We start from the raw sequence: 115,343 nt of genomic DNA on the forward strand, positions 1-115,343 counted from the left end.
CGCATCGAAGGCATGAAGCGCCGGCCGCCCACTCTCGCTCGCCACCATGAACGCACCCGCTGACCCCACTCCCTCCGCCCCGTCGGTACTCGGCGTCTATCGGCAACTGGCGGACCCGTCCGCCGGGCAATGGATCGTCAGCCGCTCCGAACGCGCGCACATGTACCGCATCCAGCATCATCGTCCCGACGGCAGCACGTCGGTCGATACGGTCGTCGACGCGGACAACCTCGATGCGAAGCTGCACAAGTGGATCCAGGAAGGTTTCGTCCGGCGCGAAACGGGCGACCATGCGGCCCCCGCGCATCGCGACCGGTTCATGCAGGACCTCCGACACGCGCACGCATCGCGGCCGGCGGCCACCGGCGATGCGGCGCACGTCGTGCAGGTGGGCGGCGTGCCGATGCCGCGCGGCCCGGGCGGGCCGCTCGTGCCGCCCCGGAACCCCGCCTACCTGTTCACCGCGCGCGCGACGGACGTGCTGGAAGACATCGTCGAGAACCGGCGCATCCTGTTGATCGGCCACACCGGCACCGGCAAGACGAGCCTGATCGAGCAGGCCGCCGCGCTGGCCGGCCACGGCGTGCTGCGCTCGAACATGAACGGGCAGACGACGGTCGGCGACTTCGTCGGGTTCTGGACCGTCAAGGGCGGCGAGACCCGCTGGGTCGACGGCGTGCTGCCGACCGCGATGCGCGAAGGGCTGTGGCTCATCGTCGACGAGATCGACTTCGCGGAACCAGCCATCCTCGCGGTGCTCACCGCCGTGCTCGAACCGGCCGGACGCCTGCTGCTCAAGGAGAAAGGCAACGAGATCGTCGTCCCGCATCCGTCGTTCCGGCTGTTCGCGACCGCCAACGCGGCGGGCGCGATGGGGCAGTTCCGCCATCTTTACCAGGGCGCCAACGTGATGAACGAGGCGTTTCTCGACCGCTGGCGCGTGTACCGCCTCGACTACCTGCCGCCGTCCGACGAGGCGCGCGTGCTGCAGCGCACGTTCGGCGCGGCCATGACCGAGGCGATGGCCGGCACGCTCGCGGCGATCGCGGCGGACTGCCGCGCCGCGTTCGTCCGCGAGGATCTGGCCAGCGCGTTCTCGACGCGGCGCCTGATCGACTGGGCCGACCTGATGCTGCGCACCGGCGATCCCGAAGCGGCCGCCGGCCCGACGATCTATGCGAAGGTCGGCGCGGAAGACGCCGACCTGATCCGCAGCATCATTCGCCACTACATCGACGTCGGGGCCTGACGCGATGGACCGCGACGACGATGCGCGCTCGCTCCACCTGACCCGGCTGGCCCGCACGCTCGCGCAACGACACGGCATCGAGGTACGGTTCGCGCGCCACGGCCCGCTCGCGCGGCGCGACCTGCTGGTGCTGCCCGACACGCTGCTCGCGGGCGACGTCGACGACGACGCGATCGTCGGCCTCGTCGATCTCTATGCGGCGCGGGTCCGCTTCGGTGCGATCGATGACGTTGCCGCGCTGGTGTCGCCCGCGGTGCGCGCGATTGCGCAGGCGATCGACGACCGGCGCGTGGCCGGCTGCCTCGTTGCGCGCTATCCCGGCGCGACGACGTTCCTGCGGCAAATGCGGGTGGCGTCGGCCGCCGATACGCTTCGACGTTGGCCACGGATGGCGTGGCGCGACAGGCTCGTATGGCGCATCGAGTGCGCGCTGTGGGACGAACCGCCAGCCACGATCGAGCGCATCCCGTCGCTCGACGCGACGCTCGCCGCGTCGGACGATCTCGTCGACGAAGCACGCGCCGCGACTTCGACGGCCGACAGCATCCGCGCCGCGCACCGGATCGTCGAGCGCGTCCGCGCGCTGGCCTCGGCCGGTGCGAACAACATGATGTTCACTGCCGATCCGGGCAGCACGATCGACAGCGACAGCGTCGCCGCCGAATTCGACTCGGACGGACCGGGCGCGCCGGACGATGCACGTGCGCCGGTTTCGGCCGAATCGGGCGCGGGCGCGATCGCCGACACGGAATCGTCCACGGCATCACCGACGCCGGGCGATGCGGCACCCGGCACGATCCTCCTGTCCGCGGACCATCGGCCGCTGCTGTCGGTCCCGCTGACTACCGCATTCGACACGGTGACGGACTTCACCGGCAAGGGCGACGCGGCGCGCTGGCACCGCCTGCGAAGCGCGGCCCGCGCGCAGACCGAGCCGCTCAAGCTGCGACTCGAACGCGCGTTGAAAGTGGACGAGCAGACGCGCTGGAAGCGCGACCAGGAGCGCGGCGAACTCGACCGGATGGCGCTCGCCCGCCTCGTCACGTCGCCCGGCTACCGCACGCCGTTCCGTGTCCGGCGCGCCGCGCCCGGGCGCGACGCGGCCGTCGGCCTGCTGATCGATTGCAGCGGGTCGATGGCCGGCAGGAAGATCGAGCTCGCCCGCCTGTGCGCGGCGGCGCTGTGCGATGCGCTGATGCAGCTCGGCTTCGCGTGCGAGGCGCTCGGCTACAGCTCCGTCGAAGACGCCGCGATGCGCGCGCACTACCAGCGCTGGATCGACGCCGGCCGCGACACGTTCGGCTATAACCGCTTCGTCGAACGGCTCGACCTGCGCGTCTACAAGCGCTTCGATTCCGACAACCCGAGCGGCCTCGCGTGCATCGAATGCGGCCACGAGAATCCCGACGGCGAAGCGTTGAGCTGGGCCGCCGAACGGCTGCTGGCGCAGCGTGCGCGGCGGCGGATCCTGATGGTGCTGTCGGACGGTTACCCGGCAACCGGCGACGGCAACCCGGCGATCCTGCGCACCGACCTGCGCGCACGCGTCGATGCGCTGCGCGAGCGGCGCGTCGAACTGATCGGTGTCGGGATTCTCGACGATTCGGTCGAAGCGTTCTATCCGGTCAGCAGCGTGGTGGAGCATCTGCACGAGCTGCCGGCCGCGGCGTTCAGTGTCCTGAGCGATACGCTGCTGGACCGGCGCTAACCTCCGCCACGGCCGCAGTCTCGTTCACGCTTTCGTTCGTGTTTCCGCCGGCCCGCCGGATCGGCAGCCGAACGCAGAATGTCGTACCGCGCCCGGGTTCGCTCGTCACGTCGATGGTGCCGCGATGGCGCTCGACGATCCCGTGCGACACCGACAAGCCGAGCCCCGTGCCCTGCCCGACCGGCTTCGTCGTGAAGAACGGATCGAAGATCCGCCGGACGACATCGGGCGTCATGCCCGTGCCGGTGTCGCTGATCGCGATCGACACCTGCTCGCCGTCGCTCGACGTGCGGATCGTGATCACGCCGCGCTCGGGAATCGCTTGCGCCGCGTTCACCAGCAGGTTCATGAAGACCTGGTTCAACTGCGACGGCAGGCATTCGACCTGGGGCACGTCGCCGTAGTCGCGCACGATCTCGGCCTTGTACTTGAGTTCGTTGTGGACGACGTTGAGCGTGCTTTCCAGCCCTGCACGAAGATCGACCACGCTCCACTCGTCGCTGGCCGGGCGCGAGAAATCGCGCAGGTCCTGCACGATGCGCCGCACGCGCAACGCGCCGTCGATCGACTCGTCGATCAGCGTCGCGATCTCGCCGCGCACGTAGTCGAGGTCCGCCGCGCGGCCCAGTGCCGTCAGCGCATCGCGCGCGGCCGGATCGAGCTGCGGCAGCGCGGCTTCATGCGCGGCGATCACGTCGAGCAGGCTGCGCACCCACGTCTTCAACGTATTGAGGTTCGCGCTGACGAACCCGATCGGATTGTTGATCTCGTGCGCGACACCGGCCGCGAGCTGACCGATCGACGCGAGCTTTTCCGACTGCAGCAGCTGCACGTGGGTTTCCTCGAGCGCATGCAACAGGCGCCGCTGCTCCTCCTTCTCCTGTTCGAGCCGCGCCTGCGCGGCCTTGCGTTCGTCGATCTCGGTCGCCATGTTCTCGCGGGTACGTTGCAGCATCGCCGTTGTCTGTTCGTAGCGGTGCAGCGCGCGTTCCAGTTCGACGGTGCGCAAGCGCACGAGCCGCTCGAGCGTATCGGTCATCCCGCGCAGGAAGGTTGTGCGCGCATCGAATCGGCTGAGCAACAGCGTGACGACCAGGGTTCCCGTCGTAAACAGCGCGACGGTCGTCGCGAGCCACGGCGTGTCGACTCCGTTCGCGGCCCCGCATCGCGCGTCCGGCGCGAAATGCGCGGCCGCCATCGCCGTGTAGTGCATGCCGGTAATCGCGACGCCCATGACGACGGCCGCGCCGACGCGCTGGGCGGTCGCATGGCCCGCCTGCCGCGCGCGCAGCGCCTGCGCGATCCACAGCGCGGCGGTCGACGCGATCACCGCGATGCCGATCGACGCGGCGAACAGCACGGCATCGTAGCGAATGCCGGGCGCCATGCGCATCGCGGCCATCCCCGCGTAATGCATGCCGGCGATCCCGCCGCCCATCAGCACGCCGCCCGCGAGCAGACGCCGCCAGCCCAGCCGCGCGCGCGTGACGACATACAGCGCGAAGTACGACACGAGCACGGCAATCGCCAGCGACGCGCCCGTATCCGGCAACGCGTAGCCGAGCGGAATCGGCAGTGAGAACGCGAGCATGCCGACGAAATGCATCGACCAGATGCCCGTCCCCATCGCCGCCGCGCCGCCGCCCAGCCACATGCGCCTGAGCTTCGGGTTGTCGAGCAGCGAAATGAAGGCGGCGAGGTCGAGTGTCGTATAGGAGGCCAGCGTCGCGATCGCGACCGACAGCAGGACGAGCGGAAGATTGTAGGTGCCGTGCATGATCGAGCGCCCGAATCGAGGTGAGTGCGTTGCCGCGGCGCGCGTGCGCACCGCGGCCGTCAGGCCGCGCGTCCGGGCTCAGGCAGGCGCCGCGCCGGCATTCGGCACGCCCTGCGCCGGCTTCGCCGCCTGGCCGGCCAGCACGAGGATGTCGAACGCCGTCCCCTCGCGCATCTCGAAGCGGCGCACGAGCTCGATCTGGTGTGCGGACATCACGCTGCCCTTGGTCATCAGCAGCACGCCGCGATGCGTGCGCAAATCATCGGCGAGCTGCATCCCCTCGCGCAGCTGCGCGGACTTGATCTCCGCGACGGACGCCGCGATGCCGAGGCTCGCCGGGTCCCGCATCAGTTCGGCCAGGTTTTCGACGATGTGCGGGTCGTAACGCACGCCGGCCTGCGAACGCATTGCGTCGAGCGCCTGCTCGACCGAATGCGGCGCACCGATGTCGCCATTGCGCAGCCCTTCGAAATCGCGCGCGATCGCGACGATCCGCGAGCCGGGCGGGATCGAGTCGCCGGCCAGCCCGTCCGGCGTGCCGCGCCCGTTGAAGCGCTCGTACTGGTGCAGCACGATCGACGCGACCTTGTGCAATTGCGCGACCGGCGTCAGCACCATCTGCGCGCGCAGCGGATGCTGCTGGAACAGGCCGTGCTCTTCCGCCGTCATCCGCGTGAGCGGCTTGTGCAGCAATTCGTCCGGCAGCGACAGCTTGCCGATGCCATGCAGCAGCCCCGCGAAGTAGACGTCCTGCGCATGCAGCTCGCTCATCCCGGAGGCCAGCGCGAGCCGTCGCGCAATCTCGCCGACCCGCATCGCGTGACCGCTGGCCGACCCGCAGCGCATCTCGATCATGCTCGCGCACACCTGGACCATCGCGGTGAAGCTGCTTTTCAGGTCGCGCTGCGCGGCTTCGAGGAACATCACGGTCTGCCCGAGTTCCTCGGTGCGCGCGCGAACCTGCGTTTCGAGTTCCGTGTTGAAACGGCGCAGCGCTTCGTTCTGCGCTTCCGTCAGCGCGGCGAGCCGCGCCGCCTCGTGCCGCAAACGGCGCTGCTCCAACGCCTGTTCGATGGTCAGCAGCAGGTCGTGATCGTCCCACGGCTTGTTCAGGTAACGATAGACGCCGCCTTCGTTGACGGCCTGCATGACCGACGCGATCTCCGCATAACCGGTCAGCAGGATACGCATCGTGTCCGGGTAGAGCGCCCGGGCACGGGCCAGGAACTCCGCGCCGCTCATGCCGGGCATCCGCATGTCGGACACGATCAGGTCGACTTCGGTCGACGCCAGCACCTCGAGGGCGGCCTCGCCGCTTTCCGCGGTCAGGATCTCGTAGCCGGCGGGCCGGAACACGCGCCGGAGCGCCGACAGCACGCTCGGCTCGTCGTCAACCAGCAGGATCGACGGCACGCCATCCGCGTCGTCGGATGTCGCTGCCGCCCCGGTCGTTTCAGGCGATACCGCATTCGGTCCGTTTGTTGCAGATGTCGTCATGATTGGCCTCGGATCATGTAGTTATATTCTCTCTGCATCATCGGCATGCGCCGCGCATTCGATATCCGGGAAAACGCTGATGCGCTCACCCGGATCACACCCCGCATGCGTCGTCACGACGCGCGGGCATGTGCGATCTACGCCGTCGCCGAACCCGGTTCGCGCACGTAGTAGATGTCCCACTCCGCTTCGTCGGCCTGCATGAAGCCGTGCCGCATATAGAAACGGTTCGAATCGCTGCCGCGCAGCGCGCCGACACGCACGGGCACGCGCTGCGCGTCCGCCTCGGCAAAGATCCGTTGCAGCACGGCCGCGCCGATGCCCTTTCCCTGGTGCGCGGGCACGATGTACAGATGGTCGAGCAACCAGTGGTCTTCCTGCGGCCGAACCACGAAGAAACCCGCGTTCACGCCATCGGCTTCGATGAAGCGGCATAACGCCGGGTCGAACGACGCGAGAAAGCGTTCGCGCGCACGCCGCGGATCGAAGCGGCCGATGCGCTCGAGGCTGTCGCGCATCGCGGCGATGCGAATGGCGACCAGCGTTTCGGCATCGGATTGGGCGGCGAGGGGAAAGGTCAGGTTCATGGGCAGGTCGTGCACACGTGGAGAAAACGCCAGGCATCGCATCGCGGCGCGACGCGGCCGCCAAAGCCTGCTCGCGATTCCGGCCGCCAGCCGCCACGCACGGCGCGCGTCAGGGCGTCTCGATGCCTTCCGCACGCGTGGCAAGGAATCGCAAGTACCTGGCATCCTCGTCCTCGAACAGCTCCGGCCCGCCCGCCATGTATGCGCGCATAAGTTCGTCGGCCGCACGGTCGAGATTGCCCAGTTCGAACTGGCACTGGCCGAGCCGCAGGTGCAGGAACGGGTTGCCGATCGCGTTGGGGAAGTGCATCGCCTGGCCGAGATTGTCGCACCCGGCAGCGTAGTCCGCTTGAAGGAAATTCGCGTCGCCGATCGCGGCCATCAACCACGTTCCGGCCTCCCAGTTGGTCTTCGGTTCGGGAAGCAGGTCGAATCCCGCCCGGAATTTCTCCAGTGCGCCTTCGTAGTCGCCGTCTTCCATCAACGCATCGCCCGCGTCGCTCAGCGCGCCGATGCGCTCATACAGCTCGTTGTCCAGTTCCGCCATGTCGAATCCCTGTTCCTGAGTTGAAATCGGCCCGGTGCGGCCGGTGGTTGCGATGCGATCGCGTGTGGTGTGGTGTGGCGTGCCGTGTTGCGGTCCTGCCCGTTCATCCGCCCGGCATTCGTCCAGCATACCCGAGCCGTATGACGCGCGTGTCGCGACTTGCCGCGCACCTGTCCGGCACCTGTCGAACGATCCGCGTCGGCTTCGTGCGCATGAATCCGCTACGCTGACGGATGCCTCGTGCCACCGTGACCCGCCCGCCGACGCGGCGATTCGCAGCGACGGTTTCTCATGCGGCACGGTGACCTCGTGCGTGCCGCCCCGGCCGCCAAAGGCGGGGATGGTTGTGCCGCGGCGACCACCGTGGCAGGATGCCGGGTTCGTTTGCACGGTGAAAGGGAGCTGGAAGCGATGTTGTCTTGCCGACTGAGGTGGTACGCGCTCGCGACGTCAAACCTGCTGCGCAGGCACTGGCAGGCGCTGCTCCTGCTGGCCATGCTGTTGCTGCCGGCGATGCCGGTGTTTTCGCAGACGCGCATTCTGGGTGCGCCGGTACTCGCGGCACTGGCACCGTCGCATGGCATCGAATGGCGGTTCGCGTGGGTGCATCTGCTCGAAGCCGTGGGCATCCTGTGGGTGCTGGCGCAGCGTCGTGCCATCACCGGGGGGCCGTTCGCCACCTTCCTCGCGTCCTTGCCCGTCTCCAGCGGCCGCCGGCGCGCCATCGACACGATCGTCGTGATCGTCGCGAGTACGCCGCTGCTGCTGCCCGTGCTTGCGGCCGCCATCGCGCTCGCCTTCCTGCCGCAAAAAGCGATCAACTACCTGTTCGTTCTCGACCTGTTCCTGATCACGCTCGGATGGCAATTGACCGCGCTGTCGCGCAACATCCGCAATGCAATCGCGTTGATCGTTGCCAATGTCTTCCTGATCGGCGGCTTTCACGCCGAGGGGGCGATACGTCCCGCGTGGCTGACCGTGGCATTGTTGCTCGCCGCTTTCGCGATTGCGCATACGGCCCCTGCGCGGGCCGCCCGTTCGGAAATGCCGGGGGCATTCTCGCGTCGCATCGCGGATGCGATCCGCGTCCTTGTCCGGAACGGGCTGCCGCCCGTCGCGAGGCTGCAGATCGGCATCCTGCGGGATCGCGCCGCGAGCACCGCCGGGCACTGCCTGATGATGGGTGCGGTCACCGCTTCGACATGCTTCCTGCTTGCGCTCTGGGGGTTCGACCAGCGCGCCGTTCCGCTGACGCTGATCGCGCAGGCCGTCATCGTGCTGATCGCGGCGACGACGTATCGCGATTTGCAGGCGGCGCACCTGCACGCGTCGCACTTCATGCAATCGTTGCCGCTGTCGACCTTCGCGAAGCGCCGGGCCGACTGTCTGACCGTTGCCGCGCTGGCGCTGCCGTTCGCCGCCGTCGCCCCGCTGTTGCTGGTGACGCACGGCGTGCTGTCATCGCAGATGGCGGCGGCGCTCGTGTGCTCGGGCGCACCGCTCGTCGCATTACACTATCTGCCGCAACGCTACGCGTCCCGACAATCCGTGTTGCTGGGCATCGCGCTGACCGTGGTCTGGGTCACGCTGGCCTGGCAAGTTTTCGTTTGATTACCCGATCCATGCTCCGCTTCGACAATCTCGGCAAGCGCTTCGACAAGCGCGTCATCTTCCAAGGGCTCAACTTCGCATCCGGCGCCGGGTGCGTGGCGCTGTGCGACGAAAACGGCAGCGGCAAATCGACGTTGCTCGGCATTCTCGCCGGCACGATCGATGCGGACGAAGGCGAAGTCTGGCTCGGCGGCCATTCCCTGCGCACCGCGCCGCTCGCGGCGAAATCCGCGCTGGCCTATGTACCCGACGATTGCCTGACGTATCCGTTCCAGACCGGACGCGCGTTTCTCGATCTCGTGGCCGCGGCCAAGAAAACCGTCGTCGACACCCGCACGCTCGAGCTGGCCGATCGATTCGGGCTCGCCCCGCATATGGACAAGCGCTTCGAGCAGATGTCGCTCGGCACGCGCAAGAAACTGTTCCTGACGGCGACGACACTCGGCGCGCCCACCGTCGTGATCGCCGACGAACCGGGCAACGGGCTCGATGCCGCGTCGCGTGCGGTGCTCGTCGACCTGTTCAGGACGTTGGCGGCAGACCGTGCCGTCTTTTTTTCGAGTCACGACCTGGCGCTGGCGCGTGCATGCGACGCAAGGATCACCGGTTTCGCGGAACTGGGAGCGGCTGGATAGGCGACATCGTCACGCGCAGTCGTGTGGAAAGAGCCGGCGCGGCTGCGTGACATGCGGAACGAGGAGGAGAGGCGCCGGTACCGGTCGCGGCAAGCTGCGGTATCGGCGGCAGGCAAGGATCTGATGCCTGATTCGTGCGGATAGGCGCGATAGCACGTTCACACGGGACAGCGGTCGACCAGCACCATTCCGGCGGCCGGCCAGGCTTCGGCAATCGTCACGCCGATGATGGAGCCACCGCCTGCTCCTACGGCATCATTGGCATCGTTCGTCGATCCGCGCACCGACGATCGATCGCGCTCTTTTCCCGGAAGTGCGAAACATCCGATCCCGTCTCGCACTTCCGTGATCTTTCCGATGCGCATGACGGGCGCGCCGGGCCCCGATCAACCCGCCGTTTGACTCCACGGCCGGCTGAGCGCTAGACCCGAACACGCACACGCCCATGCGCCCCTACCGTCAGGCCTTCAACGCCCCGAAAACCTCGTCCAGCATCTTCTTGGCATCGCCGAACAGCATCCGGTTGTTGTCCTTGTAGAACAGCGGATTGTCGACGCCCGCATAACCTGACGCCATGCTGCGCTTCATCACGATCGAGGTCTTGGCCTTCCACACCTCCAGCACCGGCATGCCGGCGATCGGGCTGGCCGGATCTTCCTGCGCGGCCGGGTTCACGATGTCGTTCGCGCCGATCACCATCGACACGTCGGCTTCCGGGAAATCGCCGTTGATCTCGTCCATCTCCATCACGATGTCGTAAGGCACCTTCGCCTCGGCGAGCAGCACGTTCATGTGCCCCGGCATGCGGCCGGCCACCGGATGGATCGCGAAGCGCACGTCGACGCCCTTCTCGCGCAGCACCTTCGTGAGTTCATGCACCGTGTGCTGGGCCTGCGCCACCGCCATCCCGTACCCGGGCACGATGATCACGCTCTTGGCATCGCGCAGCAGTTCGGCCGTCTCCAGCGCGCTCACCGCCACCACTTCGCCGGCCGGCTGCGCGCCGGCGCCTGCCGCCGCGGGCGCACCGCTGCCGGTGCCGAAGCCGCCCGCGATCACGCTGATGAAGTTGCGGTTCATCGCGCGGCACATGATGTACGACAGGATCGCACCCGACGAGCCCACCAGCGCGCCGATCACGATCAGCAGGTCGTTGCCGAGCATGAAGCCGGTGGCCGCCGCCGCCCAGCCCGAGTAGCTGTTGAGCATCGACACCACGACGGGCATGTCCGCGCCGCCGATCGCCATCACCATGTGCACGCCGAACAGCAGCGACACCACCGTCATCACGATGAGCGGCGTCATGCCGTCCTGGATCGTCTCCGCATGCAGGAACGCACGACCGTAATAGATCACGATCAGCAGCGCGGCGAGGTTGAGCCAGTGCCGCGCCGGCAGCAGCAGCGGCTTGCCGCCGATCTTGCCGGAGAGCTTGCCGAACGCGATGACCGAGCCCGCGAAGGTCACCGCGCCGATCAGGATGCCCACGTAGATCTCCACTTCGCGGATGGCCTTCTCCGCGCCGCTGAACTGCACCGACGTATCGATGTAGCTGGCGAAGCCCACCAGGCAGGCCGCGAGACCGACCAGGCTGTGCATCAGCGCAACCAGTTCGGGCATCTGCGTCATCTGCACCTTCTTCGCGGCGACGAGGCCGACGGCGCCGCCGACGACCAGCGCGGCCACGACATACGGAATGCCTTCGGCCGACACGCGCGGGCCGAGTACGGTGGCGAGCACGGCGATCAGCATGCCGATCATGCCGAGCAGGTTGCCGCGGCGCGCGGTCTCGGGGTTCGCCAGCCCGCCGAGGCTGAGGATGAAGAGGATGGCCGCGCCGATATAGGAGACGGTAGTCAGGTTGGAAGTCATTGTTGTCGTCTCCTTACTTGCGGAACATCGCCAGCATGCGGCGCGTCACCGCGAAACCGCCGAACATGTTGACGGCCGTGAGCGTCAGCGCACCCACCGCCAGGCCGAGGATCAGCCCCGAAGGACGGCCCTCCGCCGCGGCCTCGCCCAGCGGCGGCGCGACCTGCACCAGCGCGCCGATCGCGATGATCGACGAGATCGCGTTGGTGACGCTCATCAACGGCGTATGCAGCGACGGCGTGACGTTCCAGATCACCATGTAGCCGACGAAGCAGGCCAGCACGAACACCGTGAAGTGCGCCAGGAACGTGGCCGGCGCGAACTGGCCGACCAGCAGGAACGCCAGTGCGCCGACGGCGAACACGATCGCGAGCGACTTCGCCGACATCGGCTCGCCGCTGCCGTGCCCGTGGCCCTTGGACGCGGTTGCCGCAACCGGCGCCGCCGCGGGTTTCGGTACCGCGGCCGGCTGCTGGATCGGCGGCGGCGGCCAGGTCACGCTGCCTTCCTTGATGACCGTGAGGCCGCGGATCGCGTCGTCATTGAAGTCGACGTTGATCGTGCCGTCCTTCGCCTTGCACAGCTCCTCGATCACGCGCAGCAGGTTGGTCGCATACAGCGTCGACGACTGTCGCGCCAGGCGCGACGCGAGATCCGTGTAGCCGACGATGGTCACGCCATGGCGGACCACCGCCTCGCCCGGCACCGTCAGCTCGCAGTTGCCGCCCTGCTCGCCGGCCATGTCGACGATTACGCTGCCCGGCTTCATCGACTGCACCATCTCGGCCGTGATGAGCTTCGGTGCCGGCTTGCCCGGAATCAGCGCGGTGGTGATGATGATGTCCGCATCCTTGGCCTGCTGCGCGTACATCGCGCGCTGCGCCTGCTGGAAGCCTTCGCTCATCACCTTCGCGTAACCGCCGCCGCCCGAGCCCTCTTCCTCGTAGTCGACCTTGACGAATTCGCCGCCGAGCGACTTGACCTGGTCGGCCACTTCCGCGCGCGTGTCGTTGGCGCGCACGATCGCGCCGAGGCCGGCGGCCGTGCCGATGGCCGCAAGGCCGGCGACGCCCGCGCCGGCGACGAACACCTTGGCCGGCGGCACTTTGCCCGCGGCCGTGATCTGCCCGTTGAAGTAACGGCCGAACGCATGGGCCGCCTCGATGACGGCGCGGTAGCCGCTCACGCCGGCCATCGACGTGAGCGCATCCATCTTCTGCGCGCGCGACAGCGTGCGCGGCAGGGAATCGATCGCCAGCACCGTGGCCCGCTTCGCGGCCAGCTGCTGCATCAGTTCGGGGTTCTGCGCCGGCCAGACGAAGCCGACCAGCGTGCTGCCTTCACGCAACAGCGCGACTTCCTCGCTGCTCGGCGGGCGCACCTTGAGGACGATATCGCTGCGGCCCCACAGATCGGCGGCCGTCGCCACGACTTCGGCCCCGGCCGTGCGGTAGTCGTCGTCGCTGAAGTTCGCGCCGGTGCCGGCACCGCTTTGCACGGCCACCGAGAACCCGAGCTTGATCAGCTTTTCGACCACGTCGGGAACCGTCGCTACGCGCCGTTCCTCGTTGGCCGTCTCCAGAGGGACCCCAATCAGTAATGTCATATCCTGAACTGTCAGTAGTGGCCGTCGCTAGGAGTTACGGCCTGCGTTTCAAGTCACCCAACTCAATCCGTGTACGACGCTGTTCCGCGGGCAGCTTCGCACTGCCGCGCCGAATTCACAAACTGTTCATCCTCTAAACAATCGGCTTGTCAGATCCGGGCGGTTCATGCTCCAGCCTGATTTTTCCGACGAATAGCCGGCGCATGATCCATTCGGATAAGAACTGCGAAGCATATCCCGTGCCAAAGTCTTTCCGAAATTTATATTTTGAATCGGCGCGCATTCAATCCATGAATCCCCTGTCTGGACACGACGGGCCTATAACCTGGCGTTTACCCGCTGGAACCGCTTCGCACGGCCTGTCGGCGCGTGAATCCGCTTGAAATTCGCTTTCAATTCGTTCGAAACATGCAAAACCGGTTATCGGCATGAACGCTTCGGAATCGGTTTCATCGCGAATTTCCCGCTTGTCGGCACAATGCGATTTGTCGCGTGCGAACGACATCATCCGCGTGGCCGATGACATTCGGTGCCGGCGAGTTTAAGGGAGAACGCAGCCTGTCAGGATCAAGCGCGACGACGATCACTCGCGCAGCGCGTCGACGTGGGCACGGATGCGGCGCGCGCCCTCTTCCGGCGTGCATGTCGACGTGTCGATGCGCAGCGCGTAAGGCCGCGAATAAGCCGGATGCCCGAACTGGGAGCGGGCCATGCCCTCGCCGCGATCCGGCCTCGCGCGTTCGCGCTGTTCGAGGATATCCAGCGGGCACGTCACGCCGATGACGAAGGTCTGACGCGGCGACAGCGCGGCAATACATGCGTCGAGCGCGGCCGGATCCCGGAGCACGAGATCCAGCACGATCTCGAAATGGCTGGCCGCGATCCGTGCGAGTGTCGACTGCAGGTTGAGCTGGTGGAGTCTCAGCGCCTGATTCAGCTCCTCGTCCGATCGCATGTCACGTCGGCGCGACATCTCGACGAACGCGTCGAGCGAGACGTGAAACGTCGGCACGTCCGACCCTTGCTGGAGCGCCCTGGCCAGGCTGCTCTTCCCTGCACTGGTCGGGCCGTGCAATACGACGGCAACGGGTTTCATGGCGATGGTCGATGGGCGAGGTGCCCGGTTGCCGCGATGGATCAGGATGCTAGCCCAATTTTCGCCGCCCATCGACACGCCCGGTCGGCGCTTCGGCGAGCCCGCGCAACGCCGCCGCGTGCTCGGCGCCGTCCGCGATCTCGTCCAGCGCCCGGTTGTTGGTACGCGGCCCGAACACGCCGATCGACACCATCACGATCAGCATGCTGCCGCCGATCAGCACGAACACGGCCGACACCCCCGCGCGTTCGAGCAGCAGCGCGACGATGAAACTGCTCGCGATCCCCGTCAGGCGGCCGATCGAATGCACGAAGCCGAGCGCGCGCCCGCGGATCTCGGTCGGAAACACTTCCGACTGGTACGCGGTGCCGTTGCTCGCGAGCACCGTGTTGGACAGCGTGACGAGCAAGCCGAATGCGATCACGAACGGCGCCTGCGCCGACATCGCGAACGCGGTGCCGAACAGTGCGACGCCGAACGCCGACGCGACGATCAGCCATTTGCGCTCGATCCGGTCGGCGAGCAGGCCGGCGACGAACGGCGACACCGGATACGCGAACGCGATCACGAACGCATACCAGAGGCTCTTCGTGACGCTCGCGCCCTGCGCGGCGAGCAGCGTCGGCAGCCACTGGCTGAAGCCGAAGAAACCGATGCTCAGGAATGCATTGAACGCAATCAGCATCGTCGTGCGGCCGCGATGCCGCGCATCCCACATCGACGGCGCGCGCCGCACGGCCGTGGCCGTGGCCGTGGCCGCTGCGACCGGCGTCGGGACTGCGGGCAGCGGCCGGCCGGATTCCCGCTCGACGGCCTGCTCGAGCCGCCGCAGCACGGCTTCGGCCTCGGCCTCGCGCCCCGTGTGGGCGAGCCAGCGCGGCGACTCCGGCAACCGCGACTGCAGCCACCAGACGAAAACCGCGCCGCTGCCGCCGAGCAGCACGACCCAGCGCCATCCGGACATGCCGAGCGGATCGTGCGGCACCCATAACCACGACACCAGCGCCAGCACGGGCATCGCGAGATAGCCGACCGCGAAGCACAGCGCGAACGCGCGGCCGCGCACCGCCTTCGGCACCAGCTCGGTCAGGAACGCGCCGATCGTGATCAGCTCCGCGCCGATGCCGCAGCCCGCGATGAAACGGCACACGAGGATGCCGAGCGCATGCGTCTGCACGCACATCGCCAGGCTCGCCGCCGTGTAGAGCAGCAGCGCGCCGGTGAACAGCGCGCGACGCCCGAAGCGGTCCGCGAGACGCGACACGAACATCTCGCCGACGAACAGCCCCGCGAACGTCGCCGCGCCGAGCGCGCCCTGGTCCGACATGCCGAGCACGCCGTGCGAGCCTGCGTGAAAGATGCCGTCGCGGATCAACCCGGGCGGCAGGTAGGTCATCTGGAACAGGTCGTAGACCTCGAAAAACCCGCCGACGCTCAGGAACAGCACGAGCGTCCAGATGCTGGCCGTCGCGGGCAGGCGGTCGATGCGGGCGGCGATCGACGCCGCATGGGAATGGGACATGGCGATTCCTCGATGATCCGCCCGCGCGGCCTGCGCGAAGCGGCGAAGCGGCAGACCCGGCGCCGGCGCGGCATGCGCGCGGCGCCGGCGTTCATACGGTGGCGACCGGATTGACCGGCGACCCGACGAGCCCGCGCAGGTGCAGCGGCGGCGCGGTCAGCAGGAAGCGGTTGCGCCGGTGCGCGTGCAGCCAGTCGGCGAGCGGCGTCAGATGCCACAGCTCGCCGAGGTGGATGCCGAGCTTGAACAGGCACAGCTCGTGCAGCGGCATCAGCGCGCCGGGCTGCTCGCGCGCCCGCGCATCGCGCGGTCGCTCCTCGACCGCGTGGTTGTCCGCCGCGAGCGCGGCGAGCCCCGACGCGTCGATCCATTCGAGCAGGCGCGGGTCGTCGCCGTCGAGCACGCAGCACACGTCCGGCGCGGCGGGTTCGCCGCGCGCGTCGGCGTCGAGCAGGCGATCGGCGAAGCCCGTATGCACGCACACGATGTCGCCGCGCTCGACGATCACGTCGTCCGCGCGCAGCACCGCCATCCACTCCGCGTAGCCGATCTTGCGCCGCTCGTCGCCGAAGTGGCGCCGCAGGTCGACGAGCACGCCGCGCCCCTGCACGCCCGTCTGCGCCATCACCTCGATGCCGAGCGCGCGCGCGCCGCCGCGCGGCGCACCCGCTTCGGGCACCTGGATGTGCTCGTCCATCCGGTAGCCGTTGTAGAACATGCGGGCCCGCTCGCCGTCGCCCGCCGGATCGAACAGCGAGCCGACGTGCGACAGCGCATCCCACTGCGTCGAGAACTGCGAGTGCATGCAGAACGAATCGTCGCAGACCACATCGGTTGCGTTCGCAACCTGTTCATCCGCCCGATAGCCGAAGTACGGCTTGTCGCCGAGCAGCGCCGGCATGATCGCCGGCGGCCGGCGCCGCGCGTTCAATCCGCCGCCGCGCGGCACGTCGAGCGGCAGGCTCAGCGAAAACACGCGGCCTTCGCGCACTTCCGCGACGCCGCGCTGCACCGCGTCGGCAGTCAGCCAGTTCAGGCGCCCTTTCTGATCGTCCGGGCCGAAATCCCCCCAGTTCGAGCCGGGCGGCCGATGGGTCCAGCGTGGCTTCATGGTTGTCTCCTCCATGCAATGTCCAGGGTGCGGCGGCCGTCCTTCGCGGCCGCGTCGCACGTCGCGCCTACCGCGTGCGGATCACGCCCAGCCCCGCGAGCCGCTCGTATTCGCGTTCGCCGAGCAGCGGCAGCAGGATCTCGCGATTGTTCTCGCCGAGCGCGGGCGCGGGCCGGCGGAACGTGCCGGGCGTGGCCGACAGGCGCGGCGTGATGTTGTGCATCGGCAGGCTGCCGACGTCGTCGTCCGGCAGCTCGACGAGCGCCTCGCGCTCGATCACATAGCGGTCCTGAACGATCTGCGCGATATCCTGGATCGGCCCGACCGTCACGCCCGCTTCTTCGAAGAACGCGAGATTGGCATCGAGATCGCGCGCGGCGATGAATTCGCCGACGATCGCATCGAGCGCTTCCGCGTGCTGCACGCGCTGCACGTTGGTCGCGTAGCGGGGATCGTCGATCAGCTCCGCGCGGCCGATCGCGCGGAACAGCCGCTCGGCCATCGCCTGAGTCGAGCTCGACAGGCACAGCCACTTGCCGTCGCGGGTCCGATACGCGTTGCGCGGCGCGGTGTTCGACGAGCGGCTGCCGGTGCGTTCCTTGATCTTGCCGGTCATCACGTAGTTCGCGGCGGCCGGGCCGAGAATCGACAGCAGCGGCTCGAACAGCGACACGTCGATCACCTGCCCCGCCGCGCCGTGCGCGTCGCGCGCATGCAGCGCGACCAGCACGGCGATCGCGCCGGACAGCCCGGCCGTCATGTCGCCGAGGAACATCGGCGGCAGCACCGGCTCGCGATCGGCGAAGCCGTTGATCGCCGCGAACCCCGCATATCCTTCCGCGAGCGTGCCGAAGCCCGGCTTGTGGCGATACGGCCCGGTCTGCCCCCAGCCGGAGATCCGCGCGATCACCAGCTCGGGGCGGATCGCGAGCAGGTCGTCCGGGCCGAGCCCCATCTTCTCGGCGACGCCGGGCTTGAAGCTTTCGACGAACACGTCCGCGTCGCGCACCAGCCGGCGGACGATGTCGATGCCCTCGGGCGCGCGCAGGTCGACGCACACGCTGCGCTTGTTGCGCCCGTATACCTTCCAGTTCGTGCTGATCCCGCCCGCGCCGACCGCGCGCAGCGTATCGCCGCGCTCGCTCTCGACCTTCACGACGTCCGCGCCGAAATCGGCGAGCTGCACGCTCAGCATGTTGCCGGCCATCAGGCGCGACAGGTCGACGACGCGCACGCCCGCGAGCGGCCCCTGCGCGCCGGCGTCGAACGGTTTCGGATGAATCGGGCCGGTGGACGCGCGACGGTGCGCGCCGGCCGCGTGAGCGGCCTGCGGGTCGGGAACGAACATGCTTGTCTCCTGGTTGGTGTATGCGTCGTGCGAGGCGGACTGCAAGGCGGACTTCGAGGCGCGCTCAGCCGCGCGCGGCGCTATTCGAGCAGCGCGCCGAGCTGGTCGGCCGCGCGAAATGCCGCGCCTGCGGCGGGCAGATCGCCGCCGAGCGCATGCGTCAGCTCGGCGGCGGCCGCCTGCACGCGCGGCAGGTAGTCGGCCAGCACCTTCTTGTTGAAGCGATACCGCGGTACGCCGAGCGAGATCGCGCCGCTGAGCACGCGGCCGACGCCGAATGCCGGGCACGCGATCGCCGCGCTTTCCGGATCGCGCTCGGCGATCGATACCGCGTAGCCCTGCTCGGCCGTCTTCTCGTAGTCGCCGCCGCGCGTGCCGCTGAACGCAAGCAGCACACGCCCGGCCGCGCCGACGTCGAGCGGGAAGCGGTCGCCCTCGCGCAGGTGCGTGCGCACCGAGCGCTGCGCCTGGATGCGGAACAGGCACACGCGCTGGTCGCCTTCACGCACGTAGAACGCGGCCGTCTCGCCGGTTTCCGCCGACAGCCTCGACAGGATCGGCATCACGTACTCGCGCAGCTGGAACGACTCGCGATACATCATCCCGAGCTGGAACACGGCGGGCCCCAGCACATAGCGCCCGTCCGGCAGGCGCTTGATGAAGCGGAACTGCTCGAGCGACTCGAACATCCGCAACAGCGTGCTCATGTTGAGCCCCGTCTCCTCGCTCACCTGCGCGAGCATCAGCCCGCCGGGCGCGTTGCCGAATGCCAGCAGCGCGGTCAGCGCGCGGTTGACCGCGGCCACGCCGCCCTCTGCCGGACTGCTTGTCTCCACCTTGTTCATGTCCACCTCGTGCGATGCCGGGCTGTTCGTGTCAGGTCGGTGCCACGTTACGCTGGCCGGCATCAAAAAATGAAAGTCACTTTCATTATACGCAGATCATCGATGACATCAACATGAATCCGCAGAGCTTCGCTCGGTCATCATCCTGCAATGTTCCTTGATACTAGGCGTTAACGATAATCTTGACGAATGCGGTCATCCATCACAAAAATGAAAGTGACTTTCATTTTATGAGACCGTAGATGAATTCATCGTCACAACCCGTCTGGCGCTCGCTGCTGTACGTCCCCGCGCATGTCCCTCGTTTCGTCGCATCGGCCGCCGCGAGCGACGCCGATGCGCTGATCCTCGATCTCGAGGACAGCGTCCCGCCCGCATGCAAGGCGGCCGCCCGCGACGGGCTGGCCGACGCCGTGCCGGCGCTGCGCGCGCCGGGCCGCGACTTGCTGGTGCGCGCCAACGGCCCGCTCGACCAGCTCGTGCCCGACCTGCGCGCGGCCGTCCGGGCCGGCGTAGACGGCGTCGTGCTGCCGAAGGTACGCGGCGGCTCGCACATCGAGGCGATCGACGAACTGCTGGCCGCGCTCGAAGAAGAAGCCGGCGCGCCGTCCGGCCGCACGCGGATCGTCGCGATCGTCGAAACGCCGCGCGCGTTCCAGGCAATGGACCGGATCGCGCAGGCGTCGCCGCGCGTCGTCGCGATGATGCTGGGCGGCGGCGATTTCGCGCTGAACTGCGAAAGCGGCGCGAGCGCCGATGTGCTGCGCGTGCCGAAACAGTTGCTGATCATCGCCGCGCGCGCCGCCGGCATCCTGCCGCTCGGCCTCATCGGCGGCCTCGACGAACTGCGCGATCTCGACGCGTTCGAGCGCATCGCGCGCGCGTCCGCGGAGCTCGGCTATGCAGGCGCGACCTGCATCCACCCGCTGCAGGTCGGCGCGCTCAACCGTGCGTTCCGGCCCGACGACGCCGCGGTGCGCGACGCGCACGCGGTGCTGGCCGCCTACGACGACGCACGTGCGAACGGGCGCGGCGCGCTGCGCGTCGACGGCCGGATGGTCGACGCGCCCGGCGTCGCCCGCGCGAAGCGCGTGCTCGCACGTCACGCGGCGGTACAGGCACGCGCCGACGGCGTGCCCCGGTAATGCGGGCGCCGCCCTTCATCGCCGCACGTCCATGCGCGTGTCGCGCGGTGCGCGCACGCGCCCCGTCACGATGCCGTCCGCTCGCCACCCGGCCCGGATAGCGTCGCCCCGCAGCACCGCCGCACCGCTCGACCGGCGCGGCGCCGAACTCAAACAAAGAACAAACCCTGGAAGGAGACAAACCATGGGCAAGCGGATGTCCGCACTGTGCGGACTGGGCCTCGTATCGGCCGGCGCCTGCGCGCAGAGCACGATCACGCTGTATGGCGTGGCCGACATCTATACGGAATTCCTCACCCATCAGGCCGCGCCCGGCGACAAGTCGTCGGCATCGCTCGTGCGGATGGCGTCGGGCGGCAAGAGCGGCTCGCGCTGGGGCCTGAAGGGCGTCGAGGAACTCGGCGGCGGCTGGCAGGCCGCGTTCCGGCTCGAAAGCGGCATCAACCTGAACAACGGTACCGGCACCGGCGCGGGCGGCTTCGACCGCTCCGCATGGGTCGGGCTGCAGCACGAGCGCTGGGGCGCGCTGCGGCTCGGCCACCAGTACACGACGCTGTTCGACGTCATGGAGCGCTATTCGCCGACGGGCGCGTACTCGACGCTGTACGAGCCGGCCGGCGCGATCGTCGGCGTCAACTTCCGCGAGAACAACGTCGCCAAGTACCTGGCGAAGATCGGCCCGCTGACGCTCGAAACGCACTATTCGTTCGGCGGCACGCCCGGCGCGTTCCAGTCGAACGCCGCCTATGGCGCCGGCTTCGACTATGCCGGCGGCGCAATCTCGCTCGCCGCCGCGTTCGACAACGTCAACACCCCGCAGCCGGGCGGCTTCGCGCACTTCCGCCGCTACGCCGCAGCCGCGATCGCGTCCGTCGGCCGCGCGCAGCTGCTGGCCGGCGTCACGCACGGCCAGAGCGGCGTCGCCGCGCCGTCGGTCGTGACGCGCTACACGTTCTGGTGGGCCGGCGTGCGCTACGCGATCACCCCTTACCTGCAGGCGATCGGCGCGTTCTATTACGAGGACATCCGCGCGCAGAATGCGCCGAACGCGCAGACACCCACGCCGCACCCGGCCAACCCGCAGCAGGTCACGCTGCAGCTGAACTACTTCCTGTCGAAAGCCGTCACGCTGTACCTGGCGGGCGGCTACGCGCGCCGCGCCGCGCTCGATTTCGACAACTACAACTACAACTTCCTCCACTACACGCTGGCCGGCGACCGCGCCAGCAGCGCGGGCGTGGCACTCGGCCTGCGCAAGCTGTTCTGACCTCGCCTCTCCCCAGCCTCAGGAACCTTCGGAGTCTTCGCACAATGAACCGCCGCCACTTCCTTTCCACGCTGACCGGCGCGGCGCTCGCGCTGCCGTTCGCCCACGCCCGCGCGGGCGTGCTGCCGGCCGCCGGCGCCACCCCCGGCCGCCCCGATCTCGCGCAGCAGCTCGCCGACTACGCAGCCGGGCTGCAATATCGCGACCTCGACGCCGCGACGATCGAAACGATCAAGGCGCACCTGATCGACGCGCTCGGCTGCGCGATCGCCGCGCACGACGAACGTCCGGTACGCATCGCGCGCGACGCGGCGCTCGCGTCGCCGGGCGGCGTGTCGACGATCGTCGGCACGAACCAGCGCACGAGCCCCGATCTCGCCGCGTTCGCGACCGGCACCGCACTGCGCTACTACGATTTCAACGACGCGTACGCCGGCAAGGAGACCGGCCATCCGAGCGACAACATGTCCGCGTGCCTCGCGGTCGCCGAAGCGCAGCATGCGAACGGCCGCGACCTGATCCTGTCGATCGCGATCGCCTACGAGATCGCGTGCCGGCTGATGGACGCCGCCGCGATCAGCCCGCGCGGCTGGGACCACACGTGCTACAGCCTGCCCGCCGTCGCGCTCGCCGCGGGCAAGCTGATGCGCATGCCCGCGCCGCAGCTGGTGCAGGCGGTGAACCTGTCGATCAACAGCCATCTCGCGCTGAACCAGACGCGCGTCCAGGAATTGTCGAACTGGAAGGCGCTCGCCGATGCGGACGCGGCGCGCAACGCGGTGTTCTCGACGCAACTCGCGCGGGCCGGGCTGACCGGCCCCGCGCCGATCTTCGAAGGCATGGCGGGATTCTTTCCGCAGGTGTCCGGGCCGTTCGCCGTCGACACGCGCGAATTCGGCGGGCGCGGCGGCGCGTTCCGGATCGGCAAGTGCTTCGTGAAGTTCTATCCCGCGCAAGGGCTCACGCAAACCGCGATTCCGGCGGCGCTCGACGTCGCCGCGCAGGTCGGCGACCTGCGCCGCATCCGGCGCATCGAGATCGACACGACCGAAGTCGGTTATGTGACGGCCGGCCGCGACCGCGAAAAATGGGCGCCGTCGACGCACGAGACCGCCGATCACAGCCTGCCGTACATCGTCGCGCGCGCGATGCTCGACGGCGACATCACGACCGAGAGCTACCGGCCCGACGCGCTGCACGATCCGGCACTGCGCGCGTTGATCGAGCGGATCACGGTGCGCCAGGACCCGGCGCTGACCGCCCGCTATCCCGCGCACGCGCCGAACCGGGTGACGGCCGTGTGCGAAGACGGGTCGACCTGCACGAAGCAGGTGGACGACCTGCCCGGCTCGCCGACGCGGCCGATGCGGCGCGACGACTACGAGGCGAAGTTCGCGAAGAACTGCCGGCGGCACTGGAGCCCGGCGCAGATCCGCGCGGCGCTCGATTACCTGTGGCGGCTCGACGAGCAGCCCGACGTCGCGACGCTGCCGCCGCTGCTCGTCGTCGGCTGACCTGCGTGAACGAACCCTAAGCTTCCGCCGCGACGCCGTGCCGTTCGAGCGCTTCCGCGACCTCGACGATGCGGCTGCGCAACCAGGCGTGCGCGTTGCTGCCGTCGTAGCGCCGGTGCCAGTACAGCGACCACGCGACGGGCTCCATCGCGAGCGGCAGGTCGCGGATCACGAGCCGTGCGTCGTCGAGGCTCAGCGCATGCCGCTCCGACATGATCACCGCATACGGCAGCGCATCGAGCATGTTCGGCACGACGAGCCAGTGCGGCACGTTGAGCGCGATGCGCCGCGTGCAGTTCATGTTCGCAAGCAGGTTGTCGACCAGGCTGTGGTCGACCGGATTGATCGTCACGTTGAGGAAGTCGAGCGCGAGGAACCGTTCGAGCGTCAGCGGCGTGCCCGCTTCCGGATGGCTGCGGCTCATCACGCAGACCATCCGGTCATGAAACACGATTTGCGACGACAGCGTGCCCGAATGTTCGAGGCCGGCGCTGATCGCCAGGTCGAGCAACCCCGATTCGAGTGCGTCGGCGGTCTTGGCGGCACTCATGTGCACGACGTCCATGCCGATATTCGGGCTGGTCAAGCGCATGCAGCGCAGCAGAGCCGGCAGCAAAAGCAATTCGGTGAGATCCGACATGCGCAACGTGAAATGGCGCTCGGACGTAAAAGGATTGAATTGATAATCCGATTCAAATAATTCCTCGATTTGTTGCATGATCTGTCGAATCGGCATCGCCAGCGCCTGTGCGCGCGGCGTCAACTCCATGCCGACCGCGGTGCGCGCCAGGATCTCGTCCTTGAACAGGAACCGCAGCCGCGCCAGCGCGTTGCTGACGGCCGGCTGCGTGAGGCCGACCTTCTGGCCGGCCCGTGTGACCTGTTTCTCCGTCAATAGCGCATCGAGTATGACCAGCAGGTTCAGATCGATCGAACGTAGATTCATGTTTGCGACCATCCACTAAACAGGTTAAACACCGCCTCCGATTGCGATCGCGAAATTCCGCAATCGGAGCAATCCCCTGATATTTAGTGCAATGCACAAGAATAGTCCAATCTTGACGTATCTATATTTTTAGGTATCGAGCGGTATTGGTTAATTTTTTAAATTAGTGGGTCCGTTTCGCATCGATTCTTCCGGATACCGTGCCAATCGGCCATTTGATTCGCGATTTTTGAAAAAAGGTCGCATTGCAAAAAAATGCGGGCGAGCGCCGCCCCGGCGGCCGCCCGCAAGCTCAAACGGTCGCGACCGGATTCGCCGGTGCGCCGACCAGGCCGCGGATATGCAGCGGCGGCGCGGTCAGCAGAAACCGGTTCCGGCCGTGTGCATGCAGCCAGTTCGCGAGCGGCGTCAGGTGCCACAGCTCGCCGAGGTGAATACCGAGCTTGAACAGGCACAGTTCGTGAAGCGGCATCAGCGCGCCCGGTTGCGCGAGCGGCTGCGCATGTTGCGGACGTTCCTCGATCGCATGGTTGTCGGCCACGAGCGCGGCCAGCCCCGATTCGTCGATCCATTGCAGCAGCCGCGCATCGCTGCTGTCCAGCACGCACGCGCTCGCGACCGTTGCCGGCGATCCGCCGTCGTCATGCAGCAGCAGATCCGCGAAGCCGGTGTGAATGCAGACGATGTCGCCGCGCTCGACCTGCACGCGGTCCGCCTCCATCACCTGCATCAGTTGCGCGAAGCCGACCTTCGTGCGTGCGTCGCCGAAATGACGCCGCAGGTCGATCAGCACGCCGCGCCCCTGCACGCCCGTTTGCGCCATCACCTCGATGCCGAGCGCACGCGCGCCGCCCGTCGCGTCGCCCTCTTGCGGCACCCGCAGATGCTCGCCCATCCGGAAGCCGTTGTAGAACACGATTTCAGGCACGCCGTCGTCGTCCGCGTCGAACACGCCGCCCACGTGCGACAGGCCGTCCCATTGCGTCGAGAACTGCGAGTGCATGCAGAACGAATCGTCGCAGACCACATCGGTTGCGTTCGCAACCTGTTCGTCCGCGCGATAACCGAAATACGGCTTGTCGCCGAGCAGCGCCGGCATGATCGCCGGTGGCCGCCGCCGCGCGTTCAGCCCGCCGCCGCGCGGTACGTCGAGCGGCAGGCTCAGCGAGAACGACAGCCCCTCCCGCACTTCGGCTGCGCCCTGCCGCACCTTGTCCGGCGTCAGCCAGTTCAGCCGCCCCTTCTGATCGTCGGGACCGAAATCGCCCCAGTTCGAGCCGGGCGGCCGCTTTTTCCAGCGGGGTGCATTCAAGATCGGTGTCCTCCTTCCGTGCCCGACGTCAGCGCCGCGAGCGCATCGAGCGGCGCATCGTCGGCGAGCGACCGTACCGCATCGCGCAGCGCGAGCGCGCGCTCCATGCCGAGCGCCGAACTCGCCGCCAGCACGAATTTCGCGGTGAGTTCCTGTTCGGTCAGCGGCCGCGAATTCGTGCCCTTGCTCGACTCGATCCACGCCTCGCGCACTTGCCCGTCGCGCAGCTCGACGCGCAGCACGGCCGGCAGGAAATGCGGGAAGCGCGCATCGCACCACGGATCGGCCACGCAACGCACCTTCGCGGCCAGGGCGCGCCGCGCGGGGTCCCGCGCAAGCGCATCGTCGAAATCGTCGAACCAGACGCCGAGCCCGCCGCCGCCGAGCAGCGCCGCCGCGACCGTGTACGGCCCCGAGAATGCCGCCGCATAACCGTTCGGCGGATTCGCCTTCAACTCCGCCGGCTCGCCGATCGTGCGCAGCGTCGACGTCGCGACCCGCAGTTCGGCCGACACCACGTCGTCCGCCGTCACGCCTTGCGCCTTCAGTTGCAGCGCCGCGTCGATGCCCGGATGCGTGAAGTGGTTGCACGGATACGGCTTGAAGATGATCCGGCTCGTCTCCCATTCGTCGCCCAGGTCGCGCAGCACCGCGTCGACGTCGGCGAGGTCGCCGCACCACGCGTGGAAGAAGCCGAAGCGGCCTTCGAGCGCGGTCGGCGGCGCGGTGACGCCCGCGCCCGCCAGTTCCGCCGCGCTCACGCCCGCATGCGCCGCCCAGCCGCAGTGGATCCGCTTCACCGAGCCGCCGGTGCGGTTCGCTTCGAGCAGGCCCGCGCCCATGCTCGCGGCAATGCCGAGCGCCGCCGCGATCTGCGCGGCGTCGAGCCCGAGCAGCATCGCCGCGGCCGCCGCCGCGCCGACCGTGCCGCAGATCGACGTCGCGTGCTGGCCGCGCTCGAAAAACACCGAGTTGCCGAGCCGCTCGTTGTAGGCGGCGACGCCCAGCCGGATGCACACCTCGGTGCCGACCGTGATCGCATCGAGCAGCGCCGCGCCCGACGCGCCGCTCGCCTGCGCGGCGGCGAGCGCGGCCGGAATCACCGACGCACTCGGATGCAGCACCGACAGCATGTGCGAATCGTCGAAATCCATCGCATGCGCGAGCGTGCCGTTGACGAGGGCGGCACTCGCGGCCGGCAGCCGGTCGGGCGCGCCGATCACGCTCGCCGGGCCGGTGCCCGCCCAGCGCCGCGCGACTTGCAGCACCGACTGCACGACCGGTTCGTCGTGCGCGATCAGGCTGTTGCCGACCACGTCGAGCACGCGCGCGGCGGCCTCGACGCGCAGCCGGTATTCCAGCCCTCCGGCGCGCACCTCCGCCGCGAAGCGGCCGAGCGCACCGACGATGCCGTCGGGCGGCGCGGGCCGGTCCGGTGCGACCGGATCGGCGGTGGCCGCCGGAGCGGAAAGCGTCTCGGGTGTGCTCATGCCAGTGCTCCACTGAGTCGAAGATTGTTCGCGAGCGCGAGCGTCACGCGCGCGTTGGCGATCAGCGGCGGCGCGACCACGCGGCCGTCCGGCAGCACGAAGACCGACGACGCCGAGGCCTTGCCCGCTGCCGCATCGACCGCCTCGAGCACCCGCTCGGCCGCGCGAATCTCGTCTTCCGACGGCGTGAACACCTCGTTGATCACCGCGAGCTGCGACGGATGAATCGCGAAGCGGCCGAGAAACCCCATCGACTTGGCGCGCAGCGTCGATTCCCTCAGCCCGTCGAGATCGGGCAGCGTGTGATAGACGGTCTGGATCGGCCCGGCGAGCCCCGCCGCGCGAGACACCACGACGCAGCGCGCGCGGCACACCTCGAGCGTGAAGTTGTCGACGCCGATCTGCAGGTCCGCACGCAGGTCGCTCTCGCCGAGCCCGATGCGCTCCAGCCGCGGCGACGCGGTCGCGAGCTGGTAAGCCGTCTCGACACCGTACGCCGACTCGATCAGGATCTGGATGCCCGCATCGCTGCCGAGCGCGTCGAGCCAGCCGGCCACTTCCTGGATATGCTGCGGCAGGTCGCATTTCGGCAGGCGCAGCGCCTGGAGCGCCGGCTGCGCGATCGCGTCGACGTCGTCGCGACACCACGGGCTGCCGATCGGGTTGATCCGCACGTAGGTCGGCTTCGGCGGGCCTTCCGCGAGAATCGCGGCGGCCGCCTCGCGTGCCTCGGCCTTGTGGCTGGCCGGCACGGCATCCTCGAGGTCGAGCACGATGGCGTCGGCTTCGCTTGCATACGCCTTGTCCACCACCTGCGCCTTGTGCGCGGGCACGTAGAGGTAACTGCGGTAGGTTGCGCTGGTTTTCATACAATGCCCCGTTCGGTCAAATCGGCGATCTCGTGCCGCTCCAGCCCCAATGCGCCGAATACTTCGTCGTTGTGCGTGCCGCGCGCCGGTCCGCCCCAGCGGATCGCGCCGGGCGTGTCGGACAGCCGGAACGGCACGTTGTGCGTGCGGAACGCGCCGAGCTCCGCGTCGGGCACCGACACGACCGAGCCGAGCGCCGCGTACTGCGGATCGCGGAGCACGTCGGCGACGTCGTAGATCGGCGCGACCGCCGCCTGCGCGCGCTCGAACTCGGCGATCACGTCGTCGCGCGAGCGCTGCCCGATCCAGCCGCCGACCGCCGCATCCAGTTCGTCCGCATGCTTCGCGCGCTCGGCGCCGTTCGCGAACCAGGGTTCGTCGATCAGGTCCTCACGGCCGACGAGGCGCATCACGCGCTCCGCGATGCTGTGCGCCGACGTCGACAGCGCGACCCACTTGCCGTCCGACGTGCGGTACACCCCGCGCGGCGAATTGTTCGGCGAACGATTGCCGGTGCGTTCGGGCACCCGGCCCGTCTGGTCGTAGCTCGCGACCTGCGCGCCCATCGCGGCGAGCATCGTCTCGATGATCGCGAGATCGACGACCTGGCCGCGCCCGGTGTGCTCGCGCGCCTTCAGCGCCGTCATGATCGCGAACGCGGCGTTCAGCCCCGCGACGGTGTCGGCGAGCGGGAACGACGGCAGCAGCGGCGGCCCGTCGGCCTCGCCGGTGACCGACGCGAGCCCGCTCATCGCCTCGGCCAGCGTACCGAAGCCGGGGCGGCTCGCATACGGGCCGAACTGGCCGAAGCCCGTCACCCGCACGAGCACGAGCCGCGGGTTGATCGCGGACAGCACGTCATAACCGAGCCCCCAGCGTTCGAGCGTGCCGGGCCGGAAATTCTCGACGACCACGTCCGCCTGCGCCGCCATTTCGCGGAAGATCCGCTGGCCGTCGGCCGTGCCGAGATTCAGCGTGACGGCCCGCTTGTTGCGCGCGAGCACCTTCCACCACAACGGCACGTCGTCGCGACGCGCGCCGGATCGCCGTCCGGATGCTCGACCTTGATCACGTCGGCGCCGTAGTCCGCCAGCATCGTCGCCGCGAGCGGGCCCGCAAACAACGTCGCGGCGTCGATCACGCGAATGCCGTCGAGCGGCGCCGGTTTGGACGCGTCCGACGCCGCACCGGCGTCGACGCCCCCCATTTCCACAGTGGCCATGCCGTTCTCCAGTCAGATGGATTGCACGGCGCGCCGCACACCGCCATCATCTGCATGACTAATCGTCTTGCAGCGATGCGGGCGCGGCGCGCGACCTGCCGCTCAGACGGCGTTGATCCGGTAGATCGGGAAATACGTCTGGATCTTCCCGTTCAGGTAGTCGGACGCGAGCTTCGGCACCTCGTCGAAATCGAAGATCTCGGTCGGCTCCTCGCCGATCCAGCCGCTCGTTTCCTGGAAATCGCGGATCGTGATGCTGTCGTCGTAGCGCCACGCGTGCGTGTGGATGTGCAGGCGGCGGTTGATGCATTCCGTCGCGCGCAGGTTCCACAGGCGCATCCCGGTCTTCCAGCCGACCGTCGTGACGATACCCGTGCGGCCGACCACGCGCATCGTCGCGCGATACAGCGCGCCGCCGAGGTTGTCGAGGAAGATCGCGACGCCGCGGCCGCCGCTCAGCTCCGCGATCGTCTCCGCGAACACCCGCTCCGACTCGCGATAGCTCGCCTGGTACTCCGGATCGGTCTTGTAGCGCTCGTCGTCATACGCGAGGTTCGGGAACTTGCGGCGATCGACCGGCGTGATGCCGAGCTTCGCGAGCTCCTCGAGGCGCCGGTCGTTGCTCGCCGTCATCGCGACGCGAAAACCCTCGCGCTTCGCGAGCTGAAGTTCGGCGAGCGTCGTGCCGCCGCCCCAGCCGAACACCAGGTAGTCGGCCGGATCGACGTCCGGCAGCTGCGAGCGCCAGCACGTCGACGCCACCTTCCAGTTGTCCCACGCGGTGAAGTAACGGCCGTACGTCGCCCATTGCAGCAGCGAATGCCGGCTGTCCGTCGGCACCGCCACGAGGTTGTCGGCGCGCATCTTGGTCCGCTGCGCCATCACGCCGATCGTGCCCGGCGCGTCGTACGCGTAGACGAGCTCGGCGAACCCGTATTCGTCGCGCTTGCCGAACGGCATCACCATGCAGATCTCGCCTTCCTTCAGCGTCCTCACGCCGCTGCCGCGCTCGACGATGCGCACCAGCGCACCGTTGCCTAGCACGATCTTGTCCTCGCGGCGCTGCCGGCAGATGTCGACCGGATTGCGCGACAGCGCGTGGTCCAGGTTCGCCTCCCACGATCCGTACAGCGGCTCGACCAGCACCTCGTCGGCTTCCAGATCGGAGAATTCGAAGGTCTCGCGACGCAGCTCGCCCGCCACGGGCGCCTGCTTCCTGCTCGGTTCCGGTCCTGCGTAGAGAACCCATGCATCGGTCTTGATCATCGTCATGCCTCGGTAAATGACTCTGTTTGAATGGTGCACGCCGAACACGCCGCTTCGTTCAGCGCGAATACGCCTGCTTCAGTGCCGCCTCCACGTCGGCCGTCGCGGCGACCTGCCCGAGCTTCGGGAAGATCTGCGCCAGCGCGAAGGTCTGCGCGTCGGTGGACGACGTGCTGACCGCGTCGCTGACGACGACGACGTTGTAGTTGTTCTCGTATGCCTGGCGCGCCGTCGATTCGACGCCGATGTTGGTCGCGATCCCGGTCAGCACGATGTCCGTGATGCCGCGCCGGCGCAGCTGCACGTCGAGGTCGGTGCCGGTGAACGCGCCCCACTGGTGCTTCGTCACGACGATGTCGGACGGCCCGACGCCGAGCGCCGGCGCAAACGCGCTCCATTCAGGGTCGAGATTCGGCGGCGCCGACGGCGCATCCGTCCGGACCTTCAGCGCGACGCCGCCGTCCGGCTGGTAGCTCGTGTGCACGTAGATCACGGGAAGCTTCAACGCGCGGAACGCGGTCGCGAGCTCGACCGTCTTCGCCACGACCTGCGCGCCCGTGTAGGGCACGACCGGCAGCGACACGATGCCGTTCTGCAGGTCGATGGCGACCAGGGCGACCGTGCGATTGAGCGTCGGAGTGGACATGTCAAAACCTCACTTCTGTTGGGGGATGGAAGAAGCAGCGGTATCCAGGTGCCGGCTCGACGCTGCGTTGAGCAGCAGCAGCACGCTGATGACCGCCAGGACGATGGCCAGCTCGCGCAGGCCGCGATCGCTCGCCGGATGGCCGAGCGCCAGTCCGACGAGCGCAAACGACAGGCTGCCGCCGACATACTGCGCAGTGCGGTACAGCCCCGAGGCCGTGCCGATCCGGTCGTGCGGCGCGCTCTGGTAGAGCGCGGCCTGGTTGCCGAGATTGTTGAAGCCGTTCGGCACGCCGAACACGATCGATAGCAGTACGATCGACCAGACCGGCATCGCGCTCGTGAGCAGGCTCATCACGACGCTGCCGACGCACAGCATCGCGGAGCCGATGATCAGCACCGGCCGCGAGCCGTGACGGTGTGCGAGGCGGGTCGCGAGCATCGTCGCCACGGTGCCGATCCCGGCGACCGGCAGCATCACGAGGCCGGCATCGGCGGCGGACAGGTGCTTGGCCTCCTGCAGCCACATCGGCAGCGCATAGAAGATCGCGTAGAACACCGCGTAGGTGCCGACGCAACGCAGGTACGTACTCGTGAGCGCACGGTTGTCGCCGAGCATGCGGATGTCGATCAGCGGCGTCGCCGCCCGCCGCTCGTGCCCGACCAGCACCGGGCACAGCACCAGCGTCGCGACGAGCAGCAGCCAGTCGGGATCGTGCGTGACCGATTGCAGGAACAGCAGCAGGCTCGCGAGCGTCAGGACGAACAGCACGACGCCCGGCAGGTCCAGTTCCTTCAGCGTGCCCCGCAGCGTGCGGCGTTGCTGCGCGCCGCGCGGGACGACGTCGGCCGGAATCCACAACCATGCCAGCACGAACGCCAGCAGCACGATCGGCACGTTGATCCAGAAGATCGCACGCCAGCCGGCGAACTGCACGAGCGCGCCGCCGAGCGGCGGCCCGAACGCGACGGCCACCTGTGCCGCCACCGAGATCGCGCCGAGTCCGCCCGTCGGCGTCGCGCCGTTCGCGTGCCGCTGCGACCACGTGCGGATCATCGCCATGCCGGCCGGATAAGCGGCCGACGTGCCGATGCCGAGCGCGACGCGCGACGCGATCAGCCACCCGAGCGACGGCGCGAACGGCGCGAGCGCGGACGCGATCAATACGATCGCGAGGCCGATGCAGAAGATCCGCTTCGCGCCGAACCGGTCGGCGAGCCGCCCCATCGTCGGCTGGCCGACGGCCGTCGCGAGATAAAGGCCCGACACGAGCCACATGGTGTCGATGCGTTCCTGCCCGTGCGGGTTGAACGCCTGCTGGATGCTGACGAGCGCGACCGCGATCATCGACGAGTTCAGCGCGTTGAGCAGCGTGCCGAGCACGATGGGGCCCACCAGCCTGGCCGGCAGGCGCGGGCCCGCCGCACGCGCATTGCCGCCCGCCGGCGTGACACCGGAAGGCGGGGCTGACACTTTGGCAGGTCGATCGCGGTTCGTTGTCATGGCATCGTCACAGGGTGGTTTCGCATCGCTCGATCAAATTCGAACGTGCGTTCACCTTACCGTTACGATTGCCGTGAATGAAATGGATTGTTGCGATGCACACATTCGTCGCTTGAATGCGGATCGCGAATCTGACGATCGAGCGCGTCCCCTGCGAGCCGGGAATGAAATCGTCAAACGCCCGGCATTCCTTGCTGGACGGTCATACTCCCGGATCGCGATGAATTTTTTAGATGGAGTACGAAGCGATTTTCTCCGTGCACTCCCTGCGGATGACGATCGTTTTATGCGGCAGCGCAACGGGAATCCAGAGCGGTGGCTCTAGACCGGCACCACACTCGCGAGTGCGGGGGTAATCGACGTCGTTGCGCCCTGCGCCCGCAGGATGAGATCCTGACGCGTTCGAGACTGACGCGGCAGCATGGCCGATTGCCGTCACGACAGCGCGCCGGCGCCTCCGGAACGGTTCTGCGATGAAGCGCGTATCGACCGCGCCGAAGCACGGATAAGGCACGCCCTGGTGACCGTTATCGGCGACGCGCTGAAGCAATCGCCCGATGCACGGCGACCCGCCCGATCGCGCCCGGATCGCGGCAGGCGCGACGCCGGACATGCCTGCGTCGCGCGATGCCGCGCTTGCTCCCTGTCATCGATTACACGCCTTGATTCTTCAAGCGGTTCGCGTGCGTGCGGATTACCGCAACCGGATCCTCCACATTCGCGCCGAGCACGCCGAGGATCTGGTTGATCGCATCGGTGTGATTCCAGTGATACGTGCCGAGCACCTGGCCAAACCGCGCGCTGCATTGCGACACGACGCCGTCGTTCGGACCGGCGCTGCGATTGATCATCACCGTGCCGCTGCCAAGGAGTGCCAGCGTCGACGGATCGAGCGCGTTCGCCGGATCGATGGCCCCGCTCACGCTCGTATCGACGGCCCCAGTCACGCCGGCCACCGTCGCTGTCGGCTGGATCGCCGTGCCGCCCCACGAATAAAGCAGGTGCGTATTGCCGCCGACAGTCTCGGTCGACGCGCCGGTTTGACACGAGCCCGGCGCACCGAGCCCTGCGCTCGGGAATTTCTGGTTGTATGCGGCGGCCTTTGCCGTCGTCAGCACCGACAACGCCTGAATCGCATTCTGGTTCGTATTGAAGTTGCTGCTCGTCAACGTGCCGAGCGCATTCGCGAATGCGCCGAGCACGGTCGACGACAGGCCGGTCGGGTCCGTCTGCAGCAGTTGCTGGACGAAGTCCGCGAATTGCGAGCCCCAGTGCGGCGTACTGATCGTCGTCACCGACGCGACCAGTTCCGGCGCAACGGACGCAACATAACGCGATGTCAGGCCGCCCTGGCTATGGCCGATCAGATTCACTTTCTGCGCGCCCGTCGCCGCGAGCACCTGCTTCACGAATGCAAGCAATTGCTCGCCACGCCCGTTCGGGCCATCGTCGCTCTGAAAGCCGGACAGATTGGCAACGTATACCGCCGCGCCGTGCGCCTGCAGGTCCTCCGGAATGCGATACCAGTACTCGACGACGCCACCGTACTTGTCGGTGCCGGTCAGCCCGTGCACGAGAATGATCGGGTACCTGGTCGCCGCATAGTCGTCAACGGCGGTCGTCGCGGCGGAAGCGGCCTGCGCGCCGGCCAGCGACAGAACGGTTCCGACACTCGCGGCCGGGGCCGCGTTCATTGCGATTGCCACCACGGTCGCCACTGCTTTCGCTCGTATCGATCTGCTCATCTTGCTCTCCATTTTTTACGTGCATATCAGTTGCTCGAGGATGAGGATGCGGAAATCGCTGATGCAGCGACGCTTCCGGCACTGAAGCGTCGCCCGCGCGCGGGATGTCGGCCGTACCGACTCGACGGCTTGGCGCGACGGTTTGGCCCGACGTACTCCGACGCCGGAAAACGAATAAAAACGAACACAAACGAACGTTTTCGCACCAGCACGCGAAGTGAATCACGTTCAACAACGCTGTGCAGTCAGTTAGACAGGGCCCTCCAGTCGGTTGACAACGGGTGCATCAACCACTAATCCATCGATCTTCCTCGACGTCTTGTGATCCCAACCGTTACGTCTTTGCACCGGCACGTCGCCCCGCCCAACGTGCCTTATCGCACTGCCGTCATGGAGCAATGGTCATCAAAGATGCAAAGGAGACCAAACGATCATGTGGAAAAAACCGCATTGCACGAGTGGAACCGGTTTTCAGTACCGATAGCACGGTCGGTCTTGGGGCTTTGCAGGCCAGTCGGTTGGGCGCATACGCCCGACTGACGGGCGCATTCGGCAGGCGGTGTCTCGTCGAACGAGGCGTACCCGATCGCGGCCTGCGTGCGGCGAATCAACGTGGAGAGGAAGCGCCGCGCTGACGTCTGCTTCGTGGTGTGCGTCGCGCGCTGCCGTACGGTGCCAGGCCCGGGGCGTCATTCAGCATCCACGTCGCGAAAGCCTGCAACGGCCCCTGGGCCAGCTCGATCGGTTCGGGCAGGACGAGGCAGAAGTTTTTCGTGACGGACCTGCCCGCCGGCCAGGGTGCGACCAGCCGCCCCTGCTCGAGCTCCGCGTCGACGTAAAGACGCGGCACCAGCGCGACACCCAGGCCAGCGAGCGCCGCTTCGATCAGCATCGAATGGAGATCGTAGCGCGCGCCAACCGCCGAATTGCTCAGCACGATGCCGGACTCCTGCGCATAGGCTTGCCACGCGTCCGGGTTCTGCCGCCGGTGAAGGCGTGGCAATGCATCCAGCGACGGGTTCGCCCCGGCGTCCGCCAGCAACGCCGGACTGCACACGGGCACCAGCACTTCCTCCAGCAGCGGATGCAGATGCATCCCCGCCCATGCCGGATGCTCGAAATGGATGGCGGCATCGAAACCGCTCCCGGCCAGCAGGAACGGTTCCATGCGCTCGGCGATATGCACCGTGACGTTCGGATGCCGGTCCTGAAAGTGTTTCAGCCGGGGGATCAGCCAGCGCGTGGCGAAGGTCGGAATGGCGGCGATATCGATGCTCGCGCCTTCGACGGGTTGCCCCATCAGGTACAGGCTGTCCCGTTCCAGCCGGTCCAGAATCTCGCGAACCTGCACCGCGTACCGCGCACCGTTCGGTGCCAGCCGTACCCGGTTGCCGATCCGCTCGAACAGCGTGACACCCAGGAACGCCTCCAGCCGGGCGATCTGACGGCTGACGGCGCCCTCGGTTCGGGCGAGTTCATCAGCGGCTCGGGCAAAGCTGCCGTGTCGGGCCGCGGCTTCGAACGCCTGCAGTGCGGAATTGCTCGGGATCTTGCGGGGCATGCGTGGCTCGCCGGTGAGGGTGGGTTCGACGTCAGCTTGAGCAAATATCACTGAAGGCTGACTTTATTTCGTTTTATGGGCTGCAAATGCGAGCTTAGCATTACGTTACCGCACTGACCATCAAGCGCTCGCTGACGGAAGTGCACCCTGTTCAAAGGACGATCCGATGATCTACACCGTGGAATGCAGCTTCGCCGACGTCGACAGCGAAGCCGAATGGAACGACTTCTACAGCCTTGAAAAGCTGCCTGCCCTGATCTCGGTGACGGGGTTTCACACGTCGCAGCGGTTCAAGGCGATCGGCAGCGGTTGCCCCGTCTATCTGGCGATTCACACGATCGACGGTCTCGATGTCCTGACCGGCGACGAATATCGCCGGAAAGGCGGCGGCAATTTTGCGAAGTGGCAGCAGCACATCACCGACTGGCATCGCAATCTCTATGGCGCTATCGGATTGGCCCCGGCGGTGGAGGAAGGCGAACACCTCGCGCTGTGCGCCGGCGGCCCTGATCCGCTGATCCGGTTGGGCCTCGACCCGCTGGCCATGCAAGCCGTCGCGCTGGAGCAGTTTCCGGCACGACGCTGGCTCGCCGTCGTGCCGCGCAACAGCACGCTGCTTGTCGACGAACGTGCGGAAGGCGTTCACCTTTACGCGCCGATGACGGAGCAACTGACGAGCGCACGCGCCCTTTCAACTGCCCAGGAGTAAGCCCACGATGCCGAACGTCACTTTCTCGATCGATGCACAGCGGATGCCCGCTGACGAAAATCTTGCCGAGCTGTCGCGCGACTGCGTCGAGCTCTGTACGCATGTGCTCGGCGCAGAACTCAAGAACGTCCACATCATTTTTCAGCCGGTTCTGCACGGGCACGGGCATCCTGTCTACGCGGACATTCGGTATCGCGCCGGGGCGCCCCGCACGTCGGCGGTCATGGACCGGTTCATGGAAGCGCTGGATCGTGCGATCGTTCAGCGCACCGGCCTCACCGCGCGCATCCGGTGTTTTGGTTACACCGCGTCGAACATTCACGCCCGCAACTAGCCCACCATTCGCCGATCCGGAGAAGCACGATGGCCACGCTTACCTTTCCCGGCCAGCAAGTCGGGGATTTCACGATTACCGCCATCAGCGATGGCTACCTCACCGCGAGTCTCGACTTTCTGTCGAATATCGATCCGGCCGACGCGTCGAACATGCAACGTGACGCCGGGCAGAAAGAGCCAGAAGCCGTACACATCAATTGCTACGTCGTACGCGGCGCGGGCCGCACCGTGCTCATCGATGCCGGGGCGGGCGGGTTCAGGCAATGGGGCGGCCAACTCAGAACGAATCTGGCGCTGGCCGGTATCGAGCCCGCCGCGATCGACACCATCCTGCTGACCCACGCGCATCCCGATCATGTCGGGGGGCTCGTGAACGGTGCAGGAGAGATCGCGTTCCCGAACGCGGAACTGGTCGTGCATCGACGCGAGGTCGGGTTCTGGCAGGACGACGCGAATCTGAGTCGCGCCAGCGAACGCGCACGCGGAAATTTCCTGGTGGCGCGTCGGGTATTCGATGCTTATGGCGACCGGCTTCGTCTTTTCGACGACGGACAAGTGCTCCCCGGCGTCGACGCACTGCCGATACCGGGGCACACCGATGGACACACCGGATATGTGCTTGAATCCCGCGATCAGGGGCTTCTTGTGTGGGGAGACGTGGTTCATTTCCCGCATATCCAGATTCAGCGGCCGGAAGTGTCGATTGCCTTCGATCACGATGCGTCGTTGGCCGCTGCTACGCGGTCACGGCTTCTGGATCAGGTCAGTTCGGAGGGACTGTTGATCGCCGGCATGCATCTGGGGGAACGCGGGTTCGCACGCATCGAGCGAACGAATGGGGGATACCGTTTGCGCTATGAGCGCGAGGAATGAAGCAGACGGCATCCAGATACCGGCCACTCGTTGCGATCGCGCGGACATCCGCATCGCGACCGCTGCGCGTCCGACCTTCGCGCACGCCTGCTTCACATGTCACTCGCCGCCAGCGAGACCACACATGAAGCGTGCGAACGGGCATTGCCCCCGCCAAACGCCGAGCCGCGTTATTCACCCGTTTGAACCGAGTGGCGCTTTTTGAGGGTTATACGACCTTTGCGCCATACGCCTCGCGTTCCATACTGCACGTGGAAGATCGAGCCGGAAAAGGCACACAAACGCAATTGCGTTTGAAGCCTTCGGCCCGATCAATCACGACGTAAAAATGGAGCAGAAGATGAGGCTTAAAGACAAGTCAGCATTAATCACCGGTGGTACCAGCGGTATCGGCCTCGCAACCGCGAAGCTGTTCATTGCGGAAGGCGCCCGCGTAGCGGTGACGGGCCGCGATGAGACGGTGTTCGAGCGCGTGAAGGCCGAGCTTGGCGAACATGCGCTCGTTCTCAAGGGCGACGTCCGTTCGCTCGACGACATGCGGGCGATTGCCGCCGAGGTCAAGGAGACGTTCGGCGGCCTGGATGTCGTATTCGCGAACGCGGGCTGGGCGTTCCCGTCCGCGGTCAACGACATCGACGACGCGCTCTATGGCGAGATCATGGACATCAACGTCAAGGGCGTGGTGTTCACGCTTCAGGCGGTGCTGCCGGACCTGCGGCCAGGCGCCTCGTTCATTCTCAATACATCGTTCGTCGCGCAGACCGGCAAGCATGGCATCTCGTTGACCGCGGCAGCGAAAGCCGCCGTACGATCGCTCGCCCGCAGCTGGTCCTACGAGTTTCTCGACCGCAAGATCCGCTTCAACGCGATCGCGCCCGGTGTGATCGACACGCCGCTGCTCACCAAGTGGGGCATGCCCGAAGAATGGGTTCGCGACCGCAAGGCCGAATTCGCCGAAACCATTCCGGTGGGCCGCATGGGCAACGCCACGGACATCGCGTACGCGGCGCTCTATCTCGCCAGCGACGAATCGTCGTATGTCGTCGGCACCGAACTGGTCGTCGATGGCGGCGCTTCGCAGCTTTAAGCCTGCGGCGCGCGATGCCTGAGCCCTGCAAATCACGCGGGCTCATCCCCATCCCGATCTCACGTCCGCCACGCCGTTCGTCGCGGCGGCCATTCAATCCGGCCCAATCTGGTTGCGCTCGCAGAGGGGCCGAAGTGCAAGGAGAAACGATCTTGACCGACCGTAGCGAAGACAATGCTTCCGGAACACCGCTCACGAGAGCGGGCCGTTCGCGCCGCGATGCCCTCAAGCTGGGGGGCGCCGCCACCCTCGGCGCCATCCTGGGCGGCAGCGCGTTGCTCGCGCACACCACCCCTGCTCTTGCGCAGGCCGGCAGCAAGGGCGAACTTGCTCCGAATGAACCGCTCAACATCCTGATCGTCAATTACGACGGCGGGACGCTGCTCGACTTCGCCGGCCCCAGCGAGATCTTCCATCGGCTGCCGAATACGAACGTTCGCTACGCGAGCCTCGATGGCGGCAACGTGACGCTCGAATTCGGCGTCGTGTACGGCAAGACCGAGCGGCTGGCCGACATCGACAAGACGGACGTGCTGCTGGTCCCCGGCGGGTCCGATTTGACGGCGCCGATGCGACCCGCGTACCAGGCGCAGATCCGGCGCCTGGCGGACAGCGCCAGGCACGTTACGTCGGTCTGCAACGGATCGCTCGTGCTCGCTGCAACGGGCGTGCTCAAGGGCAAGCGAAGCGCGTGCCATTGGGCCTTCGTCAACAAGCTGGCCGAATATGGCGCGATTCCCGTTCCCGACCGCTTCGTGGAAGACGACAACGGCCGGTTCATGAGCGGCGGCGGCGTGACGGCGGGCATCGACTTCGCGCTTCGCGTGGCGGAGAAGCTGCGCGGCCGACAGGCGGCCGAATTCACGCAACTCGTGATCGAATACGATCCCGCGCCGCCGTTCCACTCCGGCCATCCGAGGGACGCGCGGCCGGAAGTCGTCGCAATGGTCGACAAGGAATTGCCCGGCGCCTCCAGGGGGCTCGCACGCATTCCTGGCGTTCGGTGAAACATGGCTAGGCAATGCGCGCGGGCCGTTTGCAGGCCTCGATGATCGCCGGCTCCAACATTGCCTGCCCGCCCTGACAATTTTCGCAGTCCTCTCAATTTGATCTATAACCGGAAATCACCCGATGCAACAGAATCGTACTTTCGCTACCGCACTTGCAGCAGCCTGCGTCACCTTTTTCGCGTTTGCAACGCCGGCATCTGCCGGTGGTTCGCAACATCCGCCCGAAGCGGCCATCAAAGCCGAGAATGCACGATGGGCGGATGCCTTCGCGCGAGGAGACTACGAATCAATCGGTCGCCTCTATACCCGCGACGGCACACTCTTGCCGCCCGGCGGCGACAAGGTAACGGGGGGCCGCGCGATCACCGAATACCTCACCAAAGGGTATGGCGGATCGAAGCCTGTCACCGTATCGTTCAGCAACTACGAGTTCTACGGCAACGACCGGGTCGTGACCGAGGTCTCGGATACGGAGATCCATGACCACGACGGAAAGCTCAAATACCGCGGCAAGCAGACGCTCATCTTTCTGAAGCAGGGCGGCGCGTGGAAGCTGCATCGCGACATGTGGAACGATTACGGTCCGCTGCCGACGAACGACCAATGAGCATCCGGCGAAACGGATCATGACCTGCCCGCAGCACGACTAGTCCGTTAGACGGACATTCATGCACAGTGCGCTGATCGGCCGGCAGCCGATCAGCGCGCGCCGTTCGATCGGCTCTCGCGTCGAATCGCTTGCGGCGGGTGCCCATGCAGTTTGATGAAGGCCCTGCGCATCCGCTCCGGATCGGTGAACCCCACCGCCAGCGCAATCTGTTCGATCGGTTCGCTACCACTCTGCAGGCGCAGCCGCGCCGCCTCGACTCGCAGGCGCTCGACCGCCTTCGCAGGTGTTTCACCGGTTTCCCGGCGAAATGCGCGTCCGAACTGCCGCACACTCAATCGTGCTGCATCGGCGAGCCGTTCGACGGGCAACGCTTCGGCCAGGTGCTCCCGGGCAAAATTCAGCGCGATGCGGATCCGGTCCGATTCCGGCTCCATCTGCGACATCGCCGAGAATTGGGACTGGCCGCCCGGTCGACGATACGGAACGACCAGATACCTGGAGACAGCACGCGCAATCTCCGCACCCATATCCCGTTCAATCATGCCGAGCGCCAGGTCGATTCCGGAGGCGATGCCCGCCGACGTCCAGATGCGGCCCTCCTCGATATAGATACTGTCGCCTTCGACCCGGGTGCGCGGGAAGCGCGACTGCAACTGAGCCGCGTACAGCCAGTGCGTCGTGGCTCTCACGCCGTCCAGCAAGCCGGTTTCCGCCAGCAGAAACGCCCCCGTACACACGCTTGCCACCCGCGAGGCCCGGGCGCCGAGTTTCCTGGCAGCGGCGATGTTCTCCGGAGCCCGCATCGGCTCGATCTCCCCGCCCACGAAAATGACGGTGTCGAACGTGCGCCGTCCGATCGGCCGCGTTTCGATCGAAACGCCCGTATTGCCGGGAACCGGGCCGCCGGACTGCGAGATGACCTGGAGGTCGTACGGCGTGTGGCCCGCCACGGTGGCCACCTGATTGAAGGCCGACAGCGGCCCACCCAGATCGAGCACATCGTAGCCACGGCAAACGAAGAATCCGATTCGATGCATGACGAAGTCGTTAACTGAAAACCCGGAAAGTCGCATTTTATCCGGAACCCTCAAATAACGACATTCCGCCTAAAACGAGGGAAAAACGTCCTTTACGCGCTGATCGATTGTCCGTATGTCCAATCGCCGACATCGACCCGGCCGGGACAGGAGCGCGGCCCACGTCACGCCGTATTCACGCTCCGCCACTACATCGGCGACACACGACGCACGCCAGCCAAATTTTGCTTTGATATACTTCGCCGCCCCATTCTTCACGTTCCCGCGGACTTATGACTGCCGCACAGTCGGACAACGCATCATCTGATTTCATGCCGGCCGACCTCAGGCAAAGCGTCGTCACGCAGACGTTGCCGCACTCACAGGTCAGCATCAGTCGGCTGAAGACATCTCGCAGGGATATTGGCCGAACCGCGCCATACGAACTTGAAGACGCCGATCTCGTCGTGTTGCAATTGCGCGCGTTCGGCGAACAGGAATTGTGGCTTGACGGACGTGTCGCTCGTTTCGTCCCCTATCAAGCAGGAACCGTCACGATCCATGACCTCGATCGCAGATGGGTTTCCGACCTGAAGGGAACGTTCGACTGCATCCATTTTCACCTCCCCCGCCGAACGCTGGAGGAGACAGTCGATGAACTCGGGGGCAGGCAGCGGCCACAGCTTTACCTGCCGCCGCATTTGAGCAAGGTGGACCCGATCATTCATCGCCTGGGCCAGGCCCTGCTCCCCGCTTTGGCGCAGCCCGGGCATGCCTCCCGGCTCTTCGTCGACCACGTCGCGCTCGCCTTTCAGACGCATGTCGCGCGCCAGTACGGCGGCGTCGGCGAGCGGCGGGAGAAGTCGACGGGCAAGCTCACGGCGTGGCAGGAGCGAATGGCGAAAGGATTTCTTCTCGAGCACCTGACCGGGAACGTCTCGATTGCCGATGTCGCAAAAGCGTGCGGCCTGTCTCGCGGCTACTTTGTCAAAGCCTTTCATCAGACGACCGGGTTGCCGCCCCATCGCTGGCTGATCAATCAGCGCATCGAGCGCGCAATCATGTACATGCGCACGTCATCCATGCCGCTGCACATGATCTCGGATATCTGCGGCTTCGCGGATCAGAGCCACTTCACCAGAACATTTACGCGCGTCACCGGCGTGTCACCGCGTCGTTGGCGCGCGGACAACATCTGAGGCCTCCGCGATACTCATCGCATCCCCGCCCGGGCATCCTGCCCGGCACGCACGCTGCCCGTTCGGGCAAAATCGGAAACCTTCAACGAAACCGTATCGGCTTTCGCATTCGAGCGCGTCTTCCGGGCGACTGCCAGGATCGAGGCCAGATGCTCGTAAAAGCATTCGAGCTGTCGCGCATCGGATGCCAGTCGCTCGAGGTCGCATGCCTTCTCGAGAATCAACCGGGAAACATGAAAGCGCTGAAGCCCGCGGCCGACCCGAGCCTGAAACACGACGCCATCGCTGCTATGCGGTACCCCCGCCCACACAAGCGAACTGCGGTCCATGAAGCCTCCGAACATTCTTAATCGTCACATCAATATGCCAGCCATCGACGACGCTGCATATTTGTATTTCAAAATTGTGGCGCGCGACACATCGGCACGTTCGCGTCATCCGGATATTGCGCTGCAGCAAAAGTGCCCGTAGACTGGGTTCGCGCATCCGATGTAGTTGCCCTGCAGTCGCCCCATGACGGGAGAGCACGCCATGACGACTTTTTCATCAGCACTGAATCAGGCACCCCCTGCCCTCCACGTGTTCCAGCAGGACGGTGGCTGGCACTGGGGTATCACCGTCCCTCGTCCCACGGGGTCAGGCTTCAAACTGATCGCATTCAGCCACCACATCTTTTCCACTGAAGACACAGCCCAGCACGACGGCGCTCGAGCGTTGGCGTCCATCGTCGCAAATGACGTGCATTGAACCTCGCGGATCGGGACCCCATCACGCTTCCCGATTCGGTGGCATCCGACATCCGCAAGCAAGGGAAAACGGAAATCACGGATGCCGCCATGCGGTTGCGAACCGATGGCGCCGAAGAAGCCGCCATCGCGAACACCGCATGACCCGCGATGAACGCAGTGCGATTCTTATCGCACTACGGCAGATAAGGCGTGATGTTCGTCAGCGCACGGGAAACGTACTCATCCTTCTCCCCGACCGGCGCAACGTAATGAAGTGCGCTGCGCGCGGCTTCCTCGCCCTCGAGGCGCGCGATGATCCACGCGGCCAGGTATTGCGAAGCAAAACAGCCGCCTGCCGTTGCGACGTTACCTCGAGCGAAGAACGGCTGATTGAGGACTTCGACGCCCGCCTCGAGTACCCACGGTTTGGTCGTGAGGTCCGTACAGGCCGGGACGTTGTCGAGGAAGCCGAGCTTGGCCAGAACCAGCGTGCCCGAACACTGGGCACCGATCAGTTGCCGGGCGGGATCGAGTTTCAACTGCTCCATCAGCGTCGCGTCGTTGACGACATCCCGGGTTCGAATGCCGCTCCCGACGATGACGGCATCCGCCGTGCATGCGTCGGCCAATGTCGACTGCGCCTGCACGGTCACCCCGTTCATCGATGTGACGAAATGCTCCGGGCATGAAAGCGTGACCCGCCAGTCGGGCTTCTTGATGCGATTGAGCACGCCCAGTGCGATGAGGGAATCGAGTTCGTTGAAGCCCTGAAAGGTCAGAATGGCGATGTGCATGGAGTGCCCGTGTCCGAAGTCCGTCGATGCATATTGCCAGATCGCCGACGCGAATGGCCTGGCGTTACGCCGGATTCATCCCGTCGATGCAACCTCCTTGAAGCTGCCGGCGGGCCCCGAACCGCCCGCCATGTTCAATGACCGGCGTGACTCGTCCCGACACGTCAAGGCTGCCGCTTGCCACGGCCACCGGCGGGTTTGCCGGCCGGCTTGCGCGATCCCGCAGCCGGCTTGCCCGCCGGTTTGCCGCGCGGTTTCTGCACGCTGAACGGGCCGCCGATCGTGTAATCCGGTTCGTTACCGGCCGGCTTTGCGTGCGCCGCCGCAGGCTTGTGCCTGCTTTCTCCACCTTGCGCTGGCGGACGCGGCTTTTTACCGGCCACCGGCCTGGCAACGGGCGCCGCTTGCTGCACTTTCGGCTTCTTCGGCTTTTTGGGCTTCTTGATGATCTGACCCGTCGCGCTGGTTTCCGGCACACGGTGTTCGGCCTCGAAACCCGGCTCTTCTTCACGGCGCAGCGTTTGCCGGATCAGCGCTTCGATCGCGGCCAGTTGCGGCGCTTCGTCGGCACACACCAGGGACACCGCGACACCGCTGGCGCCCGCACGCCCGGTCCGGCCGATCCGGTGCACATAGTCTTGCGCGACGATCGGCAGATCGACGTTGATCACCAGCGGCAGATCGTCGATATCGAGCCCGCGCGCCGCCACGTCGGTGGCGACCAGCATCTGGACTTCGCCCGTCTTGAAGCGCTCCAGCGCGCGCAAGCGCGCGGGTTGCGGCTTGTCGCCGTGGATGGTGTCGACCGCATAACCGGCTTCGTCCAGCATGGCCGCCAGGTAATCCACGCCGTTGCGCGTCTTGACGAACACCAGCGCATGCTCCCACTTGTTCTCGGCCACGAGGTGCATGAAGAGGTCGGGCTTGTTCCGCTTGTCCACCGGCACCACCCACTGCTTGATCTTGCTGGCCGTGGCGTTGGGCGGGCTGACGCTGATGTTGACCGGGCCGCGCAGAATGCTCGCCGCCATCGCGCGGATCTCGTCGCTAAACGTGGCCGAGAACAGCAGCGTCTGGCGCTGGGCGGGCAACGCGGCAAAAACGGCATTCAGTTCGCGCGCGAAGCCGAGATCCAGCATGCGGTCGGCTTCGTCCAGCACCAGCGTTTGCACCTGATCGAACTGCACCGCGTTCTGGCGATTCAGATCCAGCAACCGGCCCGGCGTGGCCACGAGCACATCCACGCCCTTGCGCAACTTCATCATCTGCGGGTTGATGCTCACGCCGCCGTACGCGGCCAGGAATCGCAGGTCGAGGCCCTTGCCGTAAGCGATGAAGCTTTGCAGCACCTGTTCGGCGAGTTCTCGCGTGGGCACCAGCACCAGGACGCGCGCGCGGTTGCTGGACACCGCCGGGCCGTGCTGCACCAGCCGCTGCAACAGCGGCAGCGCGAAACCCGCCGTCTTGCCGGTGCCCGTCTGGGCGCCGGCCATCACGTCCTTGCCGCCGAGCACGGCAGGAATCGCCTTGGCCTGCACCGGCGTAGGAGCCTGGTAATTGAGGTCCTGCAGGTTACGCAGCAAGGGATCGATCAGGCCGAGCGAGGCAAAAGACATGGACGTATTCCGGGCTAAAACCGCAATTCTAGCGGTTGCCGGACGGATCAAGGCCCGCCGCGCCCGGCCGGACGCCCGCGACGTGGAACGGCACGGCAAACCGGAAGCCGCCACGGGCGTAAAGCAAAAAGCGATTCCAGCCCATTCTTCCCGTATCAAAAGCGCGCTCGCCGCCGGTCGGTCACTTGCCTTTCCATGACTTCATGGTCCACGGTCAGGCTGCGCCGTGACGGGAAGGCTGATGTATCGCGTCTCCTGGTCGGCGACGAACGCTGGCTCGCGACGCTCGATGCGGCCCCGTCACGAAAGCCGGGTGATAAGCTCGATGCCGGCGCACTGTCGTGCTTCGACTTGCATCGACTCGCCCGGAACCCTGACCCCACGACCGCAACGAGCCACCCATGCCTCTCGCCCCCTCCGTCCTCTCCGCGTTCACGCCAACCGGCAAGCTGCGCGCGTCGATCAACCTCGGCAACCCGATCCTCGCGAACCGCGACCCGGAAACCGGCGAACCGTTCGGCGTGTCGATCGACCTCGCGCGCGCGTTCGCCGAACGCCTGTCGGCCGAGCTGGAACTCGTGGTGTTCGACACCGCGGCCAAATCGGTGCAGGCGCTGACCGACGAGCGTGCCGATTTCGGTTTCTTCGCGGTCGACCCGCTGCGCGGCGAAACGGTCGCGTTCACGGCGCCGTACGTGCTGATCGAGGGGTTCTATCTCGTGCGCGACGCGTCGCCGATCCGCACGAACGCGGACGTCGACCAGCCTCACAACCGCGTGACCGTCGGCAAGGGCAGCGCGTACGACCTGTTCCTCACTCGCGAGCTGAAGGCCGCGCAGATCGTGCGTGCACCGTCGTCGCAAGCCGTCGTGCAGACCTTCGTCGACCAGCAGCTGGAAGTCGCGGCGGGCGTGAAGCAGCAGCTCGAGGCCGACGCGGCGAAAACGCCCGGCCTGCGCCTGCTCGACGAGCGGTTCATGGTGATCCGGCAGGCAATGGGCGTGCCGAAGAGTCGCGGCGAAGCCGCCGCCGCGGCGCTCAATGCGTTCGTCGAGGAAATGAAGGCGTCGGGCTTCGTCGCGGATGCGCTGCGACGGCATGGCATCACCGGCGCATCCGTCGCGCCGCCGGGCTGATCGAAAGCGGCTCGGCAGCATGACCGGCGGCGGCACGCCGCCGCGCGGCGCGTGACCATCAGCGGTTGCCATTCAACGGCAAAGGCGACGGCCCTCAGAACCGGTACGTCGCCCCCACCTGCGCAAATCGCCCGACATACGTATAGAGCGACGAATCGTAGCCGGTCGGCCCCGCCATCCATACCGGATCGAACGGCGGCTTGCGATTGAAGAGGTTGTCGATCCCCGCGTACAGCGTCCAGTGCTTGAATCCCGTGTAGCCGATCATCAGGTTGAACTGGCTGTACGACGCAACGCCATCCGCCATGCCGGGGTACGTGCCCGGCGCGAGAATGGCCTGCGCGTAAGGGCCGACATAGAGCCAGCTCAGGGTCGCGTTCCACTGGTGATGGTTCCAGCTCAGGTCGGTGTTCCCTTTCCAGCGCGGCGAGCTGCCGCCGAACGGCTGGTGAAGTGCGCCGTTGTTGCCGGCGTAATCCCTTTCCACGCCGCCAACCGGCATCTTGAAGTGCCACATGTACGCCCAATCGCCGGACAACGTGAAGGTACCGAATTTCGTCGCGACCGTCTGGCGGAACGTGGCCTCGAAACCGTCGGTGTCCAGCGACGACAGATTGCGATACGGCAGCGTGACATAGGCGATGCTGCCGTTGGCATTGCGAACCACCTGTGAAGGATCGTTCTGATTGACCACGACCTGCACGTCGTCCGTGCCGATCACGTTGTCGATGTGAATCTTGTACCAGTCGAAACCGATATCGGTCGTACGTGTCGGCGAAAACTGGAAGCCGACGTTATAGTTCTTCGTGCGCTCGGGCTGCAGGCCGCGATTGCCCGCGCGAATTTCCTCGACGATGTTGTACGAACCCGGATTGTTCGGATCTCGCGCGTCCACCACGCCCTGCGAGCCGAACGTCCGCGACGACGTATTCTCGATCAGCGTCGGCGCACGGAAGCCGCGATTGTACGAACCGTACAACGTGAGTTCCCGCACCGGCTGAAAACGCAGCGCGAACCGCGGCGAAAACGCGCCGCCGAAGTCGCTGTAGTGATCGTAGCGGCCCGACTGGCTGAACGTCAGTGTCTTCAGCAGCGGAATGTCGAGCTGATAGTAGACGGCCGCGACGTTGCGCTCGCCGTCGACGGACTGGATCGACGGCGACGTCAGCTGGCCGCTTGCCCAGCCCGCTCCCGTGCCGATGTACTGGCTCTGATGCATGAACTGCGCGCCGAGCCCGAGGCCCACGTTGCCCGTCGGCAGCCTGAACAGGTTCGGGCTCGACAGCGTCGCATCCAGCACGTCGAGCTTCGTGATCGCCTGGTTCGACGTGCTCTGGTAAAGGCCGTTCAGTCCGTTCGGCGTCGCGGACGGGTTGGAGAAATCGAACGTGCCGTTCCGGATGACGTTCGTCAGCGCGCTGGCGCTCATCTGGTTCGAATAGTTCTGCGAGACCGTGTCCTGCGAATGCGCATACGACGCGCTCCAGTCCCAGTCGCCCGCGGACGGCACCGCGAACGTTCCCTTCACGCCCGTCGCGGCGCGCCAGTAGTTCGAACTGACATGCACCGACTGCGACGCCGGAAACGCATAGCGCAACTGCGTCGGCACGCCGAACGGATTGTAGGGATTACCGGCCGGCACGACGTTCGATACCAGCGCAACGCTGCCCGTCGCCGGATCGTAGGTCTGCGTACTGGTCGTCAGGCGGCCGACGCCCCGGTTCGCGACCGTCGTGTTGTTGCTCTCCCACAGATCGGCGAACGCCTGCATCGCGTCGTCGATCCTGAACTCGCCATGCAGCTTCGCGCTCAGGCGCTCGGTCCACGGCGAGAGCGACGACGCGCCTGCCGTGTTGCGCTGGCAGATCGTGCCGCCTGCGCCGAACGATTGAGAATTCGCGTTGCCGGGTGCGACCTTGCCGCCATACGCACAGGGGTCGAGCGGCACGTTGCCGTTCGCCCTCGCCCAGTACGACGTCGACTGGTTGGACAGGCCGCCGGGATAGTTCGAGAAATTCTGGTTCTCCGTCATGTTCCGGTCGGAAGCGAGCACGCCGTTGTTCTTGTAGTAGCTGAGCGCCGCCGTCACGTTGAAGCGATCCGCGTTGATGTCGCCGAAGCCGCCCAGCAAGCCGAACCGGGTCGTGCCCGCGCCGCCGCCGCCGTTCGTCGCACCGCCGTAGCTGCCGGTCAGCTCCAGGCCCCGATAATTCTTCTTCGTGATGATGTTCACGACGCCGGCGACGGCATCGGAGCCGTACTGCGACACCGCACCCGTCTTGACGATCTCGATCCGGTCGATGATGTTGAGCGGCAGCGTGTTCAGGTCGAAGAACTGATCGGTGCCGTTGGCCGCGTACGCATACGGGGCAGCGCGCTGGCCATCGATGAGTACCAGCGTGTATTTTTCGCTCAGCCCGCGCAACGCGATCCCCGATCCGCCGACCGCGAAGTTGGCCGTCGCGGTCGAGCCGTCCCCCCAACTGCTCGATGAATTGGCCGTCACGCTGCGCAGATAGTCCGCGACCGTCGTATGGCCGCTGTTCACGATGTCCTTCGCCGTGATCGTCTGGACCTGGTTGAAGCCGACCTTGTCCGCGCTGCGGATCAACGACCCCGTCACTTCGAAACGCTTGACCGTCAGCGCGTCGTGCGCGCCCGATGCCGGCAACGCCGGCGCCGCAGGCACGGCCACTGTCGACGTCGTCGCGCCGGGTGCCGGCTGCGACTGCGCCCATGCGGACGCTCCCGGTACCGCCGTGGACGCGCAGACCAACGCTGCGGCAATCCCCCTCACCACGCTTTGCTTCATCTTTTTTCCCGCCCACAATCGCCGGCCTGGCCGCGCGTATTCTTGAAACGGCATCTGTTTAGAGATCCGAATTCATGTTCGAAATGCAGATCGTTCCGGCTCGACGAGGTGTCTGCCCCGTTTCGGGCACCGTGCCCGATTTCACGTCGGCCCGGGTCGCATGGACGCCGCACGGAAATCGCCCGCGGCGTCGGGTCAACGCTGTCTGGAAAGCACGCATGCGCGAGCGCGCCCCGCGCGAGCCAGACCGCGCGCCTGTCGGGCAAGACGACGGATGCCCGGCAACCGCCCGGACATCCGCCTGCTATTGATGGGAACCCGTTCGCGCGACGATCCGCGAGCGATGCGACTCCGGCGGCCGATCAGTCGATGGCCACCGCTACCGACTCACGCGACAGCACGTGGTACAGCGCGCCGGCGGCGAGAATGATGGCCGCGAGCGCCAGCATCAGCGTCTGATAGCCATGCCGGAAATCGTCGACCTGCCGCATCAGGAAGATGGCGAACGCAATGCCGCTCGCGCCGCCCACGTTGTGCACGGTCCACGACGTGCCCATCGCCACGGCCGCCTTTTCGCGCGGCAGCGCACCCAGCGCCACCAGCGTCGAGGGCCCGAGTATCGCGCCCCAGCCGATGCCGAACAGCAGCAGCGGCACGACGAACCAGGCTGCGTCGGGCTGCCCCGCGACGATCGACAGCAGAATCGACGCGACGACGAACAGCGACAGGCCGGTCACGATCACCCGCGACGGGCCGAGCCGTTCGCTGCGGCCGCCGATCCAGGACGACGCGATGGAGAACGTGATGGTCGCCGGCAGCAGATACAGCCCGATGGTGATGTCGCTCTTGTGGAGCTGGGTCGAAAAGAAGATCGGCAGGGTGAGCAGCACGATGCAGTAGAAGAACGCGAGAAAGAACGTCGCGAGCAGCGCGGACAGGAACCTCGGTTCGCGGAAGAAATGAAACTCGACGATCGGGTCGCGCGTGCGCAACTCATGCCAGACGAACAGGGCCAGCGCGACGAGCGACACCGGCAGCAACCAGAGATTGAGCCGGCCGCCGTCGACGGACAGATAGCTGACGAGCGTGGTCAGGCCGACGACCAGCAGCAGGCACCCCGTCACGTCGATGCGCTTGCGCGCCTGCGCCTTGAACTCCGGTATCGCCCAGGCGCAGAGCGCCAGGCTGATCGCGATGAACGGAATGTTGATCAGGAACGCGTCGTGCCAGTCGAGCGCGCCGGCGAACAGGCCGCCGATGATCGGGCCGAGCGCCAGCCCGACGCCGTTGGCGCCGAACAGGATCCCCAGCGCCTTGCCCTGTTCGCTCTCGTCGAACGTGTAGCTGACGATCGCGCCCGATACCGTGTACAGGATCGCGCAGCCGATGCCCTGCAGGAAGCGGAACCCGACCAGCAGCCAGAACTGATGCGCGATACCCGCCAGCAACGAAGCCGCGCCGAAGATCACGAGGCCGACGATCAGCAGCTTCTTGCGGCCGAGGTTGTCGGCCAGCGTCGCAACCGGCACCATGAACGCGGACAGCGCGACCATGAAGATGGACGTGATCCACTGCGTCGTCTGGATCGGGATCGAAAAGTCGCGGCCGATCGCCGGAAGAATCGTGTTGACGACCGTGAGATCGATACATCCCAGGAAGCTCGCGATACAGATGCCGGTCAGCCCGACGTATTTCCGAACCTTGCTCGATGAATTAGTCATGCGCCAGTGCCTCGGTTTCCTCGTCTGCGTGCGACTGCGATTTTTTCTTGAACTTGACCGCCAGCCAGTTGGCGCGGGCATCGCTCCCGTTCTGCACGAAAATCTCGCGGGTCTTGCTCATCGCGGCGGTCATCTGCTTCGGGTAGATGATGAAATCGATACCGTCCCGCGCCCACATCGGCATGATGATCGGGCATTCCTCGAGAATGTAGAAGAGCGAGCGATAGAACGCGTCCTCGTGTTCACGGGTGCCCTGCACGAGCCCGTTCCGCTCCGCGAACACGCCGATGGTGTCGTTGATCGCGTAACGGTATTCGGGATTCGAGTAGTACTCGTTCGTGATCAGATGGTAGTACTGCGAATAGTCGTCGCGGCGCAGCAGGTCGTCCCATCGCAGGATCTCGCGCCGCATCGACAGCTTCGCGAGGGTTCCCTCGTGGTCCCGCAGCCACGCGTCGCCGCGGTCGCGGCTTTTCTGATAGTTGCTGCGCGCGGAGCCGGTCGCATAGTTGTGGCGCTGCAGCGTATCGGCCACGCCGATCACGCATTGCCCGAACCCCGCCACGTTGATCTTGTCGACGGTCGCCGCCAGTTTTTCGCCTTCGTGATATTCCTTGCCGACGCTGATCAGCAGCAGTGCCGTCTTGCCGACGTACTCGTGCGCCTGAAATTTTCCTTGTGCCTGCAATGAAACCTTGTACATGGTCAGCTCCAGTAAACTAAGGGTTCGGTAACGGATTTGATGCCGACGAAGGCACTCAACGTGACCCGGTCGGCGCCCCGGACAGGGCGAACCGCGTGGATGAAACGCGGATTCAGGAAGATCAGGTCGCCCACCTCCGGCTTGATCACCAGGTCGGGCGCACCCACGTGCTCGCGGCCGATCCCGTAGTGGCGATCGCCCTTGAGCGCTTCGTATTCGCGCGCATCGGGTGCGACGCGCCAGAGTTCCAGCTCGCCGCCGTGCGGCGGCACCTGCAGATAGATGTTGGCCGACAGCTGATACTGCAGCGCCCATCCGGTGCCCGCCGGCAGCGTCCATTCCAGGTTGTCGATGTGCGGCTCGAGATCCACGCCGGGCGTCAGGTAGCGGCACACGCCGACGAAGCACTTGCTCCCGCCCACACTCAGCAGCCGTGCCCCTTCGGGCCACGCGTCGTCGAGCAGCGTGCGGAACCGGTCGACCGGCGACGCCAGCTCGCCGAACAACGTACGAACGCGCTCGATGTTGGCGCGCGCATGCCGGTGATACGCCTGCCGCACCTCTTCGGATCGCACCTCCGCGTACGCGATGCCGAGCCGCGTAAATTCGGCTGCGTGACCCAGCGCGCCCCGGTCGGGATGGGCGAACAGCTGCTCCTCCGCTCGCCGGACGACCGCCGGCGGCGTGAACGCACGAATGCGTATCGCGAGCGCATTGCCTCTGCACAAATCGAGAATGTGATCGGCGCACAGCGACGTTTCGTCGACGTCGATCACTGCATGGTCAACCTCTGCCGGTCGGTTCATGGCGTGATGGAATGAAGGAGTGAAAGAAGTAAGGGAGCCGCGCGCATCAGAGCAGGTAGCGGGCGCGCAGGTAATAGAAGCCGCCGTTGATGCCGATCGGCGACGACACGATGTCGTACTGCGTGCCCAGGAACTGGTTCTCGGACGGCAGCTTGCTCGGGTACACGTTGAACAGGTTGTTCGCGCCCACCGCGATTTCGAACTTGCGCGTCATCGCATAGCGCAGCTCGACGTCGGTGACGTAGCGCGCCGCGTTCGTGAAATGCGCGAAGCGCGTCGTCGAAAATGCATTCGGGCCGCTCCAGTAGCTCTCTTCGCCGGAGGTCGTGCCGTAACGCGTTTCGTGCAGGCTGAGCGCCCATTTGTCACGGTGCCAGGTGCCACCGACGATGATCTTGTTCTTCGGCGTCGACGACGTGATGTAGCCGACCTGCTGCGCGTTCAACAGCGTGTTGCCGTTGGTGTCGCGGCCCACGCTCGTCACGCTCGTCGTGTTGAAGTTGATGCCGAGATCCCAGTCGACGCTCCCCCACCTCGCGAAGTTGCTGTGATACGTGGCCAGGATGTCGAGGCCGCGCGTGCGGGTATTCACGCCGTTCGTGAAATAGTTCGCCGTCACCGACGGCAAGCCCGCCGGCAACGTGATGCCGGCCTGCGTCAGCGCATCGATCGCGGCTTGTCCGCTATAGGTGCCGCCCTGCACGATCCGGTCGCGGATGTTGATCTGGTACGCGTCGATCGTCACGTTCAGGTTCGGCAGCGGGTTGAGCACGAGCCCGATATCGAAGTTGGTCGACTTCTCGGGCTTGAGCGGCGTCGCGCCGAGGTTGCGTGCGGCCTGCGAGTTCGGGGCCAGTTGCCCGTAGGCGGAAAGCGGCGAGATGTTCAGGTTCGTGAAGTACTGCTGCGCGAGCGACGGCGCGCGAAAGCCGGTGCCGACGCTTCCGCGGACCGCGATGCGCGGCGTGATGTCGTAGCGCGTCGAGACCTTGCCGTTGGTCGTGCTGCCGACGTCGTTGTAATGCTCGAAGCGCCCCGCGAGATCCACCTGCCAGTTCGGCGCGAGCCGGGTGGCGAGATCGATGTAGGTGCCGAGCACCTCGCGCGATTTCGACAGCGCACTGAGCGGCGACAGGCCCGGCAACGCCTGGCTGCCCGCACCGTAGGTCGATGCGGGATCGCCCGCGCCGACCGTATAGCTTTCGTGGCGATGCTCGGCGCCGATCGACACGTTGAGCGGCGCGGGCAGCAGCGGCAGGTGGAATGCACGCGACAGGTCCAGGTTGTTGGTCCACTGCGTGTTCGTGAAGGTCGACAGGCGGAAGCCGGTCGGCGTCGATCCGGTCGCGGCGAACAGGCTCGTATTCGCCGAATTGACCATGCCGATGCCGATGTTGTCTCGGCCGTAGGTCGAACTGATGTCCCATGCCCAGCCGAGCAGCCGGTCGCCTTTCACGCCCGCGGTCAACGAAAAGTCGTTTTCATTGATCGTTTCCTGCGGCGTGAAGCCGTTCGGATAGAGCGCGTGCAGGACCGACGGCAACCGGAAATTCTGGTAGCTGCCGCCGCTCCGGTGGGCATACGTGCCGAAGCCGTACAGCTTCGCGCCGCCTTCGAGCAGGTAACCCGCGTTGAAGGCGACCGATTCCCGCGTGCTGGAAGGCGACCCGAGAATCAGGTTGTCGTTCCGGCCGGTTCGCGGATCGGCGTCGGTTCGCACCGTATGATTCTGCCGGTTGTATTCGGCGCTCAGGTCGACATAACCGGTATCGCCGAGCCTCAGCCCGATGGTGGCCGCATTGTTCTGCGCGAGGCCGTCGCCCTGATAGGTCTGGCCGGTCGTGTTCGACACCTCGCCGCCCTGGTAATTCGACTTGAGGATGACGTTGATCACGCCGGCAATCGCATCCGAGCCGTATTGCGCGGATGCGCCGTCACGGAGAATCTCGACATGATCGATCGCCGTGACCGGGATCAGGTCGACGTCGACACCGGTCGATCCTTGCTGCGGCCCGCGGTTCAGCGACACGTTCGCGGTCGAATGACGGCGCTTGCCGTTCACGAGCACCAGCACGTAATCGGGGCTCAGCCCGTGCAGCGTCAGCGCGCTGGTCAGGTTGCCCGCATCGCCGCGCATCGCCTGGCGCGCGATCGACGGCGAGAGCTGGACGAGTGCGTCGCGCAGGTTGCCCTGCCCGGTGCGCCGCAGCGCGTCGCCGCTGATCACTTCCACCGGGGCGGCGGCATCGCGCACCTTCCGCGCGCTTTCACGCGTGCCGGTCGTGACGACGACGTCCTGAACGGTGACGACGACGTCCCGGGTATCGCCGGCAGGCGCCGGTTCCGGCTTCGCGCCCTGTGCCCACGCGGCGCTGCCGGCAGTAATCCAGCAGGCGGCCAGCGCCAGCGAGCGGCAACGGGGGATCCTCACGCGCGCAATGTCGTTTCTCTGATAAACCACTTCAAGGCCCTCATTTCAGCGCGCCGCGAAGTGTCGTTTCATTCTCGCGTCACGCTTCTCGTTTGTTTTGATATCAGTGCGTGACGAATCATCCTCCTGGTGTAATAGTTTGTTAAATAACAAATACGCATTTTCATTTATCGATTCATCCGACAATTGCCGGCCTTGCGCACGATTACGCAATCACGCAGAAAATGTTGCGATTGCGTGGCGAATGGAAATGGCACCCGTTAATTTGGTTGATATTGACGATGCCCGATTTGAATAATGAAAAGGAATATGCGCACGTTTGTGAAATATCGATTTCGCTCGACAAGCTGCGCATTGCATGTTCGAACCGATGGGCCGGAAAGTATCGTGATGATGTCGACATCATTGCGATGGCGGAACGATCGCAGCCCGGCGGCCCTGCTCCGCTTCGAGCAGTCTTCGCTGATGGGGGTGGCCGGCTTAGGAGGAACGCGTCGGTTTCTTGATGCGAATGGATGGCCAGTCGCCCGGCGTACTAGTTTGCAGCGTGGCAGGTGATCTGCTCGTGCGGGAGCGCCGGGCCTGGACAACACGTTTGCGTCGCCCGGCCGGCGAATGCGATTCACGCTGGGTTGCGCGAAGCTGCGTGACAGTGCGGCGATTGTGCGGACAGCGGCACCCGAGAGGATCGCGCGATCGCGTGCGACCCGGCGGGAGACGACTCTATCCGCGCCATCGTTCTTTCGAGCCGCTCACTCCATGTACTGCTCGTTGCCGATCAGGCCGATCTTCGTCGCGCCCTCGCGCTGGGCGGAGGCCAGCACTTCGGCCACCGCCTTGTAGGGTGCGGACTTGTCCGGGCGCAGCCGGATCTCGTCCTGGTCGGCCTCGGCCGCCACCTCGCGGAACTTCGCGTCCAGCGCGGCCCCGCCGCTCACTGCCGCGCCGTTCCAGTTGACGGCCCCGTCCGCACCGATGTCGATCTGCACCACCTGGGGCGGATGCGGCGGTGGCGGCGGCGTCCCCACCGGCAGGTTCATCTTCACCGAGTGCATCTGGATCGGGATCGTGATGATCAACATGATCAGCAGCACCAGCATCACGTCGATCAACGGCGTGGTGTTGATGTCCACCATCACGTCCGGATCGTCCTTGCTCCCTCCTGAGCCTGCGTTCATACCCATCGTTCGAACTCCCTAGCCCCCGCGCGCGGGCGGCTGCGTGATGAAGGCGACCTTGACGACCCCGGCCCGCTCGCATGCCGCAACGACCCGGCCGATGTACTGATACGGCGTCGCCTGATCGCCGCGCACGTGCACGTCCGGTTGCGGCGCCTGCGTCGAAATCTCCTTCAGCCGCGACACCAGCGTCGGAAGGTTCACGTGCTCGGTGCCCCAGAAAAGGTCGCCCTGCCGGTTCACCGCGATCTCGATGCTTTTCGGCTGGGTCTGCAGCGGCTGGACGCGCTCCGCCGGCAACTGCACCTGGATCGTGTGCGTCACCACCGGGATCGTGATCAGGAAGATGATCAGCAACACCAGCATCACGTCCACGAGCGGCGTCGTGTTGATCGCCGAGATCACTTCGTCGTTGTCGTCACCGCCGACACTGATTGCCATGACGCGCCCCGCCTACGACTGAACCGCCAGCGCCTGCGGCGACTGTGCCGCCGGCGTCGCGATGCGGCCCGCCGCGCGCCTGCCGCCCGCGAGCAACACCGTATGCAGTTGCGCGCCGAAATCGCGCACGCGTTCCATCACGGACTTGTTGCGGCGCACGAGGAAGTTGTAGCCGAGCACGGCCGGCACGGCCACCGCGAGGCCGATCGCGGTCATGATCAGCGCCTCGCCCACCGGGCCGGCGACCTTGTCGATCGACGCCTGGCCCGCGATGCCGATGGCCGTCAGCGCGTGATAGATGCCCCACACGGTGCCGAACAGGCCGACGAACGGCGCGGTGGAGCCCACCGTGCCGAGAAACGCCAGGCCGTCCTGCAGGCGGTTCGACACGCTGGTGATCGAGCGCTCGATGTTCAGGTCGATCCAGGTATTGCGGTCGACCGAATCGAGCAGCGCGGTGTCGTGGTGTTCGCCCGCCTCGATCGCGTTCTCGGCGATGAAGCGAAACGGCGACGTATCGTCGAGCTGGGCGGCACCCTCGGCCAGCGTCGGCGCATTCCAGACCTGCTCGTCGGCCGACTTCGCGCGGCCGTTCGCGCGCGCCTGCTCGATGAACTTGGTGACCATGACGTACCAGCTGCCGAGCGACATCACCACGAGCAGCCCCAGTACGAAACGCGCGACGAAGTCGCCGTTCGCCCACAGCGCGCCCAGCCCATACGGATTCTCGACGGTGGCCGACGTCGCGGGTTCGGGCGGCGGCACCGGGCGCTCCGATCCGTTCGCCGCATCCGGCGCCGCCACGATCGGCGCTGCACCGGATGCTGCCTCGACCCGTGCAGCCGCCTTCTCCTGGGCAAGCACGGATTGCGGGGCGACCAGCGTGCCGCCCACGCCGGCGGCGATCATCAGGCTTGCCGCCAGCGCGGCCCGAAAATGCTTTCTCATACGCACTCCATATCTATTTCGGATCGATCCGGGAAGCAGGCGGCGTCTGCCGCGTTGCCTTCCCCGTCAGTTCAGGTTGAAGGAAAACGGTACCCGCACACGCACGGATTGCCCCTGGGCGATGCAGTTGAAGCGCTTGACCGCATTGAGCGCCGCGCGATTGAGCACCGGATCGGCCGGCTGCGCGACCCGCAGGTTCGTGACGCGGCCGTCCGGATCGACGGTGAATTCGACGGTCACGTCACCCGTGATGTTGTTGTCCTGCGCCTCCGCCGGGTAGACGATCGACGACCGCACTTCGTCCGAATTCGGGCAGACCACGCCAATCTCGCGATTCACCGGCTTGGCAACCGGCACCGGCGCCGGCGCGGGTGGCGCTTCGTGCACCGGTGCGCTCTGGACCGGCGCGTCCTGGTGCGTGATGGTGGCGGGCGGCGGGGCCTGCACGTGCACCTCGGGCGGCGGCACGAACGGCGGCGGCGGCGCCGTCACCCGCGGCTTCGACACGACCTTTTCGACCGGCTTCGGTGGCGGCGGTGGAGGCGGCGGCTTCACCGGTGCGATGATGCGTGCCTCGATCGGTTGCTGAACGATCTGGACGACTCGGGTCGCGAGACCGTTCACGAGCGCCCAGATCAGGACGAGATGCAGCGCAATGGCAATCGCGATACCGCCGAAGCGGCGTACCGGACGCGTCTGCTTGTTGCCGAAGCGGCGCGGGCGGCCGATTGCCGCGAGCCGGGATGGAGAAGCGGTTGTCATGTTCGGTCCAGTTGCAACGAGATCGAAGGGGCGGCGTGCCCGGCGGCATCCGGTCCGTCGCCGACTTCGATCACGTGCGCCATTCGATGGAATGTCATGTCGATCGCATCAGGCCGCGGCGGGCTCTCGCCGGCCAACCGGCTGCCACCCGAGTGCCGGGGCGATACGCGTGATGAAGTCCTCGAGAATCTGCCGGTAGTTCTCGAACGGCAGGTCGTAAGGCAATTCGAGGCGCAGCTCCCGCACCTGTCCGACCACCGGGTCGGCCAGCAGCCGCTCCACGATCTCGTCCGAGCTGCCGACGAGATCCGGCGCGAACAGCGTGCGCCGCTCGCCCTGCGGCGCCAGCGTGCGGGCATGACGCGCGTCGGCAAATGCGCGATAGCGTTCGCGCTCCTTCGCGCTCGCGCCGTCGGTCGGGACGATCACGCGCCCCAGCGCGATCCGCGGAGCGTGAGCTTCATGCCAATGGCCGCGATACAGATCCAGTTGCCGCAACTGGGCGTCGATATGGTTATCGGTGCCCTCGCCCGTGGTTATATTGCCGATCAGCAGGTTGAAGCCGTTCCTGGCGGCCCACTCGATCGATCGCCTGGAACCGCCCCCGTACCAGAGTCGCCCCGTCAGGCCGGGCGCAAACGGGCTCACGCGCGGCCGGACCCGGCCCGCGGCCGATTCGACGAATGTGTCTTCGCCGCCAAGCCAGTCGCCGGCGAGATTGCGGCGCAGGCGTGCCACACGCGCGTGCGAAAAGTCGACGAGATCCGGATCGGTGTCGAACAGCCGCTCGCCCAGCAGCGCGCCGTGATTCGGTGCGCCCGCGCTGAGCCCGACATTGAGCCGCCCGCGCGAGAGCACGTCGACGGTGGCGAGATCCTCGGCCAGCCGGAACGGATTCTCGTAGCCCATCTGGATGACCGCGGCGCCCAATCCGATCCGGGTCGTCCGCTGGCTCGCCGCCGCGAGAAACGTGGCGGCCGACGAGACGGCGCGCTCGAGGTGGCGTTGCCGCACCCACGCGCTGTCGTAACCGAGCGCTTCGCCCGCGCCGAACAGTTCGAGCGTCTGCTCGAATCCCGCCGCCGCGTCTTCACCGGCGTAATTGCCCGGTGTCAGGAAGGCAATATGATCAATGCGGACATTGCTCACTTTCGTATCCTTCGTCATTGGGTCTGTCTGGTGGTAAACGCGCCGCGTACTGTCGTCCCGGGATCTGCCCAATCTGCCTGTCGGCAGGCATGACGCACGACCAGCACGGCACCATCGACCAAAACGCGCGCGCTCGCCTCTTTGGCGAGCGGGTTTTTATCGGGGATCGAAAAAAGGAAACGCGACATCGAACTCAACCTCGCGAATGGCCGGGTTGACCGGATTCAAACTTTCATGAAAATGCGTCGAATAGGCAGGTAATCTCGAATGTCGATTATGGAGAACGTGCGACTGCCCCGTTGCGGTCATTTCTTCTATGAATATGACGCGCGGATCAAAACCGATAGCGCGCACACACATAATGGAATTCGCGATTGATTCTGGCGTGGCCCCGCAAATCCGGGCAGGTGTGTAAGTGGAACGCTCGATCCGTTGGCCCGCGATAATGCCGGCCCAGGAACCTGGACGATGAAGAAGAGAACCCGACGGTCACACCCGACGGGGTTCGATGCAAAAGTGCTGCGCTTGCAGCGCCAAAAGCGAGCGGACGCTGGCCGCACTGGCACAACGGTTCGATGTGCAACCGAGCCCGATCACGGAATGGATGCGACAGCGCGAAAACGCGTGGGGGATGTGTTTCAAGTGACGGGCACGCAATCGAGCGAGCCGCCGGCAGACCTGACGGCACCGCATGCGGGGATGGCGCCGGTCGACACCAGAAAACGAAGCTCCGATAGCGCGAGGCTTCGCGTATCGAAAGCGGGGTAACGGCGTCACACCGTAGCCATTACCCCACCGCTTGAAAGAAAAAAACCGAGCCCGTTAGCCAGGAGGCAATCCCCCTGGCACCGGGGCTCTCAACACGAAGTGCCGCGCTCACCCTACCCGCGCTTCGCCCTCGCGCTCGGCTTCCCCTTCGCCCGTGCCCGTTCGCGCGAGCACCGGCTTGAGCGCCTGCCCCGTATGGCTCGCGCTCACCCGCACGAGCGCTTCCGGCGGCGCCGCCGCGACGATCGTGCCGCCGCCCACACCGCCTTCCGGCCCGAGATCGATGATCCAGTCGGCTTCCGCGATCACGTCGAGGTCGTGCTCGATCACGACGACGCTATGCCCCGCATCGACGAGCCGGTGCAGCACGCGAATCAGCTTCGCGACGTCCGCCATGTGCAGACCGACCGTCGGCTCGTCGAGCACGTACAGCGTGTGCGGCGCCTTCTGGCCGCGCCGCGTGATGTCGTCGCGCACCTTCGTCAGCTCGGTGACGAGCTTGATGCGCTGCGCCTCGCCGCCCGACAACGTCGGCGACGGCTGGCCGAGCGTCAGGTAGCCGAGGCCGACATCCTTCATCAACTGCAACGGATGCGCGATGTTCGAGATCGGCGCAAAAAACTCCACCGCCTCGTCGATCTCCATCGTCAGCACGTCGCCGATGTTCCGGCCGCGCCACGTGACGGCGAGCGTCTCCGGGTTGAAGCGCTGCCCGTGGCACACGTCGCACGGCACCTTCACGTCGGGCAGGAAGCTCATGCCGATCGTGCGCACGCCTTGCCCTTCGCATGCGGGGCAACGCCCGTCGCCGGTGTTGAACGAGAAGCGCGACGCCGTGTAGCCGCGCGCACGCGCTTCCAGCGTATCGGCGAACAGCTTGCGGATCGTGTCCCACACGCCGATATAGGTGGCCGGACACGAGCGCGGCGTCTTGCCGATCGGCGTCTGGTCGACTTCGAGCACGCGGTCGATCTGCTCCCAGCCGCTCAGCGATTCGCAGCCCTGCCACGCATGCGTGACGTTCAGCGACGGCCGCGGCGCACTGCGCGCGAGCACGCTCGAACGACGGTTGGTAGCCGGCGTGTCCTGCTGCGCGGCCTTGCGCGCGCGGCGTGTGGCCGGCGACGACAGCACCGAGCGGCCGACCGCGTCGAGCAGGTTCGTCATCAGCACGTCGCGCGCGAGCGTCGACTTGCCCGAACCGCTCACGCCCGTGACCGCGACGAGCCGCGCGAGCGGAATGCCGACCGTGACGTCGCGCAGGTTGTGCAGCCGCGCACCGTGCACGGTCAGCCAGGCTTCCGGCACGGCCGCGCCGCCCTTCTTGCCCGGCAGGCTCACGCTGCGGCGTGGCTGCAGCGGATGCGTCATCGGCTGCGCGAGCAGGCGGCCCGTCACGGAATCCGGCTGCGCGGCCAGATCGGCGACCGCGCCCTCGGCGACCAGCGTGCCGCCGCGCTTGCCCGCGCCCGGGCCGATGTCGATGATGTGATCGGCGCGGCGGATCGTGTCCTCGTCATGTTCGACGACGACGAGCGTGTTGCCCTTGTCGCCGAGCTTGCGCAGCGCATCCAGCAGGATCTGGTTGTCGCGCGGATGCAGGCCGATCGTCGGTTCGTCGAGCACGTAGCACACACCCTGCAGGTTGCTGCCGAGTTGCGCGGCGAGCCGGATGCGCTGCGCTTCACCGCCCGACAGGCTCGGCGCCGCGCGATCGAGGCTCAGGTAGCCGAGCCCGACTTCCTCGAGAAACGCGAGGCGGCTGCCGATCTCGCTGACGATGTCGCGCGCGATCTGCGCGTCGCGCCCCGTCAGCTCCAGCCCGTCGATCCAGCGGCGCGTGTCCGACACCGTCCATTGCGCGACCTCGACGATCGGGTGCGCGTCGAACGTCACCGCCCGTGCGGACGGGTTCAGCCGCGTGCCGTTGCAATCCGGGCACGGCTCGTTGCCGACGCCTTCCGGTTCCTGTTCGTCCGACGGCAGCGTCTGCTCGCGGCCGCGATCGTCCCCGGCGAGCACCGTGTCGTCGTACGCGGCGCGCTGTTCGCGCGTGAGCGTGACGCCGGTGCCGACGCAGGTCGTGCACCAGCCGTGCTTGCTGTTGTACGAGAACATCCGCGGGTCCAGCTCCGGGTAGCTCGTGCCGCACACCGGGCACGCACGCTTGACCGACAGCACCTTGACCGTGCCGACCCGCGCGGTCGAATGATCGTTCTGCATCGCGTCGTGCAGCCCGTCGAGCGGCGCGAGCAGATGCATCACGCCCTTGCCGAGCTCGAGCGTCTCGTCGAGCACGCGTCGCAGTTCGGCTTCGTTGTCGGGCGACACGACGATATCGGCGACCGGCAGCTCGATCGTATGCTCGCGGAAGCGGTCGAGCTTCGGCCACGGATCGACCGGCACGAACTCGCCGTCGACGCGCAGATGCGTGCTGCCGCGCGCCTTCGCCCACTTCGCGAGATCCGTATATACGCCCTTGCGGTTCACGACGAGCGGCGCGAGCAGCCCGACGTGTTCGCCGCGATGATCGCGCAGCAACTGCGCGGCGATCGATTCGACGGATTGCGACGTGACCGGCGTGCCGTCGTGGATGCAATGCTGCAGGCCGAGCTTCACGTACAGCAGCCGCAGGAAGTGCCACACCTCGGACGTGGTCGCGACCGTGCTCTTGCGCCCGCCGCGCGACAGCCGCTGCTCGATCGCGACGGTCGGCGGGATACCGTACACCGCGTCGACTTCGGGGCGGCCGGCCGGCTGCACGATCGAGCGCGCATACGCGTTCAGCGATTCGAGGTAACGGCGCTGGCCTTCGTGGAACAGGATGTCGAACGCGAGCGTCGACTTGCCGGAACCCGACACGCCGGTGATCACGTTGAACTTGCCGTGCGGGATGTCGACGTCGAGCGCCTTCAGGTTGTGCTCGCGCGCGTTGACGATCCGCACGACGTCCTCGCCTTCGATCGCACGCCGCTCGCGCGCCGCGTTCAGCACGGCCTGCAGCGGCTTGCCTTCGTCGGCGAGCGCCATGTCGGCATCCATCGCGCGCTCGTACTGCAGCAGCGCCACGCCGGTATGCGATTCGGCGCAGGCTTTCACGTCGTCGGGCGTGCCCGCGCACAGCACGAGGCCGCCGCCGTCGCCGCCTTCCGGGCCGAGATCGATCAGCCAGTCGGCCGCGCGGATCACGTCGAGGTTGTGCTCGATCACGATCAGCGAATGGCCGGCCGCAAGCAGCTTGCCGAACGCCTGCATCAGCTTCGCGATGTCGTCGAAGTGCAGCCCGGTGGTCGGCTCGTCGAACATGAACAGCTTCGCCCGCGCGATGCGCGCCTCTTCCGTGACGACCCGGCGGCCGTTCACGGCCGCCGCCGATTCGGCGAGGAAGCCGGCCAGCTTCAGGCGCTGCGCTTCGCCGCCCGACAGCGTCGGCACCGGCTGGCCGAGCTTCACGTATTCGAGGCCGACGTCGACGATCGGCTGCAGCACGCGCAGCACCTCGGCGTCGGTCGCGAAGAACGCGGCTGCTTCGCTGACGGTGAGATCGAGCACGTCGGCGATGCTCAGCGCGCGGCCGTCGCGCTCGATGCGCACTTCGAGAATCTCCGCGCGGTAGCGGCTGCCGTCGCAGTCCGGGCAGCGCAGGTAGACGTCGCTCAGGAACTGCATCTCGATGTGCTCGAAGCCCGAGCCGCCGCAGGTCGGGCAACGGCCGTCGCCCGAGTTGAAGCTGAACGTGCCGGCGCCGTAGCCGCGTTGCAGCGCGAGCGGCGCCTTCGCGAACAGCTTGCGGATCTCGTCGAACGCGCCGACGTAGCTCGCCGGGTTCGAACGGGTGGTCTTGCCGATCGGCGACTGGTCGACGAACACGACGTCGCCCACCTGGTCGGCGCCCGTGAGGCTGCGGTACGCGCCCGGCGACTCGGTCGCCTTGCCGTGGTGCCGCGCCATCGCCGGATAGAGCACGTCCTGCAGCAGCGTGGACTTGCCGGACCCCGACACGCCCGTCACGCAGACGAGCCGCTGCAGCGGAATCTCGACCGTCACGTCGCGCAGGTTGTGTTCGCTCGCGCCTTCGAGCACGATGCGCGGCGTATTCGCGTCGACCACCCGGCGCGCCCAGTTCGACGCATGCGCGACATGCTTGCGGCCGCCGAGATACTCGCCCGTCAGCGTGTGCGCGGAGCGGATGTCGCCCGGCGTGCCGTCGTAGACGATCGTGCCGCCGCGTTCGCCGGGGCCGGGCCCCATGTCGATCAGGCGATCGGCCGCGAGCATCACCGACGGATCGTGTTCGACCACCACCAGCGTATTGCCCGCGTCGCGCAGCCGCTGCATCGCCTCGACGATCCGCGTGAGATCGCGCGGATGCAGCCCGATGCTCGGTTCGTCGAGCACGAACAGGGTTTTCGTGAGCGACGTGCCGAGCGCCGTCGTCAGGTTGATCCGCTGCACCTCGCCGCCCGACAGCGTGCGGCTCTGGCGGTCGAGCGTCAGGTAGCCGAGCCCGACGTCGCACAGGTATTTCAGGCGCGTGCGCACCTCGGCGAGCAGCAGCTTCAATGCATCGTCGAGCAGCGCGCTCGGCAGGCTGATGTCGTCGAAAAAGCGGCGGATGCGCTCGATCGGCAACAGCATCAGGTCGTGCACGGTCAGGCCCGGCAGCGCCTCGAGCTGCGCGCGGCTCCAGTCGACGCCGCGCGGCATGAAGCGGCCGGCCGGCGCGAGCACGCCGTCGGCGTTCTCTTTCGAGCCGAGCCGCCACTGCAGCGACTCCGTCTTCAGGCGCGCGCCGCCGCACACGTCGCACGGCGTGTAGCTGCGGTATTTCGACAGCAGCACGCGGATATGCATCTTGTACGCTTTCGACTCGAGATAGCCGAAGAAGCGCTTCACGCCGTACCACTGGCTCTGCCACTTGCCGTTCCAGTCCGGCGAACCGTTGACGACCCAGTCGCGCTCGGCGTCCGACAGCTCGGCCCACGGCGTGTCGCGCGGGATGCCGGCTTTCGCCGCATAGCGCATCAGGTCGTCCTGGCACTCCTTCCACGCGGGCGTCTGCATCGGCTTGATCGCGCCGCCGCGCAGCGTCTTGCGCGCGTCGGGAATCACGAGGCCGAGATCGACGCCGATCACGCGACCGAAGCCGCGGCAGGTTTCGCACGCGCCGTACGCCGAATTGAACGAGAACAGCGCCGCCTGCGGCTCCGCGTAGCGCAGGTCGCTGTCGGGATCGTGAAGCCCGGTGGAGAAGCGCCACACCTGCGGCTCGGCGATCGCGTTTTCCGCTTCCGGCGCCAGCACGTACACGTTCACGCGCCCGCCGCCGCGCTTCAGCGACGCCTCGATCGCCTCGACCACGCGCACCTTGTCGGCCTGCTGCACACGGAAGCGGTCGGCCACCACGTCGAGCACCTTGCGCGGCCCGGTGGGCGACGCGACCTCGCGCTGCGCCTGCACCCGCGTGTAACCGCTCGCGGACAGCCACTGCGCGACTTCTTCATCGGACGCCGTTTCGGGCAGCTCGACCGGGAACGTGACGACGACGCGCGGATCGTCCGCCTGCGTGCGCGCGACGAGTTCCGCGTAGATCGTCTCCGGCGTGTCGTGCCGCACCTGCCGCGCGGTCTTGCGGTCGAACAGCTCGGCCGCGCGCGCGTACAGCAGCTTCAGGTGATCGTTCAGCTCGGTCATCGTGCCGACGGTCGAGCGCGAACTGCGCACCGGGTTGGTCTGGTCGATCGCGATCGCGGGCGGCACGCCGTCGACCCGCTCGACCTGCGGGCGGTCCATCCGGTCGAGGAACTGCCGCGCGTACGCGCTGAACGTCTCGACGTAGCGCCGCTGGCCTTCCGCGTACAGCGTGTCGAACACGAGGCTCGACTTGCCGGAGCCCGACGGGCCGGTGACGACCGTCATCTCGCCTGTGCGCAGGTCGAGATCGAGGTTCTTGAGGTTGTGCTGACGTGCTCCGCGAATGCGGATCAGATTGCTGGATGACAATTTGCCTGCCCGTCTGAATGAGTTAACCAGAGTGCCCGGTGCCGGAACGCTGCGGCGGATGCCCGCAGGCGCGGCGCACGCGCCGCAAGGGTTGCACCTGTGCGGCCCGATTTCGACGGACACTATACTGTATATTCATACAGTTTTCCATGACGACCCTGAGGGCGGCATGGGATGGCGGTGGGGGCCGGGACTGCAACAGGGCGCGATACGGACGCCCGGCCGTCCGACCCGGTTCAGCCAGGCGCGGCCATTCCGCGATGACGCATTTATACTCCCCGACCCGGCAATCCGCGTGATACGACAAGGAAAATGAAAGCAAAAGCATTGCTCATCACTTCGCTGGGAGCGTGGGTGTTGACTCAGCCGTCACTCGCCTTCTCGCAAAACATCAACGGGAAAAATCTCTTCATACAGAGATGCGCGATGTGCCATGGAGCAGATATCAAGGGCACCGGGCCATTGGCCAGGAAAAGCAATCCCCCCACGCCCGACCTCACCACTGCCGCGTTCAAAAAGCGGCTCCACGACTATCCAGGCGTCATCGTTTCGTCGGTAATACTTCGCCCGAACGGGGACCTGATTCCGAGAACCTTGAGGGAGAACGGCGTAAAGCTGGCGCCGCACGCCTGGACCGTCCAGGATTTTCGCGACCTGAATCAATACATGAGCGACGTGATTTCCAACAGCCGATGATTCCGTGTTGACCGGCTGACCGCTCCGGGTCGTTTCGAGCCGGTAACATACCGCCGACGCGATATCCGGCGGAGGCATCAACCTTCCGAAAATGGTGCCGTTGCCCGGGTCGGACTTCGGCACGCAAGCCGTGTGTTGCGCCATCCTGATTCGACGCACCTGCCCGGGCGCAGCCCGTGCGATGATGCGCGCTGATCAACATGAGAAATGGAATGACGACTACCTTCGACGAGGCGACAACGGCGGCGATCGCCGCGTTTGCCCAACTGGATTTCCACACGGCCGTGCAAGCGATGCGCGCCGAAGCCGACTACGACCGCGAAATAGACCAGTGGATCTCGCACTACATCGACGAGCACGGCGGCGGCGCGGACGATGCGGAATACGACGCGTTGCACGCGCAGGCCCAGGCAACCCCGGAATTCGCGCAGTTCGTCGATGCGGCTCGCCGCGAGATCCTGGAATACTTCGACGTGACCGACGATCAGCTGGACTGGATGGTCCTGCTGCGCAACGACGACAGCGACGAGCTTTGGGCGGAAGTCAACCGGCAGCGGACCGCGCTGGGAACCGGTGAAGTGCGCGGCGATCTCTGACCCTTGCCTGCCATCCGGATCTCGCGTCGCGCCGGGTGCGTGGCTCGAATCCGATCAGTCATGGGGTGGGCCGGGCGTCACGTATCCCGGCCACCGGCTCGCCCCCGCCCAGCTACGCCTTTTTCGCGTAAGCGCCGCACCAGCCTTTCGCATTGACCTGCTTGCCGCCGAAAATGGTGCACGGCGCCGTGGTCGCACCGGTCTTGCCCTGGAAGAACTGACAATTCGCGCAGGCCTCGCCCGCCTGAAATTTCGGGAATTTCGCATGGTCGACCCGGCTTGCATCCGTCTTGTAGCCGAGGGCCTGGGCGTTTGCATCGGTTTCCTGCACGGCACCGGCCCCGGCATCTGCCGCGGCCGCGCGGCGCCCAACGGCCAGCGCGGATGCCAGAACGGTGGTGGCAGCAATAAAACGTCGGCGTGAAAACTTCATCTTGCCCTCCTCGATGTTTGCGTGGCCGGATGACCGGCATCCTCCGATGCCGCGAAGCCGCCCGGCGCACAACCGCGGCCCGTCACCGTACCCGTCGCGCTGCGACACGTTCATCCCCTGCGAAGGAATCACCGAAAAAACAATTCCCGCATCCCGAACGTGTGATGCGCCTCGGCCGCCATCAGCACCATGAGCACCAGCAGGCACAGCGGCGGCACGAGGATCGCGTACACCAACGCCAGCCGCTCCCACATCATGTGCATGAAGATCGACACGATCAGCCCGGCCTTCGCGATCATCAGCACGACGATCAGTACCCAGCGCAACAGGCCCTGCACGTTGAAATAGTCGACCAGGTACGACAACGTGCTCAGCACGAACAGCAGGCCCCAGATCTTCAGGTAGAGGCCGATCGGATGCTGCTGGCCGTGCGCGGCGTCGGGTCGATCGGCGGGATCGGTATGGTCCATGGCCTGCCTCACCACAAGTAGAACAGCGCGAAGATGAACACCCACACCAGGTCGACGAAGTGCCAGTACAGGCCGGCGATCTCGACGATCTGGAAGTTGCCTTGTTCGGCGAACCCCGGCTGCAGGATCTTGCGCGCGATCAGCAGCAGGTAGATCACGCCGCAGGTCACGTGAAAGCCGTGGAACCCGGTGATCGTGAAGAAGCACGCGCCGAACTGCGCCGCGCCCAGCGGATTGCCCCACGGGCGGATGCCTTCCCGGAAGATCAGGTTGCTCCATTCGAACGCCTGCAGCGACACGAAGGTGGCGCCCAGCAGCGCGGTCGCCAGCAGCAGCGCGGCGGCGGGCCTCGCGTTGCGCCGGTAGCCGAAGTTGACGGCCATCGCCATGGTGCCGCTGCTGCTGATCAGCGTGAACGTCATGATCGCAATCAGCAGCAACGGCACCTCCACGCCGCCCACGCTGAGCCCGAACACCTTCGCGGTATCGGGCCACGGCGCCGTGGTCGACATGCGCACCGTCATGTAGCCGATCAGGAAACTGCTGAAGACAAAGGTGTCCGACAGCAGGAAGATCCACATCATCGCCTTGCCCCACGGCACCTTGAAGGCTTCGCGATCGGCCGACCAGTCCGTGACGATGCCGCGCCAGCCGTCGGGCCGGGCGTCGGCGGATGGCGCATCGACAGGCGGGGCCGCGGGCGAATCGGCGGCGGATCCGGTGGGGGCCGTGGGCGCGGTCATGGCGCGGCTCCATACAGCGGCCCGCAGACGGCGGCGACGATCCCGGGGGTCAGCCACCACATCGCCGCCAGCAGCACGAGCCACACCGCGAGCAGGAAATGCCAGTAGAGCGCGCACAGATCGATGACACGCCGGGCCCGGAACGGGTCTGCGCGCCGGAGCTGCGCGATCGTCACCGCCCACGCCGCCAGCCCGCCCAGCACATGCAATCCGTGCAGGCCGGTGAGCAGGTAGAGGAAGCTGTTCGACGGATTGACCGCAACGGTCTGCCCGCCAGCCGACAGCAGGTGCCAGGCGGTCAGTTGCCCGGCCACGAACACGGCCGCCAGCACGCCGCCGCACACGAGCCACGCGGTGCGGTGCAAGGTCAGTTGCCGGGCTCGCTGCATGGCGACGCTGGCCAGCGCCAGCGCGCCGGTGTTCCACCACAGCAGCGCCGGATGCGGGATCGGCTGCCAGTCGGGCTCGCGCATGCGCATCGCATAGGCGAGCAGCAGCAGCGAGAACAACGTCGTCGCGACCGCCATGAAGACGATCAGGCCGGTGCGGCCCGCATTCGGCAAGCCGGGTCGCGCGTCGTGAACGAAGGGGCGCGGCAGCGTGGTCATTCGTGGGCCTCGCCGGGGTGAAGCGCCGGGTGGGCCGGTTCAGGCACCGTCGCGGGCGGCTGGTTTTGCGGCACGAAATCTTCCTCTTGCCCCGGCGGACTGTATTCGTATGCCCACCGGTAGACGACGGGAAGCGCCGCGCCCCAGTTGCCGTGCGCGGGCGGCGTTTGCGGCGTCTGCCATTCCAGCGTGGTGGCCCGCCACGGGTTGCCGTCGGCGCGCCGGCCGTGCACGAGGCTCCACGCGAGGTTGAACAGGAACAGCAACTGCGCGGCCGCGACGATCAGCGCGACGACGGTGATGAACGTGTTGAGCGTCTGCGCCGAATGCGGGATGAAGCTGTAGCCCTGGTACGCGTAATACCGCCGCGGCATGCCGAGGATACCGAGATAGTGCATCGGGAAGTAGATCGCATAGGTGCCGACGAAGGTGATCCAGAAGTGCGCACGCCCGAGCGTGTCGTCGAGCATGCGGCCCGTCACCTTCGGGTACCAGTGGTAGAGGCCGCCGAACACCACCAGGATCGGCGACACGGCCATCACCATATGGAAATGCGCGACCACGAAATACGTGTTCGACAGCGGGATGTCCACGCTCACGTTGCCGAGGTAGAGCCCGGTCAGCCCGCCCAGCACGAAGGTGCTGATGAAGCCGATGGCGAACAGCATCGGCACGGTCAGGTGGATATCGCCGCGCCACAGCGTCAGCACCCAGTTGTAGACCTTGAGGGCGGTCGGCACGGCGATGATGAGCGTGGTGGTGGCGAAGAAGAAGCCGAAGTACGGATTCATGCCGGCGATGAACATGTGGTGCGCCCAGACCACGAAGCTCAGCGCGCCGATGATGACGATGGCCCACACCATCATCCGGTAGCCGAAGATGCTCTTGCGCGCGTGCGTGCTGATCAGGTCCGACGCGATGCCGAAGGCCGGCAGCGCGACGATGTAGACCTCCGGATGCCCGAAGAACCAGAACAGGTGCTGGAACAGCAGCGGGCTGCCGCCGGCATGCTTGAGCGTCTGCCCCATCGACACCACGGCCGGCACGAAGAAGCTGGTGCCGAGCGTCCTGTCGAACAGCATCATCACCGCCGACACGAACAGCGCCGGAAACGCCAGCAGCGCCATGATGGTCGCGATGAAGATGCCCCACACCGTGAGCGGCATGCGCATCAGCGTCATGCCGCGCGTGCGTGCCTGCAGCGTGGTGGTCACGTAATTCAGGCCGCCCATCGTCGCCGCGACGATGAAGATCGCCAGCGACACGAGCATCAGCACGATGCCCCATTCGACGCCCGGCGTGCCCGGCAGGATGGCCTGCGGCGGATACAGCGTCCAGCCCGCGCCGGTCGGCCCGCCCGGCACGAAGAAGCTCGCCGCCAGCACCAGCACGGCCAGCAGGTAGACCCAGTAGCTCAGCATGTTGAGAAACGGGAACACCATGTCGCGCGCGCCGAGCATCAGCGGGATCAGGTAGTTGCCGAAGCCGCCCAGGAACAGCGCCGTCAGCAGGTAGATCACCATGATCATCCCGTGCATCGTGACGAACTGGTAGTAGTGGTTCGCGTCGATGAAGGCGAACTTGCCCGGAAAGCCGAGCTGCAGCCGCATCAGGTCGGACAATACGAGGCCGACCAGCCCGATCGCGATGGCCGTCATCGCATACTGCACCGCGATGACCTTGTGGTCCTGGCTCCAGACATAGCGGGTCCAGAAGCTCTGCGGGGCGTGGTCGGTGTGCGCATAGGTCATGGTTTCTGCTCCGCTATTGCCTGGCCGCGGTACCGGCCGGAGGCGGCCCACCTTGCGCCTCGATATATGCCACCAGTGCGGACAGTTCCTGGTCGCTCAGGTCGAAGCGCGGCATGATCGGCGAGAACCCCTTCACGACCCGCGCCGCCGGATTGCGGATAAACGCGCGCAGATAGGCTTCGTCCACCTTCGCGGTGCTGCCGTCGGCCATCGTTTCGGTCTTGCCGTACAGGCCCTTCCAGGTCGGGCCCACGAGCGGGCTGCCGTCCACGGTATGGCAGGCGACGCAGCCCTTGGCCGCCGCGAGCGTCTTGCCCAGTTCGACGAGCGCGTGCGCGCTGCCGCCGGCAGCGGCGGGGGCTGCCTGCACGCGGGCGAGTTGCTGCCGCGCGAAGGTGGTCTGCTGCGCCAGCCAGCGCGAGAACGCGGCTTCGTCTTCCACGACCACCACGCCGCGCATGCCGGAGTGCCCGATCCCGCAGAGCTGCGCGCACAGGATGTCGTAGCGCCCCGCCTTGGTCGGCGTGAACCAGAAGGTGGTCACCATGCCCGGCACCATGTTCATCCGCGCCCGGAACGGCGGAACGTAGAAATCGTGCAGCACGTCGCGCGAGCGCGTCAGCACCTGGACCGGCCGGTTGAGCGGCAGGTGCACCTCGGGCGTCTCGATCAGGTAATTGTCACGGCCGTTGGGGTCGGCGGGGTTCAGGCCGAACGGGTTGTCGTTGCTGATGTAGCGCACGTCCGTCGTGCCCAGCTTGCCGCCGGGGCCCGCGAAGCGGAAGCGCCATTGCCATTGCTGGCCGAGCACTTCCATCTGCAGCACGTTGCGCGGCGGCCGGATGTAGTCCGCGTAGACGAACAGCCCCGGCGCCAGCAACGCCGCCACGCCCACGGCGGTCAGGCCGATCAGCCACCATTCCAGCCGCCGGTTGTGCGGCTCGTAGGCCGCGCGATGCCCGCTGCGGTGGCGATAGCGCACCAGCGCGACGACGATGAACAGGTTGATGGCGATGAAGAATGCACCGGTGATGACGAGCGTGATCGTCAGCATGTCGTCCATGCGCACCCAGTTCGACGCGATCGGCGTGATCCACCACGGACTGGCAAAGTGAAACCCCACCGCCAACAGGATGATCAGGACCAGGGCAATCGCAAGGGCCATAGGCCGCCTCGCTGCGTATCACTCGCCGGCGCCGCCGACACCGGGTTCCGTGTCTCCCGCGAACGCCGGGTGGTCAGGCTCGGCGCGGCGGGAAACGCGATGTATCAGTCGTCCACGTTCCGCTTGCGCAATCGCTCCAGCCTGCCGTAGGTGATGGCCGCAACCACGCCGAACAACAGGTTGGCCAGCAACGGCCCGGCACCCCGCTCGGAGACGAACCACGGGAACACGGCCGTCATGACGTAGAAGTTCCACCCATACGCGACGATCCCGAACGCCAGCCCGATGGCGGCTTCCATGCCCACGCTTGAATCGAGGCGGAAAGGCGCCATGATCGCGGCGAGCATCACCCCCATGATCGCGCCGAGCACGTAGTGCAGCAGCAGCGCCATCGCGACGATTTCAAGGTTGAATTGCGTCATCTGGCCGAGCGCGCTGCGGCCCATCACCATCGCCGCGATCTTGTGTGTCGGTTGCCACGGGCTCGAGCCGAGCACGAGTGTCGACCAGACGAATTCCAGCGCGATCACCAGCGCACCGCCTGCGAGACCGGCCACGGCGGCGGCGACCCAGTCCGGCGTCCGACGCGCCCAATGGTGCGATTGCATGTGCAGTTCCATACGACCTCCTTGCCGACGCTTCGACGTCGGCGCTTCGGTTCCGAGGGCGTCACGCGCGTCGGGCCTGCGTCACTCGAGCGATTCGGAAGCAGGGTTGCCTGCGCAACGTGCGAACGCCCTTCTCCGCGCGCGGCCGTGCGCTCGACGAAATGCGTCGATGAACCCGGGTATCGGGCAGGCCGGCTTGCTGTCGCGCGTCAGGGAAAGATCGGTGTCGTGGGCTCGGCGCCTTCCAGGTCCGCCGTCGGAAAGTGCCTGGCGACCATCTCCTCGATTTCCTGCTCTCGCAATGCCGGCACATCGGCCATGATCAGGATCTGGCCTTCCTGTATGGCCTCGCGAAATCGCTGGAGTCGCGCGTTCGGCTCGGCGATGCCGATCATCGCGGCGGTCCACGCCCCGAAACCCGCTCCCGCCAGCGTCAACCCGACAACGGCGCCGCCTGCGATCACGAGTTCCGCCGGGGGAAATACCAGCGCGACGAGGCCGATCAGTGCACCCGCCGCGCCGCCAAGCGCGACGCCGCGCTCGAGCGCATGCACGACATCGCTGCTTTGCAGCAACGATGCTTCGGGCAACTGATCGAGTGTGACGCTGTGATCGGCGAGGACGTGGATATGGCGCCAGATGATACGTGCGCGCAATAGATCGTCGACGATGGCCTTGGCCATCTGCGTATCGGGTACGAGGAAATAAAGGCGTCTCATGTTGGCACCCCTTTGTGCCGTCAACTACTCTTTCCATTCTATGTCAGCAATGGCAACGCAGTAGGTGCGCGCGGGCCAGCGACGGTGCCGCATCCGAAGCCGTTCGGCCCCGAGCGACGCTATCCGCGTTTGCGCAACGGCTCCAGCAAGTCCCGCAGGCCGTTGTGGTCGATTTCATGCATCAGCGCAAGCTGCCGGCCGATTTCGCCGCGCGGGAACCCTTCGCGGGCCAGCCAGTTGAGGTAAGGCCCGGGCAGGTCGGCAATGAGTCGGCCCTTGTACTTTCCAAAGGGCATGGTGACGGTGACGAGGTGTTCGAGATCTGGGGTCTGCATGCCGGTATTGTGCACGGCTTTCCGCTCCTGTCGCATACCAGGCTGACACGCGACGCGGCAAACCCTCCGGCAACAGCCTCGCGGAAACGGGGCGCCGCAAACCGCCCGCGCCCCTTTTCTGGCCTGCTAGACTGAAATTTCCCCCTGCAAACGATGGAGGGAATCATGTTGTCCGTCTACGTCGTGAAGACCGGCGAGCAGTTCCTGTGCACCGCCGAGGATGGCGATATCGGCATGGCACCGGCGGTTGAAGATGCCACGTCGTTTCGTTCGTATGAGGAAGCGGAAATGGCGGCGCACATGCATGCCGACCCCGGATACGAAATCGTCGCCGTCTGCGTGCTCAGACACTGACATGGCGCCCGCTGCCGGGCGCCCGGTTTGTCGGCCTCCGGAAACTGCTTCGTCACGCGCGCGGTCATCGTGGAATCGCACAAGACCGGCATCGGCTGATCCACGCCTGCGCCGCCCGAACCACGCGGCACATCCGACACCCGCCGGCCGCCGCGTCGAAGGCGGCGCGGCCGCTTAATTTCAAGCCCAATCTCAATCTCAAGCACCGGCAGCCGTCGCGTACGCCACGCATTGGCGCGCGAGCACGTCGGTCGGATCGACCAGCGTCGCACGCACACCGTTCGGCGCGACATATTCGCGGCCCGGCAGCAGGATCGGCAGCTCGGTGCAGCCGAGAACGATCACGTCGACGCCGTCGGCAATCAGCGCGTCGACGGCGGCGCCGATGTCCGCTTGGCACTGGCCGGTCGTAAAGCCGGCCTTGACACCCCGCTCTCCGTAGATTGCTTCCATCACGCGCGCCTGCAGTGCCGGCGCCGGCGCGACCTGTCGGAATCCATACGATTCGAGCGCCTTTTCGTATACGCCGCTTTCGATCGTGCCCGACGTTGCCAGCACGCCGACCTCGCGCAGCCCCGGATACGCATCGCGCAGATGGGCGGCCGTCACGGTCAGCATGTTTACGATCGGAATGCCGAGGTGCGGTTGAACCCGCTCGACAAACGCATGCGCGGTATTGCACGGAATCGCGATGAGATCCGCCTCCCCGTCCTCAAGCCGCCTGCACGTCGCATACAGCGAGATCGTGGGGTCGGTACCGTCGCCGACGAGGTTCGCCGTGCGGTCCGGGATCTGCGGATTCTGTTCGACCAGCAGCTTGATGTGCTCCTGGTCGCGCGAAGCCGGCGTGTTTCGCACGATCTTGTCCAGGAAGTCCACCGTCGCGGCCGGCCCGACGCCACCGACGACCCCGATCTTGAATACCGGTGCACGGGCCGCGCATCGGGTCGAAACCGCGTACTGCGCATACGCGAGATTCGAATCGATCAGCGGTATCCGCAGCGGCCCGATTTCGTCCGCCACGAGCGCGATCTCCGTCAGCCCCGGAACGATGACCTGCGCGCCCTGGTCCGCCAGATCCTCGCATGCGTCGCGCAGCAGCTCGACCGGCCGGCCGCGAAGATTGCCGCGCTTGATGCCGTCCGCCCCGTAAATCGCCTCGGCGACGGGATCGACATCGCCGCGCGGCCGCGGATGGACGATCTCGAACTGCGGCGCCGGGAAATACCGTTCGAACAGCCCGTCGGCCCGCACATGGTCCGAAGCCAGCACGCCGATGCGTATGGCGCCGGGATACGTGCGCTGCACGTGGCTGCGAACGGCTTCGACGATGTCCACGATCGGCAGGCGCGTATTGGCCTTCAGTTCGTCGATGAAGGTGTGGCTCAGGAAGCACGGCAGCACCACGGTCGTCACGCCGCGTTTCTCGAACGTGCGGATCATGTCGAACACGTACAGCTTGCGCGCCGTCGTCGCCGCGCTGCCCGAACCCGAACCCCTGAACGGGTGCTGCTCGAAGATCAGGTCGACGTGATCCTCGTCGGACGACGCAGGTGTCGACTTCACCAGCTTGAAGAACACGTCGGCGCTTCCCAGCGGCCCGAGGCCGCCGACCACGCCGAACGTCCGCCCCGTGCCTGCGATGTCCCGGTGCGTCATGCGTTCAGCTCCCGCGAATCGAACGCGGCGCTGTCCGGCTGCGCGGCGCGCGCGCCCTCCCACTTCGCGATCACGGCCGTCGCCACGCTGTTGCCGATCACGTTCGTCATCGTGCGGCCCATGTCGAGCACCTGGTCGATCGCCAGGATCATGGCCACGCCGGCCGCCGGCAAATGGAACATCGGCGCGACGGCCGCGACGACGACCACCGATCCGCGCGGCACGCTCGCCATGCCCTTGCTGCTCAACATCAGGATCAGCAGCATGAACACCTGCTGCGAAAGCGGCATGTGCACGCCGAACGCCTGTGCGATGAAGAGGGCCGCAAACGCCTGATACATCATCGAGCCGTCCAGGTTGAATGCATAACCGAGCGGCAGCGTGAAACCGACAACCTTCTTGTCGACACCGAACTTCTCGAGCTGCTCGGTCAGGCGCGGATACGCCGCTTCGCTGCTGGCGGTCGAGAACGCGATCAACGCCGGTTCGCGCACGGCCCTCAGCAACGCGCCGACGCGCCGCCCGAGAAACAGGTATCCGGCGCCGATCAGGATCGTCCAGAGGACGAGCAGCCCGAGATAAAACGCGCCGATCAGCTTGCCGTACGTGTAGATCACGTCGAGCCCGCGCAGCGCGACGGACGACGCAATCGCACCGAAGACACCCAGCGGCGCCGCGCGCATCACGTAGTTCGTCAGGCGCAACATCACCGGCACCATGCCGTCGATCGACCGGATGACGATGCCGACACGCCGATCGTGCTTCAGCGCGCCCAGCGCGATGCCGAGAAAGACGGAGAAAACGAGAATCTGCAGGATGTCGTTGCGCGCCATCGCGTCGAGCAGGCTGGTCGGAAACGCGTGCGTGATCACGTCCCTGGCGTTCAGTGCCGCGGTATTCAGGCCGAGGTTGGCCTCGCCCGCGGGTTCCGCCAGGTTCAGGCCGGCGCCGGGCTGCAACGCGTTGGCCATGACGAGGCCGAGGCCCAGCGAAACCAGCGATGCGCAGACGAACCACGCAACCGAGCGCAGGCCGATGCGCCCGACGTCTTCGCCGCTGTCCATGCCGGCCAGTCCGGAAACGAGCGTCACGAACACCAGCGGCGCAATGATCATCTTGATCAGCCGAAGAAAGATGTCCGTCACGATCGAGAAATACCCCGCGACCGTCTTGAGCGTGCCCGGGTCCGCGATGCTCGTGTGACACGCATAGCCGGCGGCGACGCCGAGGACCATGCCGATTGCGATGCTTGAGGTAAGCCGATTTTTCATGTCCATCCGTCCTTGGGTGACGCCCGACCGCCGGCAGGCGACGGGCCGCGCGACGCGGGCCACGCGTCACATTTGTCGTTGGAACGAATGGTAGGGATGGCAGAACAGACCATGATGCCGGTGCATCATGGCGGTATGCGAGACTCGCATAAGGCGGGAAAACCCTAGCCGCGCCGCGACGGTTCGGCGCGCAGATGCTGCCAGAGCGTCTCCAGGAACTCGCTGCGATTGGACGCGTCGCGATAGACGCGCAGCTCGATTTCGAGGTTCCATGCCGCCGGCCCGGCCGGCACGAGTTCGCCGGCCGCCAGCTCGGCGGCGATCGCACTCCGCGGCAGCCACGCCACGCCTTCGCCTTCCATCACGAGCTTTTTCAGCACTTCGGCCATGTCGGATTCGTAGTGCAGCTGCAACGCCGGCGCATCCGGAGCGCGATCGAGCAGCAACGCGAGGCAGCGCCCGAAGTAGCTGGTCTCCGTATAGGAGATCAGCGGCAGCGGGTGCTGCTTCGTCCCGGGAAGGCGAAATGCGGGCGCCGACCGGCGGTTAGGCCGGCAGGCCGGCATCAACGTGTCGAGGCCGACCGTCACGTGTTCGTACCTGACCGGATCCAGATGAAGCGGCAGCTCCGGATGGTGATAGGCGAACATCAGCTCGCAGTTGCCGTTGACGAGCATCAGGATCGAATCGTGGACATTCGTCGGAACGACGCGTGCCCGCACCTCGCCGAAATGCGGCGCAAGCGCCTTGAGCCACGACGGCAGGAAATTCAGCGCGATCGTATGACCCGCCGCGATCTGCAGGCTCTTGCCCGCGATGCGCTGCTCGGTGCGGATGATCGCCCGCGTGTCGAACAGGCGGCTGAGGACGTCTTCCGCCGTCTCGCGAAACAGCCGCCCTGCCGGCGTCAGGACCGGCGGAAAGCTGCTGCGGTCGATCAGTTCGGCGCCGATCCATTGCTCGAGCGACTGGATGCGACGGCTGAAGCCCGACTGCGTGACGTTGCGGAACTCCGCCGCCCGGGAAAAGCTTTGATATTGAGCGAGGGCGATGAAATCCTCGATCCACTTGATTTCCATGTTTGCCTTGGAGGTCTGCAACCGGATCGACTTGCTGCCGACCGGGGGCACGGCGCTGATCGACCGGGCGCATCGTAACGGAAAGCACGGCGGTCGTCATGCCGACGACCGCCGCGGAACGCACGAAAGACATGGACAGGGTACAGGATCGGGAAACCCGGCGGTCGTACGCTCCGCGTTCGGTCCGGCGCCGGCTGTCCCGGTTCGCCATGATCGAGGCGGAGCGCGACGGCAGCGGAGCCGGCATCGGCTGCCGCGCGCGACCAACCTTGATCATCATGGCGACGATGCGGCCGCGAGCCGGCCGCCTTCGCCGGTACCGCTCGCGGCCCCCACCCGCTACTTCTGCAGCAGGATCTCCACGCGTCGATTGCTCGCCCGCCCTTCGGCGGTCTCGTTGGAGCCCACCGGATCGGCCTCCCCCTTTCCGGTGGCCGTCACGGAATCCGCGTTCACGCCATGCTCGCGCAAATACGACCCGACCGCCTCCGCGCGACGCTGCGACAGCGCCAGATTGTGCGCATCCGAGCCGACCGAGTCGGTATAACCGGTCACCTTCACCAACGAGAAATGCCGGTCCGCCTGACGGCTCAGCAGTGCGTCGAGCGAAGCGCGGGCGGCGGGCGTCAGCGTTGCGGAGTCGGTCGCGAAGTACGTGTCGCCGGTCAGGCTGACCTTTTCCGCGGCGGCCGGTGCCGCCGCCACCGGCGCCGGAAGCGGCGCGGGTGCCGCGCCGCACTGGAACTCGATCGACCGCGGATCCGCGCCGTCGCGGAACGGCGCCTCCGCATCGACCAGCCGGACCGGCTGCGTGTCGCACATGCGCGTCGCGACCTTCATGCAGGTCTTTTCGCTCGACAGGATGCCGTGACAATCGACGCGAAACGTCCGCACGCCGTTTCTCGGCTGCAGTTCGTATGCATTGAACGTCGGCCCGGACGCGCTCGAGCAGGCGGCCAGGGAGACCACGGACACGAGCAGGGCAAGAGAAGTTTTCTTCACTGATTCACTCCCGAAAATCGGTTCGATATCGCGCATGCGGCGCGGCAGTGCGGCCGCATGCGGATGCGTTCTCGTTCAGCGCGAACCGTTCCGGCGCTGCACGCCGAAACGGTTCGCTGCGCACGGATCACTTCCACTGATACAACATACCCGCGCCGACCACGCGCTGACTGCCGGCGAAACCGCCGTTCAGCGTCGCCTTCAGGTTCTCCGTGAGGCGCGCCTGCATGCCGACGGCCATCGCCTTCTGGCCGAGGAAGCTCGCCGTACCGACCCCCATCGCGAAGTTCGAGTCGCGGTCCATGTGCGGGATCGACGCCATGGCGGCCGTCGCGGCAATCCCGTCGCGCGCCATCGAATCGGTCTGCTGGATCTGCTGCTGCATCTGCGTGAGCTGGTTGTTGACCGTGTTCAGCGATTGCGTGAACTGGTTCGATACCGCGTTCAGCTGGTTCACGTTGACCGCGTCGGTGCCCTGCGTGCCGGCCGCGACGTTGACGACCTGGCGCGCCGACTCCGCCGAGCCGACCGCGACGACGTTCGAGCGCCCGCCGTCGTTGCTGCCCGTGCCGATCGCGGTCGACCCGTTGCCCGTTGCGGTCGAGCCGACGCCGATCGCGGTCGAACCGTTGCCGGACGCCAGCGACCCGTTGCCGACCGCCGTGCTGTTCGAGCCCGATGCGACCGCGCCCGAGCCGCCCGCCGACGAATTCGGCCCCGTCGAGCCCGGCGGCACGTTCGTGCCGGTCGGGTTCGTCGTGTACGACCCGCCGAGGTTGGACGTGCGCTGGGTGATCAGCGTCGTCAACTGGTTGGCGACCGAGTCGAGCTGCGACACGTTGACCGCGTCGGTGCCGCTCTTGCCGGCCGCGAGGCCGGTGATCTGCCGGTTGCCGATGTTGACTTCGCCGGCCGACGACTGCGGACTGCTCAGGCCGTACGCGATGTAGTTCGCCTGCGCGCCGACGGTGGTCAGCGAACCCGAACCGAGCGCGATGCTGTTCGCGAGCGTCGCCGACGCACCGGCCCCGAATGCGAGCGCATCGGTTGCCGTGGCGTGCGCGCCCGAACCGAGGGCGACGCTGCCGACGCTCGCCGCAACCGCGTTGGCGCCCTGCGCGACCGACTGCGCGCCGGTGGCCGTCGCGCCGCTGCCGAGCGCCATCGCATCGGCCTGCGCGGCGCTTGCTGCCTGGCCGATCGCGACGCCGCCCGGCGCGGTGGCATCGACGATCGCACCGTTGCCGATCCCCACGCCGTTGTCGCCGTTGACCACCGTCGTCGGGCCGACCGCGACCGACTCCGCGCCGACCGCGAGCGAATCGACGGCCGTCGAGTTCGCGTGGAAGTACTTCGTCGTCGTGACCGCGAACGACTGCAGCGCGCCGGCCAGCTGCCGCACGGTCACCGCATCCTGCTGGCCGGTGCCGTCCGCGACGTTGGTGATCTGGCGATACGTCTTGCTCGTCGCGTCGCCGACCGATACCGCGCCCAGCAGTGTCTGGTCGGTCGTGTTGAACGGAATCGACGCGCTGCCGTTGCGGATGGTCCCCGACGCCGGCACCGTCGCGCGATCGGACACCGACCCGGCGCCGAGCGCGATACTGCCGTCCACCTTCGCGACCGCGCTCGGGCCGATCGCGACACTGTCGAGCCCGAGCGCCTGGCTGTCCGGTGCCGTGGAGTTCGCGTGGAAATACTTGATGCCGTGCGCGTTGATGTTGTCGATCGCCGAGCCGACGTTGTTGTTGACGGTCGTCGAACCGTCGCTGTTGTACGTCACGTACGAAGGCGCGGAGATCGTGCCGGTCGTCGGGTCGTAGGTGGCCCCGCCGCCGATCGCGCCGGCCGTGCTGTTGCCGAGATTGCCGTTGTTCGACGCGATCGAGCTGAGGCCGGTCGACAGCGAACCGATGCCCGTCGACATCGCGGTGGACAGCGACGTCAGGTTGCTGTTCGTGCTCGACAGGCCGGTGGACAGCGAGCCGACGGTCGTCGAGGTCGACGTCGACAGCGACGAAATCGAGCTGGTCGTCGAGCTGAGGCCGGTGGACAACGAGCCGATGCTCGTCGACGTCGCGGTGGACAGCGATGTCACGGTGCTGTTGGTCGTGCTCAGGCCGGTGGACAGCGAAGCGACGCCGGTCGAGGTCGACGTGGACAACGACGTGACCGCGCTGTTCGTCGAACTCAGGCCGGTGGACAGCGAGCTGATGCCGGTCGACGTCGATGTCGACAGCGACGTGACCGTGCTGTTCGTCGAGCTCAAGCCGGTGGACAGCGAGCTGATGCCCGTCGACGTCGATGTGGACAGCGACGTGACCGAGCTGTTCGTCGAACTCAGGCCGGTGGACAACGAGCTGATGCCGGTCGACGTCGAAGTCGACAGCGAAGCCACCGAACTGTTGGTCGAACTCAGGCCGGTCGAAGTCGACGTGGACAGTGAAGAAATCGCGCTGTTGGCCGACGACAACCCGGTCGACGTGGACGTCGACAATGAAGTCACGGTGCTGTTGGTCGAACTCAAGCCCGTCGACAACGAGGTAATGCCGGTCGACGTCGACGTGGACAGCGACGTGATCGCGCTATTGGCCGACGACAGCCCGGTCGATGTGGACGTCGACAACGAAGTCACCGAGCTGTTGGTCGAACTCAAGCCCGTGGACAACGAGTTGATACCGGTCGACGTCGATGTGGACAACGACGTGATCGCGCTGTTGGCCGACGACAGGCCGGTCGACGTGGACGTCGACAATGACGTCACCGAGCTGTTGGTCGAACTCAACCCCGTCGACAACGAGGTAATGCCGGTCGATGTCGACGTGGACAACGACGTGATCGCGCTATTGGCCGACGACAGCCCGGTCGACGTGGACGTCGACAACGAAGTCACCGAGCTGTTGGTCGAACTCAACCCCGTCGACAACGAGCCGATCCCGGTCGACGTCGACGTGGACAACGACGTGATCGCGCTATTGGCCGACGACAGCCCGGTCGACAACGACGACACCCCCGTCGACAACGAACTGACGCTCGACGCGGTCGACGTCGACAGCGAATTCACCGCCTGGTTCGTCGCATCGAGCTGCGACCCGTTGATCGCATCCGTGCTCGCCGAATTGATGCGCCCGGCCGCGACGTTGGTGATCTGGCGCTCGGTGCCCGCCGCGCCGACGCTGACGACGCTGGTCGGGTTGGTGCCGTTGAAGTTGTAGGTGACGCCGCCGATCACCGCGCTCGCCGTCGGATTCGGCGCGGCCGTCGTCGACCCGGAGCCGAGCGCGACGTCGTTTGCATTGTTCGCCACGGCCGACGCGCCGAACGCCACCGCACCGGCTGCCGCTGCCGTCGACGTATTGCCGAGCGCGAGCGAGCCCGTGCCCTGCGCGAGGTTCGAATTGCCGATCGCAACCGCGCCGTCGCCGTTCGCGGTGTTGTTCGAACCCATCGTGACCGCGCCGGTGCCGATCGCGGTGCTCGGGTCGCCGATCGCCACCGCGCCGTTGCCGCTGACCGTCTGACCCAGGCCGAGCGCGACCGCCCCGACGCCGCTCAACACCTTCGAGCTGTTGCCGCCTGCGATCGACCCCGCGCCTGCCGCGGCCGCGACCGAATTGCTGTCGCCGATCGCCACGGTGGACGCCGCGGCCGCGACGCTGTTGATGCCGATGGCCGTCGCATTCGTAGCCGACGCCGTCGCACCGGGCCCCAGTGCGGTGGCGGAGATGCCGCTGCCGAGCGCGAGATTGCCGAGCGCGACCGCAAACTGCTGTGTCGCGGTCGACTGCACACCCATCGCGATCGAACTCACGCCCGACGCATTTGCGCTCAGGCCGTACGCCATTGCCTGATCGGCACCGGCTGTCGTCTTCGAACCCAGCGCGATCGAACTGACGCCAAGCGACTGCGTGCCCGAGCCCGGTACGCCGGCCGTCCCGCCCCAGCCGATCGCGATCGACGAACCGCCCTTCGCGCCGCTGTTGACGCCCATCGCGATACCCGAATTGCCGCTCGCCAGCGCACCGCTGCCGACGGCCACGGCGGCCGCGCCGGAACCCGTCGACTGGTTGCCGAGCGCGACGGCGCCCGTGTCGGTAGCATGCGACGCATAGCCGAGCGAAACGCTCTGGGCCCCGACCGCGCTCGCACCGAGCCCCACCGCAGCCGCATACTGGCCGGACGCCAGCGCATTGTTGCCGAGGCCGACGGCGGACACGCCGGTCGCCGCCGCGCCGCTGCCCATCGCCACCGCACCGCTCTGGGTCGCGCTCGACAGATTGCCGACCGCCACCGAATATGCGCCCGAACCAATCGCCTGCACGCCGAGCGATGCGCTGTTGACGCCGGTCGCCTGCGCGTTGATGCCGACGGCCGTCGAACCGTCTGCCATCGCATGCGCGCCCGGCCCCAGCGCCGTGGCGGAAACGCCTGCTGCCGTCGACAGGTTGCCCAGCGCGGTCGAGTTCTGCTGCGCGGCACTCGACCCGACGCCGATCGAGATCGACGTCACGCCGCCGGTCGCGGAACCGCCGTCGGGCGCGTATTGCGCGTGCGCCCCCGCATGGAACAACGCAAGATACGTGGACGCCATCAGCACGGCCAGCCGTCGCGGCGACGGCGCCGAAAGCAGGCCCGCGCGTTGCGCGGCGCCCTCGTTCGCCGCATGCTCGCGCGGGCCGCTCGCCGACGCGACACGCTTGCCGCGCGCACGGTCAAGCTCGGAAGCCGCAACCCAGGCCCCCAGTGCTTCGTTCCAGATCGACTTGAACGACTTGTTCATCTTGTGTTCCCTCGGTTCTCATGTGCTGGATGACGCGGCAGCGAACGCGACGGCAGGCGATGACGCATCGGCCTGCCCCCTCGTCCGTGCCGCGACGCTTCGCGCTTCACTTTGGATGGCTAACTAAACGATCGAACAACACTGCTCGGTAATCGCGATCGCGCGAGCGATCGCACGACTGCACGCCGCAAGCGCGCATCGGCACGCGGCGCGGCGGCACTCGCCGGTTATCGGTTCATCGAAGCCGATGTCGCGCGAAAGACGGCAACGCGCGACCCCGCGCATCGCGAATCCGCGTGCGCGCGCCGTCGCGCCGAGCCGGCGGCGACCTCGAATTTCATGGGAAGGCGTCGTTCAGACGCCGGATGGACGGATGCCGACCCGAACCCCGGGACGGCCCGTCACGATTCATTCAGGAGGAGGATGACGCCGAGTGGTCCCCGGGTGTGAAGCATGCGCACCCGGTTCGCTCGAACCGGTGCGTTGACCTGCCATGCCTGTCGCATTCATGTTTTTCGTGCCCGCCTGATTCGAGAACGCGCTGCGCGATCGCACCCGGACGGATCAGGCCGCCGGGCTGCGCACGCAGCCGCTCACTCTCTCCGCCGGCAGTCAAACGCTTTTCCGGATTTCCGGAAATAGCGCCTGACTTGCCGAACGCCCCCGCATCGATTTAATCGATCGAATTTTCTTGACGATTTTTTTGGTCGATGCGTCACACCCTGACCAACCTCACAATCTTTCCGCTTATCTTGTATACGCACTCATTCGGAAAATTATGAAATTTGTATTACCCTCGTGCCAATTTTCTTGTCCGTCATCGCATTCCCACATCCTGAGAATTGCCATCATTCGATGTCACATTGAATATCGCGTCATCCGAATAGGGCAGCGGCAGGAATCCTTGCAAAACCGTTCCCCTCGAAGAACCGATTCCAGCCGCGCCGGGGCTAGTGTGCGGTCATCCGTTCAAACGCATCTTTTCTGGAGCGGAAAAAAACTTTTCCCGAGCAGACGGTATTTACATTCATACATTCACGCCCGAAATCCGGTTTTCATCCGGATAAATCTTGACCACCCCGCAAAAAGACATTAATCGGGCGAGCGTCGATTCAGTGCATCAACTTCACACTGAAAGGCATCGTCTCTCGACACAACCCGCTCGAATTCATTCTGCGGGCCAATTCGATTCGTCAACCGATAAAATCCGGAAATAAAGACCGATATTAAAAATGCACTTCGGCATGTTTTTCCACTCCGATTCCATTCGGCGGAACGCCGGTGCCGAAACCGCGCGGCGCCCCGCCGAATATGCCCACACGGGCCGCACGGAATCCTCACAATCGGTACTGTTGTCGACATATAATTTTTCGCAACAATCGCGCTGAAAGCGAAGCTTTCAATCCGACCGACCACCCTTCCACCGCGTCCGCCACCATGTCATCCCGCTCGTCCAGCCCGGCGTCGCTTCGCTCCACGCCGGATCTCGCCGACGCCCATATTCTTGTCGTCGACGATCGCCCGAACGACCTGCGGCTCCTGACCGAAATCCTGCGGGCCGCGCGGTGCCGGATCAGCGTCGCGTTCGACGGGCTGCAGGCGTATCACCGCGCCCAGGCGATCGCGCCCGACCTGATCCTGATGGATGTCCGCATGCCGCGCATGGACGGCTTCGCCGCGTGCCGGCTGCTGGCGTCGACGCCGTCGACGCAGTCCATCCCGGTCATCATCCTCACGGCCGCGGGCGATCTCGAGGATCGCATCGCGGGGCTCGAAACCGGCGCGATCGACTACATCGTCAAGCCGTTCGAGCCGACCGAAGTGCTGGCCCGGATCCGCAACCACCTGAAGCGCGCGCGGCGCAGCCAGCCGTTCGCGCACCTGCCCGAGATGCCCGACAACCCGGAGGCGGCCCTCGTGCGCGCGGCGGCCGAGGTGCTGCTGCGCGACCTGCGCCATCCGCCGGCGCTCGAAGATCTCGCCCGGCAGGTCGGCACGCACGAAAAGCGGCTGTCGCGCGTGTTCCGCGACCAGCTCGGCCTGACCGTGTTCGAGTACCTGCGCGACACGCGCCTGCGCGCCGCGATGCATTTCCTCGCGGAGACGTCGATGGGAATCGGCGACATCGCCGAGGAAATCGGCTTTTCCACGCCCGGCAATTTCGCGACGGCGTTCCGCGAACGCTTCGGCATCACGCCGTCCGACTGGCGGCGCCAGCGCCATGCGGTCAACGCACCGCCCACACCCGGCGGGCATCATCCCGATGTGTAGTCGCGACGCGGCTTGGGCGGCCGGATGGCGCACGGTGCTGCTGCTTCTGATCGCACTGGCCGTCACCTGCGCGACGGCCCGCGCGGCAGCGACGCCGAACCCCGCGCAACTGGAAGCCGTGTCGGTGTTCGAGGACGCGAGCACGACGATGACCGCCGAACAGGTCGCCGCGCGCGTTGCCGATCGGCCGCACGATGCGTCCACGACGACAGCGCCCTCGTTCAACATCGAGTTTTCGCGGTCGGCATGGTGGGTCAGCGCGACGCTGGTCAACCGTGACAGCGCCGCTCGGCCGCTGGTGCTGGCGATTCGCGATGCGCGCGTCGACCATGCCGACTTCTATGTCGACCGGAACGGCCGGTGGATGCTCGACAGCCGCTTCCCGGCCGCCGATGCCGGCGGCGATGCGGCCGGGCCGCCGTCGCGCTACCCGGCACTCGACGTCACGCTGCCCGCCGGCGCAAGCATCCCCGTGCTGATCCGCGTCACGTCGCGCAAGGAGATGCGGCTCGCGCCGGCGGCATTCACCCGTGCGGCATGGGATGCGCTGGAACGGCGCGCGACGATGTGGGACTTCGGTTTCTTCGGCGGGCTGCTCGCGCTCGTGTGGTGTGCGCTGCTGATCGGGTTCTTTTCGCGCAGCGGCATGTTCTACGTACTGGCCGGGCTTGCGCTGGGCACGACGCTGTTCGAAGCGGCCTACCGCGGTTATACGGCGATGGCGCTGCCGCCCGCGCTGCGCGAGTGGTCGGCGCGCGGCGAAATCATCTTCGTGTATCTCGCGATCGCCTGCTTCATCGTCTTCATCCTGACGGTCGCCCGGCGCGAACAGGCCAGGCTGCCGTTGCGCGCGGTCTACATGGCATTCCTCGCGCTCGAGTTCGTCGGCGTGGCCGGCGCCGCTTGCGGCGACCTGCTGACCTTCACGTGGTTCTGCCTGCGGCTGAACGCGGCGCTGGGGATCGTCAACATCAGCCTCGCGCTGTGGCTCGCCGTCCGCCGCACGCCGACCGGCCGCGTGATGCTGATCGCGATCGCGTTCGCCACCTTCAACATGCTGATCCGCGTGCTCGACGGCATCGACGCGTTGCCGCCGGTGCTGTCCTGGCTCAAGTCCGACATCTATCCGAACCCCGTCATCGCGATCGTCGGGCTTGCCACGCACCTGCTGGTGCTGGCCGCGTGGATCCATCACGTGGGCCGTCAGCGCACCGAGGCGCGCAAGCGGCTCGAACACTGGCAGCTCACCGAACAGGATCGCCTGCGCGACGAAGTCGCACGACGCACGCTCGCGCTCAACGACGCGCTCCAGCAGGTCACGACGCACATGCAGCAGAAGATCGAGACGCTCGGCTACGTCAGCCACGACCTGCGCGCGCCGCTGTCGACGATCAACGGCTACGCGAAGCTGCTGCTGCAAGGCGCGACGCGCGGCCAGGCACGGCTGATCCGCTCGATCGACCGCAGCATCCGCTACCAGCTCACGCTGATCGACGAACTGCTCGCGTTCACGAAGGCCGAGCTGCAGCCGCTCGGCGTGTCGCCGGACGCGACCGACCTGCCCGGCCTGCTCGACGACATCGGCCACTATGCACTCGCGCTGTGCGCGCAGCAGGACAACCGGTTCGTGTACCGGCCGGCCAGCCCGCTGCCGCGCACGATGTCGATCGACGGGATGCGGCTGCAGCAGGTGCTGCTGAACCTGCTGTCCAACGCATCGAAGTTCACGCGCGACGGCACGGTCACGTTGTCGGTGCATGCGTCGCGCGAAGGCGACGCATGGCGCCTGCTGTTCGAGGTCGCCGATACGGGCATCGGCATCGACATCAGCGGCACCCGCGACATCTTTCGCGCGTATCAGCAGGTGCAGGCCGTCAACGGCGGCACCGGGCTCGGCCTGTTCATCGCGCAGCGCATCGTCGGCGCGATGGGCGGCGAGCTGGCCGTCGCGAGCCAGCCCGGCGTCGGCACGTCGTTCTCGTTCGCGATCGTCGCGCCGGCCGTCGGGCACGTGCTCGTGCCGGCATCGGAGCTCGTGTGGCGGTTTCATGCGGCGGACGAGGTCGTGCCGGGCGGCACCGCGCCCGCGATGGGCTGCCCGCCCGACGATGCACTCGACGCGCTGATCCGGCTTGCCGGCAACGGGCAGCTCACCGATATCGAGGAATGGCTCGGCCAGTACGCGGACGAACAGGATTACGCGGCCTTCGTGCAGGAGGTGCGCGAGCATCTCGATACGCTGGACCTGCATGCGATCGAGAAGCTGGCCGGTACGCTGAAACGCGCACGCCACGCGGCGGCGACGCATGACGCGGAGACGGACGCGGCCGGGCCGGCTTGATCGCGCGGACGGGACATCGCCGGCACCGCGTCAGGCCCGCGTTCCGGATTCCGCCGCGCCGATCGTCCGGCCCGCAACGCGATCGCTTCGCCAGCCGCGCCCCCGCTCGCGCTTTCCGGTACGCGCCCCGTCGAGCACCCGGCACGCACACGTTTGCGCGCTGCACCGCGCCCACTTGGATTGCATCCGGGCCTCGATTTCTTCGACGACCTGCCGTTAACCCGGGTTTCAGCGCAGCCCGGTTCATCGCGCCGGGCCTCCCCCTGCGAGCGCCAGCATGTCCGCATCCACCTCCATCGAGAAAATCGCCGACTGGGCGGGACGAAACCATCTTGTCGTCGGCGCGCTGGGCACCCTGATGTCGCTCGCGGCGATCGGCATCAGCGCGGCCACGCTCTGGGCCACGAGAAGCGAAGTCGTCGAGCACGCGCACGAAACGTCGCGCAACGTCGCCGCCGTGCTGGTCAGCGAGATCGCGCGGACCGTCGAAACGTCCAACAACGCGCTGATCGCGCTCTCCGCCGATCTCGGCAAGCCGGAGGTGCGACGCATGGACGCCGGGCTGCGGCACGACCTGCTGTTCCAGCGCGCGGCCGCGCAATACGTGACGGGGATGGGCGTGACGGACCGCGACGGCCGGCTGATCGACGCGTGCTGCGGCCCGTCCCATCACTGGAACTTCGGCGATCGCGACTATTTCAAGGTCCATCGCGACTCGCCGAACGTCGGCCTTTACGTGTCGGAGGCGTATCGCGCGCGCTCGCGCGGCGGCACGGAATCGATCGCGCTCTCCCGGCGCATCGAACGACCGGACCACACGTTCAACGGCATCGCGGTGGTCGCGATCGACCTCGCCTATTTCGATCAGCTGCTGTCCCGGCTGGACGTCGGGCCGCACGGCATCAGCGCGATCGTGCGCGCGGACGGCACCATCCTCGCCCGCAACCCGTCGCTGAACGATCACCAGATGGTTCGCCTGCGCCGCTCGAAAGCCTTCGATCGCATGCTGAACCAGGATTCGGGTTTTTATGCGGCGCATTCGCGCATCGACGGAACGCTGCGGCTCTATACGTTCCAGCGGGTGCCCGGCACACCGCTGATCGCCGTCGTCGCGCCGGCCGAAGCCGACGTGCTGGCCGGTTTCATCCGGATGTCGTGGTCGGTCGGCGTGTCGGCGTCGCTCCTCTGCGCGCTTTTCTGCGCGGTCGTCTGGCTGCTCGCGTTCGCGTTGCGGGACAACCTTCGCAAGCAGACGCTGCTCACCGACCTCACGCGCACCGATCCGCTGACGGGCCTGCGCAACCGCCGCGCGCTCGACGTCGCGCTGGCCGACGAATGGGAACGGCTCCAGCGCGGCCACGACGGCAGCCTGTCGGTGCTGTTCATCGATGCCGACCACTTCAAGCAGTACAACGACCGATACGGGCATGCACGCGGCGACACGGCGCTCCGGTTCCTCGCCGCATGCATCCGTGCCCATACGCAGCGGCGCGGCGACCTCGCCGCGCGTTACGGCGGCGAAGAGTTCGTAGCGGTGCTGCCCGACACCGACGAACGCGGTGCCGCGAAGGTCGCGGAGGCGATTCGCCGCGAGGTCGAACACAACCGGCTCGACGGGTTCGCGGAACCCGTTCCGCCGTTCACCGTCAGCATCGGCTGCGCGACCGGCCATCGCGCACGCCCCGCCTCCGTGCACGCGCTGTCGCATCAGGCGGACATGGCGCTTTACCGCGCGAAGCGCGAAGGCCGAAACCGGGTGTGTTGCGCGGAAACGGAGCCGTCCGCGCGCTCGGCATGACGGCCACGGGTCGAGTCGCGGCTCCGGGCCGCGGGTTGCACACCAACGATTGCCCCGGGCCACTGTTCCGTCATGGGTCGTTGCGGCAACAGGGATCGTTGTTCGATATCGAGGCCGCCGGACTTTCCACCACGCGTATGGCCGGCGCGTAGCGGCACGCCGCTACATATCCGTCTCGGGTGCGTAAAAATGGCATCCGAGATGTTCAGTATCTGGAATTAACCAGATAGTGGGAATTTTCGCGCACGGAGTACGACACGCAACAAATCCTTAACGGCCGCGTAACGAATCGTCACCACAATTCGCCATCTTTGACCATCAGGATGGAGTCTTGCATGTTTGCGTCACGAAGCCGTTTCCCGCTGCATGTCGCCGCGCTGTCGAGCGCGATCGTTCTCGCCGCGTGCGGCGGCGGCGACGATGTCGCCTCGACCACCCCGACCAGCGCGGCCATGCCGGCGCCGCCGGCCGATCCCGGTTTCGTCGACAGCGCGCCGGTTCCGAGCGTGCCCGCCTTCGTCGACAACGTCGCGACCAACCAGCGCGGCGACGCGCGCTACGCCACGCTGTCGACGAACGCCGCGGTGCGCGTGGTCAGCCGCTTCCTCGACCTGTGGCAGCCGTCGACGATGCTCGTCGATGCGGGCGTGAGCGCGCCGGCCAACGGCGCGTTTCCGGCCATTTCGCCGTCGACCTGCACGGGGCTGCCCGGCAACGGCACGCCGTGCGGCACGATCCTGAACGATGCGGTGCTGCGGGCGAACGTGCAATACGTGGTCAACGCGACGACCGCACGCACGCCGCAGCAAGCCGACGCCGCGTACTACGACGACCGGCGCGGCAAGGGCTACAGCGTGACCGACGGCATGGGGCCGCTCACTTCCGCATGGCGCACCGCCGCGCAGCAGACGACCAGCATCACCAGCGTGCCGGCCGACGCGACGACCGTCCTGTACAACGACACGGGCAACAACGTGGGCGTGGGCGGCAGCGCGAACGCGAGCTTCGGGAAAGTCGTCGACCTGCTCAACGAGATGGGCAACAACGCGTCGACCGAACCCGCGAAACGCTTCTACAAGTATGCGCGGCCGTACCGCTGGAGCACGGGTGTCGTCGTCGCCCCCACGCTCGTGCCCGCGGAAAGCACGACGCCCGCGACCGACGGCGGGTTCATCAGCGGCCACCAGGCGGAAGCGATGCGCGACGCCGTGACGATGGCGTGGCTCGTGCCGGAGCGCTACCAGGAAATGGTCAGCCGCGGCCTCGAACTCGGCGAGAACCGCATCCTCGCCGGCATGCACTCGCCGCTCGACGTGATCGGCGGGCGCATGCTCGCGCTGGCGATCAGCGCGGCCAATCTCGCGGCGTACGCGAACGACGCGCAGGCCGCCTACGGGCAGGCGCACCAGACGCTGCAGCAGCTCACCGGCACGACCGGTTCGACGTTCGCGGCATTCGCACGGTCGGGCACGACGGCGACCGACCGCTTCGCCGACTACGCGACGAACAAGGCGGCCTTCGCGCGCCGCATGACCTACGGCTTCGGCGCGCTCGACGCGACCGGTGCGCCGCCGGTCGTGCCGAAGGGGGCGGAGATCCTGCTGCAGACGCGTTTCCCGTACCTGGGCGCGGATCAGCGGCGCGTCGTGCTGAAGACCACCGAACTGCCGTCCGGCTACCCGGTGATGGACGATGCGGAAGGCTGGGGCCGGCTGAACCTGTTCGCCGCCGCCGACGGTTACGGCGCATTCAACGGCAACGTGATCGTCGCGATGGATGCGTCGAAGGGCGGCCTCAACGCCGCCGACCTGTGGCGCAACGACATTACGGGCACCGGCAAGCTGACGCTGCAAGGCAGCGGCGCGCTGACGCTGGCGGGCAACAACAGCTATACGGGCGGCACGCAGGTCAGCGGCGGCACGCTCGCCGCGGCGTCCGCGACGGCGTTCGGCAACGGCGACGTGTATGTCGGCGCCGGCAGCGGCATCCGGATCGCGGCGGGTGCGCCCGTCACGATCGCGACGCGCTATACGCAGCTCGACAACACGACGCTCGAACTCGACATCGACGGCAACGGCGGCGGCCGCCTGCGCGTGGGCGGCGCGTTCACCGTCGCGGGCGGCGCGCTGCACGTGAAGTTCGTGAACGGTTATGCACCGAAGGCCGGTGACACCATCGCGCTGATCGACGCGGCAGCGGGCGCCGCGAAATTCGCGACGGTGACCGTCGACGGCTTCAAGGCGACGCCGGTCTATACGGCGACGGGGGTGTCGATCGTGCTGTCGACGGCGTAACCGGCACAGCGATCGATCCGTGCGACGTCGCCTCCGACCGGCGGCGACGTCCATGCGAAACGACCGTGCGCCGCGTCTCGCTCGTTCCGACGAATGAAGCCGCGCGCGATAAATGCACCGGCTGAAGCGCGATAAATGGGTGGATGGAAAAATTTCACGTGGCTCAACTATATTTCCGCCAATGAAAAAGACCGGTCGGCTATGCCGACCGGTCCTATCAAATACGATCACTCCCCTGCAGCAGCCTCGATCGCGTCCGTATCCCACTTCCCACGTCGCGTTGCCTCCGCCAGCATGCCGAGCGTCAGCGGGTGGCGCTTCGGCGGCCGCAGCCGCTTCACGAACATCCCAATGAGCGACGACAGCAGTTCCTGGCCTTCCGGGCCGAAATAGCGCCGGTACGGGAACCCTTGGGCGTCGACGCCGAACGTCTCGGCCCACTTGTCGATGAACTCAACCCCATCCAGGCCAGTCACGCCGAGATCCTCCTCAAGCCGCGATTCCGGCTGAAGGTTCAACTGGCCACCGAACAATGGCCGGCCGAGTTCCTTACGGGTGAAGGCTTCAAAACGTTCCCAGGTATCGTCTTTCATGGCTCAGAGCACCCGATCCTCGGGCTTCACGAGTCGGTTGTAGGTCGTCACGGTATTGCGCATGATCAGGAACGCATCGCGAGCCAGGAACACCTCGCCTACGACCGGAATCGTCCGGCCGACCCACGCGCCGAGGCGGCGGGTGAAGGAGATTCGAATACCGGACAACCCGACGCCCGTGATCATCGGCAGGCGAAACGGCAGTATTTGGGGAAACAGTTTCCGGGCGGCAAGCGAGGCGACGGAAGTCCCCGGCGTAGCACCAGCGAACTTGCCCGGAACAGGAACGTCGCCCTCACCGAGCAACATTGCCGACGCGGCGGCCAGATCGTCCAGGCCGAGTTGCTTGCGTATCTCGTCGAGCGCCACCAGGGCAAAGGCGTCGACGGGCCGCAGATTGTGCCAGGTGCCGAAGGTGTAGCGGTTTTCGGCTATTCAATTTTTCTCCTGGTCCAGCAAGGGCGCTGCTCTCTCAGCGTGGCCCCCTGCGAAGGCGATACTTTACCGCATTGCCTCTGGAACAGCCCGGCCGGCGCGGCCGCCCGATCCCCGCTGTACACGATCAGCTCGCCGCGCGCGGCATCGCGGCCGCTCTTGCCTACCGTGTAGTTGAGGCTGGCCTTCTCCATCTCGAACCCCTCGAACACCCGCCGGATATCCGGATGGTCGTTGATGCTGACCATGATCTTGCCGGCGCGGGTCCGCATGGTGGCCGCCATCTGCTCGTACTCCTCGAACGGAAATGCAACGCCGTAGCCCTCGGTCTGCCAGTACGGCGGGGCGCAATAGAAAAACGTGTGCGGCCGCGAGCAGATTTTCCGGCCCGATCCCCTTGGATTTATCTCACTCCCCATCAGGCGAAGTGAAACGTAGCGCCATCGAACCCGGCGAGGGAGTCGAGCCCGGCTCCCCGGCTCCCTCCCGACTCCGGAATCATCTACTTGACGCCATTCCCGGCGACCCACTGAAAGCCGAGACCGGTGATCCCGTTCACCAGGCTCTGGAAATCCTGGAACCCGGGCGTGCCGAGATCGGGCTCGAGCCAGAACGGATGGAAGAAGAATGACGCGAAACCATCCCGAACCGTCAGCGCGTACTGTGCATTCGTGTAGAGATCCTGCCACGTATACGACAGACACGAGAACGGATCGATACCGCAGATGTTGTATTCGATGTTCCCGAGGTTCTCGGGCAGCACCCGTTGCCCGTAATAGTCGGTATTGATGATGTACGGGAAGAATTGCCCGACCGAAAAATCGTGATTCGGCGCGGTCGAATTCAGGTTCGGCTTATCCGACGTGTAGTAGACGACCCGTTGGTACGTCGTCTTGAACAGCGGCGGAACGGCCTTGATCGAAAGAGGCGACGACTGGTAGTGCGGCGCTTCCCACGCAAATGGAACATAGCCGTTCGTCGACAGTTCCAGCAGGCCCGCTTTCAGACGGTTCGATGCCCACTGTGTCGAATCTTCGTCCACCGGACGGTTCTGCGTCGCCAGCCAGAACTCGTAGTCATTGCCGCTGACCGCGTTGTCGATATTCGGCGTCGAATTGTATTGATGCGTGTAACCGTGCATCACGATACTGCCGCCCCGGATCAGCGCGTAATTGAGCGCCTGCTTCAGGCTGCTCGCCTGCGCGAGGTGTACGGTCAGCGGCACACCGCCGTTATAGGCGCCGAGCGGATCCTGGTACAGCGGGATGGTCGCAATCGAAAACGGAATTTTCTTGGAATACATGTAGTCGGTCAGCGTCTTCATCGACGACGAGGTCGTGAACGCGTTGACGTCTTCCAGACGCACCATCGCGCGATGCAGCACCGGCTGGTTGGTCCCGAGAATGTCATGCAGCAGATCGCAGATCACCAGGTACCGGTCGCGCGGCCCGATGTACGAGAACGGCATGTCGGCGAAGTACCAGAAATTGCCCGCGCGCATGACATACGGCGCCTGCGCACCGGTCTGACTGTCCTTGATGGTGACGAGTACACTGGCCTTCGTCGCGTCGGACACCGCGGTGATGCCGATGTCCGGGTCCGCGCTGACGACGCCGGTGCTCGCGTTGAACGCATAGTATTTGACCATGCTCATGTTCTTGTAGAGCACCGTGTCAAAGAAGTCCGGGTTCGGGTTGCTGCTGGTCGGCGCGTAGGCCAGCCCGCTGATCCCGCTAAAGGTGAATCCGTAGCGGGCCGTGAAGTTGTACGACGGATCCCACGCGACTTCCCACAGGTTGTCCTTGAACCAGACCACCGTCTTCGACGTCTTGACGACGTCCGACAGAAATGCGGCAGGAAGGGTGTTGTTGTAATAGTTCCCCAGGTAGAAAGTCGCCTGGTACTTTTCGACGGTTCCGGCCGTATAGCTGTCGACGGGCGCAAGCGTGACATTGGTGTTGAAATGGCCAAGCAGATTGCGCAGCATGATCGCGTAAGCCATGCCGAGTTTCGTGTACGGGTCGTTCGGTGGGGCGTCATAGAGCACGAGGACGTTCGCCGTGGTGGTCTGGGCGAGCACGGTGGATGGCATCTGGCCGAATGCGAATCCGAGCACCAGCACCCATGCGAGGATGAGCTTCTTCATTGTGATCTCCTTCGTGCTTAGTCGCGCTGAATGTCGCCGTTGGCCCGACGATGTTTGCCTTCGTTGAAGGTCGGTCCCCTGCCATGCTCGCGCTCGGCATTCCGTTTCTCGTCTTCCGCCACGCCCGGCACGATCTCCGTCGCGACGGCCGCGCGCGGTGGCGGCTCGACGCGTTTGTGTGAGGCGGAAGCACCGGACGCTCCCGCGTTGCAAACGGGGCTCATCAATGCCGTCGCGGACAAGATCGCTGCACATGCTACGGCAAGCTTGAGTGGGGATTTCATTGGAGAACTCCTTTCACTGGTCTCTGCGTGAAAACCGGAGGTATGTCATCGGAACAACGCCTGGCCTGAGCATTGAGTGTCTGGCGATCGCGAACCCTGGGGGACGTCGATGCCTGAAACAACCTCATACGAATTGCGCCACGCATCGTCACTCGCGTGACGACGGAACCGCCACCGGCGTCGGTCACGTCGCCCTGTGATGACCGCGACTGCACCCGCAAACGGCAGACACCCGATGCGTGTGTCGAGCGTGCAGCTGCGGCCCTCGTTTGCTCATCACACCGACCACACATGCATTAACGATGCCAGGCACCGTTCCACCGAAGCGGGCCGGCAACAGACGAAGGAGGACGACATCGCAACGCAAAAAAAACGTAACGCCAAAGAAACGCGGGGCGGCGATGTACGGTGGTACCGGCTCCAGGGATCATCGATGCCGGCAGGGGGAGAGGAAATGCATTTCGACTCTGCGCCTGGTTTGCGGCCGAGCCGGTGGGGTGAAAAATGCTATGGATCACGAATCGTGTGGCTCGACGGCCTGCATGTAGGAACGTTTCGATCCTGAGAATTTGCGCTGTTCCGTGAAGACGGTCCTGTCTGGCGCAATTCGCCCATGGCCACGCGAACTTGTCCGGGAGCGTGAAACCTTTGTCGTATGACAAAAGACGATCTTCCTGCAATCGTCAATCAGCTACGAGGATGGCTTTCATCGCATGCGGTCATTTGGCGCCGCGCCTCGGCAGCGTGGCCTGACGATACGACGGCCGTGACGCGGCGGAGGTTGACACCGAACACGGCCGGCCAGGCCATGCGGCCGAATCCGTCCGCCAGAAAGTCGACGCCCGCACGTTCGCGGGCTGCGCGACGCCTGGCAGCACCTGCACGGGTGCGCACGCTGTCGAGCAGCGTGCGCACGTCCCATATCTAGCGCAGCACGATGCCGCGCCCCGATATCAGGCACAGGTTCACGACGATCGCCTGTAGTAATGCTGCGCCAGCGCGACCCAATACTGGACACCGGCCGGGATGATTTCGTCGTTGAAATCGTACTTCGGGTGATGCAGCGACGGTGCCGCCGCGCCCTCCGGCGCATTGCCGATCAGCACGTAAGCGCCGGGCCGCTCCTCCAGCATGAAGCCGAAATCCTCCGACGTCATGTTCGGCGGCACGTCGCGGTACAGGCGTTCGCCACCGAACGTGTCGCCGATCACCGCTTCGCACAGCGCCGTCTCGGCCGGCGTGTTGACCGTCGCCGGGTAATACTGGAAAAACTCGACGTCGACCTGCGCGCCATACGCGCGCGCCAGCCCCTCGCATGTGAGCTGCACATCTGTCTGCAGTTTCTGCTGCAACGCGGACGACAGCGTGCGGATCGTCCCGCGCAGCTCGACGCTGTCCGGAATGACGTTGTCCGTCGTGCCCGCATGGATCATGCAGACGGAAATGACCGCAGGGTCCACGGGATCCTTGTGCCGCGCGGCGATGGTCTGACACTGCAGCACCATCGAACACGCGAGCGGAACGGGATCGATGCCCAGGTGCGGCTGCGCCGCGTGCGCGCCCTTGCCGGTCACCTTGATCCTGAAGCGCGAGCCCGCGGCCATGATCGGGCCGGTACGCAATCCGAAATGCCCGGCGGGCAAACCCGGCCAGTTGTGCATGCCGAACACCGCTTCGGTCGGGTATTGCTCGAACAGCCCGTCGTCGATCATCTTGCGCGCGCCCGCGCCGCCCTCTTCTCCCGGCTGAAACACGAAATGAACGGCACCCGGCAATGGCGGCAGTTCCTTCAGGATGCGCGCGGCGCCGAGCAACATGACGGTATGGCCGTCATGCCCGCATGCGTGCATGATCCCGTGCGTGCACGATGCGTGCGCGAAGTCGTTGGCTTCCTGGATCGGCAGTGCATCCAGATCCGCACGCAGCACGATGCCGCGCGCCGGATCCGCACCGGGCAGGCTCGCGACGACGCCCGTGCCGCCCAGCCCACGCGATACCGCATAACCGAGCGCGTCGAGCTCGCGGGCAACGACGTCGGCCGTCCGGTGTTCTTCGAATCGCAGCTCGGGATGCGCATGCAGATCGCGCCGCAGCCTTGCCCAGTGCGCGTGATGCGCTTGCAGCGACGTATCGGGAATGACAGGTTTTTCCAATTTCGGCACCTTCCGAAAATAAACGGCTTCCAGTCCGTGCTGCCGCCGCGTTCGCACGCAGCGGCTGCGTCAGTCGTAAAAGCCGATGATCGACTTGATTTCCATGTAGTCCTCCATCCCTTCGATCCCGTACTCGCGGCCGTTGCCCGACTGCTTGTAGCCGCCGAACGGCGCCTGCGGATCCCATGCCGGATAGTTAAGATGCACCTGCCCCGCCCGGATGCGGGCGGCCACCGCGCGTACGCTTTCGTGGTCGCTGCCCTGCACATGCGCGCCGAGCCCGTACACCGTGTCGTTCGCGATGGCGATCGCCTCTTCCACGGTGTCGTAGGGAAGGATCGCGAGGACCGGACCAAAAATCTCCTGTTGCGCGATCGTCATGTCGGTGCGCACGTCGGAAAAAATGGTCGGCCGCGCGTAGAAGCCCCGATCGAATCCCGCCGGCCGCCCCGGGCCGCCGGCGATGAGCTTCGCCCGTTCGTCGATGCCTGCATCGATCATCTGCGCGACCCGCCCGAATTGCGCGCGATTGGCAAGCGGCCCATGCGTCGTCGCCTCGGCGAACGGATCGCCGACCATCAGCCGCTCCACTGCCGCGACGGCCAGCGCCTCGACCGCGCCGAGTACGGCGCGCGGCACGATCATGCGGGTCGGCGCGCTGCACGACTGGCCCATGTTCCTGAATGCGGCGGCCACGCCGGGTGCGATCGCCAGTTGCAAGTCCGCATCCGGCAACACGATGTTCGGCGATTTGCCGCCGAGTTCCTGCGCGACGCGCTTGACGGTCGGCGCGGCTGCCTGCGCGACCAGCACGCCCGCGCGGGTCGATCCGGTGATCGACACCATGTCGACCTCCGGATGCGACGAAAGCGCGGAGCCGACCTCCGCACCATTGCCGCTCACCAGGTTGAATACGCCTGCCGGCACCCCCGCATCGGCGATTACCTCCGCAAACAGCAATGCGCTGAGCGGCGACAGCTCGCTGGGTTTCAGGACGACCGTACAACCGGCCGCGAGCGCCGGGCCGACCTTCGCGGTGATCTGGTAGATTGGCCAGTTCCACGGCGTGATCAGCGCGCACACGCCGATCGGCTCGCGCACGATCGCGGTCGTCCCGCGTCGGGAAACGAACGGATAGCGCGCGAGATTGTCGCGCGCGACCCGGATATGCTCGGCCGCGAGCGGCACGTGCGCGGCGCGCGCATAGGCGATCGGCGCACCCATCTCGGTGGCCAGCGCCGTGGCGAACAGTTCCGCCCGCTCCAGCATCAACGCGTGGATGCGATCGAGCAGCGCGGCGCGCGCCTGCGGCGAAGTGGCCGACCACCGTTCGAACGCGCGGCGCGCGGCGGTGACGGCCCGGTCGGCGTCACGTGCGCTGCCGAGCGGGATGTCGCACACCGTGTCCTCGGTGGACGGACATACGACCGCGAACCGGTCGCCGCCGTCGGGCAGGACCCAGTCGCCGTCGATGAAGAAACGATCCAGCCTGCCGGCTTGCATCAGGTGACGAACGGGGGAAATGACGGATGAATTCATTGCAGGATGTCCTTGAGGCGGTGCTGCACGCCCGCGAACGGCACGAACGACAGTCTGCCGAAGCGGTCGGATAAAACGGGCCGATCGAAGCTTGTCGACAGGTTGAGAGCGGCGCGTCCGTCGACCGTCCGTCGACGATTCGCGCCATCGGCATGACCACGGTCCGCGCCGTGGCCGCCGTCGCCCCGCGTACTAGAAATCCGCGACCTTGCCCCACGCGGAATCGCTGAACCGTTCCGGCCGATACGGCACCGGGTCGACCAGCGGTTGCGCACCGGTCGCGAGATCCGCGATCAGATGCCCGGCGCCCGGCCCGATGCCGAAGCCGTGACCGGAAAAGCCCGCGGCAAGGATCAGCCCCGGCACACCCGGCACTTCGCCGATGCCCGGCACGCCGTCCGGCGTGCTGTCGACGAAGCCGGCCCATGCGTGCGTGATCTTCGCGTCGCGAAGTTCGGGAAACAGTTCGGCGGCGCGGCGGTGGGTCTCATTGACCGTCGGCATGTCCGGTTTCGGATCCAGAATGCGTACCGCCTCCATCGGCGTCGGTTCATCGAGCCGCCAGCGCTTCAGCGTTTCATGCCCGCCGCGCACGCCTTCGAGCCAGCCCGGCAGAAGATTGCGCCAGCGCTTCGCGAACATCGGCAAGAACTGCGGCGCGAATCGCAGGAACTGCGGCGTCACGTCCACGCGCGCGCGACCGCTGATCGCCAGCGCGTAGCGTCCGTCGCTGCGGCGCGTCACGGACACACCGGACGTATACATCGCACCCGGCAGCGGATGCTCGACAGGCGACACGCTCAGGATCGACTGACGGATCGACGCCTGCGGAAAGCGGATGCCGAGCTGGCGGCAGAACGACGACGCCCATGCGCCGCCGGCAAGCACGACCGTCCTGGTCTTGATGACGCCGGCCTCCGTGACGACGCCGGCGACACGCCCGCCCTCGAGTTCGATGCCGCGCGCCGCGCAGTGCTGGTGGACACTGCCGCCGAGCTTCATCAGTGCGGCGGCGACGGCCGGTGCTGCCTTCTCCGGGTCGGCCGTGCCGTCGGTCGGTGAAAAGACGCCGCCTTTCCACGTCCGCCCGGTCGCATGCCCGCGCTCGGTGGCCTGCTTGCGGTCGAGCATGTACGTCGTCACGCCCGCGGTCTTCGCGAACTCGCCCCAGTTGGCCCAGCGCGACAGCTCGGCCTCGTCGTTACTCAGATACAACAGCCCGCAGCGATGAAAGCCGGTGTCTTCGCCGGATTCGGCGGCGAATCGTTCCCACAGATCGATGCTCTTGCTCGCCATCGGCAATTCGCGTTCGTCGCGGTTCTGCTGCCGGCACCAGCCCCAGTTGCGGCTCGACTGCTCGGCGCCGATTCGCCCCTTCTCGACGAGCGCGACCGATACCCCGCGCCGAGCCAGGTAATAGGCGGTAAAGACGCCGATGATGCCGCCGCCGATCACGACGACGTCGGCCGATGCCGGCGGCGTGGGCGAGGTTTCTATAAGGCGCAGCGGTGGGGACATGGTCAGTCTCGTTCGGTTGAGGCACGTACGTTCTGCACGACGTAAAACTTCGCGACGCGTTCGCTGCTTTCCCACCCGATCGATGCGCCGCGCGGCACGAACAGCGCATCGCCGGTGCCGAGCGACAGCACGCTGCCGTCGGGGGCGGCGAATCGCACGCTGCCGGCCAGCAGGAGCATGAACTCGTTGACGCGATGCGGGCGAACGATCCGGTGATAGGGCGTCGAATCCCACGTACCGGCGCAATACCCGGCACCGTCGTCGAGGAACACGTTGTCGCTGCGGCATTGCGGTGCGGGGCCGAGCAGCACCTCGGGCGGCAGCGATGCGGAAGGCTTGAAGTCGGCGTCGGCCCGCAGCGGAAACAGGCCGTGTTTCGTCGGCGTCGTGCACGCAGCTGCGCAAAACATCAACAACACGCGCGATTCCGCGGTGATGCGAAGCGCCGTGCCGGCGCCGATGACTGCCCCTTCCCCCGGCCCGAGCACCAGCGGAGCGGCCCCGGCCGCTTCGAGCGTCAGCTCGCCTTCGATGACCGCGATCGTTTCGATGTGCGGAAAGCGCGCCACGTCGAGTTCGCCGACGAAGGCGATACGTCCCGCGGCCATCGAGTCGGGGCCTTCCCAGGCGATCTCCCGATGTCGCGCAAAAGGATCGCCCTCGCCGAATGCCTGCTTGCGGAACGAGGTGGAACAAGGCGCGCCGTCGGCACGATGCAACACGAAAGCTGCGGTCATTTCTGCTCCTCTGCAGTGCGCGGCGGCCGGATCGAAAACCGTCGCGCAATATTGGAAATCTCCGTTCGCCGGCGAACCCGCCGGAATCCCGTCAGGTGTGCACGCCGCCCGCGCTTGCGCCCGCGCGGCGTTCGGTGTGCGCGCGCGCCGACGTCGTGCGCGCCGATGCACCGCCCGGTCGCGCGACCACGCAATCGCGCGGCGTGATCCCGAGCACCCGCCGAAAATGCCGGCACAGATGGCTCTGATCGAAGAAACCGACGTCGGTCGCGACGACCGACGGCGCCACACCGGCACGCAACAGGTCCTGCGCGCGCCGCACCCGGACGAGGCACAGATACCGGTGCGGGGACAACCCGGTTTCGCTGCGAAAGCGCGCGGTGAAACGCGATACGCTCAACCCGGCCACCGCCGCGAGCGTGTCGAGATTCAGCGGCTGTGCGAACGACGCGTCGATCGTGCGCAGCACATCGCCGATCGCCGGCGAGACGGGCCGCGCGACGCGCGGCGTGCATGGCGTCGTGTCTTCGACCGAATCGCGAATCAGGTCGAGCATGCTGGCAGTCCTCATGTCGCCGCCTGCGGTGTCACGGCCGGCGAGGCAACGCCCGCTGACGGGCAAACGAAACGCGCTTTCATGTTGAATTCTCCCCGGCGCCCGCTTCAGTGCAGGAAATCCTGCACCCGGTAATACGCGCCGACGAACGGCAGGAACCACGCGTGCCCGAAATGTCCGGGCATCGCCGGCCAGTCGAGCTCGCGCCACGGATTCGAGGCCGTCGCGCCATACAGCACGTCGGCCATGACGCGGCCCATGTGCACCGACATCTGCACGCCGTGGCCGCTGTAGCCCATCGAGTAATAGAGTCCGTCGTGCTGGCCCGCGCGCGGCAGCCGGTCGGCGGTGATGTCCACCAGCCCGCCCCAGCAGTAGTCGAGCCGGACGTCGGCCAGTTCCGGGAAATAGCCGGCCATGCCGGCGCGCAGGATGTCGCCGCTTTTCGCGTCGGAGCGCGGGCTCGACATCGCGAAGCGGGCGCGGCCGCCGAACAGCAGCCGGTTGTCGGGCGTCACGCGGAAGTAGTTGCCGATCTGGCGCGACGTCACGTACGCACGGCGATGCGGGAACAGCCGGTTCAACTGCGCGTCGGCGAGCGGCTCGGTCACGACGATGAAGCTGCCGACCGGCGCGATGCGCCGCCGGAACCATCCGAACGGGCCGTGCTGCGATGCGCCGGTCGCGACGAGCACGCGATCGGCGACGATCCTGCCGCGCGTGCAGGTAATCGCGTGCCGCTCGCCGTCGAGCCGGTCCAGCTGCGTGACGGCCGCATGCTCGTAGACGCGTGCACCCGCGCGCACCGCCGCGTGCGCAAGCCCGACACCGAACTTGCCCATGTGCATCTGCGCACCGTTGCGCTGCAGGAGTCCGCCGTAGAAGCCGTCGGACGCGACTTCATCGCGAATCCGCTCGGGTTCGATCAGTTCGATGTCCGGATCGACGTCGCGCCGCAGCGCGTCGAACGTCTTCGCCAGCCCCGCGAAATGCTGCGGCTTCGCGGCGAGCTTCAGCTTGCCCGCGCGCCGGAAATCGCAGTCGATCGCGTGTTCGGCGACGATCGTCTCGACGCTCTTCACCGCGCTTTCGTATGCGCGATAGAACTGCTTCGCCGGCTCCGCGCCCATGCGCGCGGCCAATGACGCGTAATCCTGCGCGACGCCCGTATTGCACTGGCCGCCGTTGCGGCCGGACGCTTCGCCCGCGACCTGCGCGGCTTCGAGCACGACCACCGATACGCCGCGCTGCGCCAGCGCGAGCGCCGCCGACAAGCCGGTAAAGCCGCCGCCGATCACGACCACGTCGGCGCGCCCTTCGACGGGGCCCTCGCAGCCCGCGCGAAATGCGGGGCGGGTATCCAGCCAGTACGATTCGAATTTCATCGGGTCCTTCTCGAGCTTGTTGGCGACGACGATCGGCTGCCGTTCACGGGAAATCATTTAATCACCATCAAAAACCGCAGTTGCCGCGTATTCGCGCGCGGCACGCGCGCAAATCGCCGTTTTGCGCGACCGCCGCAGCAGACTATGCGGTGCACCGGCCGCCACGTCGCGCGCGCCGAACGGCGGCGTGTCGCGCATTACAGCTGCACGGGCTGCCCGGGCGCGGCACCCGCCTGCGTCGGCTCGGCCTGGAAGCGCGCCAGGTCTTCCTCGTTGCGATGGCACAGCACCTGCGCGCCGTTGTCGAGCTTGCGCAGCACCGGTGGCGTCCGGTTGCAGACGCCGTCCACCCGCATCGCGCAGCGCGACAGGAACGGACACAGCTCGCCGTCGTCCGCGCGCTCGCCGATCGGCACCAGCGGCCGATGGCAGCGCTCGGCCGCATCGTCGAGCCAGCCCGCGCGCAGCTCCGGCGCGGACGACACGAGCAGGTGCGAATACGGGTGATAAGGCGGCGCGCACAGCGCGTCGCGGCTGCCCGTCTCCACGCGGCGGCCCGCATACAGCACGACGATGTCGTCGCTGATCGCGCGCACCTTCGCGATGTCGTGCGTGATGAACACGTAGGACACGCCGAGCTTCGCCTGCAGGTCGCGCAGCAGGTCCATGATCGCGGCGCCGACCACGGTGTCGAGCGCCGACGTGACTTCGTCGCACAGGATCAGGTCGGGTTCGGCCGCGAGCGCGCGCGCGAGGTTCACGCGCTGCTTCTGCCCGCCCGACAGCTCGCCGGTGCGCCGCGCGGCCACCGCCTGCGGCAGCCGCACGAGTTCGAGCAGCTCCGCGACGCGCTGCCGCGCACGCGCGCCCTTGATCCCGTGGTAGAACGCGAGCGGCCGCGCGAGCGTGCGCTCGACGGTATGCACCGGATTGAGCGCGGTGTCGGCGTTCTGGAACACGATCTGCACCCGGCGGTGCTGCTCCTTGGTGCGCTTGCCGATATCGCGCGCGAGCGGCTCGCCGTCGAGCAGGATCTTCCCGGCCGCCGCCGGCACCAGGCCCGCGATCACCTTGGCGAGCGTCGTCTTGCCGGAGCCCGATTCGCCGATCACGCCGACCGTCTGTCCGCGCCCGATGCGCAGGTCGACTTCGTTCAGGATCAGCTTCGCAGGCCAGCCCTTCGCGTTGCGGCCGCCGTAGCCGGCGACCGCGCCGCGCACCTCGAGCAACGGCGCCGGGTCGGCCGGCGCCGGTTTGCCGTCGCGTTGCGCATCGTTCGGCGTGACCGCCGCGATCAGGCTCTGCGTGTACGGGTGCGCCGGTGCATGCAGGATCTGTTCGGTGTCGCCCGTCTCGCGGATCACGCCGTCGCTCAGCACGACGATCCGGTCGGCCATCTGCGCGACCACGGCCAGGTCGTGCGACACGTAGACCGCGCTCATCCCGTAGCGCCGGATCACGCTCTTGAACGCCTGCAGCACGTCGATCTGCGTGGTGACGTCGAGCGCCGTGGTCGGCTCGTCGAGAATCACGAGCTCCGGATCCGTGATCAGCGCCATCGCGGCCATCAGCCGCTGCAACTGCCCGCCCGACACCTGGTGCGGATAGCGCTTGCCGATCGTCTCCGGCTCCGGCAGCGCGAGCGCGCGGAACAGCTCGACCGCCTTTGCCTGCGCCTCGCGCTTCGACATCGTCCGGTGAATCAGCGCGCTCTCGATCACCTGGTCGAGGATCGTGCGTGACGGGTTGAACGAGGCAGCCGCGCTCTGCGCGATATACGCGACCTTGCGGCCGCGCAGCGCGGCCAGGCCCGACGCCGACAGCCTGCAGACGTCCGTGCCGCCGATCTTCACCGAGCCGCCGGCAATCCGGCAGCCGGTGCGCGCGTGGCCCATCAGCGACAGCGCGATCGTCGTCTTGCCCGAGCCGGATTCGCCGATCAGCGCGAGCACCTCGCCGCGCCCGATCTCGAAGTCGACGTCGTGGACGATCGTCGTTTCCGCGGCGCCCGGGCGACCGCCGACAACGCGCAGCCCGCGCACCTCGACGAGCGGAGTCGATTGATCTCGCATCAGTGTTCTCCGGCGGCCGCGGCCGCGCCCTTGCGGCGGCCGCGATGCGGCAGACCGTCGATCAACAGGTTGACGCCCACCGTCAGGATCGCGATCGCGACCGCGGGCATGATCGCGACAGCCGAACCGTCGCCGAGGCTCGCGATGTTCTCGCGCACGAGCGAGCCGAGGTCCGCATACGGCGGCTGCACGCCGAGCCCGAGAAAGCTCAGGCCGCTCAGCAGCAGCACGACGAACGTGAAGCGCAGGCCCGTATCGGCGAGCATCGGATGAATCATGTTCGGCAGCATCTCGACGCACGCGATATACAGCGCGCTCTCGCCGCGCGCCTTCGCGACCTGCACGAATTCGAGCGTGCTGATGTTGACCGCCAGCGCGCGCGCGATCCGGTACGAGCCCGGCATGTAGCTGACCGCGGCGGTCAGGACCAGCAGCGGCAGCGACGAGCCGAACGCGGCGACGAACATCAGCGCGAACATCTTCGACGGAATCGACGTGAGCGCGTCGAGCAGCCGGCTCATCGTCTCGTCGACCGCGCGGCCCGACACGGTCGCGAGCAGCCCGAGCGTCGTGCCGGTCAGCGCGGCGAGCAGCACCGCGGCGAGCGCGAGCAGCACGGTCAGGCGCGTGCCGTACAGGATCCGGCTCAGCATGTCGCGGCCGAGGAAGTCGGAGCCGAACGGCAGCTTCGCGCTGAACCGCGCGAACACGTCCGGCGTGACGATCGCGCCCACGTCGTGCGGCGCGAGCAGCGGGGCGAACACCGCGATGAACAGCATCAGCCCGACCATCGACAGGCCGACACGGCCGCCGGCCGTCAATTCGATGCGTGCGGAACGGCGCTTGCGCGGCTGGTCGGGGGCCGGGGCGGCGGGCGGCGTCGCGCCGCCCCACGGCGGGCGCGGTTCGCCGGACGGCGGCAGCGTGTTGCTGCGTTGAACGGGGTCGGTCGGGTGCATGGGCGGCATCTCGGAAGAAGGACGGGACGGTCAGGTCCGCAGTCGCGGGTTCGACACGATCGAGCACAGGTCGGCGAACAGCACGAGCGTCAGGTAGGCGACGCAGAAGATCATCGTGCACGCCTGGACCAGCGGGAAATCGCGGTTGCTGACGGCGTCGACCATCAGGCTCGCGAGGCCCGGATAGTTGAAGATCGTCTCGACGACGATCACGCCGCCGAGCAGATACGACAGGCTCAACGCGATCGCATTGGCGATCGGGCCGATCGCGTTCGGCAACGCATGGCGCAGCACGACGCGTGCGGGGCTCGCGCCCTTGAGCACGGCCATCTCGACATACGACGCGCTCAACTGCTCGATCACCGCGGCGCGCGTCATGCGTGCCATCTGCGCGATCACGACCGCGCACAGCGTCAGCACCGGCATCGCATACGCACGCAGGAAATCGTGCAGGCTTTCGATCTCGCCGCTGTACGACAACGCGGACAGCCAGCGCAGCTTCACGGCGAACACGAGCACGGCGACGGTCGCGATCAGGAATTCCGGCGTCGCGACGAGCGACAGCGTGCCGAGGCTGATCACGCGGTCGACCAGCGACTCGCGCTTGACCGCCGCGAGGATGCCGAGCAGCAGCGCGATCGGCACCGACACGGCGGTCGTGATCGCCGCAAGCGTGAGCGACTTCGGCAGGCGTCCGCCGATCATCTCCGACACCGGCATGTCGCCGGACAGCGAACGGCCGAAATCGCCGTGCATCAGGCCGGCGAGCCAGTGCGCGTAACGCACGTGCGCGGGCATGTCGAGGCCGAACTGCTGGCGCAGCGCGGCAACCGTCTCCGGTGTCGCCGACTGGCCGAGCGCGGCCTGCGCGGCGTCGCCGGGCAGCAGGTTCGTGATCGTGAAGATGATCGCGGACACGATCAGCAACGTCAGCGCGGTGACCGCGATGCGTCGGACGATCAGGCCGATGAGAATTCGGTTCATGAAGCGACACTCCCGAAAAGGCCGCGCGTGGCCGGCGCGGTCGCCCGCACCGGCCGCACGGCGGCCGCCAGCAACGACGTCACGCGTTCCACCACACGTGCTCGGCGAACATGAAGCCCATCATCCCGCCGGTCGGGATCGAACCGAGACCGGCGAGGCGCTTGTCGTAGCCGTCGAGGAAGCTGATGAAGGCCGGAATGCCGACGCGCCCCTGCTGCGACACGATCACCTGCATGTCGCCGTACATCTGCTTGCGCTTCGCGTCGTCGGTTTCCGAACGCGCGGCGAGCAGCAGCTGGTCGAACTTCGCGTTCTTCCAGCCCGACTCGTTCCACGGCGCATCCGACTTGAAGAACTGCGTGAACAGCACGTCGGCGCTCGAGCGCGGGTTGATGTTGCCGAAGGTTAGCGGGTGCTTCATCCAGTGGTTCGACCAGTAGCCGTCGGGCGACGCACGGTTGACCTGCAGGTTCAGCCCGATCTTCTGGCCGGCCTGCTGCAGCAGCACGGCCATCTCGACCGACCCGTTCGCGTCGGACGTCGCATACATCGGCGGCAGCGTGACGCCCAGCGCGCCCGCCTTCTGGAGCAGGAATTTCGCCTTGTCCGGATCGTGCGCGCGCTGCGGCAGCGACGCGTTGAAGTAACGATGCCCCGGCGGAATCGGCTGGTCGTTGCCGATCACCGAGTAGCCGCGGAACACCGCCGAGCGGATCTGCTCGCGATCGAACAGGTACTTCATCCCTTCGACGAAATCGGGATTCGAGACGATCGGGTTGTCGCTGCGCATGATCAGGTCGGTATAGAGGCCCGACTTGGTTTCCTTCAGCGCGTAGCCCGGCGTCGACGAGACCCGCTGCGTCGAGCGCGGATCGATTGCGTTGATCAGGTGCACGTCGCCCGACAGCAGCGCGTTCAGGCGCGCGGCGCTGTCGCCGATGCCGATCAGCTCGATCTCGTCGAGATACGGCCGGCCCGGCTTGAAGTAGCTGTCGTTGCGCACGCCGACGGTCGACACGCCCGGCTTGAACGACTTGAGCTTGTAAGGGCCGCAACCGATGCCGGTGCTGAAGTCGGTCGTGCCGTCCTTGACGATCACGAGCTGCGGCGTCGCGAGAATCACCGGCAGATCGGCATTCGCGCTGACCAGCGTGAGCGTGACTTCGTCCGGGCCGCTCGCCTTCGCGTCGGCGAACTGGTCGGCGAGCGGCTTGACCTTCGATGCGGTGGCGGCGTTCTTGTGGCGCATCAGCGAATACACCACGTCGGCCGGGCCGACCGACTTGCCGTCGTGGAACGTGACGCCCTTGCGCAGCTTGATGACCCACGTCTTCGCATCGGTGGTCTGCAGCGACTCGGCGAGGTTCATCTGCGGCGTCAGGCTCGCATCGAGCTGCGTGAGGCCGCTGTAGAACATGAAGAAACGAATGTAGTCGGCGCCGGTCGAGCCCTTGGCCGGGTCGAGCGTATCGGCCGTCGAACCCGATTCGTTCGCGACCCGGATCTTGCCGCCGCGTTTCGCCGCGGGCGCCGCGAATGCGGACGCGGGGTTCATCAGGAGTCCGCCGGCGCCGGCGGCCATCATGCCGCTCGCCGCCATGACCTTCATCATGTCGCGGCGAGTGAAACCACCGTTGCCGCCGCCGTTGTCGATATCGTCGCTCATCCGAACTGCTCCTGACTGTTGAAAGTGGGGTCTGGGGTCCAGCGTGGTTCTCGCATCCCGCAGTGCCCGCTTGCTGGTGGCGGGCGCAACGTCGTACACATGCAATTCATTTAAGCATCGCCAAAATGCGGTTTGTCGCGATTCGGGCCGCCCGCACGATACGAATCGACCGTTTTGAGCCGCCCGCGCAGCATGAATTGCTGCGTGCGCCCACGTGTCGCCGTGTACCCGGCGGCGTGTCGCGGCGGCTGCCCAACCCGTGTCGATGCAGGAAATCGTAAGGCCGCAGCCGCCGCAGATTGCGCCGACAAAATTGTCCGTTCGGCATCCGGCGCGCGTTTGGCACACGCAAACCGCACGTTTGTGTCGAATGCGTGTGCGCATGCCGATGACGGCTGAAGCGCGCGGTGTATTGCGGCAGATCGCCGCATGCGCGGGCGTCGACGGTGGGGATCGCGACGGGACGTCGCGCAGGAAAGTTCAGAAGAATGCCGCTCGATCGGAACGGCTTGGCGGGAAGACGGGAGGATGACGGGACCGCCGGGAAACCGGACCCGTGCGGTCGTGCGGTCGTGCGGTCGTGCGGTCGTGCAGTCGTGCAGTCGTCAGGCAGCGAGCCGGAATACCGATACGGCGGCCCGCAGGCGCGCCGCCTGCTCGTCCAGCGACGAAGCGGCCGCCGCCGCCTGCTCGACGAGCGCGGCGTTCTGCTGGGTGACTTCGTCCATTTGCGCGACCGCCAGCCCGATCTGTTCGATGCCGGTGCTTTGCTCGGCCGACGCCGCCGAAATCTCGCCCATGATGTCGGCCACCCGGTCGATCGACCGGACGATCTCCGTCATGCGCTCGCCGGCCGTCTCGACGAGCCGGCTGCCGCTGCCGGCCCGCTCGACCGACGCGTCGATCAAGCCCTTGATGTCCTTCGCGGCCGCGGCGCTGCGTTGCGCGAGCGAGCGGACTTCCGACGCGACGACGGCGAACCCGCGCCCCTCCTCGCCGGCCCGCGCGGCTTCCACCGCGGCGTTGAGCGCGAGAATGTTGGTCTGGAATGCGATGCTTTCGATCACGACGGTAATGTCGGCGATCCGCACCGACCCATCCGAGATCTGCCGCATCGTTTCGACGACCGCCTGCACGGCGGCGCCGCCGAGTTCGGTCGCATCCTTGGCCTGGGCCACGAGCGCATTCGCCTGGCGCGCATTGTCGGCGTTCTGTTTGACCGTGGACGTGATCTGCTCCATGCTCGCCGCCGTTTCCTGCAGCGACGCGGCCTGCTGCTCCGTGCGCTGCGACAGATCCAGGTTGCCTTGCGCGATCTCGCCGGTGCCGGTGGCGATCGAGTGGGTCGTGGTCTGGATCTCGGCGATGGTGTCGGTCAGCCGCGCCTTCATGTCGCCCAGCGCGACGAGCAGGCTGCCGGGCGCGGCGTGCGCCGTATCGAACTGCACGTCCAGTTCGCCGGCCGCGATGCGGGCGGCGATCTGCGTCGCATGCGCGGGCTCGCCGCCCAGCGTGCGCCTGACGCTGCGCAGCACGCCCCAGGCGATGGCCGCGAGCGCCGCGGCGATGACGAGCGCGACGGCGCCGAGCGCCATCGCGAGCCGGGCAAACGCCGCGTCGATGTCGTCGTAGAAAAATCCGGTGCCGATCCACCAGTTCCAGTCCGGAATCGCGACCACGCCCTGCAGCTTCGGCTCCAGGTCCGCGTCCGGGCTACGCTTGATCAGCACGTCGACGAGCGCGAAATGCGCCTGCGCCATCCCCGCGCGGTACGCCTCGCTGTCGGTCATGCCGCTGGTCGTGCGGTTGCCTTTCGCACGCGTGCCGATGAATTTCGCGTTCGGGTGCACGAGGTTGAGGCCGTCGGACGTCGTGACCCAGAAGTAGCTCTGCGAATTCGCGTTGAGCGCGGCCAGCGCGGCCTTGGCCTGCTGCTGCGCCTGCTCCTGCGTGAGCGTGCCGCTCGTCTGCAGCGCGCGATACGAATCGACCAGATGCTCGGCCTTGGTCAGCAGAATGACGATCTCATCGCGGCGGCTGTCGATCAGCGCGTCGCGCAGCGTGTGCAGCGACAACGCGGCGAGCAGGACGACGCCGAGCAGCGCCGCGGCGACGAGCATCAGCAGTTTGGTGGACAACTTCATGCGGGGGCCTCGAAATATTAACCGTTCGGTACATATATCGACCGGGGCGGCCCCGCCTTGAACGACTCGATATCGGTAATTACCCTCGTTTCGTACGCTGATCGAGCGCGTGACGGGGCGCGCCGGCATCGCGGCCGCGTCCCGTCGCGCGATGGATCGGCCGGCCCCGGCGGCTTACAGGCCGAGCTGCGTCGCGAGATGGCCGATATCCGACACTTCGTAATAGTTGTAGAACGGCGTGCCCGGCTCGTGGCCGCGATTGACGAACGCCTTGTGCTTGATGCCCAGATCCTCGGCCGTCATCAGGTCGTAGCGCAGGCTCGACGACACGTGCAGCACGTCCTCGGGCTTGCAGCCGAGCTTGCCGAACATGTACTCGAAGCCCTGCATCCGCGGCTTGTACGACTGCGCCTGCTGCGCGGTGAACACCGCATGGAACGGCGCGCCGAGCTTGTCGACGTTGCTCATGATCTGCTCGTCCATTGCGTTCGACAGGATCACGAGCTTGTACTTCGTCGCGAGCCGCGACAGGCCCGCCGGCACGTCCGGATGCGGGCCCCACGTCGGCACCGCATGATAGAAGCGCTCGGCCTCGGCCTCGTCGAACTTCACGCCGACTCGCGCGCAGGTGCGCCGGATCGCGTTGACGACGACGTCGCGGTACGGCTTCCACGCGCCGAGCACCTCGTCGAGCCGGTAAGCGGCGAACGCACGCACGAAATCCTCCATCGCGACCGGCGAGAGCCGGTCCGCGTAGATCTCGCGCGCCAGGTCCGCCATCTGGAAGCGGGTCAGCGTGCCGTAGCAGTCGAACGTGATGTACTTCGGTTCAAATTGGATCATGGTGACGTCCTGTCGGTGTGAAGCCCCGGCAGGGCCGGGGATGGGCTGGGTGGTACGAAATTGAATCAGGGCAAAAAACCCGGCGCACGTCGTTCGACGCCGCCCAAAACGCAGAATCGCCGCGTGTTGCGCGGCGCGGGCAGCACGATCTGCGGCGCTTGCCGGCGCGGTCCCGCCGCACCGGCGGGGCGGCGCGCCGGCAAGCGGCCGCGACACCGGTGTTTTCATCGTAGTGCCGTTCCCACAGCAGGCGCTGTCGGATTGACGGGCCGCGGCGGCACGATCCGCGCGTTCGCACGCGCCGATCGAGCCGGTTTGCGTCGATCTTGCACGGCCGCCCGCCGTCGCCGGAAAACAGGCGAATCATCCTATCCGTGCCGCGGTGTCGCTGGCAGAGTCGATATGTCATTCCTACCCATCCGGAGTCCAGCGTGTCCGATCTCAACCCTTCCCGCACGCTTGTTTATCGTCGGTTCGCCGAAACCGACCTGCCCGCCGCGCATCGTCTGTCGGAAGCAGTCAAGTGGCCGCACCGGCTCGACGACTGGCGCTTCGTGCTCCAGCTCGGCGACGGCTTCGTCGCCGAGGACGAAACCGGCATCGTCGGTACCGCGCTCGGCTGGCGCTTCGGCGAAGCGCACGCGTCGCTCGGCATGGTCATCGTGTCGCCCGAGCACCAGGGCCGCGGCATCGGGCGCGAACTGCTCACCCGCGTCGTCGACAGCTTCGGCACGCGAACCATTTTTCTGCACGCGACGCCGGCCGGCGAGCCGCTGTACGCGAAATTCGGGTTCGAGGTGATCGATACGATCGACCAGCACCAGGGTGCCGCCTTCCAGCCGCCGCTGATATCGCTGCCGCCCGGCGAGCGCCTGCGGCCCATCGGCGCAAACGACGGCCCGCGGCTTGCCGCGCTCGCCTCGCGGGCCGCGGGTTATCGGCGCGACGAGGTGATCGAGGCGCTGCTCGGCGTCGCAAACGGCATCGCGCTCGATCGCGACGGCGAACTGCTCGGCTTCGCGCTGTTCCGCCGCTTCGGCCGCGGCCATGCGATCGGCCCGGTGGTCGCACCGGACGCGCAGCGCGCGCAGGCGCTGATCAGCCACTGGCTCGCGCTGCACGAAGGGAAGTTCGTGCGGCTCGACGTGCCCGGCGACAGCGGGCTGTCCGACTGGCTGCAGGGGCTCGGTCTGCCGCGCGTCGATACCGTCGTCGCCATGGCGCGCGGCGCAACGCCCGCGCGCGACCCGGCGCTGCGCGCGTTCGCGATCGTGAACCAGGCCCTTGGTTGAGCGGTACCGACGATGAGCTTTCTCTACAAGGCCGACCCGGTGCGCGGTGCGCAATGGGCACAGCGCTTCGCGCAACAGGCGCCCGAGCTTCCGTTCCGGATCTGGCCGGACCTCGGCGATCCTGAAGCCATCCGTTATCTCGCCGCGTGGCAGCCGCCCGACGATCCGGCCACGCTGCTGCCGAATCTCGAAGTCGTGTTCTCGGTCGGCGCCGGCATCGATCAGTTCGACCTGTCGCGCGTGCCTGCGCATATCCCGGTCGTGCGGATGATCGAGCCCGGCATCGTCGAAGGCATGGTCGAATACGTGACGCAGGCCGTGCTGACGATCCACCGCGACCTGCTCGACTACGCGGCGCAGCAGCGCGCGCAAGTGTGGCGCGAGCAGCCGGTGCGCGCGGCCGCGTCGCGGCGCGTCGGCGTGCTCGGGCTCGGCACGCTCGGCCAGGCCGTGCTCGATACGCTGCGCCGCTTCGGCTTCCCGTGCGCCGGCTGGAGCCGCACGCCGCGCACGCTCGACGGCATCGACTGCTACGCGGGCGACGCGGCACTCGACGCGTTCCTCGCCCGCACCGACATCCTGATCTGCCTGCTTCCGCTCACCGACGGCACGCGCGGGCTGCTCGGCGCGCGCGTGTTCGATGCGCTGCCGGCGGGCGCGTCGCTCGTGCAGGTCGGGCGCGGCCCGCAGCTCGACGAAGCCGCGCTGCTCGCGGGGCTCGCGAGCGGCCG

97 protein-coding genes and 1 pseudogene (2 of these 98 cut by a window edge) are annotated in these 115,343 nt (G+C 66.7%); 29 read left to right on the forward strand and 69 right to left on the reverse strand.

Annotated features, from left to right (window positions below; all coding sequences use genetic code 11):
* The 3 genes in view from ACTJLD_RS15335 to ACTJLD_RS15345 are tightly spaced (at most 30 nt apart) and all read left to right on the forward strand, a layout consistent with a single transcriptional unit that may run on beyond the window.
* On the forward strand, nucleotides 1-16 hold the 3' portion of the coding sequence (locus tag ACTJLD_RS15335) for a hypothetical protein (protein ID WP_440659217.1). The gene continues 245 nt to the left of window position 1, outside the view; only the last 16 of its 261 coding nucleotides appear in the window; its start codon lies off the left edge, out of view; the stop codon is at nucleotides 14-16.
* A gap of 30 nt (nucleotides 17-46) precedes the next feature.
* A complete protein-coding gene (locus ACTJLD_RS15340) occupies nucleotides 47-1,249 on the forward strand; it encodes an ATP-binding protein (protein ID WP_059813305.1) in 1,203 nt (400 codons plus the stop codon).
* Between the two features lie 4 nt (nucleotides 1,250-1,253).
* Nucleotides 1,254-2,957, forward strand: a complete 1,704-nt coding sequence (locus tag ACTJLD_RS15345; RefSeq protein ID WP_440659218.1) for a cobaltochelatase CobT-related protein — start codon at nucleotides 1,254-1,256, stop codon at nucleotides 2,955-2,957.
* Here ACTJLD_RS15345 and ACTJLD_RS15350 read toward each other — a convergent pair.
* The 4 genes from ACTJLD_RS15350 to ACTJLD_RS15365 form a co-directional block, all read right to left on the reverse strand.
* Complete coding sequence (locus ACTJLD_RS15350) at nucleotides 2,920-4,734, reverse strand: histidine kinase (protein ID WP_440659219.1); 1,815 nt, start codon at nucleotides 4,732-4,734, stop codon at nucleotides 2,920-2,922. The two genes, ACTJLD_RS15345 and ACTJLD_RS15350, sit on opposite strands and share 38 nt — an antisense overlap.
* A gap of 78 nt (nucleotides 4,735-4,812) precedes the next feature.
* On the reverse strand, nucleotides 4,813-6,231 hold the full coding sequence (locus ACTJLD_RS15355; protein ID WP_440659220.1) for an HD domain-containing phosphohydrolase: 1,419 nt from the start codon (nucleotides 6,229-6,231) through the stop codon (nucleotides 4,813-4,815).
* A gap of 137 nt (nucleotides 6,232-6,368) precedes the next feature.
* Nucleotides 6,369-6,818 (reverse strand): GNAT family N-acetyltransferase, encoded by a 450-nt coding sequence (locus ACTJLD_RS15360; protein WP_440659221.1) that lies wholly within the window; start codon nucleotides 6,816-6,818, stop codon nucleotides 6,369-6,371.
* Between the two features lie 109 nt (nucleotides 6,819-6,927).
* Complete coding sequence (locus ACTJLD_RS15365; RefSeq protein WP_440659222.1) at nucleotides 6,928-7,494, reverse strand: tetratricopeptide repeat protein; 567 nt, start codon at nucleotides 7,492-7,494, stop codon at nucleotides 6,928-6,930.
* A gap of 162 nt (nucleotides 7,495-7,656) precedes the next feature.
* Between ACTJLD_RS15365 and ACTJLD_RS15370 the strand changes: the two genes are divergently transcribed.
* Together ACTJLD_RS15370 and ACTJLD_RS15375 are read left to right on the forward strand one after the other, a co-directional pair.
* Entirely contained in the window at nucleotides 7,657-8,976 is a 1,320-nt protein-coding gene (locus ACTJLD_RS15370) for a hypothetical protein (protein WP_440659223.1), read from the forward strand.
* 11 nt (nucleotides 8,977-8,987) lie between these two features.
* Nucleotides 8,988-9,611: an ABC transporter ATP-binding protein gene (locus ACTJLD_RS15375; RefSeq protein ID WP_060174407.1), complete on the forward strand. Its 624-nt coding sequence runs from the start codon at nucleotides 8,988-8,990 to the stop codon at nucleotides 9,609-9,611.
* A 158-nt stretch (nucleotides 9,612-9,769) separates the two neighbouring features.
* On the opposite strand, the gene ACTJLD_RS15380 is transcribed toward ACTJLD_RS15375, so the two are convergent.
* The 8 genes from ACTJLD_RS15380 to ACTJLD_RS15415 all read right to left on the reverse strand — a co-directional run bounded on the left by ACTJLD_RS15380 (nucleotide 9,770) and on the right by ACTJLD_RS15415 (nucleotide 19,011).
* Complete coding sequence (locus tag ACTJLD_RS15380; protein ID WP_440659224.1) at nucleotides 9,770-9,976, reverse strand: hypothetical protein; 207 nt, start codon at nucleotides 9,974-9,976, stop codon at nucleotides 9,770-9,772.
* 94 nt (nucleotides 9,977-10,070) lie between these two features.
* Nucleotides 10,071-11,483 carry a Re/Si-specific NAD(P)(+) transhydrogenase subunit beta gene (gene pntB, locus ACTJLD_RS15385; protein ID WP_440659225.1) on the reverse strand — a complete coding sequence of 471 codons (1,413 nt, stop codon included), beginning with the start codon at nucleotides 11,481-11,483 and terminating at the stop codon, nucleotides 10,071-10,073.
* A 13-nt stretch (nucleotides 11,484-11,496) separates the two neighbouring features.
* Nucleotides 11,497-13,089 (reverse strand): Re/Si-specific NAD(P)(+) transhydrogenase subunit alpha, encoded by a 1,593-nt coding sequence (locus tag ACTJLD_RS15390; protein ID WP_440659226.1) that lies wholly within the window; start codon nucleotides 13,087-13,089, stop codon nucleotides 11,497-11,499.
* A 583-nt stretch (nucleotides 13,090-13,672) separates the two neighbouring features.
* Nucleotides 13,673-14,257 (reverse strand): chloramphenicol phosphotransferase CPT family protein, encoded by a 585-nt coding sequence (locus tag ACTJLD_RS15395; RefSeq protein WP_081066317.1) that lies wholly within the window; start codon nucleotides 14,255-14,257, stop codon nucleotides 13,673-13,675.
* Nucleotides 14,235-15,707 (reverse strand): MFS transporter, encoded by a 1,473-nt coding sequence (locus ACTJLD_RS15400; protein WP_136470929.1) that lies wholly within the window; start codon nucleotides 15,705-15,707, stop codon nucleotides 14,235-14,237. The genes ACTJLD_RS15395 and ACTJLD_RS15400 overlap by 23 nt, the downstream gene beginning before the upstream one ends.
* A 91-nt stretch (nucleotides 15,708-15,798) precedes the next feature.
* Nucleotides 15,799-16,818 carry a cyclase family protein gene (locus ACTJLD_RS15405; protein WP_440659227.1) on the reverse strand — a complete coding sequence of 340 codons (1,020 nt, stop codon included), beginning with the start codon at nucleotides 16,816-16,818 and terminating at the stop codon, nucleotides 15,799-15,801.
* 67 nt (nucleotides 16,819-16,885) lie between these two features.
* A complete protein-coding gene (locus tag ACTJLD_RS15410) occupies nucleotides 16,886-18,166 on the reverse strand; it encodes a CaiB/BaiF CoA transferase family protein (protein ID WP_059699422.1) in 1,281 nt (426 codons plus the stop codon).
* An 80-nt stretch (nucleotides 18,167-18,246) separates the two neighbouring features.
* Complete coding sequence (locus ACTJLD_RS15415) at nucleotides 18,247-19,011, reverse strand: IclR family transcriptional regulator (protein ID WP_048027293.1); 765 nt, start codon at nucleotides 19,009-19,011, stop codon at nucleotides 18,247-18,249.
* A 242-nt stretch (nucleotides 19,012-19,253) separates the two neighbouring features.
* Between ACTJLD_RS15415 and ACTJLD_RS15420 the strand changes: the two genes are divergently transcribed.
* The 3 genes from ACTJLD_RS15420 (at nucleotide 19,254) to ACTJLD_RS15430 (ending at nucleotide 22,937) form a co-directional block, all read left to right on the forward strand.
* Nucleotides 19,254-20,156: an HpcH/HpaI aldolase/citrate lyase family protein gene (locus ACTJLD_RS15420; protein WP_440659228.1), complete on the forward strand. Its 903-nt coding sequence runs from the start codon at nucleotides 19,254-19,256 to the stop codon at nucleotides 20,154-20,156.
* Nucleotides 20,157-20,340: 184 nt separating this feature from the next.
* Nucleotides 20,341-21,423 (forward strand): porin, encoded by a 1,083-nt coding sequence (locus ACTJLD_RS15425; RefSeq protein WP_334034875.1) that lies wholly within the window; start codon nucleotides 20,341-20,343, stop codon nucleotides 21,421-21,423.
* 44 nt (nucleotides 21,424-21,467) lie between these two features.
* Nucleotides 21,468-22,937, forward strand: a complete 1,470-nt coding sequence (locus ACTJLD_RS15430; protein ID WP_440659229.1) for an MmgE/PrpD family protein — start codon at nucleotides 21,468-21,470, stop codon at nucleotides 22,935-22,937.
* A gap of 16 nt (nucleotides 22,938-22,953) precedes the next feature.
* Here the strand turns inward: ACTJLD_RS15430 and ACTJLD_RS15435 are convergent, their stop codons facing one another.
* The 10 genes and pseudogenes from ACTJLD_RS15435 to ACTJLD_RS15480 all read right to left on the reverse strand — a co-directional run bounded on the left by ACTJLD_RS15435 (nucleotide 22,954) and on the right by ACTJLD_RS15480 (nucleotide 35,497).
* Nucleotides 22,954-23,883 carry a LysR family transcriptional regulator gene (locus ACTJLD_RS15435; RefSeq protein ID WP_059699660.1) on the reverse strand — a complete coding sequence of 310 codons (930 nt, stop codon included), beginning with the start codon at nucleotides 23,881-23,883 and terminating at the stop codon, nucleotides 22,954-22,956.
* Between the two features lie 292 nt (nucleotides 23,884-24,175).
* On the reverse strand, nucleotides 24,176-25,195 hold the full coding sequence (locus ACTJLD_RS15440; protein WP_059699430.1) for a cyclase family protein: 1,020 nt from the start codon (nucleotides 25,193-25,195) through the stop codon (nucleotides 24,176-24,178).
* Nucleotides 25,192-26,685 (reverse strand): MmgE/PrpD family protein, encoded by a 1,494-nt coding sequence (locus ACTJLD_RS15445; RefSeq protein WP_059699432.1) that lies wholly within the window; start codon nucleotides 26,683-26,685, stop codon nucleotides 25,192-25,194. Before ACTJLD_RS15445 ends, ACTJLD_RS15440 begins: the two co-directional genes overlap by 4 nt.
* Nucleotides 26,682-27,554 carry an HpcH/HpaI aldolase/citrate lyase family protein gene (locus ACTJLD_RS15450; RefSeq protein ID WP_060084620.1) on the reverse strand — a complete coding sequence of 291 codons (873 nt, stop codon included), beginning with the start codon at nucleotides 27,552-27,554 and terminating at the stop codon, nucleotides 26,682-26,684. The genes ACTJLD_RS15445 and ACTJLD_RS15450 overlap by 4 nt, the downstream gene beginning before the upstream one ends.
* Nucleotides 27,551-28,776 (reverse strand): annotated as a pseudogene (locus tag ACTJLD_RS15455) (CaiB/BaiF CoA transferase family protein). The gene ACTJLD_RS15450 and the pseudogene ACTJLD_RS15455 overlap by 4 nt, the downstream one beginning before the upstream one ends.
* Nucleotides 28,777-28,878: 102 nt before the next feature.
* Entirely contained in the window at nucleotides 28,879-30,042 is a 1,164-nt protein-coding gene (locus ACTJLD_RS15460) for a zinc-binding dehydrogenase (protein WP_440659230.1), read from the reverse strand.
* A gap of 58 nt (nucleotides 30,043-30,100) precedes the next feature.
* On the reverse strand, nucleotides 30,101-30,688 hold the full coding sequence (locus tag ACTJLD_RS15465; RefSeq protein ID WP_440659231.1) for a hydrolase: 588 nt from the start codon (nucleotides 30,686-30,688) through the stop codon (nucleotides 30,101-30,103).
* Nucleotides 30,689-30,697: 9 nt separating this feature from the next.
* Nucleotides 30,698-32,191, reverse strand: a complete 1,494-nt coding sequence (locus ACTJLD_RS15470) for an MFS transporter (protein ID WP_124535299.1) — start codon at nucleotides 32,189-32,191, stop codon at nucleotides 30,698-30,700.
* Nucleotides 32,192-32,844: 653 nt separating this feature from the next.
* A complete protein-coding gene (locus ACTJLD_RS15475; RefSeq protein WP_124535295.1) occupies nucleotides 32,845-33,936 on the reverse strand; it encodes a triacylglycerol lipase in 1,092 nt (363 codons plus the stop codon).
* A 607-nt stretch (nucleotides 33,937-34,543) separates the two neighbouring features.
* Nucleotides 34,544-35,497 (reverse strand): LysR substrate-binding domain-containing protein, encoded by a 954-nt coding sequence (locus tag ACTJLD_RS15480; RefSeq protein WP_440659232.1) that lies wholly within the window; start codon nucleotides 35,495-35,497, stop codon nucleotides 34,544-34,546.
* Between the two features lie 166 nt (nucleotides 35,498-35,663).
* On the opposite strand from ACTJLD_RS15480, the gene ACTJLD_RS15485 reads away from it, so the two are divergent.
* The 6 genes from ACTJLD_RS15485 to ACTJLD_RS15510 all read left to right on the forward strand — a co-directional run bounded on the left by ACTJLD_RS15485 (nucleotide 35,664) and on the right by ACTJLD_RS15510 (nucleotide 40,119).
* Entirely contained in the window at nucleotides 35,664-36,206 is a 543-nt protein-coding gene (locus ACTJLD_RS15485; RefSeq protein ID WP_060372576.1) for a hypothetical protein, read from the forward strand.
* Nucleotides 36,207-36,213: 7 nt separating this feature from the next.
* Entirely contained in the window at nucleotides 36,214-36,540 is a 327-nt protein-coding gene (locus ACTJLD_RS15490; RefSeq protein WP_027792768.1) for a hypothetical protein, read from the forward strand.
* Nucleotides 36,541-36,569: 29 nt separating this feature from the next.
* A complete protein-coding gene (locus tag ACTJLD_RS15495) occupies nucleotides 36,570-37,415 on the forward strand; it encodes an MBL fold metallo-hydrolase (protein WP_440659233.1) in 846 nt (281 codons plus the stop codon).
* Between the two features lie 340 nt (nucleotides 37,416-37,755).
* The gene (locus tag ACTJLD_RS15500; protein WP_124672423.1) at nucleotides 37,756-38,502 is read left to right on the forward strand and encodes an SDR family oxidoreductase; all 747 of its coding nucleotides are present in this window, start codon (nucleotides 37,756-37,758) and stop codon (nucleotides 38,500-38,502) included.
* A gap of 134 nt (nucleotides 38,503-38,636) precedes the next feature.
* Entirely contained in the window at nucleotides 38,637-39,509 is an 873-nt protein-coding gene (locus tag ACTJLD_RS15505; RefSeq protein ID WP_408580884.1) for a DJ-1/PfpI family protein, read from the forward strand.
* Nucleotides 39,510-39,633: 124 nt separating this feature from the next.
* Entirely contained in the window at nucleotides 39,634-40,119 is a 486-nt protein-coding gene (locus ACTJLD_RS15510) for a YybH family protein (RefSeq protein WP_027792772.1), read from the forward strand.
* Between the two features lie 92 nt (nucleotides 40,120-40,211).
* Here ACTJLD_RS15510 and ACTJLD_RS15515 read toward each other — a convergent pair whose 3' ends face one another.
* Complete coding sequence (locus ACTJLD_RS15515; protein WP_027792773.1) at nucleotides 40,212-41,159, reverse strand: GlxA family transcriptional regulator; 948 nt, start codon at nucleotides 41,157-41,159, stop codon at nucleotides 40,212-40,214.
* A gap of 272 nt (nucleotides 41,160-41,431) precedes the next feature.
* Between ACTJLD_RS15515 and ACTJLD_RS15520 the strand changes: the two genes are divergently transcribed.
* Entirely contained in the window at nucleotides 41,432-42,337 is a 906-nt protein-coding gene (locus tag ACTJLD_RS15520; protein ID WP_222211134.1) for a helix-turn-helix transcriptional regulator, read from the forward strand.
* Nucleotides 42,338-42,351: 14 nt separating this feature from the next.
* Here ACTJLD_RS15520 and ACTJLD_RS15525 read toward each other — a convergent pair whose 3' ends face one another.
* Nucleotides 42,352-42,666 carry a hypothetical protein gene (locus tag ACTJLD_RS15525; RefSeq protein ID WP_027792775.1) on the reverse strand — a complete coding sequence of 105 codons (315 nt, stop codon included), beginning with the start codon at nucleotides 42,664-42,666 and terminating at the stop codon, nucleotides 42,352-42,354.
* On the opposite strand from ACTJLD_RS15525, the gene ACTJLD_RS15530 reads away from it, so the two are divergent.
* From ACTJLD_RS15530 to ACTJLD_RS15540, 3 genes are read left to right on the forward strand one after another with little or no spacing between them, the layout of a single operon-like run.
* Nucleotides 42,665-42,808 carry a hypothetical protein gene (locus tag ACTJLD_RS15530; RefSeq protein WP_334053638.1) on the forward strand — a complete coding sequence of 48 codons (144 nt, stop codon included), beginning with the start codon at nucleotides 42,665-42,667 and terminating at the stop codon, nucleotides 42,806-42,808. The two genes, ACTJLD_RS15525 and ACTJLD_RS15530, sit on opposite strands and share 2 nt — an antisense overlap.
* A 60-nt stretch (nucleotides 42,809-42,868) precedes the next feature.
* A complete protein-coding gene (locus ACTJLD_RS15535; RefSeq protein WP_034196292.1) occupies nucleotides 42,869-43,084 on the forward strand; it encodes a hypothetical protein in 216 nt (71 codons plus the stop codon).
* Complete coding sequence (locus ACTJLD_RS15540) at nucleotides 43,081-43,227, forward strand: hypothetical protein (protein ID WP_440659234.1); 147 nt, start codon at nucleotides 43,081-43,083, stop codon at nucleotides 43,225-43,227. Before ACTJLD_RS15535 ends, ACTJLD_RS15540 begins: the two co-directional genes overlap by 4 nt.
* 32 nt (nucleotides 43,228-43,259) lie before the next feature.
* Here ACTJLD_RS15540 and ACTJLD_RS15545 read toward each other — a convergent pair whose 3' ends face one another.
* Entirely contained in the window at nucleotides 43,260-43,859 is a 600-nt protein-coding gene (locus tag ACTJLD_RS15545; protein WP_059699453.1) for a DJ-1/PfpI family protein, read from the reverse strand.
* Nucleotides 43,860-44,023: 164 nt separating this feature from the next.
* A complete protein-coding gene (locus ACTJLD_RS15550; RefSeq protein ID WP_440659235.1) occupies nucleotides 44,024-45,475 on the reverse strand; it encodes a DEAD/DEAH box helicase in 1,452 nt (483 codons plus the stop codon).
* On the opposite strand from ACTJLD_RS15550, the gene ACTJLD_RS15555 reads away from it, so the two are divergent.
* Nucleotides 45,474-45,674, forward strand: a complete 201-nt coding sequence (locus ACTJLD_RS15555) for a hypothetical protein (protein ID WP_440659236.1) — start codon at nucleotides 45,474-45,476, stop codon at nucleotides 45,672-45,674. The genes ACTJLD_RS15550 and ACTJLD_RS15555 overlap by 2 nt on opposite strands.
* A gap of 202 nt (nucleotides 45,675-45,876) precedes the next feature.
* A complete protein-coding gene (locus tag ACTJLD_RS15560) occupies nucleotides 45,877-46,611 on the forward strand; it encodes an ABC transporter substrate-binding protein (RefSeq protein WP_027792779.1) in 735 nt (244 codons plus the stop codon).
* Nucleotides 46,612-46,705: 94 nt separating this feature from the next.
* On the opposite strand, the gene ACTJLD_RS15565 is transcribed toward ACTJLD_RS15560, so the two are convergent.
* From ACTJLD_RS15565 to uvrA, 11 genes are all read right to left on the reverse strand, one after another.
* Nucleotides 46,706-49,423, reverse strand: coding sequence for a TonB-dependent receptor (locus ACTJLD_RS15565; RefSeq protein WP_440659237.1), 2,718 nt, complete (start codon nucleotides 49,421-49,423; stop codon nucleotides 46,706-46,708).
* A gap of 362 nt (nucleotides 49,424-49,785) precedes the next feature.
* Nucleotides 49,786-51,144, reverse strand: coding sequence for an MFS transporter (locus ACTJLD_RS15570; protein ID WP_060196965.1), 1,359 nt, complete (start codon nucleotides 51,142-51,144; stop codon nucleotides 49,786-49,788).
* The gene (locus ACTJLD_RS15575; RefSeq protein ID WP_048027334.1) at nucleotides 51,137-51,847 is read right to left on the reverse strand and encodes a hypothetical protein; all 711 of its coding nucleotides are present in this window, start codon (nucleotides 51,845-51,847) and stop codon (nucleotides 51,137-51,139) included. Before ACTJLD_RS15575 ends, ACTJLD_RS15570 begins: the two co-directional genes overlap by 8 nt.
* Nucleotides 51,848-51,849: 2 nt before the next feature.
* Nucleotides 51,850-52,653, reverse strand: coding sequence for a 2OG-Fe(II)-dependent halogenase WelO5 family protein (locus ACTJLD_RS15580; protein ID WP_091922009.1), 804 nt, complete (start codon nucleotides 52,651-52,653; stop codon nucleotides 51,850-51,852).
* A gap of 46 nt (nucleotides 52,654-52,699) precedes the next feature.
* On the reverse strand, nucleotides 52,700-55,084 hold the full coding sequence (locus ACTJLD_RS15585; protein WP_440659238.1) for a TonB-dependent receptor plug domain-containing protein: 2,385 nt from the start codon (nucleotides 55,082-55,084) through the stop codon (nucleotides 52,700-52,702).
* A gap of 752 nt (nucleotides 55,085-55,836) precedes the next feature.
* Nucleotides 55,837-56,268: an ExbD/TolR family protein gene (locus ACTJLD_RS15590; RefSeq protein WP_440659239.1), complete on the reverse strand. Its 432-nt coding sequence runs from the start codon at nucleotides 56,266-56,268 to the stop codon at nucleotides 55,837-55,839.
* A gap of 12 nt (nucleotides 56,269-56,280) precedes the next feature.
* Entirely contained in the window at nucleotides 56,281-56,703 is a 423-nt protein-coding gene (locus tag ACTJLD_RS15595) for an ExbD/TolR family protein (RefSeq protein WP_021156566.1), read from the reverse strand.
* A gap of 12 nt (nucleotides 56,704-56,715) precedes the next feature.
* A complete protein-coding gene (locus tag ACTJLD_RS15600; RefSeq protein WP_440659240.1) occupies nucleotides 56,716-57,651 on the reverse strand; it encodes a MotA/TolQ/ExbB proton channel family protein in 936 nt (311 codons plus the stop codon).
* A 66-nt stretch (nucleotides 57,652-57,717) separates the two neighbouring features.
* Nucleotides 57,718-58,413, reverse strand: a complete 696-nt coding sequence (locus tag ACTJLD_RS15605; RefSeq protein WP_440659241.1) for an energy transducer TonB — start codon at nucleotides 58,411-58,413, stop codon at nucleotides 57,718-57,720.
* 108 nt (nucleotides 58,414-58,521) lie between these two features.
* Nucleotides 58,522-59,562, reverse strand: coding sequence for an LLM class flavin-dependent oxidoreductase (locus ACTJLD_RS15610; RefSeq protein WP_440659242.1), 1,041 nt, complete (start codon nucleotides 59,560-59,562; stop codon nucleotides 58,522-58,524).
* 876 nt (nucleotides 59,563-60,438) lie between these two features.
* Nucleotides 60,439-66,333: an excinuclease ABC subunit UvrA gene (uvrA, locus tag ACTJLD_RS15615; RefSeq protein ID WP_440659243.1), complete on the reverse strand. Its 5,895-nt coding sequence runs from the start codon at nucleotides 66,331-66,333 to the stop codon at nucleotides 60,439-60,441.
* Nucleotides 66,334-66,645: 312 nt separating this feature from the next.
* Between uvrA and ACTJLD_RS15620 the strand changes: the two genes are divergently transcribed.
* Together ACTJLD_RS15620 and ACTJLD_RS15625 are read left to right on the forward strand one after the other, a co-directional pair.
* Nucleotides 66,646-67,029, forward strand: a complete 384-nt coding sequence (locus tag ACTJLD_RS15620) for a c-type cytochrome (protein WP_059699475.1) — start codon at nucleotides 66,646-66,648, stop codon at nucleotides 67,027-67,029.
* Between the two features lie 212 nt (nucleotides 67,030-67,241).
* A complete protein-coding gene (locus ACTJLD_RS15625) occupies nucleotides 67,242-67,625 on the forward strand; it encodes a hypothetical protein (RefSeq protein ID WP_060174437.1) in 384 nt (127 codons plus the stop codon).
* 112 nt (nucleotides 67,626-67,737) lie between these two features.
* On the opposite strand, the gene ACTJLD_RS15630 is transcribed toward ACTJLD_RS15625, so the two are convergent.
* The 9 genes from ACTJLD_RS15630 to ACTJLD_RS15670 form a co-directional block, all read right to left on the reverse strand.
* Nucleotides 67,738-68,058, reverse strand: coding sequence for a high-potential iron-sulfur protein (locus ACTJLD_RS15630; protein ID WP_321840798.1), 321 nt, complete (start codon nucleotides 68,056-68,058; stop codon nucleotides 67,738-67,740).
* Between the two features lie 128 nt (nucleotides 68,059-68,186).
* A complete protein-coding gene (locus tag ACTJLD_RS15635) occupies nucleotides 68,187-68,528 on the reverse strand; it encodes a cytochrome C oxidase subunit IV family protein (protein ID WP_027792794.1) in 342 nt (113 codons plus the stop codon).
* A gap of 8 nt (nucleotides 68,529-68,536) precedes the next feature.
* Nucleotides 68,537-69,271, reverse strand: a complete 735-nt coding sequence (locus ACTJLD_RS15640) for a heme-copper oxidase subunit III family protein (protein ID WP_440659244.1) — start codon at nucleotides 69,269-69,271, stop codon at nucleotides 68,537-68,539.
* Nucleotides 69,268-69,879: a cytochrome c oxidase subunit 3 gene (locus tag ACTJLD_RS15645; RefSeq protein WP_175899594.1), complete on the reverse strand. Its 612-nt coding sequence runs from the start codon at nucleotides 69,877-69,879 to the stop codon at nucleotides 69,268-69,270. The genes ACTJLD_RS15640 and ACTJLD_RS15645 overlap by 4 nt, the downstream gene beginning before the upstream one ends.
* The gene (gene ctaD / locus ACTJLD_RS15650) at nucleotides 69,876-71,630 is read right to left on the reverse strand and encodes a cytochrome c oxidase subunit I (RefSeq protein WP_027792797.1); all 1,755 of its coding nucleotides are present in this window, start codon (nucleotides 71,628-71,630) and stop codon (nucleotides 69,876-69,878) included. The genes ACTJLD_RS15645 and ctaD overlap by 4 nt, the downstream gene beginning before the upstream one ends.
* Nucleotides 71,631-71,643: 13 nt before the next feature.
* Complete coding sequence (locus tag ACTJLD_RS15655; protein WP_440659245.1) at nucleotides 71,644-72,795, reverse strand: c-type cytochrome; 1,152 nt, start codon at nucleotides 72,793-72,795, stop codon at nucleotides 71,644-71,646.
* 104 nt (nucleotides 72,796-72,899) lie between these two features.
* Nucleotides 72,900-73,415 carry a hypothetical protein gene (locus ACTJLD_RS15660; protein WP_060174440.1) on the reverse strand — a complete coding sequence of 172 codons (516 nt, stop codon included), beginning with the start codon at nucleotides 73,413-73,415 and terminating at the stop codon, nucleotides 72,900-72,902.
* A gap of 197 nt (nucleotides 73,416-73,612) precedes the next feature.
* Nucleotides 73,613-74,122: a hypothetical protein gene (locus tag ACTJLD_RS15665; protein ID WP_027792800.1), complete on the reverse strand. Its 510-nt coding sequence runs from the start codon at nucleotides 74,120-74,122 to the stop codon at nucleotides 73,613-73,615.
* Between the two features lie 119 nt (nucleotides 74,123-74,241).
* Nucleotides 74,242-74,457: a DUF3820 family protein gene (locus ACTJLD_RS15670; protein ID WP_027792801.1), complete on the reverse strand. Its 216-nt coding sequence runs from the start codon at nucleotides 74,455-74,457 to the stop codon at nucleotides 74,242-74,244.
* 165 nt (nucleotides 74,458-74,622) lie between these two features.
* On the opposite strand from ACTJLD_RS15670, the gene ACTJLD_RS15675 reads away from it, so the two are divergent.
* The gene (locus ACTJLD_RS15675) at nucleotides 74,623-74,811 is read left to right on the forward strand and encodes a hypothetical protein (RefSeq protein ID WP_027792802.1); all 189 of its coding nucleotides are present in this window, start codon (nucleotides 74,623-74,625) and stop codon (nucleotides 74,809-74,811) included.
* 198 nt (nucleotides 74,812-75,009) lie between these two features.
* Here ACTJLD_RS15675 and ACTJLD_RS15680 read toward each other — a convergent pair whose 3' ends face one another.
* The 5 genes from ACTJLD_RS15680 to ACTJLD_RS15700 all read right to left on the reverse strand — a co-directional run bounded on the left by ACTJLD_RS15680 (nucleotide 75,010) and on the right by ACTJLD_RS15700 (nucleotide 84,602).
* A complete protein-coding gene (locus ACTJLD_RS15680; protein ID WP_440659246.1) occupies nucleotides 75,010-76,470 on the reverse strand; it encodes an aspartate/glutamate racemase family protein in 1,461 nt (486 codons plus the stop codon).
* The gene (locus tag ACTJLD_RS15685; RefSeq protein ID WP_226160114.1) at nucleotides 76,467-77,741 is read right to left on the reverse strand and encodes a dicarboxylate/amino acid:cation symporter; all 1,275 of its coding nucleotides are present in this window, start codon (nucleotides 77,739-77,741) and stop codon (nucleotides 76,467-76,469) included. The genes ACTJLD_RS15680 and ACTJLD_RS15685 overlap by 4 nt, the downstream gene beginning before the upstream one ends.
* Nucleotides 77,742-77,905: 164 nt before the next feature.
* On the reverse strand, nucleotides 77,906-78,820 hold the full coding sequence (locus ACTJLD_RS15690; RefSeq protein WP_060358115.1) for a LysR substrate-binding domain-containing protein: 915 nt from the start codon (nucleotides 78,818-78,820) through the stop codon (nucleotides 77,906-77,908).
* 339 nt (nucleotides 78,821-79,159) lie between these two features.
* Nucleotides 79,160-79,822, reverse strand: coding sequence for an OmpA family protein (locus tag ACTJLD_RS15695; RefSeq protein WP_059699667.1), 663 nt, complete (start codon nucleotides 79,820-79,822; stop codon nucleotides 79,160-79,162).
* 127 nt (nucleotides 79,823-79,949) lie between these two features.
* A complete protein-coding gene (locus ACTJLD_RS15700) occupies nucleotides 79,950-84,602 on the reverse strand; it encodes a YadA-like family protein (protein WP_440659247.1) in 4,653 nt (1,550 codons plus the stop codon).
* A 1,437-nt stretch (nucleotides 84,603-86,039) separates the two neighbouring features.
* Here ACTJLD_RS15700 and ACTJLD_RS15705 point away from each other — a divergent pair.
* The 4 genes from ACTJLD_RS15705 (at nucleotide 86,040) to ACTJLD_RS15720 (ending at nucleotide 93,306) form a co-directional block, all read left to right on the forward strand.
* A complete protein-coding gene (locus tag ACTJLD_RS15705) occupies nucleotides 86,040-86,873 on the forward strand; it encodes a response regulator transcription factor (RefSeq protein ID WP_027792808.1) in 834 nt (277 codons plus the stop codon).
* Complete coding sequence (locus tag ACTJLD_RS15710) at nucleotides 86,866-89,214, forward strand: sensor histidine kinase (RefSeq protein WP_440659248.1); 2,349 nt, start codon at nucleotides 86,866-86,868, stop codon at nucleotides 89,212-89,214. Before ACTJLD_RS15705 ends, ACTJLD_RS15710 begins: the two co-directional genes overlap by 8 nt.
* Nucleotides 89,215-89,491: 277 nt before the next feature.
* On the forward strand, nucleotides 89,492-91,012 hold the full coding sequence (locus ACTJLD_RS15715; protein ID WP_440659249.1) for a diguanylate cyclase: 1,521 nt from the start codon (nucleotides 89,492-89,494) through the stop codon (nucleotides 91,010-91,012).
* 335 nt (nucleotides 91,013-91,347) lie between these two features.
* Entirely contained in the window at nucleotides 91,348-93,306 is a 1,959-nt protein-coding gene (locus ACTJLD_RS15720) for a phosphatase PAP2 family protein (protein WP_440659250.1), read from the forward strand.
* 227 nt (nucleotides 93,307-93,533) lie between these two features.
* Here the strand turns inward: ACTJLD_RS15720 and ACTJLD_RS15725 are convergent, their stop codons facing one another.
* The 18 genes from ACTJLD_RS15725 to ACTJLD_RS15810 form a co-directional block, all read right to left on the reverse strand.
* Nucleotides 93,534-93,899, reverse strand: coding sequence for a DUF1493 family protein (locus ACTJLD_RS15725; protein ID WP_440659251.1), 366 nt, complete (start codon nucleotides 93,897-93,899; stop codon nucleotides 93,534-93,536).
* Between the two features lie 3 nt (nucleotides 93,900-93,902).
* Nucleotides 93,903-94,334 (reverse strand): STM2901 family protein, encoded by a 432-nt coding sequence (locus ACTJLD_RS15730; RefSeq protein ID WP_124815057.1) that lies wholly within the window; start codon nucleotides 94,332-94,334, stop codon nucleotides 93,903-93,905.
* Complete coding sequence (locus ACTJLD_RS15735; RefSeq protein ID WP_124815056.1) at nucleotides 94,331-94,618, reverse strand: DNA methyltransferase; 288 nt, start codon at nucleotides 94,616-94,618, stop codon at nucleotides 94,331-94,333. Before ACTJLD_RS15735 ends, ACTJLD_RS15730 begins: the two co-directional genes overlap by 4 nt.
* Nucleotides 94,619-94,836: 218 nt before the next feature.
* The gene (locus tag ACTJLD_RS15740; RefSeq protein ID WP_124544510.1) at nucleotides 94,837-96,480 is read right to left on the reverse strand and encodes a DUF2334 domain-containing protein; all 1,644 of its coding nucleotides are present in this window, start codon (nucleotides 96,478-96,480) and stop codon (nucleotides 94,837-94,839) included.
* Nucleotides 96,481-96,497: 17 nt separating this feature from the next.
* Nucleotides 96,498-96,764 (reverse strand): hypothetical protein, encoded by a 267-nt coding sequence (locus ACTJLD_RS15745; protein ID WP_124672355.1) that lies wholly within the window; start codon nucleotides 96,762-96,764, stop codon nucleotides 96,498-96,500.
* A gap of 965 nt (nucleotides 96,765-97,729) precedes the next feature.
* Nucleotides 97,730-98,917: a M20 aminoacylase family protein gene (locus ACTJLD_RS15750; protein ID WP_334010927.1), complete on the reverse strand. Its 1,188-nt coding sequence runs from the start codon at nucleotides 98,915-98,917 to the stop codon at nucleotides 97,730-97,732.
* A gap of 69 nt (nucleotides 98,918-98,986) precedes the next feature.
* Entirely contained in the window at nucleotides 98,987-100,456 is a 1,470-nt protein-coding gene (locus ACTJLD_RS15755; protein ID WP_440659252.1) for an aldehyde dehydrogenase family protein, read from the reverse strand.
* A gap of 192 nt (nucleotides 100,457-100,648) precedes the next feature.
* Nucleotides 100,649-101,974: an NAD(P)/FAD-dependent oxidoreductase gene (locus tag ACTJLD_RS15760; RefSeq protein WP_146253078.1), complete on the reverse strand. Its 1,326-nt coding sequence runs from the start codon at nucleotides 101,972-101,974 to the stop codon at nucleotides 100,649-100,651.
* A gap of 2 nt (nucleotides 101,975-101,976) precedes the next feature.
* A complete protein-coding gene (locus tag ACTJLD_RS15765; RefSeq protein WP_060372550.1) occupies nucleotides 101,977-102,711 on the reverse strand; it encodes a cupin domain-containing protein in 735 nt (244 codons plus the stop codon).
* Nucleotides 102,712-102,802: 91 nt separating this feature from the next.
* Nucleotides 102,803-103,267 (reverse strand): helix-turn-helix domain-containing protein, encoded by a 465-nt coding sequence (locus ACTJLD_RS15770; protein ID WP_174393764.1) that lies wholly within the window; start codon nucleotides 103,265-103,267, stop codon nucleotides 102,803-102,805.
* Nucleotides 103,268-103,374: 107 nt separating this feature from the next.
* A complete protein-coding gene (locus ACTJLD_RS15775; protein WP_059699669.1) occupies nucleotides 103,375-104,652 on the reverse strand; it encodes an NAD(P)/FAD-dependent oxidoreductase in 1,278 nt (425 codons plus the stop codon).
* Between the two features lie 57 nt (nucleotides 104,653-104,709).
* Nucleotides 104,710-104,850, reverse strand: a complete 141-nt coding sequence (locus ACTJLD_RS15780; protein ID WP_226160106.1) for a hypothetical protein — start codon at nucleotides 104,848-104,850, stop codon at nucleotides 104,710-104,712.
* Nucleotides 104,850-106,724, reverse strand: a complete 1,875-nt coding sequence (locus ACTJLD_RS15785) for an ABC transporter ATP-binding protein (RefSeq protein ID WP_440659253.1) — start codon at nucleotides 106,722-106,724, stop codon at nucleotides 104,850-104,852. The genes ACTJLD_RS15780 and ACTJLD_RS15785 overlap by 1 nt, the downstream gene beginning before the upstream one ends.
* Nucleotides 106,724-107,683: an ABC transporter permease gene (locus ACTJLD_RS15790; protein WP_027792823.1), complete on the reverse strand. Its 960-nt coding sequence runs from the start codon at nucleotides 107,681-107,683 to the stop codon at nucleotides 106,724-106,726. Before ACTJLD_RS15790 ends, ACTJLD_RS15785 begins: the two co-directional genes overlap by 1 nt.
* A 30-nt stretch (nucleotides 107,684-107,713) precedes the next feature.
* Nucleotides 107,714-108,667: an ABC transporter permease gene (locus ACTJLD_RS15795; protein WP_048027389.1), complete on the reverse strand. Its 954-nt coding sequence runs from the start codon at nucleotides 108,665-108,667 to the stop codon at nucleotides 107,714-107,716.
* A gap of 79 nt (nucleotides 108,668-108,746) precedes the next feature.
* On the reverse strand, nucleotides 108,747-110,333 hold the full coding sequence (locus tag ACTJLD_RS15800) for an ABC transporter substrate-binding protein (RefSeq protein WP_027792825.1): 1,587 nt from the start codon (nucleotides 110,331-110,333) through the stop codon (nucleotides 108,747-108,749).
* A 605-nt stretch (nucleotides 110,334-110,938) separates the two neighbouring features.
* Nucleotides 110,939-112,477, reverse strand: a complete 1,539-nt coding sequence (locus tag ACTJLD_RS15805; RefSeq protein WP_440659300.1) for a methyl-accepting chemotaxis protein — start codon at nucleotides 112,475-112,477, stop codon at nucleotides 110,939-110,941.
* A gap of 174 nt (nucleotides 112,478-112,651) precedes the next feature.
* Nucleotides 112,652-113,320: a haloacid dehalogenase type II gene (locus tag ACTJLD_RS15810; RefSeq protein ID WP_021156521.1), complete on the reverse strand. Its 669-nt coding sequence runs from the start codon at nucleotides 113,318-113,320 to the stop codon at nucleotides 112,652-112,654.
* A gap of 431 nt (nucleotides 113,321-113,751) precedes the next feature.
* On the opposite strand from ACTJLD_RS15810, the gene ACTJLD_RS15815 reads away from it, so the two are divergent.
* Nucleotides 113,752-114,612, forward strand: coding sequence for a GNAT family N-acetyltransferase (locus ACTJLD_RS15815; protein WP_440659254.1), 861 nt, complete (start codon nucleotides 113,752-113,754; stop codon nucleotides 114,610-114,612).
* A gap of 12 nt (nucleotides 114,613-114,624) precedes the next feature.
* On the forward strand, nucleotides 114,625-115,343 hold the 5' portion of the coding sequence (locus ACTJLD_RS15820) for a 2-hydroxyacid dehydrogenase (protein ID WP_440659255.1). 208 nt of this gene lie beyond the right edge of the window; the window shows 719 of its 927 coding nt (coding positions 1-719); its start codon is at nucleotides 114,625-114,627; the stop codon falls past the right edge of the window.

It is taken from the genome of Burkholderia sp. 22088 (assembly GCF_052045915.1).
GTDB classification, from domain to species: Bacteria; Pseudomonadota; Gammaproteobacteria; order Burkholderiales; family Burkholderiaceae; genus Burkholderia; species Burkholderia cepacia.

Bases quoted from the DNA above. Each gene is read 5' to 3' on its own strand.
- ACTJLD_RS15530 (WP_334053638.1), top strand. From the start codon at position 42,665: ATGAAGCCTCCGAACATTCTTAATCGTCACATCAATATGCCAGCCATC.
- ACTJLD_RS15620 (WP_059699475.1), top strand. From the start codon at position 66,646: ATGAAAGCAAAAGCATTGCTCATCACTTCGCTGGGAGCGTGGGTGTTG.
- ACTJLD_RS15580 (WP_091922009.1), bottom strand. From the start codon at position 52,653: ATGAACCGACCGGCAGAGGTTGACCATGCAGTGATCGACGTCGACGAA.
- ACTJLD_RS15780 (WP_226160106.1), bottom strand. From the start codon at position 104,850: ATGCGCGACACGCCGCCGTTCGGCGCGCGCGACGTGGCGGCCGGTGCA.
- ACTJLD_RS15370 (WP_440659223.1), top strand. From the start codon at position 7,657: ATGCGGCACGGTGACCTCGTGCGTGCCGCCCCGGCCGCCAAAGGCGGG.
- ACTJLD_RS15655 (WP_440659245.1), bottom strand. From the start codon at position 72,795: ATGGCCCTTGCGATTGCCCTGGTCCTGATCATCCTGTTGGCGGTGGGG.
- ACTJLD_RS15395 (WP_081066317.1), bottom strand. From the start codon at position 14,257: ATGGGCGGCGAAAATTGGGCTAGCATCCTGATCCATCGCGGCAACCGG.
- ACTJLD_RS15495 (WP_440659233.1), top strand. From the start codon at position 36,570: ATGGCCACGCTTACCTTTCCCGGCCAGCAAGTCGGGGATTTCACGATT.
- ACTJLD_RS15755 (WP_440659252.1), bottom strand. From the start codon at position 100,456: ATGAATTCATCCGTCATTTCCCCCGTTCGTCACCTGATGCAAGCCGGC.
- ACTJLD_RS15365 (WP_440659222.1), bottom strand. From the start codon at position 7,494: ATGCTGGACGAATGCCGGGCGGATGAACGGGCAGGACCGCAACACGGC.
- ACTJLD_RS15810 (WP_021156521.1), bottom strand. From the start codon at position 113,320: ATGATCCAATTTGAACCGAAGTACATCACGTTCGACTGCTACGGCACG.
- ACTJLD_RS15635 (WP_027792794.1), bottom strand. From the start codon at position 68,528: ATGGACCATACCGATCCCGCCGATCGACCCGACGCCGCGCACGGCCAG.
- ACTJLD_RS15430 (WP_440659229.1), top strand. From the start codon at position 21,468: ATGAACCGCCGCCACTTCCTTTCCACGCTGACCGGCGCGGCGCTCGCG.
- ACTJLD_RS15555 (WP_440659236.1), top strand. From the start codon at position 45,474: ATGGACGTATTCCGGGCTAAAACCGCAATTCTAGCGGTTGCCGGACGG.
- ACTJLD_RS15660 (WP_060174440.1), bottom strand. From the start codon at position 73,415: ATGGAACTGCACATGCAATCGCACCATTGGGCGCGTCGGACGCCGGAC.
- ACTJLD_RS15745 (WP_124672355.1), bottom strand. From the start codon at position 96,764: ATGAAATCCCCACTCAAGCTTGCCGTAGCATGTGCAGCGATCTTGTCC.
- ACTJLD_RS15340 (WP_059813305.1), top strand. From the start codon at position 47: ATGAACGCACCCGCTGACCCCACTCCCTCCGCCCCGTCGGTACTCGGC.
- ACTJLD_RS15480 (WP_440659232.1), bottom strand. From the start codon at position 35,497: ATGCCCCGCAAGATCCCGAGCAATTCCGCACTGCAGGCGTTCGAAGCC.
- ACTJLD_RS15765 (WP_060372550.1), bottom strand. From the start codon at position 102,711: ATGACCGCAGCTTTCGTGTTGCATCGTGCCGACGGCGCGCCTTGTTCC.
- ACTJLD_RS15670 (WP_027792801.1), bottom strand. From the start codon at position 74,457: ATGCAGACCCCAGATCTCGAACACCTCGTCACCGTCACCATGCCCTTT.
- ACTJLD_RS15595 (WP_021156566.1), bottom strand. From the start codon at position 56,703: ATGGCAATCAGTGTCGGCGGTGACGACAACGACGAAGTGATCTCGGCG.
- ACTJLD_RS15350 (WP_440659219.1), bottom strand. From the start codon at position 4,734: ATGCACGGCACCTACAATCTTCCGCTCGTCCTGCTGTCGGTCGCGATC.
- ACTJLD_RS15770 (WP_174393764.1), bottom strand. From the start codon at position 103,267: ATGCTCGACCTGATTCGCGATTCGGTCGAAGACACGACGCCATGCACG.
- ACTJLD_RS15590 (WP_440659239.1), bottom strand. From the start codon at position 56,268: ATGGGTATGAACGCAGGCTCAGGAGGGAGCAAGGACGATCCGGACGTG.
- ACTJLD_RS15705 (WP_027792808.1), top strand. From the start codon at position 86,040: ATGTCATCCCGCTCGTCCAGCCCGGCGTCGCTTCGCTCCACGCCGGAT.
- ACTJLD_RS15490 (WP_027792768.1), top strand. From the start codon at position 36,214: ATGCCGAACGTCACTTTCTCGATCGATGCACAGCGGATGCCCGCTGAC.
- ACTJLD_RS15515 (WP_027792773.1), bottom strand. From the start codon at position 41,159: ATGCATCGAATCGGATTCTTCGTTTGCCGTGGCTACGATGTGCTCGAT.
- ACTJLD_RS15570 (WP_060196965.1), bottom strand. From the start codon at position 51,144: ATGACTAATTCATCGAGCAAGGTTCGGAAATACGTCGGGCTGACCGGC.
- ACTJLD_RS15735 (WP_124815056.1), bottom strand. From the start codon at position 94,618: ATGGCGGCCACCATGCGGACCCGCGCCGGCAAGATCATGGTCAGCATC.
- ACTJLD_RS15520 (WP_222211134.1), top strand. From the start codon at position 41,432: ATGACTGCCGCACAGTCGGACAACGCATCATCTGATTTCATGCCGGCC.
- ACTJLD_RS15760 (WP_146253078.1), bottom strand. From the start codon at position 101,974: ATGTCCCCACCGCTGCGCCTTATAGAAACCTCGCCCACGCCGCCGGCA.
- ACTJLD_RS15690 (WP_060358115.1), bottom strand. From the start codon at position 78,820: ATGGAAATCAAGTGGATCGAGGATTTCATCGCCCTCGCTCAATATCAA.
- ACTJLD_RS15525 (WP_027792775.1), bottom strand. From the start codon at position 42,666: ATGGACCGCAGTTCGCTTGTGTGGGCGGGGGTACCGCATAGCAGCGAT.
- ACTJLD_RS15685 (WP_226160114.1), bottom strand. From the start codon at position 77,741: ATGAAAAATCGGCTTACCTCAAGCATCGCAATCGGCATGGTCCTCGGC.
- ACTJLD_RS15445 (WP_059699432.1), bottom strand. From the start codon at position 26,685: ATGAGCACACCCGAGACGCTTTCCGCTCCGGCGGCCACCGCCGATCCG.
- ACTJLD_RS15710 (WP_440659248.1), top strand. From the start codon at position 86,866: ATGTGTAGTCGCGACGCGGCTTGGGCGGCCGGATGGCGCACGGTGCTG.
- ACTJLD_RS15630 (WP_321840798.1), bottom strand. From the start codon at position 68,058: ATGAAGTTTTCACGCCGACGTTTTATTGCTGCCACCACCGTTCTGGCA.
- ACTJLD_RS15775 (WP_059699669.1), bottom strand. From the start codon at position 104,652: ATGAAATTCGAATCGTACTGGCTGGATACCCGCCCCGCATTTCGCGCG.
- ACTJLD_RS15345 (WP_440659218.1), top strand. From the start codon at position 1,254: ATGGACCGCGACGACGATGCGCGCTCGCTCCACCTGACCCGGCTGGCC.
- ACTJLD_RS15380 (WP_440659224.1), bottom strand. From the start codon at position 9,976: ATGCGCATCGGAAAGATCACGGAAGTGCGAGACGGGATCGGATGTTTC.
- ACTJLD_RS15795 (WP_048027389.1), bottom strand. From the start codon at position 108,667: ATGAACCGAATTCTCATCGGCCTGATCGTCCGACGCATCGCGGTCACC.
- ACTJLD_RS15465 (WP_440659231.1), bottom strand. From the start codon at position 30,688: ATGTCCACTCCGACGCTCAATCGCACGGTCGCCCTGGTCGCCATCGAC.
- ACTJLD_RS15550 (WP_440659235.1), bottom strand. From the start codon at position 45,475: ATGTCTTTTGCCTCGCTCGGCCTGATCGATCCCTTGCTGCGTAACCTG.
- ACTJLD_RS15725 (WP_440659251.1), bottom strand. From the start codon at position 93,899: ATGAAAGACGATACCTGGGAACGTTTTGAAGCCTTCACCCGTAAGGAA.
- ACTJLD_RS15560 (WP_027792779.1), top strand. From the start codon at position 45,877: ATGCCTCTCGCCCCCTCCGTCCTCTCCGCGTTCACGCCAACCGGCAAG.
- ACTJLD_RS15355 (WP_440659220.1), bottom strand. From the start codon at position 6,231: ATGACGACATCTGCAACAAACGGACCGAATGCGGTATCGCCTGAAACG.
- ACTJLD_RS15470 (WP_124535299.1), bottom strand. From the start codon at position 32,191: ATGACAACGAACCGCGATCGACCTGCCAAAGTGTCAGCCCCGCCTTCC.
- ACTJLD_RS15425 (WP_334034875.1), top strand. From the start codon at position 20,341: ATGGGCAAGCGGATGTCCGCACTGTGCGGACTGGGCCTCGTATCGGCC.
- ACTJLD_RS15675 (WP_027792802.1), top strand. From the start codon at position 74,623: ATGTTGTCCGTCTACGTCGTGAAGACCGGCGAGCAGTTCCTGTGCACC.
- ACTJLD_RS15720 (WP_440659250.1), top strand. From the start codon at position 91,348: ATGTTTGCGTCACGAAGCCGTTTCCCGCTGCATGTCGCCGCGCTGTCG.
- ACTJLD_RS15785 (WP_440659253.1), bottom strand. From the start codon at position 106,724: ATGCGAGATCAATCGACTCCGCTCGTCGAGGTGCGCGGGCTGCGCGTT.
- ACTJLD_RS15640 (WP_440659244.1), bottom strand. From the start codon at position 69,271: ATGACCGCGCCCACGGCCCCCACCGGATCCGCCGCCGATTCGCCCGCG.
- ACTJLD_RS15500 (WP_124672423.1), top strand. From the start codon at position 37,756: ATGAGGCTTAAAGACAAGTCAGCATTAATCACCGGTGGTACCAGCGGT.
- ACTJLD_RS15790 (WP_027792823.1), bottom strand. From the start codon at position 107,683: ATGCACCCGACCGACCCCGTTCAACGCAGCAACACGCTGCCGCCGTCC.
- ACTJLD_RS15625 (WP_060174437.1), top strand. From the start codon at position 67,242: ATGACGACTACCTTCGACGAGGCGACAACGGCGGCGATCGCCGCGTTT.
- ACTJLD_RS15360 (WP_440659221.1), bottom strand. From the start codon at position 6,818: ATGAACCTGACCTTTCCCCTCGCCGCCCAATCCGATGCCGAAACGCTG.
- pntB (WP_440659225.1), bottom strand. From the start codon at position 11,483: ATGACTTCCAACCTGACTACCGTCTCCTATATCGGCGCGGCCATCCTC.
- ACTJLD_RS15700 (WP_440659247.1), bottom strand. From the start codon at position 84,602: ATGAACAAGTCGTTCAAGTCGATCTGGAACGAAGCACTGGGGGCCTGG.
- ACTJLD_RS15680 (WP_440659246.1), bottom strand. From the start codon at position 76,470: ATGACGCACCGGGACATCGCAGGCACGGGGCGGACGTTCGGCGTGGTC.
- ACTJLD_RS15485 (WP_060372576.1), top strand. From the start codon at position 35,664: ATGATCTACACCGTGGAATGCAGCTTCGCCGACGTCGACAGCGAAGCC.
- ACTJLD_RS15460 (WP_440659230.1), bottom strand. From the start codon at position 30,042: ATGATCAAGACCGATGCATGGGTTCTCTACGCAGGACCGGAACCGAGC.
- ACTJLD_RS15565 (WP_440659237.1), bottom strand. From the start codon at position 49,423: ATGAAGCAAAGCGTGGTGAGGGGGATTGCCGCAGCGTTGGTCTGCGCG.
- ACTJLD_RS15665 (WP_027792800.1), bottom strand. From the start codon at position 74,122: ATGAGACGCCTTTATTTCCTCGTACCCGATACGCAGATGGCCAAGGCC.
- ACTJLD_RS15805 (WP_440659300.1), bottom strand. From the start codon at position 112,477: ATGAAGTTGTCCACCAAACTGCTGATGCTCGTCGCCGCGGCGCTGCTC.
- ACTJLD_RS15435 (WP_059699660.1), bottom strand. From the start codon at position 23,883: ATGAATCTACGTTCGATCGATCTGAACCTGCTGGTCATACTCGATGCG.
- ACTJLD_RS15415 (WP_048027293.1), bottom strand. From the start codon at position 19,011: ATGAACAAGGTGGAGACAAGCAGTCCGGCAGAGGGCGGCGTGGCCGCG.
- ACTJLD_RS15605 (WP_440659241.1), bottom strand. From the start codon at position 58,413: ATGACAACCGCTTCTCCATCCCGGCTCGCGGCAATCGGCCGCCCGCGC.
- ACTJLD_RS15510 (WP_027792772.1), top strand. From the start codon at position 39,634: ATGCAACAGAATCGTACTTTCGCTACCGCACTTGCAGCAGCCTGCGTC.
- ACTJLD_RS15390 (WP_440659226.1), bottom strand. From the start codon at position 13,089: ATGACATTACTGATTGGGGTCCCTCTGGAGACGGCCAACGAGGAACGG.
- ACTJLD_RS15535 (WP_034196292.1), top strand. From the start codon at position 42,869: ATGACGACTTTTTCATCAGCACTGAATCAGGCACCCCCTGCCCTCCAC.
- ACTJLD_RS15400 (WP_136470929.1), bottom strand. From the start codon at position 15,707: ATGTCCCATTCCCATGCGGCGTCGATCGCCGCCCGCATCGACCGCCTG.
- ACTJLD_RS15715 (WP_440659249.1), top strand. From the start codon at position 89,492: ATGTCCGCATCCACCTCCATCGAGAAAATCGCCGACTGGGCGGGACGA.
- ctaD (WP_027792797.1), bottom strand. From the start codon at position 71,630: ATGACCTATGCGCACACCGACCACGCCCCGCAGAGCTTCTGGACCCGC.
- ACTJLD_RS15420 (WP_440659228.1), top strand. From the start codon at position 19,254: ATGAATTCATCGTCACAACCCGTCTGGCGCTCGCTGCTGTACGTCCCC.
- ACTJLD_RS15450 (WP_060084620.1), bottom strand. From the start codon at position 27,554: ATGAAAACCAGCGCAACCTACCGCAGTTACCTCTACGTGCCCGCGCAC.
- ACTJLD_RS15645 (WP_175899594.1), bottom strand. From the start codon at position 69,879: ATGACCACGCTGCCGCGCCCCTTCGTTCACGACGCGCGACCCGGCTTG.
- ACTJLD_RS15375 (WP_060174407.1), top strand. From the start codon at position 8,988: ATGCTCCGCTTCGACAATCTCGGCAAGCGCTTCGACAAGCGCGTCATC.
- ACTJLD_RS15405 (WP_440659227.1), bottom strand. From the start codon at position 16,818: ATGAAGCCACGCTGGACCCATCGGCCGCCCGGCTCGAACTGGGGGGAT.
- ACTJLD_RS15600 (WP_440659240.1), bottom strand. From the start codon at position 57,651: ATGAGAAAGCATTTTCGGGCCGCGCTGGCGGCAAGCCTGATGATCGCC.
- ACTJLD_RS15475 (WP_124535295.1), bottom strand. From the start codon at position 33,936: ATGAGCAGATCGATACGAGCGAAAGCAGTGGCGACCGTGGTGGCAATC.
- ACTJLD_RS15740 (WP_124544510.1), bottom strand. From the start codon at position 96,480: ATGAAGAAGCTCATCCTCGCATGGGTGCTGGTGCTCGGATTCGCATTC.
- ACTJLD_RS15410 (WP_059699422.1), bottom strand. From the start codon at position 18,166: ATGTTCGTTCCCGACCCGCAGGCCGCTCACGCGGCCGGCGCGCACCGT.
- ACTJLD_RS15800 (WP_027792825.1), bottom strand. From the start codon at position 110,333: ATGAGCGACGATATCGACAACGGCGGCGGCAACGGTGGTTTCACTCGC.
- ACTJLD_RS15545 (WP_059699453.1), bottom strand. From the start codon at position 43,859: ATGCACATCGCCATTCTGACCTTTCAGGGCTTCAACGAACTCGATTCC.
- ACTJLD_RS15575 (WP_048027334.1), bottom strand. From the start codon at position 51,847: ATGTACAAGGTTTCATTGCAGGCACAAGGAAAATTTCAGGCGCACGAG.